Source organism: Halorubrum xinjiangense, assembly GCF_900102375.1.
Lineage (GTDB): Archaea > Halobacteriota > Halobacteria > Halobacteriales > Haloferacaceae > Halorubrum > Halorubrum xinjiangense.
This window is the reverse complement of record NZ_FNBO01000009.1, coordinates 56,623-152,548: the sequence shown is the minus strand read 5'-3', so window position 1 is coordinate 152,548 and position 95,926 is coordinate 56,623. Positions and strand designations below refer to the sequence as shown.

The following is a 95,926-nucleotide window of genomic DNA, read 5'->3' as shown; positions in this document are numbered from 1 at the left end:
TCCGTGGGCTGGATGGGAGTTGGCTCCCGTATGAGTGGGCAGGCGGCGACTCGTGGTTCCCAGAGGATCGCTCACTCCAGTACTTCACGATACGCTGGTGGGCTTAACTTCCGTGTTCGGAATGGGTACGGGTGTTCCCCCACCGCTCTGGCCGCCTTTACGCCGACTCTCGGAGTCGAACCGAGACTCTCTTCGAACCGTCACTCGTGACGGACGAAGCGAGATGCCTGTGTCGGTCTGGTTCGATACCAACCGTGTAAATCGTGCGATCCAGATACCGCCTGAACTCATGCGAGTCGTGGCGCGTCAGCGCCAATGAATGTGGCTCGGTCTGTTAGTGCTCGTGGGCTTAACACCTCGTTGCCTCGGTGCGTACACCCCGAGTCTATCGAACTCGTCTTCTACGAGTGACCTCTGTGGTACCTCTTTTCCATGTGGGTTTCGAGCTTAGATGCGTTCAGCTCTTACCCCGTGTCGCGTGGCTACTCGGCATCTGCCCTCTCGGACAACCGATACACCAGTGGCGACCAAACGTAGTTCCTCTCGTACTATACGTTCGTTCACGTCAGGTACCTCACACCCCCAATAGATAGCAGCCGACCTGTCTCACGACGGTCTAAACCCAGCTCACGACCTCCTTTAATAGGCGAACAACCTCACCCTTGCCCGCGTCTGCACGGGCAGGATGGAGGGAACCGACATCGAGGTAGCAAGCCACTCGGTCGATATGTGCTCTTGCGAGTGACGACTCTGTTATCCCTAAGGTAGCTTTTCTGTCATCTACGGGTCCCATTCCGGAACCTCGTAGGTTCGCTAGACCACGCTTTCGCGTCAGCGTTCCTCGTTGGGAAGAACACTGTCAGACCATCTTTTGCTCTTGCGCTCTTCGCCGGATTCCCGACCCGGCTGAGATGATCTTCGGGCGCGCTCGATATCTTTTCGAGCGCGTACCGCCCCAGTCAAACTGCCCGGCTACCGGTGTACTCCTCCCGGAGTGAGAGTCGCAGTCACCGACGGGTAGTATTTCAATGCTGTCTCGGTGGCGTGCTGGCGCACGTACCTGTGTAACGACTCCTACCTATGCTGCACATCGGCGACCACGTCTCAGCGACAGCCTGCAGTAAAGCTCTATAGGGTCTTCGCTTCCCCTTGGGGGTCTCCAGACTCCGCACTGGAACGTACAGTTCACCGGGTCCAACGTTGGGACAGTGGCGCTCTCGTTTATCCATTCATGCAAGCCGCTACTGAAGCGGCAAGGTACTACGCTACCTTAAGAGGGTCATAGTTACCCCCGCCGTTGACGGGTCCTTCGTCCTCTTGTACGAGGTGTTCAGATACCCGCACTGGGCAGGATTCAGTGACCGTACGAGTCCTTGCGGATTTGCGGTCACCTGTGTTGTTACTAGACAGTCGGAGCGCCCGAGTCACTGCGACCTGCTCCGTCGAGAGCAGGCATCCCTTCTTCCGAAGGTACGGGACTAACTTGCCGAATTCCCTAACGTCGGTTCTCCCGACAGGCCTTGCCTTGCGCTGGCAGAGCACCTGTGTCGGATCTCGGTACGGACATCATGCTTGCCTTTTCACGGGCCCTATGTACGGCTGACTTTCGCTATTTCGCGTTTCGCTCGCTTCGTGCCGTGACGGCGTCCACGAGTTTCCACGATTTGACCGGGCGAGTGCCCGGCTCAGCGTTCCACACGGCGTCGGCGTTTACTGCATAATGGCGCTGGAATATTAACCAGCTTCCCGTCGGTGTAGTCAAGTTGTGGTACACCTTAGGACCGGCTAACCCTCGGCTGAACGGCAGTGCCGAGGAACCCTTGCTCTTCAGGCCGTCGAGGTTCTCACCCGACTATCGCTGCTACTGTGACCAGGATTGTCGTTACTGGACGGTCCACACGAGCTCTCGCCCGGGCTTCCGTCCGACCAGTACGCCAACCTACGCGGTTGCCCTTTCACGGGCACGGCCAGGTCTCGGTGGTAGATTTGAGCCCCGATCATTTTGGGCGCCTCAAACCTCGGCCGGTAAGCTGTTACGCTTTTCTTAGCGGGTAGCTGCTTCTAAGCTCACCTCCCGGCTGTTTAGGGCTTGAGACCACCTTCGAATCGCACTTAATCTACACTTTGGGACCTTAACCCGGCTCTGGGTTGTTCCCCTCACGGTACACAGGCTTACCCCGCGCACCGGACTCCCTTCGTCTGCGGCGCCTGCGGGTTTGGAGTTCGACAGGATGGCCGACTCCTCTCGGAGGCGGGTCATCCAATCGGTAGCTCTACCCCGCGGGCTACCTCGGAAGAGGTCATGCTTCGACATGTTTCGGTTGGAACCAGCTGTTGCCAGGCTCGATGGGCCTTTCACCCCTACACACGAGTCACGAGAGGATATTGTAGAATACCAACTCTAACAGGCCTCCACGTGGCTTTCGCCACGCTTCACCTTGCTCGCGCGTAGATCGCCTGGTTTCGGGTCGCACCCAATTGACTCCCCGCGCTTGAACACGGTGGCCCTCGCAATGCTGCGGCCGTATCGGTTTCCCTGCGCCTTCCCCGGTTCACGGGTTAGACTCGCCAATCAAGTGCACTCCCTGGGTCGTTTTTCAAAACGCACGACACGACGCCGGCTCGTCTCTCTTCCTACTAGAGAATCGCTTCTCGGTCGTTTTGAGAGACGCCTTGTACGCCCTGTCGCTCGATCGCCAGCTGATTTCAGGCCCTATTGCACCGCCCTTTTCGGGGTGCTTTTCAGCGTTCGCTCACGCTACTTGTTCGCTATCGGTCTCGAGGAGTGTTTAGCCTTCTCAGGGGATGCCTGAGATGTTCACAGAGGATATCCGACCCCTGCTACTCTGGATTTGACGCCAACGGTACTGTTCTCTCATACGGGGTTGTCACCCTGTTTCACGCTCCGTTCCAGGAGACTTCTGAGAGAGTGTCGCGTTTTGATTGTCAACCCGAACACCACATTGGTCCGAAGACCTTCGGTTTGGGCTGTGTCGCGTTTACTCGCGGTTACTGACGACATCGCGTTTGCGTTCTTTTCCTGCCCTTACTGAGATGTTTCAATTCAGGGCGTTCCCTATTGCGCGTGGCAATTGTTGAACGGATTCCGATTGGGAGATCTCGTGTTCTTTCCCTCCATGCGGGTCCCACGAGCTTTTCGCAGCTTGGCACGTCCGTCGTCGGCTCTCGAGCCGAGCCATTCACCAGCTGGCACAGTAGCCAGTAGTGTGTCAGCCAACTCTCCGAAGAGAGTGCTGACGGTGTCAAGTGACATAGTGTCACCCGACTGTATATGGTTCACTGACGTTCCACGAACTCGGATGAGTTCAGTGGACGTCTGGATCGCACGTATACACGGTTGTCATTGAATCGCCCCGGGTGTGACGGGGCGTTCGTCGAACCCTTCCCATCCGCGGTTTCCCGGGATGGTGCATCGGTCGTCGTGTTCGAACCGAGTCGCGTCTCCCACTTAAGGGGACGGATTCGGTCCGAACGGACATGGACTCACTGGGATTCGAACCCAGGGCATCCTCCTTGCAAGGGAGGCACTCTACCGCTGAGCTATGAGCCCACCTTCCCTAGCGGGAAGGTCTGGTGTGTGATGTGTGTGAGCCGTGGTCGTTCTAAAGTGTCCAAGCCGGTGGGTGGCGGACGACACAGTCCAATGCGAATGAGTAGTGACCGTCGTGGTGACGGTCGTAAGGTGAGCCTCCCAAAGGGAGGTCTCGGGTCGGTGGAGGTGATCCAGCCGCAGATTCCCCTACGGCTACCTTGTTACGACTTAAGCCCCCTTGCGAAGCCCAGATTCGACGTACGAGGTACGCCTCATCCGGACCTCACTCGGGTGCTTTGACGGGCGGTGTGTGCAAGGAGCAGGGACGTATTCACCGCGCGCTTGTGACACGCGATTACTACCGAATCCAGCTTCATGTGGGCGAGTTGCAGCCCACAATCCGAACTACGATCAGGTTTCTGAGATTACCGTCTCCTTTCGGAGTAGGAACCCTTTGTCCTGACCATTGTAGCCCGCGTGTTGCCCAGCACATTCGGGGCATACTGACCTACCGTTGCCCGTTCCTTCCTCCGTGTTAGCCACGGCGGTCTCCCTACTGTCCCCAGCTACCTCGCGGTACTGCTGGCAAGTAAGGATGCGGGTCTCGCTCGTTGCCTGACTTAACAGGACGCCTCACGGTACGAGCTGACGGCGGCCATGCACCTCCTCTCTGAAACTCGGACAAGGTCATCAACCTGGTCGTCATTATTACAGTCGATGCTGGTGAGATGTCCGGCGTTGAGTCCAATTAAACCGCAGGCTCCTCCGGTTGTAGTGCTCCCCCGCCAATTCCTTTAAGTTTCATCCTTGCGGACGTACTTCCCAGGCGGCCTGCTTAGCGGCTTCCCTACGGCACAGCACCCACTCGTAGTGGGAGCCACACCTAGCAGGCATTGTTTACGGCCAGGACTACCCGGGTATCTAATCCGGTTCGAGACCCTGGCTTTCGTCCCTCACTGTCGGATCCGTTCTCGCGACGTGCTTTCGCCATCGGCGGTCCGTCCAGGATTACGGGATTTCACTCCTACCCCGGACGTACCCGTCGCGCCTTCCGGTCCCAAGCCACGCAGTTTCTACCGGGCGCCCACCTGTTGAGCAGGTGGATTTCCCGATGGACTTGCGCGGCCAGCTACGGACGCTTTAGGCCCAATAAGATCGGCCATCACTTGGGCTGCCGGTATTACCGCGGCGGCTGGCACCGGTCTTGCCCAGCCCTTATTCTGGTACCACCTTACGGTACCGAAAAGCACAGGCGCTATGCCTGTGCACTTGGGATCCCCCTATCGCACTGTCGTGCAGTGTAAAGGTTTCGCGCCTGCTGCGCCCCGTAGGGCCCGGAATCTTGTCTCAGATTCCGTCTCCGGGTTCTCACTCTCATGACCCGTACCGATTATTGGCACGGTGGGCCGTTACCCCACCGTCTACCTAATCGGCCGCAGCCACATCCTTCGGCGCCGGAGCGTTTGGCATACCACTCATTCCAGTGGTGGTATGGTATACACTATTAGCCTCAGTTTCCCGAGGGTATTGTGTTCCGAAGGGTAGTTTGGCCACGTGTTACTGAGCTATTCGCCACGAGTCTGAACTCGTGCGACTAGCATGGCTAAATCGGATCCCAATAGCAATGGCCTCCGGCAGGATCAACCGGAATGAATATCCTTCAGGCCTGATTCCCGGCCTGAAGGGGGTGTTGGCGGGTGTCAACGATGCTGTTGACACACCATTGCATTGGTCTGTGTGGTGTCCGGGCACCCAACGGCTTGGATGGCACCGAACGACCACGGCTCACATCAGATCACCGCTTACGCCGGAGCGCAGGGGGCGTGATCCTCATCCTTCGCGGACCTGAACGTACCGGACGACGGGTCATAAACCCATCGGAACGGTACGGGTCCAGCGAAACCGGGCCGAGTTGAACGGCCCGAGTCCGCGATGCGTTCTTCGCATTTCTTCGAATGCCCGGGTTGTACTTAACCCCGTCGAACCATCTGCGCCACGTCATGCGATTTCATGCCGAGAGAAACGAGACAACTGACCGTATCGGAGCGAAGCGGAGACGAGTCTGTCCGGGACGGTAGCTCTGTCGCGACAGGGTGATCAACCCTGAAGCCTCTCGGCCGAGCAAGGGTGAAAACGAGAGATCTGGATCGGAGCGTCCGAGGAGCTACTCTTCGTCGAGGTACTCGATGCCCTGCTTCGAGACGTTGGCCTTGGTGATGTCGTCGAGATCGTTGAGCCAGAAGTTGTCGTCCGCCTCGTCGACTTCGGGGGCGCTGTCTTTCCAGGCCCACCCCTCGTACTCGTGGACTTTCTGGGTCCCCTTTTCGCGGAGACGGAGTGTCGTTCGATCCGCCTCCTCTTCCGAGGGCGCCGGTTCGAGGGTTCGAGCCGCCTTGAGGGCCGCCTGACGCGGCATGTTGCCCGAGAACTCACTCGGTTCCGATCCGTCTTCTTCCCGAAGGGCAAAGTTTCGCTTACCGTCTTCACGTACCATGGTTTTGCCTCCGTGTGACACCAGCACACAGTGTGTAATAAATATATCGGGGAAATGAAAGCTGTACGGCACAATTTTTATATACTACCTCGACGGCGGCTGGCGGTTTGAGGTCGATAGCGAGAGCGAAGCCGCCGATCCTCGGCGATTCGCGTGATCGTTCAGCTCGCGCGACACGTCGATTCGGGTTCGCGAGGAAGAGTTCTGCCCGCCAGTCACTCGCGGATCGGCCGCTACCGATTTCCTCGACGCGACGCGCATACGCGCGACTCACCGGAGGACGAATGCGCGTAAACAACACTTATGTGTCTGCTATGGCGAAGTGCGACAAGTACACCCGCGATGGTCCGTAAAAAGAAGCTCAGCCCCAGTGGCGCTAAGGACGACGAGGGGGAGTATCACAACGTCCACGTGAACCTCCACGAAGACGAGCTCGCCGTCGCCGGCATGGAGATCGGCGACGAGGTGTTCGTCCGGGTCCGAGACGGGAAGATAATTATCCAGAAGGCTGACGCCAACCCGGAACAGCTCGAACACGACTTCTGAAACGGACCGCCGGGTTCCACCGAAGCGATTCCCGCGAGCGACCGCGACGCGCACCGCGGTCGGCGGATTGATTGTCGCTCGTGACGAGGTCCAGACGATGGGCGCGTACGACCTGTTGAAACCGGCGCTGTTTCGACTGCCGCCGGAGACCGCACACGGACTGATTCATCGACTGCTCGACGGCGTTCAGGGGACCCCGGTCGGCTCGGTGCTCGCCGATCGCTACGCCGTCGACGACGAGCGCCTCGCGGTCGACGCGTTCGGGTCGGCGTTCCCGAACCCCGTGGGCGTCGCCGCCGGGTTCGACAAGAACGCGCACGTGCCGCGAGCGCTGGCGTCGCTCGGATTCGGTCACGTCGAGGTCGGCGGCGTCACCGCCGAGCGACAGCCCGGGAACTCGCGCCCGCGACTGTTCCGACTGCGGGAGGACGAAGCGCTCGTCAACCGGATGGGGTTCAACAACGAAGGGGCAGACAGGGTGGGCGAGCGCCTCGATCGCGACCCCCTGCCCGACGTGCCGGTCGGGATCAACATCGGGAAATCGAAGTCGACGCCGCTGGACGAGGCGCCGGACGACTACCTGTACACGTACGAGCGCGTCGCGGACGCGGGCGACTACTTCGTCGTCAACGTCTCCAGCCCCAACACGCCGGGCCTCCGCGAGCTCCAGAACCGCGACGCCTTGGAGCGCATCCTCGGGACGCTTGCCGACGCCGGCGCCGACCCGCTGCTGGTGAAGCTTTCCCCGGACCTCCCGGAGCCGGCGGTCGAAGACGCGCTCGGGGTCGTCGACGACCTCGACCTCGACGGCGTCATCGCGACCAACACGACCACGTCGCGCCCAGACTCGCTGCGGAGCCACAACAGAGCCGAACGGGGCGGCCTCTCGGGGAAGCCGATCGAATCGCTCTCGACGGAGCGGGTACGCTTCGTCGCGGAGCGCACGGACGTCCCGGTGATCGGTGTGGGCGGAATCTCCGACGCCGCGGGCGCCTACGAGAAGATACGGGCGGGCGCCTCGCTGGTCCAGCTGTACACGGGACTGGTTTACGAGGGGCCGGGGCTCGCGCGCGACGTCAACGGGGGGCTCCTCGAACTGCTCGAACGCGACGGGTTCGACTCGGTCGACGAGGCGGTCGGCGCGGACCTGTGACAGAGTCGGAAATCGGGAAGAAGAAACGACCTACGCGTCGTTGCGGACGATGACGACGACGTCGTCCGCCTGAAGCAGCTCGCCCTCGCCCTGATACTGCCGTTCCTCTTCGACCGCGAACTCGTCGCCCACGAGCGTGACGTCCGCGACGCGGAGTTCGTCGCCGTCGAGCTCGTACTCCTCTTGGGCGATGGCGGCCTCGATGTCGCCGACCTGGTCGCCGTATTTCGGGCCGACGGTGGCGTAATCGAGGTCGATACCCGTGATCACCGTCTCGACGGGCGCGTCGCCGTCGGGGTGGACCGCGAGGTCGTCGACGTGCATCACGCCGGTGATGTCGTCCTCGAAGCCGCGCACGTCGGCGTACACCTCCACCGCGTCGAGCGCGGCGGTGAGCGGGAGCTGGTTTTCGCTTTTGTACTTCCGGAGGGCGCCGACGACGGCGGTCGCGGCGGTCCCGGCGTCGCGGTCGGCCTCGACCCCGAGCGGTTCGGGCCAGTCGGCGAGGTGGATCGACTCGCTCGCGCCGTCGGCGAGGGCGGTCCCCTCGGCCTCGGAAGCGCCGGCAGTCGCGTCGGGCACGGCGTCCGCGTACATATCGTGCCACAGCTCCTCGGTCACGTGCGCGAGGAGGGGCGCGAACAGCTTCAGGAACCGGCGATGCGCGGTCCGGAGGGTGTACGCGGCCGCGTCGTCCTCGCGCTGTTTCGCGATCTCGAGGTAGTCGTCACAGAACGTGTTCCAGAAGAAGCTCCGGAGCTCGTCGCGCGCCTTCGAGAACGCCCGGTCGTCGAGGAGCTCGGTGAGCCGCTCGATTTCGGCGTCGAGTTCGGCGAGGAGCCAGCGGTCGAGCTCGCGGAGGCCGCCCTCGGGCTCGGCCGGGAACGGCTCCGGCGCGAGCGACTCGACGAGCTTCGAGGCGTTCCACAGCTTCCGGATCAGCTTCTCGCCCGCGCGGAGGTCCTTCTCCTTGAACGGGAAGTCGTCGCCGACGGCGGTGCCGGCCGCCCAGTAGCGCGTGGCGTCGACCGGGAACTCCTCGAGGACCGCCTCGGGCTCGACGACGTTGCCGACGGACTTCGACATCTTCTCTCGGTTCTCGTCGAGGACGTGCCCGTTGATCATCGTCTCCTCGAACGGGACCTCGCCGGTGTGCTCGTAACACTTGACGAGCGTGTGGAACAGCCAGAAGCTGATGATGTCGTGGCCCTGCGGTCGGAGGTCGAACCGGTACAGCTCCGGGTGCTCCATCGTGAACTCCTCGGCCGTCTCGTCCCAGTCCCAGCCGGCGTTGATAAGGGGGGTTAGGCTGGACGTCGCCCACGTGTCGAGCACGTCGTCCTCGGGCTCGAACGCGTCGTGGCCGCACTCGGGGCAGGCGTCGACCGGCGGGTCGTCGGAGAGGGGGTCGACGGGCAGGTCGGCCTTCTCGGCGATGATCTCCTCGCCGCAGTCCTCGCAGTACCACACCGGGAACGGGATGCCGGAGGAGCGCTGCCGGGAGATGAGCCAGTCCCACTGGAGCCCCTCGACCCAGTGTTCGTACCGGGTGAACATCTTCTCGGGCGACCACTCCATCTCCCGGCCGACCTCGAGGTACTCGTCCGTCTTGTCGAGCATCTCGATGTACCACTGCTCGGTGACGAGGAACTCGACGCTCGTCCCGCAGCGCTCGTGGACGTTGACGGTGTGGGTGATGTCGCGGCGGTCTAAGAGTGCGCCCGCCTCGTCGAGGTCCTCGACGATGGCCTCGCCGGCCTCGTCGGCGTGGAGCCCCTCGTACGTCTCCGCGACGTCGGTCATGTGCCCGGACTCGTCGATGGCGACCCGGAGGTCCAGGTCGTGGACCTGGTACCACTCGATGTCGTTCTGGTCGCCGAACGTACAGCACATCACGACCCCGGAGCCCGTCTCCATGTCGACGCGCTCGTCCGCGATGATCGGCACCTCGTGGCCAAACAGCGGGACCTCGGCGGACTCGCCGACGAGGGGCTGGTTCTCGTCGTCGTCCGGGTGGACGAAGACGGCGACACAGGCCGGGAGGAGCTCGGGGCGCGTCGTCGAGATGACGAACTCTTCGGGGTCGCCGCCGTCACCGCCGCTCCCGGCGACGGTGAAGGCGATATCGTTGAAGTGGCTGGCCTGCTCGTCGTCTTCGGTCTCGACCTGCGAGATGGCGGTCTCGCACTCGGGACACCAGATTGCGGGGGCCTTCTCGCGGTACTCACGGCCCTGCTCGTAGAGGTCGACGAACGACAGCTGCGAGACGCGCTGGACGCGCGGCTCGATCGTCTGGTACGTGTGGTTCCAGTCGACGGAGACGCCGAGCGACTGGACGTTCTCGGTGAACTGCTCCTCGTAGTTGGCACAGACCTCGCGGCACTTCGCCTGGAACTCCCGGCGCTCGAACTCCTGGTGGCGGATGTCGAGCTCGTCTTCCGTCAGGCGCTCGGAGGCGATGCCGTTGTCGTCGTAGCCGAACGGGAAGAACGTCTCCCCGCCGTTCATGCGCTCGAAGCGCGCGACGAAGTCCTGGAGGGTGAACCCGTACAGGTGGCCCATGTGGAGGCTCCCCGATACCGTCGGCGGGGGCGTGTCGATGGAGAAGACGGTGTTCGGATCGACCGGGTCGTCGGCGTCGTAGGCGTACGTCTCCTCGTCGACCCAGCGCCGCTGCCAGCGCGGCTCGACGGCGTCGGGGTCGTACTCACCACTGGGCATTTCGGTCACACGTTCCGCCGGTTCCCCCTTAACGGCCTCGGTTGTGCGGGGCGACGCGGTGCGAGGGCGCGGCCAGCGGCCGTCAGACCGTGTCGTCGAGAGGCGTTATACCGTGTCGTCGAGGTCGTGTTCGGCCGCCATCTTCGACGCCTCGGACGCGAACCGCTCAACCTCGTCTGCCGGACTCTCGCCCAGCGCGTTCTCTTCGACCTCCCGGCCGGCGGTGATCCCGTCGCCCGTGACGAGCCGCTGTTCGGCCAGCTCTTTCGTGTGCATCCGCTCGCCGTCCTCCGTGGCGTAGGTGAGCCGCACGAGTCCCTTCGAGTCGAACTGTCGGTCGACGAGCCAGACCGTGGTCATACGCGGCGATGGGTGCCTGCGACGCTTAAAAAGGACGGTCGCGCTGTGGGAAACTGACGGCAGAGATCGATTTCGGAGAGCGATCGCGGTGGCGCGTGCCGACGAACAGCCGTCAGGCTGTGAGTCGCACGCGCGAGGGAGTCGCTGGCGCCCGCGGCGCCAGCGACGAGGCTGGGGAGGCGTGAGGCTGCGGTCCCGCGAGCAACGCGAGCGGGAGCACGGAAGTCGCAGCCCGCGCAGCGAACGCAGTGAGCGAGCAGGACCGTCTTCCGGCGGTGCTGTGCGGTCGGGGTGGGACTCAAAGGGGCAGTCGCGAGGGCGACGCAGGCGTTCACGAGAGCAGAGCTCTCGTGAGCCAATCAGAACGCGAGGCGTTCTGATGACGACGTAAGCACTGGAAAGAGCGAGCACCGCGAGCGAGTGAAGCGCGCAGCGAGCGTGCGTCGCCCTCGTGGCTGGGGCTTTGGAGGAGGTCACTGCCGATCCGGTTTCGGAGTCGCTGGAATCTCACACCTCTCGTCGCCATGGCTTTGTACCGTCTCGTCTAACCAGGTGCTATGTACGTCGAGTTTGACCGCGACACCTGCGTCGGGATGTACCAGTGCGTCGCCGAGTGGGACGCCTTCGAGAAGAACCTGAACGACGGGAAGGCCGATTTGAACGGGAGCAGCGAGGAGAAGGAGGACCTGTTCGTCGTCGAGGTGCCCGACGGCGAGGAGTTCGACGCGAAGTTCGCGGCCCGGGTCTGCCCGGTCGACGCCATCGAGGTGTACGACGACGACGGCGAACAGGTGGTGTGAGCGGATCCGGTCGCTCGATTGGTTGCTTATAAATCAGAGCTGGTGTATCGACCCGGGCGAACGCCACCGAAGCCCCGGCCGGGAGGCGGGCGCACGCTCGTTGCGCTCCTCGCTCGCTCCGCTCGCTGCGGTGCTTACGTCGCCTGCGCCCGCCTCCCGTCCGCCCCTTCGATTCCCGCCCCGCACCGCACCTCACACCTCCCCAGCCTCGTCAGTCGCCTCCGCTTCGCTCCGGCGACTGACTCCCTCGCACGCGCTCCTCGCGCCCGACGGGCGCTCGGAGGCGCGCGCCATGGTGGACAGTTGAAGAAGCGCGTCGACTCCCGCCCGATTCTATTTATAAGTGTTCGGCAACATCCTCGGCGAAGTACGTGATGATGAGGTCCGCGCCCGCGCGTTTGAGCGCCGTGAGCGACTCCAGCGCGGTCGCCTCGAGCTCGAGCCACCCCTTCTCCGCGGCGGCGTGGAGCATCGCGTACTCGCCGGAGACGTTGTACGCGGCGATGGGCCGGTCGAACTCCCGCCGGAGATCACCCACGATGTCGAGGTACGGGAGCCCGGGTTTCACCATCAACACGTCGGCGCCCTGCTCGGCGTCGAGGCGGGCCTCGCGAAGCGCCTCGCGGCGGTTCGCCGGGTCCATCTGGTAGTGCCGGCGGTCGCCGAACGCGGGCGCGCCGTCGGCCGCGTCGCGGAAGGGGCCGTAGAAGGCGGACTCGTACTTCGCGGCGTAGCTCAGGATCGCGACGTCCTCGTGCCCTGCGGCGTCGAGCGCCTCGCGGATCGCTCCCACCTGCCCGTCACTCATCGCCGAGGGAGCGACCACGTCCGCGCCCGCCTCGGCCTGCGAGACCGCGGTGCGCGCGAGCAGGTCGAGCGTCTCGTCGTTCTTGACGGTGAGCGTCGGGTCCGACTCGGCGGTCTCCTCGATGACGCCGCAGTGGCCGTGGTCGGTGTACTCACAGAGGCAGACGTCGCCGATCACGGTGACGTCGGTCTCCGCGGAAATCCGCCGGATTGCGCGCTGGACGACGCCGTCGTCGGCGTACGCCCGGCTCCCGGACGCGTCCTTCGACTCGGGGACGCCGAAGAGGATCACGGCCTCGACGCCGGTCTCGCGGATCTCGGCGACGCGGTCGGTCGCCTCGTCGACCGGGACGCGCTCGTGGCCCGGCATCGTCTCGATGGGCACGCGCTCGTCGGTCGTCGCGTCGACGAAGACGGGCGCGACGAGGTCCGACGCGGAGAGGTCTGTCTCGGCGACGAGCGGGCGAACGCCGTCGGTCCGGAGGCGGCGAGGCCGGTCCGTGAGGTCCATACCGACGGGTTGGCCCCGCGCGGCCTTTTACCGTTCGTCTCGGTCGCGGCGCTTCGGCAGAAGGGGGCCGCCGCGACTACTCGGAGGACTCGATGTCGATCCGGTCGCGGAGCGCCGCGAGCTCGTCCGACTCGGCGAGCTCCTCGACGCGCTGTTTGAAGTGGGACTCGCAGAGCCCGACGACCACGCCGCCCTGCTCCGCCTCGTACGTGGCCTCCCGGTCGCAGTAGTGACACCGCATATACTCTACTCCGTCCGGCGCGGGCTTAATGCTGTTCGTCGGGGGCCGCACCGGGGGAGTCCGCGGCCGGGAACTCCTCGACCGAGACCGGTTCGGGCAGTCGTTCGCGGACGGGTTCGAACGCCGACGCCGTCAGGCCCGCGACCCCGAGCGTCCGCTCGTGCGCGTCCGTCCCGCCCGTCCTGAGTAGGTCGCTCTCGGCGGCGACGCGGTCGATCCGTGCGTCGTCGACGGGGCGGCCGTACGGGTAGAAGCGCTCGATCGCCCCGATCGAGGCCGACTCGCGGGCGACGTCGAGCGCCTCGTCGACGCGCTCGTACCGGAACGGGTGCGCGAGCCCGACGAGCGCGCAGGCGTCCGCGAGCAGGTCGATCCCCTCGTCGAGCGGCGTCACGTCACGCGCGACGTAGCAGGGGCCGTCGTTTCCGATCAGCTCGTCGAACGCCCCGGCATAGTCGTAGGGGGCGTCCGACTCGTCGATCGCTCGCGCGATGTGCGGCCGTCCCAGCCCGGCGCGCGGCTCCACGTCGAGGTCGACCCCGAGTCGCCCCTCGACCGCGTCGAGGATGGCGGCGCCGCGCTCGCGGCGGTCTCGCTGGAGGCGTTCGATCTCGGCGTCGAGCGCGTCGGTGTGTTCGACGCCGTAGCCGAGGAGGTCGAGGCGCTCGAAGCCGGCGTCGACGCGGAGCTCGATCCCCCGGACGATCCGGACGCCGTCGCGCTCGACGACCGGCGCGTCGAGCCCGGGGTGGATCCGGTCGTGGTCGGTGACGGCGACCCAGTCGACGCCCGCCTCGCGGGCGGCCGCGGGCACCTCCTCGAGCGCCAGCGTGCCGTCGGAGACGTCCGTGTGGGCGTGGAGGTCGGCGACGACCGGATCGCTGGAGTCGGGGGGATCGGCGGAATCGGAAGATTCAGCGGAGTCGGCGGAATCAGCGGGCATAGAGGCGAGTAATTGCGCCCGCCACTAAGCCGCGGTGGTTCCGGGAACCACCGGAGTGAGAGCGATATAAGGCGATATAAGGTATCCCCCCCGACTAAGGTCGTACATGGACAATCATTAAGAACCATCGGCGGTTTTCATCTGTTGATGCGCTTGAACGGCGTCGACGACCGACTCGAACGGCACCAGTACCCGACCACCTCTGAGGAGATCATCGCGGCTCACGGCAACGCGACCGTAGAGCTCGCGAACGGGTCCGAGCGGCTCGGCGACGTCTTAGAGCGGTTCGGCGACCAGACGTTCGAGGACGCGGACGACGTGTTCACCACGCTCCGGGCCGGCGTCTGTCACCGCGGCGTTGGTCGCCGGTTCTACTCGGACCGCGACCCGACCACCGACGCGGAAGACGGGCCCTCGCCGGTCTCGTTCTGACGCGCCGAACCGCACGGAGTCCGTACCCCTTTTTCGACCCTCGACCGCGGAGCGCCGCCGATACGTTGAGAACGAACGCGCGCACGTCGCCGGAGAGCCTCGCGGGCACCGTCGACGGCACCGTCGAGCCGCGAGGCTACGGGAGCCCGGCGACGACTTCGGAGAGGTCGATCGGGACCGACCCCTTCCGGTACCCCTCGATCGACCCGTCCGGCTCGGCGCGGTACACGACCGCGGGCTTGTGACGGACCGCGGGCTCGGCCGCGCGCACGGCGGCCCACTCGTCGGCGGGGAACGACGAGCAGTCGACGAACAGCGTGACGCCGCCGGCGTGGGCCGCAAGCTGGCCGCTCGTCTTCGTCTCGGCGGTGTCGCGGACGGCGGCGACCGGGTCGTTCGCGGAGCGCCCCGCCGTCGGCTGCGGGCGCGTCACCTCGACGAGGTGTCCGGCGCCCGTCTCGGGGTCCGTCGCGCGGTAGTCGAGCGAGTGGCCCGTCGTCACCTCGATCTCCGGGGTGACCTCGTACCCCGCGTCCGTGAGGATCCGGGCCGCGGTGAACTCGGCTATCGCCGCGCTCATCCGGACGAGATCGCGCGATGCGGAGGTGCCGAGCTTCCCAGCCATGACCTCGCGGTAGTCGTCGAGCGTCCCCGGCCGGAGCGTCTCCTCGACGAAGCCGGTCCCCGCCTCGCGGGTCGCGTCCGGGAACCCGGCCGCGTGGTCGCGGAAGAACGCCCGGCTCGTCTCCGCGCCGTCCTTCGAGCAGAACACGGGCAGGAAGTACCACGAGACGTGCGGGTAGTCGGCCAGCCACGGCTCGTCGTCGTGGAGCCCGGCGAGCAGCTCCCGCTGCGCCCACCGCGAGACCGGGTACGGCGCCTCGTCGAACCCGTACTTGTCCGTCCGCCAGAGCTCGCTCGGCGTCTCGGTGTTGCCCAGCCAGTACCCGACCGGGCCGCCGTCGGCGCCCGCCGGAGGGTCGGCGTCGTCGTCGGTCCAGCAGAACAGCGCGAACGACCCGTCCGCCATGTCGAACCGACGCGCCTCGTAGTCCGGCGGCGGCGCGAACCACGGGTCGCCGGCGGTCGCTCCGAGGTTCTCGTCGAGCGGGCGGCCGATCTGCGACCGGACGCGGTCCGCGGTCCAGCGGCCGGGCGAGCGCCTGAAGCGGAGCGGTTGTGCCACGTGCGTTCGGTATCACACCGCGGGGTTAATTCATTCCGGTGGACGGGACCGAACGTTCACGGTTTATGATACGTTTACCGACAGGTATATTACAGGAAACGGCCAAGTGTGGGTGTACCATGTCAATGGGTGCCTATGACGAGGCCGAACACGAGCGTCGCGAGAAGAAGACCAGCGAAGTCGACGCGGACTTCGACGCGGAGCGCCCCGAGTACTCCGGGTCACTGACCTACGACTCGGGCGACTCCGCGGAGGCACTCCTCGACAAGTTCGAAGAGCTCCAGGGGAAGTGACGCGGCCGCGGCGACGACGCGTCTTTTAATTCCGTTCTCGAACGCCGATAGCGGCAGCTCTTGTTCCCGATAGCAGCGGGTACGGTCCCGACGGCGACGGAGCCGAACGGAGCCGGAGGCTCACGTGAGCCAGATCGCGGCCGAACAGACGACCGCGACCGCGATCACGTGCCCGACCACCGCGCCGAGCAGCACGGGCTCCGTGAGCAGGAACGGGACGAGGGCGAGCTGGACGGCGGAGAAGCCGATGTTCTCGGCGTCGAGCCGCCTGACCGTCGCGCGCTCGTCGGGCGGGAGGTCGACGTGGACCGCGCGCCACAGCGCGACAACGGCGCTCCACCAGGAGGTACCGATGCGGTACGTGAGGTCCCAGAGGACGAGCAGGGTGAGGTAGACGACGGGGAGCGGCGGCTCCGGGCCGAACAGCCGGTCGATGAGCGTCGGCCCCGCGGCCGCGTCCCACGCGAAGAGGTACGTCACCAGCGCGATGAACGCCAGCACGCCCAACACGATCTCGATGCTCGACCCGAACAGCAGCCGCTTGTGTTCCGGCGGGGTCCCGAGCAGCCGGTTCTTCGCGCCCAGCCGGTGCATCTCGACGCTGCCGACCGCCGCGACGACGACCGCCACCGTCCCGGCCGCCACGGCGTCCCACGTCCCGTAGTACCAGCCGAGCCCCACCACGCCCACCTCGAAGATGGCGAACTGGAGCGCGACCGCAAGCGTCCGCGAGATCCCGAGGCCCGGAATGCCGCCGACGAGGCTCTCGTACACCCACGTCTCCCCGTACTCGCGGCTCACGACGAGACCCCGGGGAGCGCGCTCAGTCGGGATTCAGCCGCGTTCCGCGACTCGGTCAGCGCCCGCGCGACCGCGAGTTCGAAGGGGGTGCGCTCGACGGGGACGGTGTCGCGGATCCGGTCGTCCTCGACGATCACGGTGTTGCGGAGCCCCTCGACCAGCGAGCGGGCGAGGTAGGGGTTCACGTCGGTGACGAGTCGGAGCCACCGAGCGGACAGCTCGGGGCTCAACACCGGGACCCTGACGATACGGAGGCCGCCGCCGAGCTGCCGCCTAGTCCGGCGGAGGATCTCGGCGTAGGTCAACACCTCCGGACCGCCGATCTCGTACGTCTCGCCCGCTGTTTCGGGGACGTCGAGGACGCCCGCGAGGTAGGCGACCACGTCGGCTATCGCGATCGGCTGACACAGCGTGTCGACCCACTTCGGGGTGACCATCACCGGGAGCCGCCGCGCGAGGCCGGCGATCACTTCGAAGCTGGCGCTGCCGGCGCCGATGATGATAGCGGCCCGGAGCGTCGTGAGCGCCGGGTCGCCGTCGCCGAGGATCCGTTCGACCTCGCGCCGGGATCGGAGGTGTTCGGAGAGGTCGTCGCGGTCCTCGCCGAGCCCCCCGAGGTAGACGATCCGGTCGACTCCCGCGTCCGACGCGGCCGCGGCGAAGTTGGTCGCGCAGTTTCGGTCGCGCTCCTCGTACCCCGGGCCGCCGTCCATCGAGTGGACGAGGTAGTACGCGGCGTCGACCGTCTCGCCGTCGAGTTCGAACGCCGGCGGCAGCGTGTCGGGCTCCAAGAGGTCGCCCTCGACGACGGCGACGCCCTCGGGCGCGTCGTAGCCGTCGGCGTCGCGGACGAGCGCGACCACGTCGTGGCCGCGAGAACGGAGCGTCGGGACGAGCCGGCTCCCGACGAAGCCGGTCGCACCGGTGACGAGCACTCGCATACCGTCCCCACGGGCGGCGCGACCATAAGCCCCGGCCCGGACGGGTGCTCCTAGCCGGGGCTGCGGTCGTCACGAGCGCTGGAGGGAGGGCCGTCACGAGCGCTGGAGGGAGGGTCGCGGACCGATCGCTAGAAGTGCCCCCGGGTCCCTCGTCCGGTATGCGCGCTGGCGAGTTCGAACCGGTCCGCGGCGTCGAGGACCTGTACGTCCACGACACCGGCATGTTCGACACCGACGAGTACGGCGCCGTCTACGTGTACGACGCCGAGCGCCCGATCGTGATCGACACCGGGACGGGGGCGAACCGGGAGGCCCTCTTCGAGACGATCGAGGAGATCGGAATCTCCCGCGAGGAGCTCGCGTGGATCCTGCCGACCCACGCTCACCTCGACCACGCCGGGGGCGCGGGCTACCTCGCGGAGCGCTACCCGAACGCCGAGGTACGGGTCCCCGAGAAAGGAGTTCGGCACCTCGTCGATCCCGGAGCGCTCGTCGCCGGCACCAAGTCAGCGGTCGAGGAGCAGTGGGAGTACTACGCGGAGCCGGAGCCGATACCGGACGGCCGGATCGAGGGCGTCGCCGAGGGCGACCGGATCGACCTCGGCGACCGCGAGCTCGTCGTTCACGACGCGCCCGGCCACGCTCCCCACCACGCCGTTTACCACGACCCCGACGCAGACGTCGTGTTCGCCGCCGACGCCGCCGGCATCTACGTCCCCGAGATCGACGCCGTGACGCCGACCACGCCGCCGCCGCAGTTCGACTTCGAGCAGTGCCTCGACGACATCCGGCTGATCGAGGAGCTCGACCCCGACACGGTCTGTTTCGGCCACTTCGGCCCGCGCGACTGCGACGCGGACCTGATCGGCGAGGCGAAGCGGGCGTACGTCGAGTGGGTCGAGCGGGTCCGGCAGAAGCGCGCCGAGCTCGGCGACGACGAGGCGGTCGTCGAGCACTTCGAGGCGGCAAGCCGCGACATCGACTACTGGAACCCAGAGCGCGCCAAGGCGAACACGAGCCTGAACACGCGTGGCGTGTTGACGTACCTCGATCGCGTCGGCGACGAGGAGTGACTTGACGACGGGGAACTCGCCGGCGAGACGCGGCGGGGCGGCGGACCCGCCGAGAGAAACGCCCTAAACCCCGCCGCCCGTAGGCCCGCCTAGATGGGCATCTTCGACACGATCCGGGCCGTGCTCGGGACGAGCGCCGAGACCGACGCGACCCGCGAGGCGGACCCCGAGGACCTCTTCGGGATGTCGACCGCGTACATGACGATGGAGGCGGACCTCCGCTACGACCACTGCGGCGAGGCCGCGCTCTGCTTCTCCGGCATGGACAGCACCCGCTTCGACGAGGCGGTCGAAACCGTCGAGGCCATCCTCGAGGCCGGCGAGATCGACACCGGTACCGGCTTCCACCGCCACGAGGACGACCACGGCTACCAGTGGTTCGTCTTGGAGGACGACGACCCCGAGGACCTGGTGACGAGCGTCCACTTCGCGGCCGACCAGTTCATCGAGGAGGGGTTCGGCTCGCGGCTGCTCGCGGCCGTGTTCGGCTTCGAGAACGACGACGGGCCGGTCTACTGGATCTACTCGTTCCGGCGCGGCGCCTACTACCCGTTCGCGCCGCGGGGAACGAGCGACCGGAACCAGCGGATCGAGTTCAAGCTCCAGTCGGTCCTCGACGGCGAGCTCGGCTTGGAGGACGACGAGTCGTACTGGTACCCGCTGTGGCCCGACGCGCCCGGGAACCACCCGTGGGAGTAAATGAGAGTGACCCGCGAGCCGAGGGTGATCCGATGAGCGACGAGGCGGACCTCGATCGCGGGTCGGACGCGGTAGGTAGAAACGCTCCGAAGAAGCGCCTGCTCCGCGGCGTCGCCGCCCAGACGACGGCCGTCGCCGCGGCGGTCCACCTGCTGTGGGCGTGGCCGCGGCTCGGGTCGCCGCCGGACGCGCGTCCCTACTTCTTCCTCGCCGGGAGCGCGCTGGCGGTGGCGGTCGCCGTCGCGACGCTGCGGGCCGGCGAGTACCGGCGGCTGTACGCGCTCGGCGCGGGGACGCTCGCGGCGTTCCTCGGCGGGTTCCCCGCGTGGCACGGGACGGACGCGGCCGCGGCGCTCGCGGCGGAGCCGCTGGCCGTCGTGGCGGTGATCGTCGAGGTCGTCGGGGTCGGTTCCTTCCTCGCGCTGTACCGGCTCGCGCCCCCGACGAGCGTCGCCGTCGAGCGTCGACGAGAGGACGAACCGGACGAGAGGGGAGGGAGCGAAGCCGAGGAGGGGCCGTCGTGACCGACGCGTACCGGACGGTGGCCGAGCGCGTGACCGCCCGGTTCGAGGTCCAGGGCTCGGAGTTCCTCGGCCACGTCGCGCCCGTCGACACGGTCGAGGCGGCGGAGGCGTTCGTCGAGGAGGTCCGGGGCGAGTACGCCGACGCGACCCACAACGTGCCCGCGTACCGGGTGCCAGCGGGCGAGCCGTCCGAACGCGCCCCGAGCTCGGAGCCGATGCTCAGGGAGTACTCGTCGGACGACGGGGAGCCGACCGGCTCCGCTGGAAAGCCCGCGCTGAACGTCCTCCAGCAGCGCGAGGTCCGGAACGTCGCCGCGGTGGTGACGCGGTACTACGGCGGAACGAACCTCGGGGTCGGGGGGCTCGCGCGCGCTTACTCGCGCGCGGTGAAGGAAGGCGTCGACGCGGCCGGCGTGGTCGAGGAGCGCCCGCACCGCACTCTCGGCGTCGAGACCGAGTACGACGACTCGGGGACGGTGCGGGGCGTGATCGAGTCGACGGGCGTCGAGTTCGACGCGGACTACGGCGAACGGGTCCGGTTCGACCTCCGGGTGCCGGTCGAAGAGGTCGAGGCGCTCCGCGAGCGCCTCAACGACGCGACGAGCGGGCGGGTGGAGATAGAGCGCTGACGCGCTCGAACGGCACAGCCGCCGGCTCGACGGTCGAGCTACGAGAACTTGCGGACCGTCATGTCGAGGGTGTCGAGGTCGAGAATGGGGGCGTAGCCGGCGTCGGGGTCGATGTTGACGGACTTCTGGAAGTCGGTCTGGGCCTGCCAGCAGCCGGAGTTGACCGAGAGCACGTTGTGGTACTTCCCCCAGCCGAGCTTGTGGACGTGGCCGGTGTGGAACACGTCGGGCACGTCCTCGATGACGAGGTAGTCGCGCTCCTCGGGCGCGACGCGGGTGTGCCCGCCGAACTGCGGCGCGACGTGACGCTTCTTTAACAGCTGGTACATCGCCTTGTGCGGCTCGTCGTAGCTCGCCTTCTCCTCGGGCAGCTCCGCGATCACCTCGTCGAGCGAGACGCCGTGGTACATCAGCACTTCGACGCCCTCGACGGAGACGGTGGCCGGATTCGAAACGATCTGCGCGTCGTGGACGTCCAAAATCTCCCGGATCTCGTCGTTGAACCCGGGCTGCGGCTCGGCGAGCCGGACCGCGTCGTGGTTGCCCGGGATCATCACGACCTCGGTGTCCGCGGGCACCTCCTTGAGGTGTTCCGCGAAGGCCTCGTACTGCTCGTAGATGTCGACGATCTCCAGCTCCTCGTCTTGGTCGGGGTAGACGCCGACGCCCTCGACCATGTCGCCCGCGAGCAGCAGGTACTCCACGGGGTCGGCCTCGGGCGTGTGGAGCCAGTCGGTAAAGCTGTGCCACGCGTCGGCCATGAACTCGTCGCTGCCGACGTGGACGTCGGAGATCAGCGCGGCCTGGACGTGGCGGTCGGCCCCGCCGGGGCGGTGCGTGCGGGGGACGTCCGGGAAGTGGAGCGAGTCCGCGAAGAGGATGCCGGCGTCGTCAGCGAGCGTCCCCTCGACGGCGACACACTCGTCCATCAGTATCTCGTCGACGACGTCGGCGAGGCCCTTGTCCTTCATCACCAAGGCGGGGAACGTCCCGGTGGTGTCCTCTAACTCGATCAGCCAGTGGCCGGACTTGGTGGAGCGGACGTCGTTGACGAGGCCGATCATCGCGGCGTCGCTCCCGCCGGGCATGTCAGCGATCGCCTCGGCCGGCCGGTGGTTGACGCGTCCGCGGAGAATCTTCGAGAGCCGTTCGTAGCGGTCGCGGAACGTCGTGACGAAGTCGGTGTACTCGCCGGTCCCGGTGCTGCGACCGGTCATGTCGTTGCCGACCTCCAACTCGCGCAGGTCAGAGCCTCGAGCGCGGTCACCGTCGGCAGACGAGGCGTTGGCCGTCCCGGAGTCGGCAGGTGGGGATCCGGCTGTCGTGGAGTCGGCGATTGCGGAATCTGCTGTCGTGGAGTCGATAGCGTCGGTCGTCGCGGCGCCGGAGACCGCCTTGGTCCCTCCGGCCCCGGTGTCCCCAGACCCCTCCGTTTCGACTGGAGATTGTCCGGGTTCGTCCGGGGAGGCGGCGGATTCGTCGGTGTCGGCGATCGCCTCGCGGACGTGGTCCGCGGTGATCCGGAGGGCGTCGTCGGGGGCGCAGTCGACGGCGGCCGCGACGGCGGCGGCCGGGTCCGTCGCGCCCGCGAGCAGGGTGACCGCCTCGCGCTCGGCGTTGTAGCCGCGCTCCGCGAGGGCTTTGGCGATCCGCGCGTTCGACTCCAGCGGCACGATACCCGAAAAGAGGGTCTCGGGCAAAACCGTTCCGGAGCGGTTGGATGGGGCCGGCGGCCGGACTCGGGGGACGAGGCCGAAGTCCCGTCACCCGGAAGCTTATGAACGGAACCCCCCAAAGGCGACGTAATGGATGAATCGGATCGGCCGACGGATACGGACGGGTCGGCCGATCGAGACGAGCGGAACGAACGCGAATCTTCGGGTCCTCCAGACGGGTCGAAGGGAGCAGATACCGATGCGTCAGCTGAGGAGCTTCCTGCGGAGTCGGCTGAGGAGGTTCCTGCGGAGTCGAATGAGGAGGTTCCTGCGGAGTCGGATGAAGAGATTTCTGCGGAGTCGGACAGCGACGCTCCTGATGGGTCGAGCGATGACACCTCCGACAGCGAAAGCGAGGTCGGTCCGCGACCTGAGTCGGAGCACTCGGACGAATCCGGCGCTGCGAACGAGGACCGTCGTGGACCGGAATCAGCGGAGGAATTCCCGTCCGCAGTGGAGAACCCGACGACGGCGGACGCTCGGTCCCGTGCCGGCGACGGTCGCGCCGACGCCGAGGGAGAAACCACAGAAAAAGGAGACGCGGTCGGCGAAGGGTGGTCGGAGGCGCCGGGGGCGGCGCAGTCCGGCAGCGACGAGTCGCTGTGGTACCGGTTTCGCCACGACCGGGACGGCGCGCTGATGTGGATCCGGGAGATGCTGACGAGCGTCGCCGTCGTCCTCCTGATCGGCCTGCTGCTGTTCGGCGTCAGCGGCGTGTGGCCGCCCATGGTCGCCGTCGAGTCGGGGAGCATGGAGCCGAACATGCAGGTCGGCGACCTCGTGTTCGTCACCGAGCCCGGACAGTTCGCTCCGGACGCGGCCGAAAACGGCATCGGTGTCGTTACTCACGAGGTGGGCCAAGCGGTCGACTACCGGTCGTTCGGGTCCTACGGCTCGGTCGTGATATACACGCCCCCGGGGCGGACCGGATCGCCGATCATCCACCGGGCCATGTTTCACGTTACCGAGGGCGAGAACTGGTACGACCGCGCCGACGAGGAGTATCACAACGCCGTCGACTGCGAATCGCTCGCCAACTGCCCGGCGCCCCACGACGGATACGTCACGCTTGGAGACAACAACGGGGCCTACGACCAAGCCAGCGGGCTCTCGCCCCCGGTCAGAGCCGAATGGGTGAACGGGGTGGCGCGTGTCCGCGTCCCGTACCTCGGATACATTCGCCTGATCGCGACGGGGCAAGTGGAGCTGAACGAGGCGATATCGGGGGCGATTGGGAGCGCCCTTCCGACGGCGAGTCCGGCACCCGGTGCGTCCGCTCCGGCGGCGTGATGCGCGACTCGCCGGCGCGGCGTCAGTTGTCGAACCGCGCCTGGACGAACGGCTGTGCGTTCTCGATATCGCCGAGCCGCGAGTCCGAGAGAAGGACCGCCTCGGTCTCCTCGACCGGCACGGAGAGGCCCATCTCCTTCGTTCGGCCGTAGCGGCCCTTCGAGACGACGACGGCGTTGACGATCCCCAGCATGTCGAGCTCGCTGATGAGGTCTGTGACGCGCCGCTGGGTTAAGACGTCGGCGTCGATCTCCTCGCAGAGGCGCTTGTAGATGTTGAACACCTCGCCGGTGTTGATGTTGTGGACGCCGTTCTTTTCGAGGAGGATGACCGCGAACAGCACGATCTTGCTCTGGGTGGGGAGGGTGCGGACGACCTCGACGACGCGGTCGAGTTCGATCTTGTCTTGGGCCTGTCGGACGTGTTTCTCCGCAACGATCTCCGCCTGCGAGCGCTCGGCGAGTTCGCCGGCGGTGCGGAGGAGGTCGAGCGCGCGGCGCGCGTCGCCGTGTTCCTGTGCGGCGAAGGCGGCGCAGAGCGGGATCACGTCGTCGGTGAGCGCGTCGGGCTTGAACGCGGTGTCGGCGCGGTGCTGGAGGATGTCGCGGAGCTGGTTGGCGTCGTACGGCGGGAAGACGATCTCCTCCTCGCCGAGGCTCGACTTCACGCGGGGGTCGAGGAAGTCGGTGAACTTCAGGTCGTTCGAGATCCCCATGATCGAGATGCGCGAGCGGTCGAGCTCGGAGTTCATCCGGGAGAGGTTATAGAGGGTGTCGTCGCCGCTCTTCTCGACGAGCTTGTCGATCTCGTCGAGCATGATCACGACCACGCGCTCGTGGTAGTCGACCGCCTCGAAGAACGTCGAGTAGACGCGGTCGGTGGGCCACCCCGTCATCGGCACCTCCTCCATCTCGTCGGCGTCGTCCTCCAGCGACTCGATGCGGTCGTCGAGCTCGTCGACGGATTGGAACTCGGTCTCGGCGAGGGCGGCGGCGGCGTCGCGGCCGGCCGCTTCTGCGGCGGCGGTCGCGTCCTCGCGGAGGGCTTCGAGGCGCTCCAGACGGTCCGCGATCACCGCCTGGTTCTCCTCGATGAACGTGTTCGCGAGCTGGGCGAGGACGCGGTACTGGGTGTCGGTCACCTCGCAGTTGATGTACTCGACCTCGCAGGGGACGTCGTACTTCTGGGAAGTGGACTCGAGCTCCTGCGAGACGAACTTCGCCGAGGCGGTCTTCCCCGTCCCCGTCTTCCCGTAGATGAGGATGTTCGAGGGGGTCTCGCCGCGGAGCGCGGAGACGAGGATCGTCGCCATCCGGTTGATCTGGTCGTTGCGGTGGGGGAGCTCGTGCGGGGTGTAGGAGGGGCGGAGGACCTCCTTGTTCTCGAAGATCGGCTCGCCCGAGAGGAGGTCGTCGAACAGGCCCTGGTTGTCCTCGTCGTCATCGAGGACGACGCCGTCGAAGTCGACGTCGGGCGACGAGCGGTCGCGGCCGCCGTTGTCGAGCCCCGCCGTTTCGGGTCGAGCGCCCGTCGGACGGGACGCGGTGTCGGAATCCGGTTCGACGGAGTCGGTACTCGGTTCGACGGGGTCCGTACTCGATTCGAGGGGGCTCGTCTCCGAGGTCCCGAGGTTCGTATCGGCGTCGAGGTCACCGTCAGGGTCGGTCTCGATCGGGACGTCGGGGTCGAATCCGTTGATGTCGGTGTCGTCAGCTTCGGAACTCTCGACCACGGAGGCCTCAGGTTCGGAGGCTTCGGTATCGGAGTCCTCGCCCCCGGAGTCCTCGCCCTCGGAGCCCTCGCTGTTAGAGCGGTCAGTCTCGGAACCCTCGGAGTCGCTGCTATGGTCCGGTTCGTCGCCGTCGTCCGGGTCGATACCGCCGTCGGCCCGCGGTGTGTGATCGCCTTCGTCCATGTGAACCCCTCTGTTTCAGGTGGAGACGGTCGCGTAAGTCGCTTCAGACGCCGTCTCCGGTCGGAAATACGGATTCGTGGTCGGATCCGTGGGCGACCACGTCCAGTTGATACACTCGAACCAGATGAAGAGACGGTACAAAAGTGTTCCTCTCTGGAGTTGAAACGTCCCTCTCGTATGGGGTGACGGGTCATCACCATGGTGGGTTGCGTCGAAAGATGAGACAATTAGACCTGTCGAAACGCGGAGTAGATATCGATAGCAACCAGAAAACGGCGTGACTTTCCTCGATAATTCGCCGCTATTCCGGTTTGAAGTCGCCTTTAAGGCCAATTTGTGATTCTCGTGGTGTCGTCTCAATAATCCATAACTAGCCTGTTAGTTCAAGTCCCCGCCTCCGTCTCGTCGGTTTTCTCTCGTGGTTCCTCGCTCCGCCAGGTCGATGTAATCGGGTGGACCCCCACACCCCTTTGTTTCGTGTGGAACGGTGAACGGGTGGGGGAGAGGGTGGTGAGGCTGTACTTATATACCGGTGGTTTTAATACACTATTCATACAACAGTACCCTCGACAATCCCTCACAGATTATATTTGTTGTTATAGTATTATTTTATCAGAGAACGTTTGTAGAATAATCTCTCGGCATCCAAACCGTCCACCACCATCCACCAACCACCCCACCGCACTCCGTGGTTCCACCCGAAACGAAGGGGTGGGGGGCTCCCGATCGACACTCGGTAGAGTGTAACCGCCCCGGCCGATGGTCCTGAACCAACAACCGGTCCGTATCGATACGGGCCTGACTAACGAGTATCACGGTCGACGCCGATAGTTTTACCACCCGGTAAACAAACCGTACACACATCCATGAGACGACTCCCCACGCAGGACGAGGTGGTCCGATGAACGCCACCGACGACACGGGAACTGATGAGTCCGGGATCGGCGGGAGGATCCTGGACGGGGTCACCGTCCTCGACCTCTCGACGTTCGTCACCGGCGGCTTCTGCTCGGCGATGCTGGCGAACCAGGGCGCCGAGGTCGTCAAGATCGAACAGCCCGGCTACGGCGACGCCGTCCGCCACTCCGGGCCGCCGTTCATCAAGGGCGAGTCCCCGTATTACTGGACGCTGAGCTACGGGAAGAAGAGCCTCGAGCTCGACTTGAAAAACGACGACGCGAAAGAGGCGTTATACGAGCTCGTCGAGGAGGCGGACATCTTCATCCAGAACTTCCGGCCGGGGACCGCGGAGCGGCTTGACGTCGACTACGACACGCTCACCGACCACAACGAGGACCTGATCTATCTCGCGATCTCGGCGTTCGGACAGACCGGGCCGTGGCGCGAGCGCTCCGGCTACGACCTCCTCATCCAGGGGATGAGTGGAATCATGAGCGTCACCGGCGAGGCGGACCGCCAACCGGCGAAGGTCGGCCTGCCGATGACGGACCTGATCACGGCGATGTGGGCCGCCTTCGGGGCGACGACGGCACTCTACCGCAGAGAGCGCACCGGTGAGGGCGAGTATATCGACCTCGGCATGCTCGAGGCCACCCTGCCGTGGCTCACCAAGCAGGCCGGAATGGTGTTCGCGGGCGAGGAGACAAAGCGCATGGGGACGAAAGACCCCGTCCTCGCCCCGTACCAGACGTTCGAGACGAAAGACGGGTTCATCAACATCTGTATCCTCAACGAGAAGCTCTGGGGCGAGCTCTGCGAGGCGCTCGACCGGCCGGACCTCCCCGCGGACGACCGCTTCGAGATGAACGCGGACCGCGTGGAGCACCTCGACGAGCTCGAAGCCGAGATCGAGGCCACCCTCGCAGACAAGACGACCGACGAGTGGATCGAGGTCATCGCCGAGGACGCCGGCGTCCCCGCCGGGCCGGTGTACAGCGTCGAGGAGGCCCTCGACAGCCCGCAGATCGAGGCCCGCGGCACCATCACCGAGATCGAACACCCCGAACTCGGCGAGGTGCCCGTGATCGAACACCCGCTGAAGTTCCGCAACGCCGAGAGCGGCTTCGAGCTCCCGCCGCCGCTGCTCGGCGAACACAACCGTGAGGTGTTCCGCGAGCACGGCTACTCGGAGGCCGAGATCGACCGCCTCTCGGAGCTGGGCGTGTTCGGCGATGAGGGCGACGCCGACGACACGACCGCCGACGGGAATGACGACTGAAGTCCGCGTCGGCGGCGTCGGCATGACTCCGTTCGAGAGCGACTCCGGCCGGTCGCTCGTCGACCTCGCCGCCGCGGCCGCCGAGGAGGCCCTCGCGGACGCCGCAGTCGATCCTGCGGCCGTCGACGCGCTCCACTTCGGCAACGCCCTCGCCGAGGCGCTCGACGATAGCGCGGGGCTCGCGAACGCGCTGGCGGCCGCTCTCGGCCTCGACGGCGCGTCCGCGGACCGGATCGAGAACACGAGCGCGACCGGCGCGAGCGCGTTTCACCGCGGCGTCGAGGGCATCGGGAGCCGCGCCGCGGGAGGCGCCGGGAGCGACCGCACCGACGTCGCGCTCGTCGTCGGCGCCGAGAAGATGTCGGCGGGCGACACGCGGAGCGTCACCGAGGCGATCAGCCGGCTCGTCCACCGGCGCGAGTACGCGCAGGGGATCACCCTCCCCTCCTTCGGCGGGCTCGCCGCGGGCGCCTACCTCGACCGCCACGACGCGCCCCGCGAGGCGCTCGCCGCGGTCGCCGCGAAGAACCACGGGAACGCGGTCGACAACCCCGTCGCGCAGTTCCGCAAGCCGGTCGACGTCGAGGACGCGCTCGACTCCCCGATCGTCGCCGCGCCGCTCCGACTGTACGACTGCTGTCCGATGTCCGACGGCGCCGCGGCGGTCGTCCTGACGCGGACAGACGGGGGTGAGCCCGCCACGGACCGCGGGACCGAAGCCGCTCCCGCCCCGCGCGTCGCAGGTATCGCGAGCGCGACGGGCACCCACGCCGTCGCCGAGCGTCCGGACCCCCTCTCTATCGACTCCGTCCGGACCGCGGGCGAGCGCGTCTTCGACCGCGCCGGGATCCGCCCGGACGACGTCGACGTCGCCTGTATCCACGACGCGTTCACGGTCCTCGAACTGATCGAACTCGAAGAGCTGGGGTTCTACGAGCCCGGAACCGCGTGGGAGGCGACGCTCGACGGCGACACCGCGCTCGACGGCGACCTCCCGGTCAACCCCGGCGGCGGGCTCAAGGCCCGCGGCCACCCGCTCGGCGCGACCGGACTCTCGCAGATCGTCGAGCTCGTGTGGCAGCTGCGCGGCGACCTCCCTGCGGACCGCCGCGTCGACGGCGCGGAGACGGGTTTCGCGATCAACGTCGCCGGGTTCGGCAACAACAGCGTCTGTACGGTGTTGCGCGCGTGACGGGTCCGAAGGGAGAGACATCTGAGGACCGCGATCTCCCCGCGGACCGCGCCTTCGCCTGCCCTGACTGCGATCGACGCTGGTACTACGACCGGCGCCGCTGCCCGGACTGCGGCCGCTCGTCGGCGGACGCCGCGACGGTTCGACTCGAAACCGGGGCGGTCGTCGCGACGTCGACGGTCGAGACTACGCCGCCGGACGTCCGCGCCCCGAACCACCTCGCGCTGGTCCGGTTCGACGAGGTTCAACTGATCGCGCAGGCGGCCGACGGCGAGCTGTCTCCCGGCGATCGCGTTCGATTCGACGGCTCCCATCGGCTTCGCGACGGGCGCGAGCGGACCGACCCGCGGCTCGTCGCGATTGACGAGCCGTAACGATCGTAAAAACGCCGCCGTGACTCCTGATTCAACTGGTTCCGACCGTTTCAGACCTACTCCGTCCGTTCGAGCGACTCGAAGATGAACTCGTCCATCGCCTTCCGAGCCTCCTCGGGCGCGTCCTCGTGACCGAGCGAGATCCGGCGCCCGCGGGCGGCGTGGATGACGTCGGTCACCAGCTGGCCCATGCGCTCCGCGTCGACGTCGCGGAAGACGCCCTCCTCGATCCCCTCCTCGACGACCTCGACGATGCTGCCGCGGATGCGCTCGTAGTGGTCGTTGAACAGCTCGCGGTGTTCGCCGTCGTTTTGCGCGTGCGTGTACAGCTCGTGGTACACCTTCATCCGGTCCCAGTGGCTGAACTCCTCGAACTCGGGGCCGAACAGGCACTGGTCGACGCGGGCGCGAAGCTCGGTCCGCGGGTCCGCGTCGCCCTCGACGACCACGCTCCCCTCGTACTGGTCGATGATGTGTTCGAGGAACGAGGATATGAGGTCGTACTTCCCGTCGAAGTGGTAGTGGATCACCTGCCGCGTGAGGTCCATCTCCTCGCCGATGTCGCGCATCCGAAGGTCCTTGTACCCGTGCTTGCTCAGCGCGCGGAACGTCGCCTCCATGATCACCTCCTTCGTGTTCTTGGAGGACACCGTCTCGTCGCCTGTGTCGGCGTCGCCCGTGTTGGCGTCGCCTGTGTCGGCATCGCCCGTGTTGGGGTCGCCGGTGTCGGCGTCGTCGGTCGGGGACTCGGCGGGTTCGCTCGCCGATCCGCCGTGTAATTCGCTCATACCCACACTCTACGTGTGAGGTACATAATACGATTGCTCCTCCTCCTTCTCCCCATACTCCGATCCGCTCTCATTTACCGCCCGGTAAACTTTTAACCTCTTGGTCAAACCCTATTATCGAACATGACACAAACGATCGTGCGAAACGGGACCGTGGTCTCGCTCGACCCGGACGTGGGGGAGTTCGACGAGGCGGACGTCCTGATCGAGGACGGCGAGATACTCGAGGTCGGCACCGGGCTGTCGGCGTCGAACGCCGAGGAGATCGACGCCGCCGGGAAGATCGTCGTCCCCGGCTTCGTCGACTCGCACATCCACCTCGCGCAGACGCAGGTACGCGGGATCGCCGGCGACTGGTCGCTCATGGGCGAGTACTTCGACCACATGCTCGGGAACATCACCGGGCTCTACCGGCCCGAGGACATGTATCTCGGCGGCCTCTTCGGCGCGTTCGAGAAGCTCTACACCGGGACGACGACGGCCCTCGACTGGTCGTACCCCAACACGCTCGAACACGGCGAACGCGCGGTCGACGCGCTGCAGGACGCCGGCCTGCGCGCGGTGTACACCTACGGCCCGCCGGGCGACGACGCGGCGAAGTGGTGGTACGAGAGCGACGTGGGGCTCCCCGAGGAGAACGTCCGCGAACTCCACGAGGAGAAAATCCGCGACGACGACCTGCTCAGCCTCGCGCTCGGGCTCCGCGGCCCGGACTTCTGTACCGACGGGACCGCCCGCGCGGACCTCGAACTGGCGCGCGACCTCGGCGCCCTCTCGACGATCCACATGGGCGCCGCGCTGTGGCCGTCCTCCGAGTACGGCGACGACTACCAGGGCTTCGGCGCCATCGAGGACATGCTCGGCCCGGACGTCAACGTTGCCCACGGGAACCACTTCTCACAGGAGGACATCGACCACGCCGTCGAGCAGGGGGTCTCCTTCTCGTCGACCCCGGAGGTCGAGATGCAGATGGGCCACGGCATCCCCGTCACCGGCAAGGTGCTCGAAGCGGGCGGGCGCCCGACGTGGGGCGTCGACGTCTGCTCGAACGTCAGCGGCGACATGGGGAGCCAGATGCGTATCGGGATGCAGCTCCAGCGCATGTTCGACAATCAGGCGGTCTTAGAGGGCGACGAGGAGGTCACCGAGGTGAGCATCTCCGCGCGCGACACCCTGGAGATGGCGACCATCGAGGGCGCGAGGGCGCTCGGCCTCGACGACGAGATCGGGACGATCACGCCCGGCAAGCGCGCCGACCTCGTCTTGTTCGACGCCGACGACTTCCTGACCGCTCCCTGCCACAACCCGATCCAAACCGTCGTGTTCCAGTCTGACCCCTCGCACATCGACACCGTCCTCGTCGACGGCGAGGTCGTCAAGCGCGACGGCGAGCTGACGAACCCGAAGGTCGACGCGGAGTTCGACCGGTTCGTCGCCTCCGGCGAGCGACTGCTCGACGAGGCCGGCATCGACGCGTAACCCGCACAGAGCCGCCCCCTCCGTTTCGGGTCCACCGCAATCGCCCCTAACGAACCTTCCGAGCCACCAATCCGACGACAACGCACACGACACCCAATGCGAATCGGACAATACACCGACAGCGACACAACGCGAACCGACGGCACAGCCCCGACCGACAGCACATCCACGGCCGACCCCTGGGTCGGCGTCGCCACCGACGACGGCGTCGTCGACCTCGCGACCGCCGGCGCGGCCGCCGGCGTCGACATCGGCCCGAAGACGACCGACCTCCTCGCCGACTGGGAGTGGCGCCGCAAGGCCGACCTCGCGGTCGAGTACGCCGCGTCGACCGGCGTCGGCCTCCGCGACCCCGCCGACCTCGACCGCGCCGCGCCCGTCGACGACCCGCAGAAGGTCGTCTGCGTCGGGCTGAACTACCGCGACCACGCCGAGGAGGGCGACAACCCCATCCCGGACGAGCCGGTCCTCTTTTCGAAGTTCCCCACGTCGGTCGTCGGTCCCGAGGACGCGGTCCGCTGGGACCCCGAGTACACCGAGAAGGTCGACTACGAGGCCGAACTCGTCGCCGTGATCGGCGAGCGTGCCCGCCGCGTCGACCCCGACGAGGCCATGGAACACGTCGCGGGCTTCACCGTCGGCAACGACGTCTCCGCGCGCGACCTCCAGCACGGCGACGGCCAGTGGGTCCGCGGGAAGAGCCTCGACACCTTTGCGCCGACCGGTCCGGACCTCGTCACGACCGACGAGGTGGACGACCCCCACGACCTCGAGATCTTCGCCGAGATCAACGGCGAGCGCCTCCAGGAGTCGTCGACCGAGAACCTGATCTTCGGCGTCGACGAGCTGATCTCCTTCTGTAGTCAGGCGTTCACCCTCGAACCCGGCGACCTGGTGTTTACCGGGACGCCACCCGGCGTCGGCGTCTACCGCGAGCCCCCGGTGCTGCTCGGCGACGGCGACACCGTCACCGTCGGCGTCGAGGGCGTCGGCGAACTGACGACCGAGTTCGAGACGGAGTAGGACCCTTGGGTCGTCGGAGTTTATAAATAGAGCCGGCATAGCGAATCCTTCAAAGTCCTCAGTCACCCGTTATAAATGGCTGATACCGGATCGGCGACGAACACCTCCAAAGCCCCAGTTGCTCGCTTATAAGTTGCTGACAGTAGATCGACCACAAACACCTCCAAAGCCCCAGCCGCGAGGCCGCCGTACGCTCGCTGCGTTCCTCAGTCGGTCGCTGGCGCTCCCTCCCTGCGGTACTTACGTCGCCTACGGCGGCCTCGCGCCTGCCCCTTTGAGTCCCACCCCGCACAGCAACCGCACCTCACGCCTCCCCAGCCTCGTCGGCGGTCCTCCGCTTCGCTCCGGACCGCCGACTCCCTCGCGCGTGCTCCTCGCGGCCGCCTGCGGCGGCCACTCGGAGGCACGCGCCACCGCACCGCACGGATCGATTTAAATAGTCTACTCCGCCAGCCCGAACACGTCCCGCGGGTTCTCGTACACGACGGTGCGGATGTCGTCGACGTCGATGCCGTAGCGGTACAGCTCGAATATCGCGCGCTTCACGGCGTACGGGTCCGTGCGCAGCACGTTCGCGGTGTCGGTGTCGATCATGACTCGCTCGGGGCCGTACTCGTCGATGGCGTTCGCCACGTCGGCGGCGTCGACGCCCACGAGCCACGAGTGGCCGATGGTGTAGCTCAGGTAGCAGTCAGTCTCTTCCACCAGGTACGCAGTGTTGTTCGCGTCCGCGTGCGAGGCGACGACGCGCTCCTCGTCGAGTCCGGCGTCGTGCGCGGCCTCGACGTCGCGCTTTACTGCTTCCAGCGCCGGGTTCTCGCCGTCGAGGACCGGCTCCGTGCCGAGTCCGGCGTTCTTCTCGTAGCCGGGGGTGACGCCGAGGTCGTCGCGGTACTCCCGTTTCGCCTCGGGCGAGGTGTTCGGCGTGTGGAGCAGGACGGGGAGGCGGTGGTCGGCGGCCAGCTCCATCTGCGCCTGGACGACCGCCTGCTGTTCGTCGATGTCCCAGCGCTCGACGTGCTGGCTCGGCGTGACGCCCGTCTCGCCGACGGCGACGACCTCGTCGAGCGCGCAGTAGTCGCCCATCGCGGCCAGCAGCTCATCGAGGTTCTCGATCCGAACGCCGGTGTGGACGCCGAGGCTCAGCTTCGCCTCGAAGAAGTGGTTGCGCTCGATCGCTTGCCGACGGTTGACCGCGTCGTCCCACAGGAATCGGATGTCGCTCGCCTCCACTGGCTTGTAGGGGGTCCAGTGGTACCCCGACGACACCATCACCATCGAGCGGCAGCCGGAGAGCGCGTACCGCTCGCGGTCCTCCCACGAGAGCGTGTGCGCGTGGTTGTGCGGGTCGATCCACGGAACGTTCAGCAGTTCGGTCGGGAGGTCGGCGGCCGACTCGTCCACGTAATCGGCGTCAGTCGGGCGGACCGTGGCGTGGGGCGCGGGCATGGATTCTCCATCGTGCCCCGGCCACTTAGCGTTTTACAGATTGGTAAAACTTTATTATGCGCCCGACTCACTCACGGATATGACACTGTTGATCGGGACAGACTCCGGGCTGTACCGAACCGACGACGTCCCCTTCGAGCGCGGCGACCTCGACCCCGTCCTCGACTGCGGGGTCGTCACCGCGGTGAAGTCGTGGGACCACACCGAGGGCGTCTTCGTCGCCTCCTCGACGGGCGCGTACCGCTCGCTCGACGGCGGCGAGACGTGGACCGACCTCGAGGTCCCCCTCGGCGACCGCTTCTGGCACGCGGGGCAAAGCGAGGTGTGGTCGATCCTCGCGACAGCGGACGGCGCGCTGTACGCCGGCACCAACGACCCGTACGTCTTCCGCTCGGTCGACGGCGGCGAGACGTGGACCGAACAGAAGGGGTTCCGCGAGCTCCCCTCGCGCGGCCACTGGGAGTCGCCGATCGACCCGCATTACGCCCGCCTTCGTGCGCTCGAGGCGGTCCCCGGCCGCCCCGACCACCTGATCGCGGGCGTCGAGGCGGGCGGGATTCACGTCAGCCGCGACGGCGGCCGGACGTGGTCCGACCACCGCGACGCCATCGTCGACGACGTCCACCAGATCCTCCCGATCTCGGAGGACGTCTGGCTGGCGGCGACGGGCTACCTCGACCACGACTTAGAGAACCTCGGCCTCGGCCACGCGGTCGGCGAGGGCGGCCTGTGGCGGACGACCGACGCCGGCAAATCGTGGGACCGAGTCGACGTCGGCAACGACTTCTCGTATATCCGTCGGGTGTTCGTCCACGACGGCCGGGTGATCTTCTGCGGCGGCGAGGAGGCGCCCCCGGCGTGGGTGAACGACGACCACGGGGTCGCCCTCTTCGAGTCGACGAACTTCGGCCGCGACTTCGAGCGCGTCGACTTCCCCGGCGAGCCCCACGAGATCATCGAGACGTGGGCGGTCCACGACGGCGACGTGGTCTGCGGCTCCGGGCTCTTCGACGTCCCCGACGAGCGCGACGACGTGGAGGGCCGGATCATGCGGCGCCTCGGCGGCGAGGCCGACGAGGGGCCGACCTACGAGACGGTCGGGCGCGTCGACGCGAACGTCAGCCGGATCGAGGTGGTCTGAATGGCGGGCGAGACTGATTCTCCCGACGAGTCGGAGGCGGACCGGGGTCGCGACGCGCCGTCGCTGCTCGGCCGCTCGCTGTACGGCGGCGTCCTCGCGTACATGGCCGTCGACGGGTTCAAAAACAACGACAAGCGCGTCGCCGTCGCCGAGGAGAAGGGCGTCCCGATGCCCGACGTCCTCGTCCCGTTCGTCACCGGGATGCTGTTGGTCGCCAACCTCGGCATCGTCCTCTGGCGGCTCCCGCGGGCGGCTGCGGGCGCGCTCGTCGTCTTCTTCCTCGGGACGACGCCCGCGATCCACGACTTCTGGACGATGGAGAGCAAAGAGCGGCAGGGGAACAAGATCAACTTCCTGAAGAACCTCGCCCTGCTCGGCGGCGCAATCGTCTTCCTCGACGCCGCGAGCGAGGGCGACGGGGAGAGCAACGGTGACGGGGAGAGCGACGGCGACGAGAACTGACTCGAACTACCCCACTTCCGCATTTCGGGTTCGTCCGGCGCCGACGCTCCGGATCGGCGATGTCTGACGCAGTTCTTAAGTGACCGCGGCGTGGAGGCTACCGTAATTCCCCGAACGGGCGTCGAGCGCTCGGATCGAACGGCGTCGCGAAACGACCGCGGTGTTCGGGTAAACCACACGGATTGGAGGCCAGGATGGGACTGCTCACGAATCTCAGAGACAGCATATCGCGGGTCACGGACGGCCTGTTCGCGGCCGACGAGCCCAAGCGGATCGGGATCTACGGACCGCCGAACGCCGGCAAAACGACCCTCGCAAACCGGATCGCACGCGACTGGACGGGTGACGCCGTCGGGCCCGAGAGCCACATCCCGCACGAGACTCGCCGGGCCCGCCGGAAGGAGAACGTGGAGATCGAGCGCAACGGGCGCAAGGTAACCATCGACATCGTCGACACCCCCGGGGTGACGACGAAGGTCGACTACAAGGAGTTCTTAGACCACGACATGGAGAAGGACGACGCCGTCCGCCGGTCGCGCGAGGCGACCGAGGGCGTCGCGGAGGCGATGCACTGGCTCCGCGAGGACGTCGACGGCGTCATCTACGTGCTCGACTCCACGACGGACCCGTTCACGCAGGTGAACACGATGCTGATCGGGATCATCGAGTCGCAGGACCTCCCCGCGCTCATCCTCGCGAACAAGACGGACCTGCCGGGGTCGGACGTCCAGCAGATCGCGAACGCCTTCCCGCAACACGAGACGATTCCGCTGTCCGCGCTGGAGGGCGACAACATGGACGAAGTGTACACCAAGATAGCGGAGTACTTCGGCTGATGCCCGGCCCGAAAGCCAACGTCGACGCCGCGGACGACCCGGACGACGGCGACGACGGCGTCCGGATCGACATGATAAGCGGCGCGCGGATGGAGGGGCTCACGACCATGGAGAAGATCCGCCTCATCCTCGACGGCGTCCGCGACGGCAACATCGTCATCCTCGAAGAGGGGCTCTCCCCGGACGAGGAGTCGCGGCTCATCGAGGTGACGATGACCGAGATCAGCCCCGACGACTTCACCGGCATCGAGATAGAGACGTACCCGAAGGCCGAGGCGGGCGACCAGAGCTTCCTCGACAAGCTGATGGGTCGGGAGTCGACCCAGAAGCTCACGGTGATCGGCCCGGCGAACCGCATCGAGACCCTCCACAAAGACGAGAACCTCATCAGCACGCTCGTCTCCCGCAAGTAGATGCCCCACCAGTGTACCTCCTGCGGGCGGACGTTCCCCGACGGCTCCAAGGAGATGCTGTCGGGCTGTCCCGACTGCGGCGGGAACAAGTTCCAGTTCAAGCCCGCCGGCGCGACGGACAACCACGCCGACGAGGTCGGCCAGCCGTCCGGATCTGCCCCCGACTCGCCCGACTCTGCCGCCGACGCGTCCGGGGCCGCCGCCGAACCGTCCGATCGGACGACGCCGACCGGCGATCAGGCGGCACCGACTCCGGACGAGGGCTCGGTCGACCGCCGTCCGGCCGATTCCGCGGACGCGACGCCGAGCGATCAGGTCGAGTCGGCGTCGAGCGACGCCGCCGCGAGCGCCGACTCCCCGACCGAGGCCGACGGCACGGAGCAGATCGCGGACCGGAGCGACGAGGACACCGCGCAGGCGAGCGCGCGCTCCGAGGTGGTGTCCCCGGACGAGCTCGACCGCGCGAGCCGCGACGTCGACCCCGCCGAGACGCCGCCGGCCGAGGAGGAGCCGCAGCCGGGCATCGACGCGCTCCGCGACGAGCTGAACGACCAGTTCGAGAGCATCCGCATCGTCAGCCCCGGGCAGTACGAGCTCAACCTGATGGAGCTGTACGACAGACAGGAGTACATCATCTCCCTCCAGGAGGACGGCCGCTACGTCATCGAGATGCCCGACGCGTGGGGGATTCAAGACGAGTAGCGCCGTCCTCCCCGGTCCGTAACGCCCGCTCGGTGACGCGAGCGTGGCGTCGTTTTTTTCTTCTCGCGCCCGCGATCTCTCACTTCGGTGATCGTTCGTTCCGTTTTCATCCCCTCGCGGCCGCCACTTCGTGCGGTTCTGTGATTCGGGCGACCCTTGTCGAAGAAGATACTGTTATCCGGCTTCCTCCGCTACGGAGTCGCATGTTTACCGATCGCCGTCGACCGAGCCGGGACTCCGGCCTCGGTCCGGACCGCGCCGTTTCGCCCGCTCGCCGCCGACAACCCGCCGGAAAGCGACCGGCGCGACCGTCCGCCAGCGACCGACCGTCCCGGACTCGCAACGGGGTAGCCGCATGCGCGTAGTCGCGAAGTTCGGCGGCACGAGCCTCGGAAGCGGGGACCGGATCGAGCGCGCGGCCGACTCGGTGGCGAGCGCGGTCGCGGCCGGCCACGAGATCGCGGTCGTCGCGAGCGCGATGGGGTCGACAACGGACGATCTCCTCGACGACATCACCTTCGAGACGGACGACGCCGACCGCGCGGAGATCGTCTCGATGGGCGAGCGCACCAGCGTCCGTATGCTGAAGGCCGCGCTATCCGTCCGCGACGTCGACGCGGTCTTCCTCGAACCCGGGCACCCCGACTGGCCGGTCATCACGGACGAGCGCGGCGAGGTCGACGTCGCGGAGACGAAGCGCCGGGCGCGGGAGATCGCCGCCGACATGGACGGCGTCGTCCCGATCATCACGGGATTCCTCGCCGAGGACCACGACGGCAACGTCACCACGCTCGGGCGTGGCGGGTCGGACACGACCGCGGTCATGCTCGGCAACTACATGGACGCCGACGAGGTCGTGATCGTTACCGACGTCGAGGGCGTGATGACGGGCGACCCGCGGGTTGTCGAGGGGGCGCGCAACGTCGGGCAGATCACCGTCGACGAGCTGCGGAACCTCTCCTTCCGCGGCGCCGAGGTGGTCGCGCCCTCCGCGCTCTCGTACAAGGACGAGGACCTCGCGGTCCGGGTCGTCCACTACCAGCACGGCGACCTGCTCCGGGGCGGCACCCGGATCGAAGGCGAGTTCGAGAGCCTGATCGACATGCGCGAGGAGCCGCTGGCGTGTCTCACCATCGCGGGCCGGGCGATCCGCAACCGGCCGGGGATCCTCTCCGAGCTGACGAACGCGCTCCGCGCCGAGGAGATCAATATCGACGCGGTCGCCTCCGGGATGGACTCGGTCACCTTCTACGTCGACGTCGACGTCGCGGAGACCGCCGAGGCGCTGCTCCACGAGACGGTCGTCACCGACGAGGCGCTCTCCTCGGTCACCGTCGCCGACCCCATCGCCGTGATCCGCGTCACGGGCGGCGAGCTCCCCAACCAGTCGGGCGTCATTCAGGACATCATCGCGCCCATCGCGGAGGCCGGCATCAACATCATCGACCTGATCACGAGCGCGACCTCCGTCGCGGTGTTCGTCGACTGGGACGACCGCGAGGAGGCGCTCGAAATCGTTCAAGATCGGTTCGACTGAGTCGAACGTCTGTTTTAGCGCCTCAAGCGCTAGAATTCGATCCCGCCGAATTCACAAGGGAAAAATCCCGCCCTGAAGGGCGGGGAGGATGTCACCCATCGAAGCCGGCGTCACGCAAGACGATACCGAGAGCGCGGGTCATCTCCTCGCTCGCTTCCCGGCTTGACAGTCCGTTCGCTTCGGCCAGTTCGGTTGTCGAAATCCCCCGTGGTATTTCGAAATAACAGTTCTGTACGGCACTCTGGAGGAGTGCCTGCTGGGTGTCGGATAACTCCGATTCGGAGCTGCGATTTGATCCCATGTTTGCTCACCCGCCGATCTTGAGCGGCAACTCGACGACAACCGACCCGCTTTTCCTCTCTCACACAGTGTGTTAATTATTCACATTCCGGTGGAAGTAGTCTGTCGAGTGATATGTGCGCTGTACTCGGCGTTCCTGCCGGAATGCGTCATCAGCGACGGATCTCACCAGAGTACCGAGATCGGCGTTCAGTCCGCTCCGACCCTCAGTCGCTCTCTTCCGGGTCGAACCGGTACCGCGTCGTCGACGCGCCGTCGATCCGGGGCCCCGAGCCGACCGCCGCGAACCCGACGGCTTCGGCCGCGTTCCCGGCGCTCCCGTCGGTCGGGAGGACAGCCTCGACGGGCATCCCCTCCCGGGTCCCGAACCGAACCGGCTCCTCGAACAGCCGCCGGACCGCGTCGGAGCTCCCCTCGACGTTCGTCACGTGGACGACGCCGTCGCGCACGTCGAACGCGACGAACCCGTCGACCGCGTCGACCGGGGTGTCGGCGCCGTCGTCGGCGCTCCGACTCGCCGACTCTCTCTCGTCGCCGGCGCCGTCGCGGTCGGCCGCTCCGTCGGTCACCGCGACGCGCACCGACCGGTCGTGGATCATGTCGCGGACGACGCCTTCGGGCCGGCCAGTCATCGACCCCAGGGCCGCGGCGTCGGCCTCGACCGCGTCGCGAACTCGCATACCTTCGCACTCTCGCCGGACGACATAAAATCGCCGCACGCCTGCCGCGGACCGGATGATTTTAACGACCGGCGGACGCACGGACGCGCATGTCCAAATCAACGAAGATCGTGGTCGGAACGGTCGGCATCTCGGCCGTCCTCTCGGTGCTCATCATCCTCTCGTACGTCCTCGGCTGATGTTCTCGACCCGGCCGCTCGACGACGACCTCGCGGCGGTCCGCGACCGCTACGCGCCGGGATCGCCCGTCCTCGACGTCGAGTCAGACTTCGAGACGCTCCCGCCGGCCGCCGCGGAGGATCTCGGGCTCTTCGTCGACGCGCTCGCCCCCGCGTCGTACCCCGCCGAGTGGCTCCCGGAGGCGGTCCCGGACCTGCTCCGGAAGCACGCCGGGCCGGCGTTCACCATTGGGTTACCGGGCGACGGGACCGTCGTCCGGACGACGCAGACCGAGCCGTCGGCCGTCCTCGTCAAGCGGCGCGCGGAGGGGACCCCGGACGACTTCCTCGCCTTCCTCGTCGCCGAGCGACTGGTCCAGATCGACTGCGAGCCGGCGCCGAGTGCCGTCGTGGGCGACGCCGCCGCCGCGAACTCCGGCGCGTCGAACGGTGGTGCCTCGAACGGCGGCAGTTCCCCCGGGCTCCCCGAGTCGTTCTTCCCCTTCTTCGGCGACCGCTACCGCGACCTCGACGCGGCGATCCGCCGTCCGGACCCGGACACGGGCGAATCGACGACCGGGTTCGGCCCGACCGACGTCTTCCAGGTCGCGAACGCGCTGTTCGACGCGTGGGTCGGGCTCCACACCCGAGACGCGTTCGCCTCGTGGGAGGGTGAGCACCCTCGGCTGTTCGACGCGTGGATCGACGCCGGCGAGCGGCTCTCCGGTCGGCTGGGCGACCTCTCCGGCGAGGTCGCGCGCGGCGACACGGAGTTCCCGAGCGCGACGGAGTACGCCTGCTCGGCGGTGAAACACGACCTCGACCTCCCGGCGCCGTACGGCGCGCTCGACACCACGGCCTACCGAGACCGAGGGGCGGCCTACGCCGTCGCGTGGGCGGAGAAGACGTTCGCGGCGCTCGTCGGCGACGAGGAGTGACAGAGCACCCTCCCCGAGAACTAGGACACCCGCGGCGGAACCCCGTTTCAGATGTCGACGACGACGTTTCCGTCCTCGTCGAGGTCGATGACGCCGTCGAACAGGTCGCGGAACCGGTCGAGCGTCGCCACCTCGTGGACCTCCTCGGAGAGGTGGAAGATGCCGACCGCGTCGTGTTCATCGAGGAGGTCGAGGATCTCGGCGGCCGCCTCGTACACCGCGTCGTCGTCGGCGTAGTAGGCCATCTCGGTGAGCGAGTCGACCGAGACGCGCCGCTTCCCATCGCTCTCGGTGAGGAACCGCTCCACGCGGTCGACGACCCCGTCGAGGTCGTCCGGCGCGGAGACGTAGTAGACGTCGTCAGCAGTGCGCCGCGAGTAGCCGCGCTCGACGGAGAGCGTGTCGAGGATGGTCGCCTTCGTCTCGTCGACGTCGTAGTACTCCAGTTTCTGCTCGACCTCGCGCGCGGTGGTCCGGGTCGAGACGACGAGGAAGGCGTCGGTGTCAGTTTTTAAGAAGTCCGTGTCGATCCGGTCCGTCTCGCCGATGCTCGGGTGGACGAGGAGGAGCCCGGTCCCGCCCGGTATCGTTTCCGGCCCGTTCTCGACGGCGAGCGTGTAGTCCATGGGATCGGCAATCGCCCGACCGACTTAACGATGCGGGACGGGTCGCTCCGAGACCGACCGACCCCGTCGGGTCGATCGCCGCTCGCGGCGGCCGCCGCGCCCGCTTCGCCGCGACCCACCACCGTTTCGTCTGGAGATCCCGATAGGTGTGCGCCGGCCGTCCCCGCGCCGGTCGGTTTTTTTGCCCCGCCCGCCCTCGGTGCGTTCGATGCCCGGGCACGACTCCGCGCGCGACATCTACCGGCAGGCGCTTCCGGTGATCGGCGTCAGTCTGCTCGCCGGGCTGTTCGCAGGGACGATACTCGCCTCCGACACCATGCGCGCGAACATCGCGGAGGTCCCCGGCCTCCTCCTCCTTCTGCCTGCGTTCCTCGCCACCCGCGGGGGGGTGTACGGCTCGCTCGGCGCCCGGCTCTCGACGGGGCTCCACCAGGGGATCATCGAGCCGCGGTTCCGGCTCGACCGCCGGCTCACGAACGCGGTCGTGGCCTCCTTCCTCAACGGGATGACCGTCTCCGTGTTCATCGCGGTCGTCACCTACGCGACGCTCGTCCTCTTCGGCGACGGCGGGAGCCTCTTCCAGCTGGTCGGCGTGATGGTCGTCGCCGGGTTCCTCTCGGCGGTGCTGATGATCACCGTCCTGATCGCGGTCATCTTCGTCGGCTACCGGCGCGGCCTCGACCCCGACAACGTCATCGGGCCGGTCGTCACGACGCTCGGGGACGTGTTCGGGGTGTTCTTCCTCCTCGTCGGGGTCGCCGTCGTGGGGGCGGTGTCGTGACGGACCCTCAGTCGACCGCCGTCGACGAGTGGTCGATATGGCGCATCGTCCGGACGATGATCCCGCTTCTGGCCGCGCTGTCGGTGCTTCAGCTCGTCTCCGGGACCGTACTTGAGACCTACGAGGCGGTCCTTCTGCGGTACCCGGCGCTCCTCGTCTTGGTACCCGTCCAGATCGGCACGGCCGGCAACCTCGCGTCGATCACTTGCTCGCGGCTCACCACCCAGCTGTACCTGGGGACCTACGAGCTCAGCCCCTCGAACCCCGCGCTCCGGGCGAACGCGGGCGCGGTGTTCGCCCTCGCGGCGACCGTCTTCGGCGCGGTGGGGATCGCCGCGTGGGGGATCGGCCTCGCGCTCGGCGGGTCGCTCGCGCTCGGCCGGGTGCTGCTTATCTCTCTGGTCTCCGGGCTCTGTCTCGCCGTCCTCGTCGTCGTCGCCAGCGTCGCCGCCGTCGAGGTCTCCTACCGCGTCGGGCTCAACCCCGACGACACGACGATCCCCGTGGTGACGAACCTCTGTGACATCGCCGGCGTGTTGATCCTCTTCGCGGTCGTCTCGGTCGTGCTGTGAACCGGCGCGGAAGGCGGGATACGAACCGGTCGCGTTCAGAACACGCTGTCGGCGGTCGCCGCGCCGACGACGCTGAACACCGCGCTGACGGCGACGGCCTTGAGCGTCGTCTCCCACAGCTCCCGCCCGGCGATTCCCTGATCGATGAGGAACGTGGCCGGCGCGTCAAAGAGGAGCGCCAGCAGCAGCACCGACCCGAAGGCGACGATCATCAGCGAGAGGAACCGCGCGGGGACGCCGGCGATCTCCTGTTCGCCGTCCGGGTCCCGGTCCGTGTCGGCGCGATAGAGCGCGGCATAGCCGATCAGGGCGACGACCCCGGCGGTCGCCACGCCCTGGATCCAGTGCATGCCGGCCGCCAGCACCCACACCTCCTCGGTGACGACGAACGGCCCGGCGAGCAGGAACCCCCCGACGGCCTGCTGGGCGGAGTCCGCCAGCCGGTACGTCGGACGGCGGAGCCCCTTCGGCCGCTTCATACCTCCTCCACGCGCCCGGCGCGAATAAAACGTCGCCGCTTCGCGGTCGGCGCCGACGGGTGGGAGCCTTCGCCGCCGCCCCGCTCCGAACGCATTTTCACCCGCCCGCCCCTCGCGGCCCGTATGAGCGTTCGCGAGGAGTTCGACGAGTGGGCGGCGAGCGGGAAGGACCGCGGCATGGAGGACCGCCACTGGCACACCGCGAAACACGTCTTAGCGCGGATGCCGGCCGAGGAAGGCGACGCCGTCCTCGATTTAGGCACCGGCTCCGGCTACGCGCTCCGCGCGCTCCGCGAGCGGGGAATTGGGCGCGGCTACGGCCTCGACGGCGCCCCGGAGATGGCGCGCAACGCCCGCGGGTACACCGACGATGACGCGGTCGGCTACCTCGTCGGCGACTTCGACGAGCTCCCGTTCGCCGACGACTCGCTCGACCACGTGTTCTCGATGGAGGCGTTCTACTACGCGGCCGACCCGGTCCACACGCTCGAAGAGGTCCGTCGCGTGCTGAAGCCGGGCGGCACCTTCTACTGCGCCGTCAACTACTTCGAGGAGAGCGAGACGACCCACGCGTGGCAGGAGCACATCTCCGTCGACATGACGCTCTGGTCGCGCGGAGAGTACCGCGAGGCGTTCCGCGAGGCGGGCCTGTACGTCGCCGAGCAGGACGCGATCCCGGACCGGGAGGTGGAGATTCCGGACGCGTCGGCGTTTCCCACTGAGGGGTACGAGACACGCGAGGCGATGGTCGACCGCTACCGGACGTGGGGGACGCTGTTGACGGTCGGCGTGGCACCCTGACGTATACCCATGTACGATCGTCGTCGCCCGGTTTCTCTTTTTATAAGTATTCGTTGCTGCGGCGACCGTCTCCGAAGACACAGCCACATATTTATAAATGACTGAAAACGGATCGGCGGAGAACACCTCCAAAGCCCCAGCCGTGAGGAGGGCGCACGCTCGTTGCGCGCTTCAGTCGCTCACTTCGTTCGCTCCTTCCAGTGCTTACATCGCCTGCGCCCTCCTCACGGCTGCCCCTTTGAGTCCCACCCCGACCGCACAGCCCCGCACCTCACGCCTCCCCAGCCTCGTCGGCCGGCCCCCGCTTCGCTCCGGCCGGCCGACTCCCTCGCGCGTGCTGCTCGGCCGCGATGCGGCCTCGCAGGCACGCGCCACCGCGGATCTATTTATAAGGGTACCTCGGTTTCGGCGGTCGCGGCCGCGCCCTCCGTCTCCCTTCATCGCGGTCTTCCGACGGTTTAAATCGGGTCGGGGCCCAGACTCCGGTAATGGAACCGAGTTCGCTCTCCGGGCTCCCCGCGGGCGTCGGCGAGGCGCTCGAAGCGGAGGGCGTCGCGGAGCTGTACCCGCCACAGGAGGCGGCGGTCGACGCGGGCGTCGTCGACGGCGAGAGCCTCGTCGCGGCCGTGCCGACCGCCTCGGGGAAGACGCTGATCGCCGAGCTGGCGATGCTCTCCTCGATCGAGCGCGGCGGCAAGGCCCTGTACATCGTTCCGCTGCGCGCGCTCGCCAGCGAGAAGAAGGCCGAGTTCGAGCGCTGGGAGGAGTTTGGCGTCACGGTCGGCGTCTCCACGGGCAACTACGACTCCGATGGCGAGTGGCTCGCGAGCCGCGACATCATCGTCGCCACCTCCGAGAAGGTGGACTCGCTCATCCGGAACGGCGCCCCGTGGATCGACGACCTCACCTGCGTCGTCAGCGACGAGGTCCACCTCGTCGACGACTCGCACCGCGGCCCCACCCTCGAAGTCACCCTCGCGAAGCTCCGCAAGGTGAACCCCGGCCTCCAGACGGTCGCGCTCTCCGCGACCGTCGGCAACGCCGACGTCATCGCCAACTGGCTCGACGCCGAGCTCGTCGAGTCCGACTGGCGACCCATCGAACTCCGGACGGGCGTCCACTTCGGCAACGCGATCAACTTCGACGACGGGAGCCAGCGCGAGGTGCCCGTCGAGCGCGGCGAAGACCAGACCGCGCGGCTCGTCGCCGACGCCTTAGACACCGAGGAGGACGGACAGGGCGGCTCCTCGCTCGTGTTCGTCAACTCCCGGCGCAACGCGGAGTCGTCGGCCCGCAAGCTGGGCGAGGTCACCGCGCCGCGGCTCACCGGCGACGAGCGCGACCGCCTCCGCGAACTGGCCGAGGAGATCCGCGGCGTCTCCGACACCGACACCTCCGAGGACCTCGCGGACGCGGTCGAGCAGGGCTCGGCGTTCCACCACGCCGGCCTCGCGAGCGAACACCGCAGCCTGATCGAGGACGCGTTCCGCGACCGCCTGATCAAGTGCGTCTCCGCGACGCCGACGCTCGCGGCGGGCGTCAACACTCCTGCGCGCCGGGTGATCGTCCGCGACTGGCGCCGCTACGACGGCGAGTTCGGCGGGATGAAACCCCTCGACGTCCTCGAAGTCCACCAGATGTGCGGCCGCGCGGGGCGCCCCGGCCTCGACCCCTACGGCGAGGCGGTGCTGCTCGCGAACGACGCCGACACCCGCGAGGAGCTGTTCGACCGCTACGTCTGGGCCGAGGCCGAGCCGGTCCGCTCGAAGCTGGCGGCCGAACCCGCGCTCCGGACCCACGTCCTCGCGACGGTCGCGTCCGGCTTCGCCGCCACCCGCGAGGGGCTGCTCTCCTTCCTCGATAACACCCTCTACGCGACCCAGACCGACGACGAGGGGCGCCTCGCCGCGGTCACCGACACCGTCCTCGACTACCTCGAGGTCAACGGCTTCGTCGACCGCGACCGCGAGGGCGGGAGCGAGAGCCTCGCGGCCACCGGCATCGGCCACACCGTCTCGCGGCTCTACCTCGACCCGATGAGCGCGGCCGAGATACTCGACGGCCTCCGGACTGTGGCGGACGGCGCGGACGCGGGCGCCGACGCCGCGGACGGCGCGTTCGTTCCGGCGGACGGCGCCGACGCGGACCCCGGCGCCGACGGCGACGAGCCGGGGTTCACGACGTACACGCGGGCGGACGACGAAGAGCGCGATGCCGGTGCGGAGTCGAACGAAGCGACCCAATCGGAGCCCCCCGCCGTCACCCCGCTCGGCCTCTATCACCTCGTCAGCCGGACGCCGGACACCTACGAGCTGTACCTCAAGTCCGGCGACCGCGAGGAGTACACGGAGGTCTGCTACGAGCGCGAGACGGAGTTCCTCGGCGACGTCCCCTCCGAGTACGAGGACGTGCGCTTCGAGGACTGGCTCGCCGCGCTGAAGACGGCGCGCCTGCTGGAGGACTGGGCGAACGAGGTCGACGAAGACCGGATCGCGGAGCGGTACGGCGTCGGCCCCGGCGACATCCGCGGCAAGGTCGACACTGCCGAGTGGCTCCTCCGGGCCGCGGAGACGCTCGCTCGCGACGTGGAGGGTATCGACGGCGACGTCGTCGTTCAGGTCCGGGAGGCCCGCAAGCGGCTGGAGTACGGCGTCCGCGAGGAGCTGCTCGACCTCGCCGGCGTCCGCAACGTCGGCCGTAAGCGCGCCCGCCGGCTCTACGAGGCCGGCATCGAAAGCCGCGCGGATCTCCGGGAGGCCGACAAGGCGGTCGTGCTGGGCGCGCTCCGCGGCCGCGAGCGCACCGCCGAGCGCATCCTGGAGAACGCCGGCCGCGAGGACCCCTCGCTCGACGGCGTCGACCCCGACCGCTCGGCCTCCGCCGCGGCGACCGCCGGCGCGGACGCCGACGGCGACGGCGACGGACAGGCGAGCCTGGGTGATTTCGGATGACCGACTCCGCGGCCGGCGCCGACGGCGACGCGGAGCCGACGGCCGATGCGGAGAGAGAACCGGCGCCCGACCCCCCGGTCCGCCTCGTTCGCGGCACCTTCACGATCGACGACCTCGACGGGTTCCTCGCCGACCTCGACGGGATCGCCACGGCGACCGACGCCGTCGTCCAGGCGTTCGACGCCGACCTCATCGTCTCCGCGACGCAGCTCCGCGAGGCGGCGCGGCTCGCGGCGCGTGCCGTCGCTCGCGGCGAGGCGGTCGCGCGCGACCCCGGCGTCGAGATCCTGTTGTACGCGGCCGGACGCAGGCAGATAGACCGTGCCCTCGACCTCGGCGTCTCGGAGGGCGAGCGCCCCGCGGTCGTCCTCGCCGCGGACTTCGGCGGTGTCGCCCGCGCCGACAACCCGCCCGCCGACCTCGACGGGGCGGCCGAGGCGCTTCGAGACCTCGCGACTGATTCGACCGATTCGACCGAAATCCCTGACGACGACGCGCTCGACTGCGCGTTCGACGGGAGTCGCGTCCGCGAGTTCTACGGCGTCACCGACCGCGAACTCGCCGCGACGAACGGCACCCTCGCCGACATCGTCCGCGAGCGCGTCGCGCTGCTAGACGTCGAGAAGTGACCGCGGGTTCCCGGGCCGCCGACCGAACCCCTTCGTTTCGACTGGAAACCCGGAGACGGAGACGCCGCTCCGTTCCAGTCGAAGCGAGGCGCGGAAAAGTAGTCCATCCTGGATTCGAACCAGGGTCGTTGCCCCCAGAAGGCAACAGGATTGGCCACTACCCCAATGGACTGCGCACTCTCCGATAACCAGTACGTGTTTGTAAGCGTTGCGCGTCGCGGCCGCCGTGCGATCCGTTGACGGTGGCGTCGCATCGCTGACGCCGAGGCGAGAGGACCGCGGCGGCGACGGCGGCGAACCCCGCTCGCGGGATCGCGTTCGTGCGTACATCGACGCGCTTTAATCGAGAGAATACGCACGAAGCTGTATGTACGTCGGACGATTCGTCGTCGTCGCGCCCGGCATCGGCGGCTACCGCGTCTCCTCGCGCTCGTTCCCGAACCGCCGCGTCCGCGACCGCGGCGAGACGCTCACCGTCGGCCCGACCCCGGACGCACCCGAGACCGACAACCCGTACGTCTCGTACAACTGCGCGCGGGCGGTCGAGGCCCCGACCGGGGAGCCGCTGGCCGCCCTCGGTAACGGCTCGCACGTCGACCCGATCGCGGAGAAGTTGGAGCGCGGCTACCCCGCCCGCGACGCGCTCGCGTCGGCGCTGCTCGCGCTCGACTACGAGAAGGACGACTACGACACGCCCCGCGTCGCCGGCGTCGTCGGCGCCGACGCGGCGACGATCGGCGTCGTCCGCCGCGACGCGCTGCTCGTCGAGGCCGTCGACGAGCCCACCGTGGTCGCGACTTACGAGACGGACTCGCCGGAGCCGTACGACCTGACCGCGAGCGACGCCGAATCGGTCGCGACCGAACTGCTCGGCGCCGACCTCGAACACCCGGTCTGTGCCGCGGGCGCGACCGTCGACGGCGACGGCGTCTCGCTCGCGTTCGACAACGGCGACGACTGACTGGTCGAGCGGAACGGGGGCCACCGGAAGCGGCCGCCCGCCTTTCCGCCTCCCGACGCCTTTTGCCTCCCCCGTCCGACTGACGCGCATGGAGCGCGTCACCGCGGCCGACTACCACGACATCGCCGTCCCGTCCGACCCCCGGATCTCGCCGGACGGCGACCGCGTCGCCTTCGTGCGCCGACAGCCAAATGACGACGAAGAGTACGAGACGACGGTGTACCTCGTCGACGCCGCGGGGGAGGGCGACCCGCGTCGACTCACGCTCGCCGAGGGCTCCGACGCCGAACCGCGCTGGAGCCCCTCCGGCGACCGGATCGCCTTCACCTCCACCCGAGGGGCGGACGACGACCGCCAGCAGCTGTGGGTCCTCCCGCTCGATGGGGGCGAGGCCCGCCGCGTCACCGACGTCGTCGGCGGCGTCTCGCAGGTCGCGTGGTCGCCCGACGGCGAGCAGATAGCGTTCGTCCAGTCGGTGACGGCCGACGACCGCGAGGCCGACCGCGACCTCGCGGTGCCGGACGATTACGAGCCCGACGACCACCCCGACCCGCGCGTCATCGACCGGACCGTCTACCGCGCCGCCGAGCGCTACTTCGACGGCCGGCGCCCCGGCGTGTACGTCGTCGACGCGGACGCGACCGTCGGGGGCGTCACCGACCCCGACCCGGCCGAGTCGGGGGCGATCACGCGCGTCACCGACCGCGACGCCGACTTCGCCGCCCCGTCGTGGGGCGACGCCGACACGCTGTACTACACCGAGGCGGTCGGCGAGGACCCGGACGACTCCGTCGACATCGCCATCTACGCACACGATCTGGCGGCCGACGAGGCGGAGCGCGTCCACACCACGACCGGCTGGGGCGCCGACCTCGCTGCGACCGCGGACGGCCGCGTCGCGTTCACGCACGCGGAGCCCGAGCAGGTGTCGATACAACCGACGGACCTCCGCGTCCTCGACGTCGAGTCCGGAGACGTCACCGACCTCACCGGCGACCTCGACCGCGGGCTCGGTCGGGGGACGACCCCGCAGTGGGGGCCGGACGACGAGACGATCTACTTCGCGACGCCCGACGAGGGGAAGACGGCGCTGTGGCACGTCTCGGCCGACGGGAGCGCCGACCCCGAGCGCCTGCTCCGGCCCGGCACCGTCTCGGCCGCGACCGTCGGCGGCGAGGCCGGCGCGGGCCCCGAGTCGGTGGCCGTCGCGTACGCCGCCAGCGAGTGGGACCACCCGGGCGACGCGTTCGTCTACGACGCCGCGGCCGACGAGACGACCCGGCTGACCGAGCTGAACGCCGACTACCTCGCCGAGCGGGCGATCGGCGAGCCGGAGGAGCTCAGCTTCGAGTCCGACGGCGTCGAGATCCAGGGATGGCTGCTGACGCCGCCGGCGGAGGCTGGCGCCGATTCCGCGGACGCCGCCGACGGGGACGAGCCGTACCCCCTCGCGGTCGAGATCCACGGCGGCCCGCACGCGATGTGGTCGACGGCCGGGACGATGTGGCACGAGTTCCAGACGCTCGCGGCCCGCGGCTACGCCGTCTTCTGGTCGAACCCGCGCGGGTCGACCGGCTACGGCGAGGAGTTCATGAAAGCGATCGAGCGCGACTGGGGCGCGGTCACCCTCCGCGACGTGATGGCAGGCGTCGAGACGGTCGCCGACCGCCCCGAGATCGACGCGTCGAACGCCTTCGTCACCGGGGGCTCTTTCGGCGGCTTCATGACCGCGTGGGCGGTCGGGCAGACCGACTACTTCCGCGCGGCCGTCTCCCAGCGCGGCGTCTACGACCTCACCGGCTTCTACGGCTCGACCGACGCCGCCTACAAGCTCGTCGAGGGCGACTTCGACGCGGTGCCGTCCGACGAGCCCGAGTGGCTCTGGGAGCAGTCGCCGACCGGCCACGCCGACGCGGTCGACACCCCAACGCTCCTGATCCACTCCGAGGACGACACCCGGACGCCGATCTGTACGGCGGAGCTGTACCACCGGATCCTCCGCAAGAACGGCGTCGACACGCGGTTCGTCAGGTACCCCCGCGAGGGCCACGAGCTCTCCCGGTCCGGCGAGCCGGCCCATATTGTCGACCGCATCGAGCGGATCGTCCGCTGGTTCGACGGCTACTCCGATCACCACGACGCCGACCGCGCGCTCAACCGCCCCGAGGACGACGGGCTGACCGCGGGCGAGGAGCCGGACGAGGACGCCTGACCGGCGCCCCGTCGCTGAGCACGCCCGACTCAGGCCTCGTGGGGTTCGAACCCGTCGATGGCGTCGTGGACGTCCGCGACCCACTCGTCGAGGGCGTCGTGGAGGCGGCGCTTGGCCTCCGGCACCGGGATCGCGGTGTACTGGTAGACGTAGCCGCCGGAATCGAGCAGCCGGCGGCGGCGCTCGACGAGTCCCTTCTCCCGGAGCGTCGACAGCGAGCGGTTCACGTTCGACCGGTCGCGGTCGAGCGCGTCGGCGAGTTCCGAGACGGTGCTGCCCGGGTACTCCAACAGCGCGAGGTACGCGCGGCTCTCGTGGTCGCGCACGCCGAAGACGCAAGAGAGGACGTGTTCGAAGGAAGGGGAGGTGTCGCCGACGAGGTCCTCGATCTCGGGATCGCTCATGCGGGCGGATTCGCGCGCGGTGCTGTTAAATACCGGCGACGGCGGGTCGACCCGATCATTCGTCCGCCGCGTACCCCATCTGGTCGATACAGCCCCGCATCCCCGACTCCTCCGCGTGCCGGTGGAGGTTCGTCGGCGTGTCGCAGTGGTACGTCTCCCCGTCGTAGCGGAGGGCGACCTCGTGGCTGGCGCCGGCGACCTCGACGTCGACGAGGACGCGGCTGCCGTCGTTGAGCGCGTCGATGAGCTCGTCGACTGACAGCTCGCCCGCCTCGACTCGGAGTACCTCGCTCATGGGATCGATTCGACGGTCGGCGAGTTAAAAGCGACCGATGTGGCTCCGCGCCCGTGGCCGCCCTCCCCTCCCGCTCTCACGTCGTCGTCGAGTCCGGCCCGCCCTCCTCGGCCGGCGGCTCGACGCCCTCGGCGGCCGCGATGTCGTCGGTCCGCTTCTCGGTCTCGACGTGCCAGCGGTCGATCTCGGACTCGTACTCGCCCAAGACGTCTGACACCTCGCCTTTCAGCTCGTCGTCGTTGACGTTCACCTCGAAGATGAACGTCTCGCCGTCCTCGGCGCGGGCGACCTCCTGGATGTTGGCGCTGACCAGCTCGTTGTCGAAGTAGTACGGCGCCATCTGGGTCATCACGTTCCGGTAGACGGCGTCCTCCACCTTTCGGAGCGCCTTCCGGCTCGCCGAGTCGGCCGCGCGGGCGACGTGTTCGATCGACTCCCCCCAGCTCTCGCGGGCGCTCTCGGTGTCGTTCTCCTCGACCTTCTCGTAGGACTCGGTGAGCTTCTCGCCGGCCGTCTGGAGGTCGTCGCCGGGCGACTTCCCCGCGCGCTCCCCCTCGCCCTCGTCGACGGAGGCCTGCGCCGCGGTTTTCTCCGAGACGTCCTCGTCGATGCGCTCGTGGGTCTTGGGACGCCACTCGTCGAACTCGTAGTAGGCGTCGCCGTCGACGCCGACCTCCCGGAGGGCTAAGGCGATCCGCTCGCCGTGTTCGACGACGTCGCCCCAGTCGCCGCGCACCTTGAACCCGGAGATGCTCTCTTCCATCGGTTGCCCCCGTTACGACACGGACGCGTATAAGTCTCTCCGACCTGACGTGACCCCCCGAGCGCGACTCGCCGGTCGGACCCGCGGCGACCGCTACTTCCGGTACGCGATCCGGCGCGCGACCGCGTCGATCCGCGCCTTGATGTCGCCGAAGTAGCCGGCCGGCGAGACGCGCCGGACCGCCGACTCGTCGACCTCGATCCGCTCGCCCGAGAACGGGTCGCGCTCGGCCCGCTCCTCGGGCGACTGGTCTTTCGTCACCGCCCCGACGACCGTCGACATCGAGCATCGGCCGCAGGCCTCGACCTCGGTCGCGCCGTCGTCCCCGTCGGACCGGTCTCGCTCGTCTGTCATGATCTCTCATCCCATGTTAGGCCGCCCGTCTCCTTAAAACCGTGCCTCGGCCTCGATCGCGCCTGTTCCGCCCGTTGTCTCCGCCGGCCGCGTGTTTCCGTCTCGGCGCCCCGCTCCGTCGACGGCACCGCTCCCGACGCTCTTTTTATCCCTCCGTGGAATTCGTTGGCATGGGATATCGCGTCGTCGACGTGGACTCGGTCGACCCGGAGCCGGACCGGCCGTGCGAGTGCCGAAAGCTGTCCGATCCCGGCGGCCTCGACGCCGCGGCGATCAACCGATTCAGGGCCGACCCCGGCGAGCAGCTCCCGCTCGCGTACCACTTCCACGAGACGCAACAGGAGGCGTTCTACGTCCTCGACGGCGCTCTCGCGGTCGAGACGCCGGACCGGACCTACGAGGTGCCCGCGGACGACCTGTTCGTCGTCGACCCGGAGAGCCCCCAGCGAGCGTACAACCCGGCCGACGCCGACGGGCCGGTGACCGTGCTCGCGATCGGCGCGCCCCCGGCCGACGGCGACGCGGTCGCGTACGAGCCGGCCGATGAGTGAGCGCGCCGACCCGGGGGCCGACGACGAGGCGGTCGCCGACGCCGCGACCTCGGCGGGAGCGGACGACCGGCGGGCGCCCGAGGAGCTGCCGGCCGAGATCCGCGAGGCCGTCCCGGACTACGACGACGAGTACCTCGACCGGGTCTCCGACCGGCTGATGTACAGCTACGACCTCGACCGCGACGTCGTCGTCGACGGCGAGCGCTTCGAGCTGACCGCCGAGATGCGGGTGCGCAACCAGAAGCAGTTCCTCCACCCGGCGCTGAGCTACGCGGACCACGACATGATGGAGTTCCTGTTCGCGCGGCGGGTCTCGACCCCGTCGGTCGGCGACCTCGAACGGCTCGTCGAGTTCGCTCACGGGGTGGCCGACGACCGCGTCGAGGGCGACGAGGAACACTTCGGCACGGATGTCACCGTCGTGCTCGTCGCGGACCGCGTCCCGGAGGCGGTCGCCGACTTCGTCGACGGGTTCCGCGACCGGACGCTCCTGAAGTTCGGCTACTACGGCCACTACGAAGTGAACCTGGTCGTCGTCGCGCCCGACCGCGAGGAGCTGGTCGCGAGCGAGGCCGCGGACGTCGCCGGCGCGTTCCGCCTCTGGGAGCCGGTCGCGGAGCCGGACGAGGGGTTCTTCTCGCGGCTCGCGAAGCGGTTCTGGCACTGACGGTCGGAGCGCACCGAAAAATGAGCGCGGAGGGCGCGGGCGCGGCGGCGGGGTCGGTCGGCCGCGTCAGTCGTCGCTCGGCTCCGCCGCGGGGCGGTCGCCGCCGCGGACGCTCGTGATGTTGCCGTAGCCGATGCGCACGAGCGACAGCGCGAGGTAGACGAGGACGACCGCGAGCGCGATGCGCACGACCATCGATATCTGGCCGCCGATCCCGGTGACGCCGCCCTGGATCAGGTTGACGAAGAACCACTGATACCCCGCCAGGAAGGCCAAGGCGATCACGGTGATCGCGACCATGATCGCCATCGGCACGCCCGTGCTGACGAGCTGTTTCGTCTCGTCCCAGTTGGCGAGCCAGACCGTTCCGGTGAGCAGCGCGAGCGCGGCGAGCAGCTGGTTCGCGCTCCCGAACAGCGCCCACAGGGTCGCCCACTCGCCGGAGATGACCAGCGCGTACGCGATGAGCCCCTGAATGACCGGGTTCGTGTACCGGCCGCGGGCGAACGAACCGACGCCGCCGGCGAAGCCGGTCTCGCTCTGGGTCCCCTTCGTCCCGACGATCTCCTCCATCATGTAGCGGCCGAGCCGCGCGGCCGTGTCCGTGGAGGTGAGCAGGAAGCTCACGAGCACCAGCGCCATGAAGGGGGCGCCGTACGCGGTGGGGATGTTCAGGCTCGTGAGGATGATCCCGCCGCCGGTCGCGAAGTTCGGCAGCGCGCCGCCGATGCCGCCGGCCGCGGCGTCGGACGCGAACCCGGCGATCGCGAGCGCGGACAGCGCCGTCGCGGCGAGCAGCCCCTCACCGAGCATGCCGCCGTAGCCGATGAGCCGGGCGTCGCTCTCCTTGTTCAGCTGCTTGGCGGTCGTCCCCGAGGAGACCAGCGAGTGGAAGCCGCTGATCGTCCCGCAGGCGATCGTCACGAACAGCATGGGGAAAAGCGGGTACGGCGCCCGGCTGTCGACCCCCATGAACCCTTGGAACGGCTGGATGCTGCTGTCGACGACGAGCGGCTGCGAGGACGTCCCGAGCACCGTCCCGACGATGATCGCTATCAGCGCGCCGCCGACCCCCGCGTACAGCAGGAACGACGACAGGTAGTCGCGCGGCTGGAGCAGCGTCCAGACCGGAAGCGCGCTGGCGATCACCGCGTATATCAGGATGACGGGCACCCAGGCGGCGGTGTTACCGCCGAGCGCGCCCGCGCCGGGAACCCACGAGCCCGTGCTCCCCTCGAAGAGGACGAACGTGCCCGCGGTGTGGGAGGCCTCGCCCGCCAGCTCGAAGAACGCGAACGGGTACTGGATACCGACCCAGACGCCGGCGAACACGCCGGCGACGAACACGACGGTCCCGGGGATGAACGGCCCGTCGAGCTGGTAGAGGTAGACGCCGAACACGACCGCGAGCGCGATGTACACGAAGCTCGCGGTCGCCGCCGACGGGAACGCGTTCAACACGATCCCGACGACCAGCGCGAACACGGCGACGACGAGGATGATCGTGAGGAACGCGAACCACAACAGCAGGTTCTTCCCGCGTTCCCCGACGTACTCCCCGACGATGTACCCGATCGACCGCCCCTCGTGGCGGATCGAGCTCGACAGCGAGATGAAGTCGTGGACCGCGCCCATCAGCGGGTTCCCGATGGCGACCCACAACAGCGCGGGGACCCATCCCCAGATCGCCCCCGCCGTGATCGGGCCGACGATCGGCGCGCCGCCCGCGATGCTTGAGAAGTGATGCCCCAGTAGTACCGGCTTCTTCGACGGTACGTACTCCTGTCCGTCCTCGTACTTGTGCGCCGGCGTCTCTCGCTCGTCGTCGAGTTCGACGAACTGCGAGAGGTACCGCGAGTACCCCATATACCCCACGGTGAACGTGCCGAGCACAGCAACCACGATCCAAATTACACTTGTCATAGGTTCCCTGCCTCGTGGTATCGGTTCACTATGTTCAACTTAAACGTTACTTTCGTTCATGATGGTTAACGACAATATCTGCCACCCGCCCCGGCGTCGTCGCCGTGAGACGGTTTTTTTCCCCGCCTCCCAGCTAAAATTCGTGCCGCCGATCCCTCGATCGACCTCGCGCGCGACTTCCACCGCGCTCCTCCCGGACCGCTCCGCCGCGGGGCGCCGCGACCGCACATGTAGCCGTCGGCCGTCGCGACCGGGTTGCTACCTCCGGAGGCGCGCGTTACGGCTCCACGTCGAGCGAGGCGGCGACGTCGGCGAGCACGTCGCCGCGGACCTCCGTCGTGCGCGACTCGATCTCGGCGACGAGCGGCGGGTCGAACCCCTCGCGAACCTGCGCGAGGCGGTCGCGCTCGGTCTCGACCTTCTCCCGGAGGTAGCGCGCGCCGCGCCCCTCCTCGTCCTCGTCGGGCGACGGCGTGAGCTTGTTCGCCACGAGGCCGCGGACGCGCAGGTCGCGGTCGGTGAACCCCTCGATCGCCCGAGCCGTCTCGTTGACGGACAGCTGATCGGGGTTGAACACGAGGAAGAAGGCGGCGTCAGACCGCATCGTCTCGCCGGCGTACTCGAAGAACTCCTTGCGCTCGCGGAGCCGCTCGATCACGGGGTCGCCCTCAAGCAGGCGCCGCGGCTCCATGTCGCCGATCGCCGCCTTCTCGAACAGGTCGATCGACTGCTCGCGTTTGTACAGCAGCCGGTCGATCCAGTCGCCGAGGAACTCCGGGAGCCCGAGCAGCCGGAGCGTCGAGCCCGTGGGCGCGGTGTCGAAGACGACGCGGTCGTACGGCTCGCTCTCGGTACGCATCACGTCGACGAACGCGTCGAACAGCGCTGCCTCGTACGCGCCGGGCGTCCCGTGGGACATCTCCAGCTGGCGGTTGATCTCCGAGACCATCGCCGCAGACACCTGCTCGGAGAGCGACTCGCGGATCTCGTCGAGATGCCGCTGCATCTCGTCTTCGGGGTCGATCTCCAATGCGTCCAGCCCGTCGACGCCCGCGACCGACTCCGGCTCGTCGCCGAACTGCTGGTCGAACACGTCCGACACGGAGTGGGCCGGGTCGGTGGAGACGACGAGCGTCCGGAGCCCGTCGCGCGCGCAGCGGTGGGCGTACGCACACGAGACGGTGGTCTTCCCGACCCCGCCCTTGCCGCCGAAGAAGACGAACCGCTCCATCAGTCGGCGGAAGATCGGCGTCCGGTCATCAGAAGTGGTACTGCTGGCCCTTCCGCTCGATCAGCGTCTCGCGGTCCCACAGCCGCCGCTCCCACGCCTCGAACTCGTCTTCGAGGTACGGGAGCAGCTCGGCGGTGTAGTACGAGACGGGCGACGGGATCCCGAAGGCGTCCGGGAAACACGCCAGCATGAACTCGTCTTCGGCGTCCTCGGCCTCCTTCTCGATCTTCTCGTAGGCCGGGTGCGTTATCATCCCGTGGTACAGCCCTCGGGCCCACTCCTCGAGGACCGCCCGGAACCGCTCGATCCGATCGGCTACTGTCATCGTCCTTCATGACAACCCTGCCGTGTTAAAATCTGTCGCGGCCGGGTCGGTGCGGCGCCGACCCGCGGTCGGGCGTCCCTCAGCGCGCGGGCCTCTCGGCGCGCGGGTCTCTCGGAGTGCGGGTCTCTCGGCGTGCGGCGCGTCAGGCCGAGCTTCCGTCGGTGAGTTCGCTCGACGCCTCGTCGGATTCGGCGTCGTCGGCGTCGTCCAGTTCCGGTTGGTCCCCGTTATCGGGACTCGGCGTGTGGATATCGCTGCCGAGCGCTCCCCAGACGAGATACAGCATCGCGGCGACCATCAGGACGGTCACCGCGACGCTGACGAGCGACACGGCGGAGACGGACAGAACCATACCGCGAGTTCGACGACCGCAGCCTATCAACGTATCGGCTCGGGACGGTCCGAAGCGGGTCACGGCGTTCGCCCGCTCCTGCGCCGCCCGGGGGTTCAAGAGCGTCGTGTCCAATCCGAGCGTATGAACGACCGCATCCCGGTGACCGTGCTCTCGGGGGGACTCGGCGCGGGAAAGACGACGCTCCTGAACCACCTGCTCCGGAACGCCGGCGACCGCGACGTCGCGGTCCTCGTCAACGACATGGGCGACGTGAACGTCGACGCGGACCTGATCGCCGAGGAGTCCGAGGTCGACGTCGAGGGGGTCACGGAGCTGTCGAACGGCTGTATCTGCTGTGAGCTGCAAGACGACCTCGAGAGCGCTGTGGTGCGGCTCGCCAACCAGCGCTCCTTCGACGCCCTGGTCGTCGAGTCCTCGGGGATCTCCGAGCCCGCGCCGGTCGCGCGGCTGTTCACGACCGAGTCGCGCGCGGCGGCCCGGTATCGCGTCGACGCGCTGGTGACCGTGATCGACACGCGGCAGTTCCTCGACGCCTTCGCGGGCGACGAGGCGCCGGAGCGGCGCGTCGACCCGGACGCGGGCGGCGCGACCGGCGGCGACGCGGGCGACGAGGACGCCGACCGCCCGCTCTCGGACCTCCTCGTCGAGCAGGTCGAGGTGTCGAACCTCGTGGTGTGTAACAAGGCGGACCTCTGTACCGATGCGGAGGTCGACGAGGCGGTCGACCTCGTGGGCGCGCTCCAGCCCGACGCGGAGACGGTCGTCACGGAGTTCTCCGCGGTCGACCCGGACCGGATCCTCGACGTCGGGCTGTTCGACGAGCGGGAACTCGGCGACCTCCCCGGCTGGAAGCGCGCGCTCGCGGAAGTCGACGACGGCGACCCGGAAGCCGATTCGGGCGATGGACACGCTCACGACGACGGACACGCCCACGACGGCGACGGACACGCCCACGAAGCCGGGCACGCTCACGACCACCGCCACCCCGACGAGGTGTACGGCGTCACCTCCTTCACCTACCGCCGCCGGCGACCGTTCCACCCCGACCGGATCGCCGCCCTCCTCCGGGACCTCCCCGACGACGTGGTCCGGTCGAAGGGGACGCTGTGGGTGGCCGGCACCGACCAGCGCCAGCAGGTCGGGCAGGCCGGGCGGTCGGTCCGCGTCGAGGCGCTCGGGCCGTGGATCGCGAGCCTCCCGTCGGTCGAGCGCGACATGCTGCGCTCGAATCGCCCCGACCTGGCGTGGGACGACGAGCACGGCGACCGCCGGACCGAGTTCGTCGTCATCGGCACGGGGATTGACGAGGCCGCGCTCGTCGACCGGCTCGACGACGCGCTCCTAACCGACGACGAGCTCGCGGCGCTCGGCGACCCGGGCGTCGGCGACGACCCCATCGACGCCGATCCTGCGCCGTTTCCGACCGATCAGGGCGAGTCGAGGGTACTCCGGGAGCCCTGATCGATCGGGAGGGCGAGTCGAGGGTACTCCGGGAGCCCTGATCGATCGGGAGGGCGAGTCGAGGGTACTCCGGGAGCCCTGATCGATCGGGAGAGCGAGTCGAGGGTACTCCGGGAGCCCTGATCTGGTGCTAAAACGAGGTGACAGCGCTCAGCAGGCGCAGCCGGGGCCGCTCGCGCGCTCAAAGCGCATGGCATCGCCGCAGTCCGGGCACGCCGGCACCCCCTCGTCGTCGCGGTCGAGCCCCTCCTCGTCGACGGCGACGTCGCGGACGCGCACGCCGCAGTCGTCGCACCAGTACGACCCCTCGGAGCCGTCGTCGCCGGCGACCTCCGGCGCGCTCCGCGTCGACCCGCGCAACGCGTTCGACAGCCTGTCGAAGACGCTCATGCGACGGGGTACGCCGTGCTAGTTCCTTACTCTCCCGCTGCTGTGCGATTGTGACGCATTAGCGTGATCCGGCGGCGTGGCGGCGCGGCGGCGGGGAGGTCGATCCGCGTCAGAGCAGCGGGACCGTGAGCGCGGACAGCACGACGACCAGCCCGATCGCCCCGTAGAACAGCCGCTCGACGCGCGGTCCCGGCGGGAGGGGGCCGGCGTCGAGCGCGGGCGCGCTCCGGACCAACTGGCGGTACGCGAGCGTCGTCGCGCCGACGAACGCCGCCCCCGACAGCGCCAGCGCCGCCCGCAGCGCGAACCCGTACGCGAGCCCGTATATCGGGCCGAAGGAGAACGCGACCATGAACGCGAGCCCGACGGTGACGAGGAAGGGAACGGGGTCGATCCGGTCGCCGTGCTTGTTGTGAACGTGCATCTCGATCGGCGTGGGGGTCACTACGGTCCGGACGAACAAAACGTCGCGGGCCTTGTGGCGAAAGGCTAAGTGACGCTCCGCCCGGCGTAGGCGTATGAGCGACGATCAGCGAGAAACGAGGGAGGACCGCGAAGGGATCCGCGAGGGCGTCGAGGGGTCACAGGGCGACCCGCGGGTGGTGTTGCTCCTGAACGCCGTCCTCTCCGGGCTGTTCGCGTGGACCGCGTTCTGGGGGCTCCAGCTGCTCGACGTCGCCGAGGTCACCGCGACGAACGTCGCGTCCCTCGCGCTCGTCATCTTCGCGCTGACGTACGTCGTCGTGTTGCGGTGACCGCGGCGGCGTGCTCGCCGCTCCCGCGCCGCCGACCTCCGCGCCGAACGCGCTCCCTCGAACCGGCGATTTCCGCCATCTTTTAAGCCGAACGCGGCCCCTCTCCCGACAATGACCATCGAAGACCGCGACGACGCGTACCTCATCACCCACGCGCTGGCGACGGACACCCTCTCTCGGCTGCGTGACGTCGAGACGGAGCAGGTCGCGTTCCGGAAGGGACTGGTGAAGCTCGGCCGCATCTGCGGCTACGAGATCATCGACGGCGCGATGGAGACGGAGTACGTCCCCGTCGAGACCCCCCTCGCGGAGACCACCGGCGAGCGCGTGAAGGGCCTCGACGATGTGGTGATCATCAACGTCCTCCGCGCCGCGACCCCGTTCGTCGAGGGGCTCCTGAAGGCGTTCCCCCGCGCGAAGCAGGGGGTCATCTCCGCCGGCCGCGACGAGGAGGCCGGGATGACCGCGGACGGCGAGTTCCCGATCACCATCGACTACGTGAAGCTCCCGGAGATCCGACCGGGAGACACCGTCATCGTCGCCGATCCGATGCTTGCGACGGGGTCGACGATGGTCGCCGTCCTCGACCACGTCCTCGAGGAGGCCGACGACTTCGAGGACCTGTTCGTCCTCTCCGCCGTCTCCGCGCCCGCCGGCCTCGTCCGCGTGAGCGAGGCGGTCCCCGAGGCGGACCTGCTGACGGTCGCCATCGACGACCGGCTCGACGACGACGGGTTCATCGTCCCCGGTCTCGGTGACGCCGGCGACCGCGCGTTCCGGACGGTGTGAACCCGGGACGGCGACTGCGTCGCCGCCGCCGGGTCCGTTCCCCGCCGCCGACGTACTTTTAAGAGCCGGCGCCGCGACCGGTACGACATGAGCGACGCGCCGACGACCGAGCCCTGCGACGCCTGCGGCGACCCCACGACGGACGCGCTCGCGCGCACCGTCCGGCTGAGCGTCGACCGGGCGAACATCGACACCCAGCGGCTCTGTCCCGACTGCTTCGCCGACTGGATCCAGCGCTATCAGGACCGCCTCGGCTCCGGCGGGGACGGGAGCGACGAGGGCTCCGAGATCATCGTCGACTGAGACCGAACACCTTCGCTCCGGCCGGCAACGTCCGTTCCGACCGGCCGTCTTAAGCCTCGCCGGAACCGACGCCGACGTAATGGACTTCGCCATCGACGCCCCGGCCCCGGCGGCGCCCGACTGCGCCGACGACGGGACGTGGCTCGCGTGTATCGCGTGCGACGAGACGTTCGCCCCCTTCGAGGCCGTCCGGTACACCTGCGACGAGTGCGGCGGCCTGCTCGAAGTGCGGTACGACGACCCGCCGACGTTCGACGAGTTCGGCGCGGGCGCGCCCTCCGACGGGCCCGAGCGCGGCGTCTGGCGCTACCGCGAGGCGCTCCCGTTCGACCTCGGCGTCACCCTCCCCGAGGGCGACACGCCGCTCCACCGCGTCCCGCGCATCGAGGAGTCGGTCGGCGTCGAGGCGCTCCGGATCAAACACGAGGGGATGAACCCCACCGGCTCGTTCAAGGACCGCGGGATGACCGTCGGCGTCCGCGTCGCGAAGGAACTGGGCGTCGGGGCGCTCGCGTGCGCCTCGACGGGCAACACCTCGGCCGCGCTCGCCGCCTACGGCGGCCGCGGCGGGATGCAGACGCTCGTCCTCCTCCCCGCCGGGAAGGTCGCGGCCGGGAAGGTCGCGCAGGCGAGCCTCCACGGCGCGCGCATCCTGGAGGTCGACGGCAACTTCGACGCCTGCCTCGACATCGTCCAGGCGCTGGCCGCCCGCGGCGAGGCGTACCTCCTCAACTCGCTGAACCCGTTCCGGTTGGAGGGCCAGAAGACGATCGGCTTCGAGATCTTAGAGGAGTTCTACGCCGACTACGGGACGTTCCCCGACCGGATCGTCCTCCCCGTCGGCAACGCGGGGAACACCTCGGCGCTTTATAAGGGATTCCGCGAACTCGTCCAGTCGGGCGCGCTCGACGTCGACGACGTGCCCAAGCTCACCGGCGTCCAGGCCGAGGGGGCAGCGCCGATGGTCGAGGCGATCGAGGAAGGCAACGACGAGATCCGTCGCTGGGAGGAGGTCGAGACGCGCGCGACCGCGATCCGCATCGGCAACCCGGTTAACGCGCCGAAGGCGCTCCCCGGAATTCGGAACACCGGCGGCACCGCCGTCGCCGTCAGCGACCCGGAGATTACCGCGGCGCAGCGCCACCTCGCCAGCGAGGGCGTCGGCGTCGAACCCGCCTCCGCCGCGAGCCTCGCGGGCCTCAAGAAGCTCCGGCGCTCGGGCGTCGTCGACGACGACGAGCGGGTCGTCTGCCTCACGACCGGCCACCTTTTAAAAGATCCCGACGCCGCCTACGAGGCCGGCGGCGACCCCGAGCCGGTCCCGAACGACGTCGACGCGGTCGTCGACCACCTGCGGGACTGACCGGGTCGCGCGACCGGTTCGAGCCGACCGCGCGCTACTCCCAGTTGTACAGCGCGTCCTGGAACACCGCCTCGACGTCCTCCTTCGTCACGGGCCGCGGGTTACACCGAAGCAGTCGCTGCTGGCTCTCGACGGTGCTCTCGGCGAGCGCGCCGGTGTCGTCGACGGTGATCCCCGCGAGCTCGTTGAGGCCGCTCGGGAGCACGTTGAGGTCGCGCTGGAGCCGCACGAACTCCTCGCGGGCCTCGTCGGCGGCCTCGCGGGTGCTCATCCCCGAGGTGTCGGCGCCGAGCATCTCCGCCACCCTCGCGAACCGCGGCGGGTCGCTGGCGACGTTGTAGCCGAGGGTGCTGGCGGGCGTGAGCGCGGCGATGGTCTCCCCGTGGTAGGTGTGATAGTTGTTGCCGACGGGGTACGCCATCGCGTGCGCGAGGCTCGCGCCGGCGGTGAGCCCGGCGATCGCGCCGAACAGGGCGCCCTTCAGCATCGCGCCGCGCGCCTCGATGTCGTCGCCGTTGTTGACCACGCGGCGCACGTTCGAGGAGAGCAGGTCGATCGCCTTCTCGCTGAACATCTCCGTGAAGCCGGTGCGGCCGGCGTACACGGGGCGATCTGCGGGGTCCTCGGGGCGGAGGAGGTCGTCGTAGCGGTGGGTGGTGTACCCCTCGATCGCGTGACCGAGCGCGTCCATCGCGGTCTTCGCCGTGAGGTCCGGCGGCAGCGTCGTAGTGAGCGTCGGGTCCAGCACCGCGGCGTCGGCGCGGACGTGCGGGCTGGAGATCCCCTCCTTGATGTTCTTCTCGGGGACCGAGAGGATCGCCACCGGCGAGATCTCGGAGCCCGTGCCCGCGGTCGTCGGGAGCAGGATCAGCGGCGCGCCGGACTCGGTGAGGTCCTCGCCTGCGCCCGTCGGCGCGGCCACGTAGTCGAGCACGTCGCCGCCGTTCGCGATGACGGCCCGGGTCGCCTTCGCGGTGTCCATACAGCTGCCGCCGCCCAGCCCGAGGTAGAAGTCGTACCCGTCCTCACCTATCTCCTCGCGGACGAACGCGATGCACTCCCCGACCGCCTCGACGCTCGGCTCGCGCTCGACGCCGTCGTACACGTCGACGTCGAGGCCGTCCGCTGCCAGCTCGTCCGCGACGCGGTCGACGTGGCCCAGCGAGATGAGGTCCGAATCGGTGACGATAAGCCCGCGCTCGTTGCCGGAGAGGCCGAGTTGCCCGAGCTGGTAGCCGAGCTCGTCGGCGGCGCCCGCTCCGACGCGGACCGCCGGCATCCGGACCTCCCAGACGGTCTCGGGCGAGAGCTCGTGCGGCTCGGCGGAGACGGAGCGCTCGTAGCTCACACCCCCCACCCCGGTTGGATCGCCTCGAACTGCTCGGGGTCGTGCCCGAACACGACCTCGGCGTCGTGGCGCCGCTCCAGCTCGCGGATCCGGTTCATGCTGTCGGCCCACTCCGTCTTCCCCCACACGAGGGGCCCGCCGAGCGGCGTCCCCGCCTCGTAGTTCTCGTCCATGTACACCTGGTCGCCGGTGAACACGACGGTGCCCTCGGCGTCGAGGTGGATCACGGAGCCGGTGAGCCCGGGCGTGTGGCCGGGGAAGCGGACGAACTCGAGGTCGGTGAAGTGCTCCTCGCGGTCGCGGTGGAGGACCCGCCAGTTCAGGTCGTGGTCGAAGTCGTCGAGGACGTACGCGGCGCTCCCCTCGTCGGTCTTCGCGCTATAGTAGGCGAACTTCAGCTCCTCCTCGTGGACGTAGACGGGCGTGTCGGTGCCCGCGAAGAACTCCAGGCCGCCGGCGTGGTCGAGGTGGAGGTGGCTCTGGAACACCGCATCGATGTCGTCGAGCGAGTAGCCCGCCGCCTCCAGGTCGTCGTCGAGGCGGTGCTCGCTCGCGTCGTGGGGGTAGAACGCCTGGACGAGCCCCTCCGGCCAGTGGCCGTCGGCGGCGTCGTGGTGCGACCCGGTGTCCCAGAGGATCGTCCCCTCGGGGTGGTCGATGACGAGGTTCCACACCGGGATCTCCCCGTACTCGGTGTCGGGGTTCGGCTCGTCGTGGCTTCCGATGGTGTTCGCCTCCATCATGTAGTTCATATCGCAGTACAGCCCGCCGCGGTCGATGACGTGGACCTCAGCTTCCACCATACCGGTCGTCATTTATCATGATAGTTCATAAACATGCCTCTCGGGCCGAGGGTCGTCGACGCCGGCGCGGTCGTCGACGCCGGCGCGGTCGTCGACGCCGGCCCGGTCGCCGACCCGGACGCGTTCGTCGCGCCATCGGGACCGCTCGCGGCGGAAAAATAGCCGGCCCGCTCGCGCGGGGTCGCCCTACTCGTCCGCGCGTCCGTCGGCGCCGTCCAGCGTGATCTCGGTGATCTCGACGACGCGGTCGTCCGCGAGCAGCTCATCGATCGCGGCGTCGGGGACGACCGAGTCGAGGTTGTAGACGGTGAGCGCCTCCCCGCCCTGCGTCTCGCGGCCATTGAACATTCCGGCGATGTTGACGTCGTGGTCGCCGAGGACGGTACCAATGAGCCCGATGACGCCCGGCTCGTCGGTGTTGCGCGCGACGAGCATGTGGCCGTACGGGACCGCGTCGACGCGGAACCCGTCGATCCGGACGATGCGGGCGTCCTCGCCCGCGAACAGCGTCCCCTCGACCGCGATCTCGTCGTCGCCGTTGCGGACGGTGACGCGGACGAGGCTCTGGAAGTCCTCGGTCTGGCGGGTCTTCGACTCGGTCACCTCGATGCCGCGCTCCTCGGCGAGCCGGGGCGCGTTGACGGAGTTCACCTGCCACTCCAAGGGCTCGAAGACGCCCTTCAGCGCGCTCGCGGTGACGAGGTCGACCTCCTCCTCGGCGATGTCGCCCTCGTAGGTCGCCTCCACCTCGGTGATCCGGCCGTCGAGCAGCTGGGCGGCGACCTTCCCGGCGGTCTCGGCCACGTCGATGTACGGCTCGATCCGCGGGAAGGCGCTCTCGTCGACCGAGGGCGCGTTGAGCGCGGTCAGGACCGGCTCGTCGTCGAACGCGGCCAGCACCGCCTCCGCGGTGTCGACCGCGACGTTCTCCTGGGCCGCCTCCGTCGACGCGCCGAGGTGCGGCGTGAGGACGATCTCCTCGACGTCGAGCAGCGGCGAGTCGTCGGGGAGCGGCTCCTCGGCGAAGGAGTCGAGCGCGGCGCCCGCGAGGACGCCGTCGTCGACCGCCTCGGCGAGCGCGTCCTCGTCGACGATGCCGCCGCGGGCGCAGTTGATGAGGTAGCCGCCCTCCAGCTGGGCCAGCTCGGCCTCGCCGATCATCCCCTCCGTCTCTGGGAGGAGCGGCGTGTGGATCGTCGCGAAGTCGCCCGCGGCGAGCGCGTCGTGGAGGTCCTCGACCAGCTCGGCGCCCATCCGGTCGGCGCGCTCCTCGGAGATGTACGGGTCGTAGACGACGAGGTCCATCCCGAGCGAGTCGAGGCGCTTCGCGACCTCTTGGCCGACGCGGCCGAGGCCGACGATGGTGAGCGTCTTGTTGTTCACTTCGGTGCCGAGGAACTCGCCTTTCGCCCACTCGCCGCCGACGAGGCGGCCGTGCGCCTGCGGGATCGAGCGCGCGACGGCGAACGTCATCGCGACGGTGTGTTCGGCGGCGGCGCGGACGTTCCCCTCGGGCGCGTTGGCGACGATGACGCCGTGGTCGGTGGCGGCCTCGATGTCGATGTTGTCGACGCCGATGCCCGCGCGGCCGACGATGACGAGGTCGCTCGCGGCCTCGAAGACGGCCTCGCTCACGTCGGTCCCGGAGCGCACGATCAGCGCGTTGGCGTCGGCGACGGCGTCGAGCAACGCCTCCCCCTCGCTCTCGTAGTCGGTGACGACCTCGTGGCCGGCGTCTCTGAGTCGGTCCAACCCCGCGTCTGCGATGGGGTCGGTCACGAGTACCTTCATGTCGAAACGCACCCGCGGCGCGGGGTTAACGCTTTCCGAATCGCGCCGTTTTGCCGCCCGATCGGATCCGCGCTCGTGCGTATCGACCCCTCCGTTTCCGGTGGAGAATGCGCGTTCGTGGGTACCCCTGCCGGCGGTACTCCCTTTTATACCCGGCCGCATGTGACGGTATGAGCCTCACGATCGCGTTCGTCGGCGTCGGCGCCATCCTCGCCCTCACCGCCGTGAGCGCCTTCTTTTCCAGTTCGGAGCTGGCGGTGTTCTCGGTGCCGACCCACCGGATCGACTCGCTCGTCGCGACCGATGTCCCGGGCGCCCGGGCGCTGTCGGCGCTGCGCGACGACTCGCACCGCTTCCTCGTGACGGCGCTTGTGAGCAACAACGTCGCCAACATCGCCGCGGCGTCGGTCGCGACCGCGGTGTTCGTCCGGTTCGGCTTCTCCGGCGGCGAGGCGGCCACGGGCTCGACGCTCGTCACCTCGGTGTTCGTCATCGTGTTCGGCGAGATCGCGCCGAAGTCGTACGCGGTCGCCAACGCGGAGCAACACGCCCTGCGCGTCTCCCGGATCGTCGTCGCGGTCCAGCGCGTCCTTCGCCCGGTCCTGTTCGTGTTCGAGGCGCTCTCCGGCGTCGTCAACCGCTTCACCGGCGGCGAGGCCGCCATCGAGTCGTACCTCACCCGCGAGGAGATCGTGACGCTCGTTCGCTCCGGCGAGGCCGCGGGCGCGCTCGACCCCGACGAGGGCGCGATGATCCGCGGCGTCCTCGATTTAGAGACCACGACCGTCGCCGCGGTGATGGTCCCCCGGACCGACGTGGTCGCGCTCCCGGCGACGGCGACGCCGGCGGACGCGCTCTCGCGGGCCGCGAGCGAGGGGGTCACCCGGATGCCCGTCTACGGCGAGAACCGCGACGACGTGGTTGGGATCGTCGACGTGCGCGACGCGATCCGCGCCGACGAGACGGGCGCCGACCTCGCGAGCGCGCTCAGCGAGCCGGCGTTCGTCCCCGAGACGAAGCCGCTGGACGAGCTGTTCGCGGAGATGCGCGCGAGCGAGGCGCGGATGGTGGTCGTCGTCGACGAGCACGGCGCGGTCGTCGGGATCGCGACGCTGGAGGACCTCTTCGAGGAGGTGGTCGGCGAGCTGGTCGGGCGGTGGGAGACTGACGCCGTCGACGTGGTTGCCCCCGATGCGGCGATCGTCTGCGGCTGGACGACGGTGTCGCACCTCAACGAGACGCTCGGGCTCTCGCTGCCCGCGGACGCGGGCGCCGAGACCGTCGCGGGGCTCGTCAGCCGCCAGCTCGGCCGGCTTCCCGCCGAGGGCGACCGCGTCGCGGTCGGCGACGTCACGTTCGCCGTCACCGGGGCGACCGCGACGCGCGTGACTCGGATTCGGGTAGAGCACGCCGACGAGGACGGGTTCGCGGCCGGGGTCGATGGCGACGCGACGGCCGACCCCGCGTGAGTCCTGCCGTCGGGCTCGCCGCACGCGGTGGCCGCCTACACGTGACACAACATACATGTACGTCCGACGGGTCTCGTGAGATACGTTCTCGATCATGGTGAGCCGCTGGGCGTGTGACCGGTGCGGGTTCGTCGCGTGGACGCGGGACCCGTCGGAGATGGCCGAGGTGACGGGCTCGCACCTGCTCGCGCACCACTCCGACGCGCTCTCTCAGTCCGACTTCCGCGTCAGCTGGGACTGCCCGTACTGCGCCACGGCCAAGACGGCCTACGACACCGACGGCGCCGTCGCCGAGTTCAAGACGCACCTCCACGAGCACGTGGCCGACCGGATCGCCGGCGGCGCTCACGTGGCCGACCGCGTGGGGTGGGACGGGGTCGTCCGCGTCGACGCGGCGGCGGCCGGCGACGAGGCCGACGCGCTCCGGACGCACTTCCACGACGCCGCAGGGCTCGTGGTGGCCGTGACTCCCACCCCGGAGCGGCTGGTACGCGCGCTCGACGAAGCCCTCGGCGCGTGGCCTCGGCGGGCGGTGATCGTTAGCACCGGGGAGTACGACTTCGAGGCGACGCCCGACGTGGACTTCGAGGGCCGCAACGTCGAAATCGTCGAGCTCGACCCGCGGCTCTCCCCGGCCGAGGTCGGCGAGACCGTCTCGCGAATCCTCGACGACAACCACGAGCCCGGCGAGCGCGTCTCGCTGGAGGTGAGCGTCTTCCACCAGATCGTCGCCTCCTTCGACGTCGAACGGGCGGTGGCGTTCGTCCGCATGCTCGCCGCGCGCCTCGCCGACGCTGGCGGCGTGTTACAGCTGTACGTCGACGCCGACGCGGACCCCAACGTCGCCACCGTCTTGAACTTCCTCGACGAGACGATCGACCTGCGGGTCGCGGTCGACGACGGCCGGTTCGTTCGTCGGCCGTGACCGCGAGCAGCCGACGCCGCTGTTCCGTCGCGCCCGGTCACTCGTTGTAGCTCTCCGTGTAGTCTGCCGGCCAGCGGACGTAGACGTACTCCACGTCGCGGTTCGCGGCCGCCTCGACGACCGCTCGCTTGAATCGCCGTAGCACCGCCCTGGCGCGCTCTCGCGCGGCCTCGGGAGCGGTCTCGTCGCTCGCGAGTGACCGTAGGTTCCGCTCGACGTCGACGCCGAGCGACGGCTCGCTCCCGCGGTCCGGGTCCTCCCCCGCCGCGTCCGACGAGGCGATCCGCGGTAGGTACGCGGCCGCGAGGTCCGCCACCAGCCGGTCGCGGTGACCGAGCGCGTCGATCAGCCACTCGACGGCGGCCGACCGGTCTGCCACGGTTGGGTCCGCTGCCTCGAGGAGCTCGCAGTACAGCCACGCCGCGTACCGCTTGGTCCCGGGGTCGACGCGTCCCCGCGACCGGACGGCCCCGTCCCCGCTCTCGTCGGTGCCGGCCCCGCTTCCATCGACCCCGTCCCCGCTCTCGCCCGTCCCGTCGGCCGCGGTTCGTTCCGCGGCCACCCTCCGAAACACCGCGAGCAGGCCGTCGGTCTCGAAGGGGCGCTCGTCGAGGAGTCGGTCGCGAACGTCGCCCGCGGGGACCGCGTCCGCCTCGGCGATCACCGCGGCGGTCGATTTCGCCGCCGCTCGGCGCACCGCCGCCGAGGGGTCCCGAAGCGACCCGATCAACACTCCGGTCGCGTCCCGCCGACCGAGCGCTCCGAGCCGGCGCACGACGGCTAGCCGGAGCCGCTCGTTGCCGCGCCGCGCTGCGAGCGCGAGCAGTTCGACCGCGTCGTCGCTGTCCATCGCAACGAGCGCGTCGACCGCGGCGCCGCGCACGAGGTCGTTCGGCGCGTTCACCAGCGGCCGAACCGCCGCGACCGCCTCGCCGCCGACCCGCGCGTACCCCGTTACGGCCCGAGCGCGGACCCGCGCGTCGTCGTCGTCGAACGCCTCGCGGAGGCGGGGCGCGGCGTCCCCCTGACCGACGGCCGACAGCCCCGTTGCGCCGAGCATCCGATACGCCGCCCGGTCGTGCTCCAGCCATCGCGAGAACGTCTCGGCGACGCCGCGTCTCGCTTCCCGGTCCCCGTCGCCGCCGTGGCCGCTGTGGCCGCCGTTGCCGTCGTCGGCGTCGTGGGCACCGTCGCCGCCGTGGCCGTCGTCGCCGTCGTTGTCGCCGTCGCCGCTTCGCCGCCGCTGTGCGATCCGCCGGGCCAGCCGGTCGACGTGCTCGTCGCCGTGGAAGTACAGCGATTCGATCGCCGCCGCGCGGACGACCTCGTCGGGGTCGCCCAGCGCGGTCTCGAAGAGCCCCTCGACGATGCGCCCCGCGTCGGCGCTCATCGAACTGGAGGGGTTACCGAGCGCCTCGGCCGCCTCGCGTCGCGTCGACGCGTCGAACCGCCGGTCGAGCCGCGCCAACGCCGGGGGGCCACCGTCAGCCGGGCGCCCGTCGCGCCCGGCCGCGCCGCTCTCAGCCGATCCCGTGGCGCCCTCCGGTCGCGGCCTGTCGTCCATCTGTAAAACCGTCACTGGTCCGGCACGTTAAACGTACGCCCGTGGCTATCACCGGTGAGAATTACCTTCCGGCCCGCGGACGAGCCCGCGTCAGCCGGGCCCGAACTCCCGGACGACGCGGTACTCCGGCCCGGACGCGGTCAGCGTCGATTGTATCAGTCGAACCTCGTCGACCGAGAACGTCCCGACTTCCGGGTCCTCGGCGTCGAGCGCGTCCCGAACCGCGTCGGCCCCGGTCGCGTTCTCGACCCGCGCCAGCGTGACGTGCGGCGCGAACTCGTGGTCGGCCGGGTCGACGCCGAGCGCGGTCGTCTCGGCTTCGAAGGCCTCGTGGAGCGCGGTGAGTTCGTCGCCGCCGCGGTTGACCCCGGCCCAGACGACGGAGATGTACTCGCGGTTCGGGAAGACGCCGAGACCGCCGACTGCGCAATTAAATGGAGCGACGCCCTCGCGGTCGACCGCGCGCTCGCCGGCCGCGATCACGTCGTCGACCGTGGGGGCGTCTCGGGCGTCGTTTTCGTCGCCCTCGGCGACCTCGCCGAGGAACTTCAGCGTCACGTGCGCCTGCTCGGGGTCGACAGGGTTGATACCGGGCGCGTCCGCGAAGGGTGCCTGCGCGTCCGCGACGGCGGGCGCGAGGGAGTCCGGAAGGTCGACGGCGAAGAACGCGCGCATTACGAGTGGGGCGTTGTGGATGACGGTTTATAAATAATTGATAGCGGATCGACGGCGACGACTTCCAACGCCCGGACGATCGCTTATAAATGATTGACTGCGGATCGACCGTGAACTCCTCCAAAGCCCCAGCCGGGAGGCGGACACACGCTCGCTGCGCTCCTCACTCGGTCGCTCACTCCGTTCGCTCCCTCGTTGTGGTGCTTACGTCGCCTGCGTCCGCCTCGCCGGCTGCCCCTTTGAGTCCCACCCCGACCGCCCCACACCTCACACCTCCCCAGCCTCGCGGCTCCCTCCGCTTCGCTCCGGTCGCCGCGTCCCTCGCGCGTGCTCCTCGCGCCCTGCCGGGCGCTCGGAGGCACGCGCCACCGCGGATTCGTTTATAAGCGTTCGCGGAGCGTGTCGGCGGTCGCGTCGCCGACGCCGTCGACGTCGGTGAGGTCCTCGCGAGAGGCGCCGCGGACGTTCTCCACCGAGCCGAACCGCCGGAGGAGGCGGCGGCGGGTCTGGGGGCCGACGCCGGGCACGTCGTCGAGGACCGTCCTGACCTCGTCGCGGACGGTCTGGTGGTAGGAGACGGCGAAGCGGTGCGCCTCGTCGCGAACGCGCTGGAGCAGGTGGAGTTCAGGCGCGTCGTCGGGCCATCTCCGGGTGCCAGTCGGGGTGACGACCAGTTCCTCGGCCTTCGCGAGCGCGACGACGGGGACGTCCCACCCCGTCTCCGCGAGCGCGTCGCGGGCGGCGCCCAACTGCCCCTCGCCGCCGTCGATCAGGAGGAGGTCGGGGTCGGGACGGTCGTCTCGCTCTTCGACCGCGCGCTCGGCGCGCCACCGGATCAGCTCGCGCATGTTGGCGTAGTCGTCGTTGCGGTCGGTGAGCTTCTTCCGCCGGTAGTCGGCCGTCTCCGCGCTCCCGTCGACGAAGCACACGTCGGAGCCGACCACGGCGGTCCCCTGCGCGTGGCTCACGTCGAACCCCTCGATCCGGGTCGGGCTGGAGATCCCGAGCCGGTCGCCCAGCGCGCCCACGGGGTCGTCGCGCCCGCCGCGCTTCCGGGCGTTCTTGAGGGCAAGCTCGACGAGCTTCGCCTCCCGACCGGCGCCCGGAACCCGGACCGCCACCCCCTCGCCCTCCAGCCAGTCGACCACGTCCGGGTCCGCGGGCCGCTCGGCCAGGAGGACCGCGTCCGGGAACTCCCGCTCGGCGTAGTACTGCGCGAGGAACGCGGCGAGGACGGCCGCGGGGGTGTTGGCGTCGGCGGCGTCGCCGGGGCTCTCGTCGTCGGTCGACCCCTCCGCCGCCGCCGCGTCGAGTCGGTGTCGGCTCCGGTCGACCAGCTGGCCGCGCTCGCTGTGGAGCCGGGCCACGCGGGCGGTGTCGCCCTCGACGGCGGCCGCCAGCACGTCGACGGTGCGGTCGTCGCTCCGGTCGCTGACGGCCTCGCCGCCCTCACCGTGGAACGCCTCGACGGCCTCGAGGCGGTCGCGGAGGTTCGCGGCGCGCTCGAACTCGTTCGCCTCGGCCGCGGCCTCCATCCGGCGCCGCAGGGGGTCCGCGAGGACGCCGGTCTCGCCCTCGAAGAAGCGCCGCGCGGCGGCCACGTCCTCCGCGTAGCGCTCCGGGGATATCTCGCCGGTACACGGCGCCGAGCAGATCCCCATCTCGTAGTCGAGGCAGGGCCGGTCGCGCCCCTCGTACTTGTGGTCGGAGCAGCCACGCAGCCGGTACTCGTCGCGGATCGCCTTCACCACGGTCTCGACGCGGCCCACGTCGGTGAACGGGCCGTACGCGACCGCGCCCGCCTCCGGGTCGCGGGTCACTTCGATCCGCGGCACCTCGTGGTCGGAGAAGGCGACGAGCGGGTACGACTTGTCGTCTTTCAGCCGGACGTTGTACCGCGGGCGGAGCCGCTTGATGAGGTTCGCCTCTAAGAGCAGCGCCTGCGTCTCCGTGTCGGTGACCGCGAACTCGATCCGATCGGCGCGCTCGACCATTCCGCGGATGCGGCCCGAGCGCGGGTCCGCGTACGACCGCACCCGGTCGCGGAGGTCGAGCGCCTTCCCGACGTACAGGGTCGCCTCGCCGGCTCGGAACTGGTAGACCCCCGGCTCGGTCGGGAGGTCTCGGGCCCGCTCGCGAACCGCGTCGGCGTTCATCGGTCTCAGATTCCCGTAGCCGCCGAACGCGTTTGAACGCTGCGGGGCGGGGCCGCGTCGCCCGCCGTCGCCCGCCGATTATCACTCGTGAGTACGAGAGGGAACGGTTTATCAGAATGCTTTCGGGAGCGTCACGTAGTAATGACGGGACTTCGAGGGCTGCTCGGACGCGCGTTCGGCCGGGACGATCACTCGCGGTCGGTCCCGGACGGGGGCGTCGTCGTCGACGAGTCGCCCGGCGAGACCGGCCCGGCGGGGGGTAGCGGGACCGAAACCGAGGACGAAGAGTACGAGATAACCGATGAGGAGGGCGTCGACCGCGCCGAGACGCTGGCCGCCGCGGGCTTCCAACAGGTGTTCAACGCCACGAGCGTCCCGACGTTCATCCTCGACGCCGAGGGCAACGTCGCCGAGTGGAACGAGTCGATCGCCTCGCTCACCGGGAGCGAGCGGGAGGACGCGGTCGGTCACAGCCACGTTTCGGAGCTGTTCTACCCCGACGGCCGCCGGGCCGACACCCTCGCGGACAAGGTGCTCAGCGCGCCCGAGGACGCGGACGAGGTGTACGGCGTCGAGCGCTGCGACTCGGCACGGACCCGGTACCGCGACACCAGCACGATGGTCGACCAGTACGGCGACGAGAAACACATCGAGTTCACCGCGACGCCGCTGTACGACGGCGACGAGCTCGTCGGCGTGACGGAGGTCGTCATCGACCGCACGGAGAACGTCAACGAGCGCGACGCGACGAGGGAGCTCGTCTCCGAGATCCGCCAGACCGCAGAGGAGATCGGGGAGGGGAACCTGGAGGCCCGCGCCGTCTGCCGCGAGGAGTGCGAGATCCTCGACGAGGAGCTGTTGAGCGTCATCGGCGTCGTCAACCGGATGGCCGAGAACCTCGAAGACCTCTCGGAGAGCGTCCACGAGCAGGCGCGTGACCTCGACGAGACGGTCGAGGAGGCGAGCGAGGCGGCCGCCGACATCGCCGAGAACGTCGACGAGCAGAACGAGCTCTTAGAGGAGAGCGTCTCCGAGATGCAGTCCTTCTCCGCGGGGATGGAAGAAGTGGCTGCGACCGCCGACGAGGTCGACTCCGCCGCGGTCGCGGCCGCAGACGCCGCCGACGAGGGCCTCGACGCCAGCGAAGACGCCCGCGAGGCGACCGAGGACGTCGTCGAGATCGGCGACGAGCTCGTCGAGAGCGTCGGCGCGCTCTCCGAGCGCATGGACGACATCGAGGAGGTCATCGAGGTCATCTCAGACGTCGCCGAGCAGACGAACCTGCTCGCCTTAAACGCCAACATCGAGGCCGCCCGCGCCGGCGAGGGCGGCGACGGCTTCGCGGTCGTCGCCGAGGAGGTGAAGAAGCTCGCCGACGAGACACGCGGCTACACCGAGGAGATCACGGAGAGCCTCGACAAGCTCCAGGCGCAGTCCGCGGAGACGACGACCGCCGTCGAGCGCTCCCACGAGCGCATCGAGGACGCGGGGACCGAGATCGAGACGGTCCTCGACTCGCTAGAGGAGATCGCCGACGCGGTCGACGAGGCGGCCGCGGGCGTCGCAGAAGTCGCGCGCACCACCGACGACCAGGCCGCGACCGTCGAGGAGCTCACCTCCTCGCTTGAGGCGGTCCGCGAGCGCTCCGACCGCACCGAGGACGCGACCGATCGCATCGTCGACGCCACCGACGACCAGGAGGCAGCCGTCGACGAGCTGATCGCCCGCGTCGAGCAGCTCGACGCGCGGTAACCCCGGCGACGCCTGGCGACGTCCGCCGACGCCCGGCGCCCGCGACGATCCCCCGACCCCGTCCGTTTCTCCCGCGCTTCGTTCTCGCTCCGGCGAACGTTTAACACCGCTCAGCCCCCAGAAATCGTATGTCCGTTACGCCGCCCGGACCGCTCGGCGACCCCCTGTTTGGGAACGGTCGCCAGTTCGCTGACGACCCGTTCGGTTTCCTGCGCGCCTGCGCCGACAGCTACGGCGACGTGGTGCGGCTCGACCTCGGTCCCCGCGAGACGTACCTGCTCACGAACCCCGCCGACGTGGAGCGCGTCCTCGTCGCCGACGCGGAACGCTACCGCAAGCCGCAGTTCGGCGACGACGCGATGGACACGCTGCTCGGCGACGGCCTCCTGCTGAGCGAGGGCGAGACGTGGCAGCGCCAGCGCACGCTCGCGAACCCCGCGTTCCACAACCGCCGGATCGGTGCGCTCGCCGGCGTGATGGCCGACCACGCCGAGTCGCACGTCGCGGAGTGGAGCGACGGCGACGTCGTCGACCTCCAGCTTGAGCTGGCGCGGCTCACCGTGAAGATCATCGTCACGGCGATGTTCGGCGCCGACATCGACGACGAGGAGGTGAAGACGGTCCAAGAGAACCTCGAACCGCTCGGCGCCCGCTTCGAGCCCGACCCGCGCCGGTACCTGATCCCGGACTGGGTGCCGACCCGCGAGAACCGCGAGTTCGACGCCGCCATCGACACGCTCGAATCCGTCATCGACGGCATCGTCGAGCGCCGCCGCGGCACGGAGCGCGACCCGAGCGTCGACCCCGCCGGCCCGGACGGGACCGGCGTTCGGGGGCCGCCGGGCGACCCCGACGCCGACCTCCCGATGGACCTGCTCTCCGTCCTGCTCCGCGCCCGCGACCGCGGCGAGCAGACCGACGAGAACCTCCGCGACGAGCTGGTGACGATGCTGCTCGCCGGCCACGACACCACCGCGCTCGCGCTCACCTACGCGTTCTACCTCCTCTCGAACCACCCCGAGGCCCGCGGACGGGTCGAGAGCGAGGCCGAGGAAGCTGTGAGTACCGGCCGCCTGACCGCGGACGCGGTCCGCGGGATGGAGTACACCGAGCGCGTGCTCAACGAGTCGATGCGGCTCTACCCGCCCGTCTACACCCTGTTTCGCGAGCCGAAGCTCGACGTGAAACTGGGGGGGTACCGGATACCCGAGGGCTCGGCGCTGATGGTCTCGCAGTGGGTGATCCACCGCTCCGAGCGCTGGTACGACGACCCGGAGACGTTCGACCCCGACCGCTGGACCTCAAAGCGCCGGAGCCAACGGCCCCGGTTCGCCTTCTTCCCGTTCGGCGGCGGGCCCCGCCACTGTATCGGGAAGGCGTTCTCGCTGCTTGAGGCCAAGATCATCCTCGCGACGATCTGCTCGCGGTTCGCGCTCGACTACGAGGGGCCGGACCTCTCCTTACGCGGGTCGCTGACGATGCACCCGAACCACCCGGTGCCGATGCGGATCCGCGAGCGATAGGGATGGCTGGCGCCGACGAGGCGAGCGACGGGGGCGACGCCGACGCCTACTGCGCCCGCTGCGGCGACCCCCTCTCGCGGGGCCTCGTCGCGAGCGGCCAGCGCGCCTGTTGTCTCAACGCGACTCCCATCGCCGGCGTCTGTCCGACGCACGGGCCGGTGGGGCCACACCACGCGGTCGACGAGCGGAACGCGGTCGACGACGCGTAGCCGGTCTCGACCGCCGGTCATGCGGTCTTTCAGTTATAAACAAGTACCCCTGCGGTCGGCGCGTGCCGCCGAGCGCCCAGCGGGCGCGAGGAGCACGCGCGAGGGAGTCGCTGGCGCCGCCGGCGCCAGCGACGAGGCTGGGGAGGTGTGAGGTGCGGTTGCTGTGCGGGGCGGGACTCAAAGGGGCAGCCGGCGAGGACGACGCTCGACGACGCAAGCACCGCAACGAGGGAGCGAACGCAGTGAGCGACCGAGTGAGGCGCGTGGTTCGAGAGAGCGAAGCTCTCTCGTCATCCCGAAAATCTCCGATTTTCGGGCGACAGCGAGTCGCGCGAGTCCTCGCCGGCTGGGGCTTTGGAGCTGTTCACCGCCGATCCGTTATCAGCGCTTTATAAACGAGCGGCTGAGGCTTCGGAGGCATTCACCGCTGATCCGCTACCGATTATTTATAAATCGACGGTCGCGGCAGCCTCCCGATATTCCGGGTCCCACACGTCGAGCGCGTGGACCCGCCACCGGATCGGGTCGAACTCGGCGTCGACGAGGTCGACGACCGCCCCCGGCTCCGGATTCCCACCCCGGGCCAGCGTGACGTGCGGCACGTACTCGTCGCCCTCGATCCCCTCTACCGCACCGAACGCCGCACAGAGCCGCCGGTGAAGCCGAAGCAGAGCGCCGCTCTCAATCGCCAGATAAACGACCGGCCGCGACCCCGACCGCGGCGCGTCGAAGACGTCGATTCCGGTCGCGGCGACCTCGAAGGAATCGACCTCGGCGAGCGGACGGCGGAGGCGCTCGCGCAGGCGGTCGAGGGCCTCCTGTCGGGGCGGAGGGCCTCGCTCACGAGCCCCTTTGTCCTCGTCGACCCGCACGTCCGCGGCGCCGAACCGCTTACAGACGAGCGTCTGACGCTCACGGACCCGGTCGAAGCCCGACAGTTTCGAGTGGAGATCGGCCGCGAGGCGGTCGACTGCGGGCGGCAGCGGGACGTTGAGGCTGAACACGTTGCCTCCCGCCTCAGATCCGATCGGTGAGGTGTAAGGCGATCACGACGACGAGCGCGATCCCGATCAGCGTCGGGAGGGCGTCGAGCAGCCAGAAGGCGATATCGAGGACGGCCCCGACGATCTCCAGGAGAAGCCACACGACGACGAGCAGCAGCACGACCTTCAGGAGGTCGTCGGTGTCGATCTCGGCGCGGTTCATGCTCGGAGGAGCGCGCGGCAGCGGTAAAAATCCGATGGCTGGCGGCGAGCGAGTCCGCGAGCTGCCCTTACGCGATCTTCTCGTATTGCTCGGAGAGCTTCTCGGCGGCCTCGTCGAGCAGCTCGGCCTCGTACTCGTCGAGCTCCCACTCGACGACCTTCTCGACGCCGTTCGAGCCCAGCTTCGCGGGCACGCCGAGCGCGGTGTCCTCGTAGCCGTACTCGCCGTCGAGCACGACCGAGCAGGGGAGCACCTCGCCGGTGTCGTTTACGATTGCCTCGACGGTGTGGGCGACGCCGGTGGCCGGGCCCCACTGCGTGGCGCCCTTCCGGCTGATCACGTCCATCGCGGACTCCTGGAGGTCACCCAGGATCTCCTCTCTCTCCTCGGCGTCGAACGATGGGTCGCGGCCGTCGACGCGTACCTTCGAGAAGACGGGCGCCTGCGCGTCGCCGTGCTCGCCGAGGATCGTCGCCTCGACGTTCTTGACGGGCGCGTCGAAGCGCTGCGAGAGGACGTAGCGGAAGCGCGCGGAGTCGAGCCGGCCGCCGAAGCCGACCACCTTGTGCCGGTTGCGGTCGCCCGCCTCGTAGAGGTGGCGGTTGAGCAGGTCGACCGGATTCGAGGTGGTGACGGTGACGAAGTCGTCGTTGTGCTCGGCGAGCGACGAGCCGATGTCCTCCATGATCGGCGCGTTGTCGCCCGCGAGGTCGATCCGGGTCTGCCCCTCCTGCCGCGGGATGCCGGCCGTGATGACGACGACGTCCGAGCCGGCGGTGTCCGCGTACTCGCCCTGCCGGACGGTCGTGTTCGAGTCGTAGGCGACGCCGTGGTTCGCGTCGGCGGCCTGTCCGATCGTCGTTTCGCGCTGGTCCGGGATGTCGACGAAGACGAGCTCGTCGACCACGTCGCGTAACGCGAGGTTGTAGCCGGCCGCGGCTCCGACGGTCCCCGCCGCACCGATAACGCTGACCTTTGTCATACCGTGTGAAGCCGCGGTCGGACACCGAGTAAACGTTTCGGAACCCCTACGAACGTCCGTGCTAATTCGGGCGCGTCGCTCCCGGCGACCCGTCGCGAAAACCCTAACTCCGGCGGCCGCACACACCCATCCAGTGCCGACGTTCCGCTACCCGTGTCCCGGCTGTCGGACGACGAACAGCCTCCACGACGCCGACTGCGAGTTCGAGGGCGTGAGCTGGCCGACCGTCGAGAAGGCGTACACGGACCTCCTGTCGGTGCTGTCCGCGGAGCCCGACGGCCTCTCGGAGGCGGCGCTGCGGGACGCGGTCCCCGCGGATTGGGGCGGGCTTCACAAGGCGGCGCTCGGCGCGCTCCGCCGCGACCAGCGCGTCGTCGAGGACGGCGACCGCCTCCGCCTGCTCACCGCGGCAGAGTTCAAGGAGCGCGTCTCCGAGCCCACCCGCGATCCGATGCGGACCGTCTACGAGCACGGCTCCGTCCCCGGCTGCCACGACAACGCCGTCTTCGCGATGGTGGCGTGGTACGAGATGGTCGGCCTCTCATGGCCCGAGACCCGCGAGAACGTGATCGAGTGGCTCCGCGAGTCGGGCGCGTGGGACCGCGGCGGCTTCGAGGAGTCGACCCCCGAGGAGCTCGTCGACGCCAAGCGCCACGTGTACGACGAGGGGTACGGCTGGAAGGAGAAGGGCCAGTCGGCGAAGCGCGTCATCGAACGCCATCTCTGAGCGCTCCTCTCTGCCGCCCGCTTAAGTCCCCGCGTACCGTCTCACCGCCGTGACACATCCGGAAGCCGGCGCGGCGTCGAGCGGGGGTGGCCTCGATGACGCCGCGGACGCCGACGCCGCGGACGCCGACTCCTCCGACGGCGAGGGCGGCTCCGACCGACCCCCGGCGGTCGCCAACCCGCGGCGCGCGCTCGCGGTCGTGATCGGCGTCGTGTTCATCGACCTCGTCGGCTTCGGGATCGTGATCCCCATCCTTCCCTTCTACGTCAGGTCCTTCGGCGTCAGCGATGCCTTCATCGGACTGCTCGCGGCGTCGTACTCGCTCGCGCAGTTCCTCGCGGCGCCCACGCTCGGCCGGCTCTCAGACCGGATCGGGCGCCGGCCCGTCCTCCTCGCGTCGCTCGCGACCGCCGGGGTCGCGTGGGTGACGTTCGGCTACGCCGGGGCCGCGGGGGCGCGCTTCGGGCCCGTCGCGGCGCTCGCGACGCTGTTCGCCTCTCGGACGCTCGCGGGCGCGATGGGCGGGAACATCGCCGCCGCGCAGGCGTACGTCGCCGACATCACGCCCCGCGACCGACGGGCGGGCGCGCTCGGCCTCGTCGGCGCGTCGTTCGCGCTCGGGTTCGTCTTCGGGCCGGCGATCGGCGGGCTGCTCGCGGCCGACGCCGTGGTGGCCCGCGCCGACGCGCTCCTGCCGGCGGTCGTCCCGGCCACCGCCTACTCCCTGCCGAGCTTCGCGGCGGCGGGAATGAGCTTCCTCGCGGTCGCCGTCGGGTTCGCCTTCCTCGAAGAGCCGGCGCGGACCCGGTCGACCGCGGAGTCCGACGGCCGCCGGACGACCGCGATCGGGCAGTTCCGCGACGCGCTCGCCTCCGCTTCGCTCCGGCCGCTGACGGTCGCGTACTTCGTCGTTGCGGTCGCGTTCGCGGGCGTTCAGGTGATGTTCATCCCGTACGTCGCGGACGCGTTCGGCTACGACGCGACGAGCGCGGCCTTTTTAATCACCTACGTCGGCGTCCTCGGCGCGATCAATCAGGGCGTCCTCGTCGGCCGGCTCTCGCGGGTCGTCTCCTCGCGGACGCTCGTCGCCGCCGGCTCGGTCGTCCTCGGGGTCGCGCTCGTCGCGATCCCCGCGACCGGGCTCGTCGACCGGGTCGCGGGCGGCGTCGCCCTCGGCGGCCCGGGGTGGCTCACACTCCCCCTGCTCGCGCTGCTCGCCGCGCTCGCGGCGCTCTCGCTCGGCAACGCCCTCGTCAACGTCTCGCTGGCGACGCTCGTCTCCGCCTCGGCCGACGACGCGGAACAGGGCGCGGCCTTCGGGGTGACGCAGGGCGCGTCGAGCCTCGGGCGGACCGTCGGTCCGCCGCTGATGGCGGTCCTCTACACCGTCGCCGTCGCGTCGCCGTTCCTGATCGGCGCGCTGCTGCTGGTCCCCGTGGCGGTCGCGTTCGGACGCCGAAGCCGGCAGTGAGATTCGACCGCCGCCGCGCGACAGTTTTACCCCCGCCGTCGCCGTCGTCTCCCACGCATGGCCCTCGACCTCGTCCCCGCGTGGCCCGCCGTCGGCTCGCTCGCTGGCGGGGCGGGGGCGCTCGCGCTCGCGTGGGCGGTCCGCGAACACCGCGGCCGTCCCGGCGTCGACTGGTTCCTCGGCGTCTTCGCCGCGCAGGCAACGTGGTGTCTCTCCTACGGGCTCGGACTCCTCGTCGCCGACCCGACGCTCCGGGCCGCGCTCGAGGCGACGACGTGGCTCGGCGTGATCTGGACCGGGATCGCCTTCCTCGGCTTCGCGTTGGAGTACACCGGCCGGAGCGACGTGGTCCGGAGCCGCCTGTTCGGGTCGATCCTCGGGTTCGGCCTCCTCTCGTCCGCGCTCGTCGCCACGAACCCGCTCCACGGCTCCTTCTGGACCGACTTCGGCCGCGACCCGGTCTTCGGCGTCGAGACCGTCTCCTACGCGTTCGGCCCGTGGGCGTACCTGACGGTCGCCGCGGAGACCGTCCTCGTCGCCAGCGCGGTCTTCCTCCTCGTCGACACGCTGCTCAGCTACGGGCCCCTCTACCGCCGCGAGAGCGCCGCGGTCGCGCTGAGCTCGCTGCCGCCCGGGTTCGCCCTGGTCGCGTGGGCGCTGGCGCTCGGCCCGGTGCCGCAGCTCCAGCTCGCGCCGATCATGTTCGTCCCGCACGTCCTGCTCGACGCGTACGCGTTCGACCGCGCGGAGATGTTCGACCGGAACCCGACGACCAGCCGCGCCGCCGAGCGCACCGCCATCGACGACCTCCGGGACCCCATCGTCGCGCTCGCGCTCGACCGCCGCGTGGTCCGGCTCAACCCCGCCGCCGAAACGGTCCTGGGCGTCGACGCCGAGACCGCCCGCGACCGGCCACTCGCCGACTTCCTCGACCTGCCGGTCGGGGTCGACGACGGGAGCCCGGACCAACCGAACGCCGCCGAGTCCGGCCCCGACGAGGACGCGAGCAGCGGCTCCCGCGAGACGGTCGAGATCGACGCCGGCGCCGGCACCGGCCGCCGCACCTACGCGGTGTCGGTCTCCCGGCTGACCGACCCGAACGGGACCCACGTCGGCTACACGGTCGTCCTCTCCGACGTCACCGAGCGCGAGCGCCGCCGCCAGCAGCTGGAGGTGCTCAACCGAATCCTCCGCCACAACCTCCGCAACGACGCCGGCGTCGTCCACGGCTACGGCGAGATCCTCCACGACCGCCTTGAGGACCCCGAACTCGTTCAGATGGCCGACGCCGTCGAGCGTCGCGCCGGCGCGCTGGCCGCGCTCGGTGAGAAGGCGGGCACGGTCGAGACCCTGCTCGCCGACAACGACGCCGTGGCGACGGACGTCCGCGACCTCATCGGCTCGGTCGTCGCGGACGCCCGCGAGCGGGACGACGCGGCGACGGTCGAACTCGACGTCGAGGGGGGTTCGGACGCCGACGCCGATTGGGTCACGCGCGTACGGCCCGACGCGCTTCAGGCGGTCGTCGAGAACACGGTGGAGAACGCGGTCGACCACCACGACGGCGAGGGTACCGAGCGCGAGGACGGCGGGACGTGGGTGCGCACGTCGCTCCGCAGGGAGAGCGGCGCCGAAGGCGAGACCTTGGGTGACGACGCCCGCTTCGTCCTCACCGTCGAGGACGACGGCCCCGGCATCCCCGACCACGAGGTCGAGGCAGTCGAATCTGGGCGGGAGACCGCCCTCGAACACGGCTCCGGGCTGGGGATGTGGGTCGTCGCGTGGGGCGCCGCCGCGGTCGGCGCCGACGTGGAGTACGCGGACCGGGAGCCGCGGGGGACGCGGGTGACGGTGTCGGTTCCGGTCGTGGACGATCTATAAGACGTGCGCCTCGCCGTACGCCTGTGCCTTCAGGCGATCGTAGCGCTCTCGCGAGTCGAGTACCCACTTGTACTCGAATCCGGGCGGTGGGGTGCCCATCCAGTTGAGGAAAGAACGGGTTTCATCTCGGGAGAATCGAACAGTACCTCGTCGAAAATTCGGATCGAACCCGTGTTCTCTGAACAGATCGAGAAGGAACTCGGAACGATCTGACTCAGTGTGAGTTCGAATTTCGGCTCTTGGCGTTCGATTCCGATCTACATCGAGAAATCCATCTGAAATATACCAGAATTTCGCCATTTTCGGAGTTAATTCGAAATCCGCTGGTATTCGCTTGGTACCTGACTCGTACCAACCCCGGAGCCGGGTGAAGTATGGATGACCTCGACTCCAAACGCTGTACATATCGTGGTAATTCTCGGCTTTCGCGTTCGGGCTGAATCCGGATTCCCGATTGTTCTCGGCGAGTTCCTCGGCAGTTTTCTTCAATGACACTCCGGTAGTGAACAGCCCCATCCGATTGTCGTACCATTCCAGAAACTGCCGATTAACCATCGGGACGTGAAACACGCCGTTTCTACCGTCAGGCTGCGTGGGTATCGAACCGTCACCCATGAGCAACCCCAGAATCATCTCCTGTTTGCGCGGAGGAATCCGTGGGTACGGGCAGGAACCGTTCGCCCAGTGACTCCCGACTCGTTTGAATTCCTCGTTACAGGTCGGACAGACCGCGTCAGTCACTTTGTATTCTCGGGGCTAGCATGAAAGTAACTTTCCCCAGCCCCTCCGCAAACCCGTAGTGGAGCTTGACGGGGAACTCCTCGCCGAGCTCGACGGTGACCTCGGCGTCGGAAGGGATCGCCTTGTTCATGTCCTTCAGGTAATCGAGGCTGAAAAGCGAGTCCGCGGGGCCGGCGGTGAGCGCGATCAGGTCCTCGCGGTCGAGCTTGAGGTTGACGTCGTCGGTGTCGCCCTCGGCCTCGATGAAGAACGCCTCGTCGGTCTCGTCGACGCGGAGGCGGATGTGGTCGGAGACCATGTCGGCCGCCTTGATTCCGCGGTCGAGCTGGGCGCCCTCGACGACGATCTCGGAGGCGAGATCGAGGTCCGGGATGTCCGGCTCCTGGCGGATCGAGTCGGGGTCGATGAGCGCGAGGGTGTACGAGAGGCCGTCGATCTCGATGTGGAGCTTGCGGGTCTCCTCGTCGAGTTCGAGGTGGATCAAATCGCCCGAGTTGGCCATGCCGGCGATGTCCTCCAAGCGGGCGAGGTTGACGCCGATGACGCCGCCGTCGGCGTCGTAGGACTCGAACGCGGCCGCCTCCAGCGTGAGGTCGACCATGCCGACGTTGGCGGGGTCGACGGCCCGGATGGAGAGCTCCTCCTCGTTCAGGCGGATCTTACACTCGTCGACCAACACGCTCACCGAATCGAGCGCGTCCTGAAACGTCGACGCGCCCACGATGGCCTTGAACATATACGTTCGGCTAGGGCGGTATCACCTAAAAAGGCACCCGATCGGAGCGGCGACCGGCCGCTCAAAGCGTCCGGATCAGCCGGGCGACGACGACCGCGAGCGTGACGACGGTTCGCCACAGTCGGAGCCGTTCGAGCCGGTATTCGCGCCCGTCGGGTTCGCTCGCCTCGTCGCCCTCGCTAACCGGTTCGCGGCCGCACTCGCAGGCCGCGTCCCGGTCGGGGCGGTCGGGCGGCGGATCCGTGGCTCGATCCGGCTCCTCCCGCGGGTCACGCTCGGGCGTCGCCCGCTCGCGAGACGGATCAATCGCGTCGCGGCTGGGTGCGTCGTAGCTGGGTGCGTCGCGGCTGGACGCGTCGCGGTCCGGCGGCTCGTCGGCTGAGTTCGATCCGATTCCGTCACGCTCGGCTGCTGGCAGTGGCTCGTCGATCATCTCGTCTCTCGGCCGGGGTAGGCCGTACGCGACGATACGAGGTTAATTTATAAATAAACGAGCCGAACGCAAGGCGAAACTGAAACTCGTCCGAGCGGGCGGGCCCGACCGGTCACCGGCTGTCGCTCGTGCCGCGCTCAGATCAGGGGTTCGACGAGGTCGCGCCCCTCGGCGAGGAGTTCGGTGACCGCCTCGTCGCTGTCGGCCTCGGCGTACACCCGCAGCTTCGGCTCGGTGCCCGAGGGGCGGACGAGCAGCCAGGAGCCGTTCTCCAAGAGGAGCTTGAACCCGTCGAGGGTGACGACCTTCGCGACGGGGGAGCCGCAGACGGACTCCGGGATGTGGTCCTCCAGCTCGTCGAGGACGCCCGCCTTCCGGGCGTCGGGGCAGTCGAGCGACACCTTCCCCGCGGCGATGCGCCCGTGTTCGTCGAGCAGGCGGTCGACGCGCTCGTCGAACGGCTCGGCCGCGTGGGTCGCGGCCGCGAGCAGCGCCATCAGCACGCCGTCCTTCTCGCGGACGTGGCCGCGGAGGGTGAACCCGCCCGACTCCTCGCCGCCGAACAGCGCGTCGTGCTCGCCCATCGCTTCGGCGACCCACTTGAAGCCGACCGGCGTCTCGTACACGTCTTCGCCGTGCGCCTCCGCGATGCGGTCGACGAGGAACGTCGTCGAGACGGTGCGGACCGCGGGCCCCGAGTCGGTCTCCAGAAGGCGGTCGTAGCAGGCGGCGTAGAAGAGGTTGGCGTCGAGGACGCCGCGCTCGGGCGTGACGACCGCGATCCGGTCGGCGTCGCCGTCGTTGGCGACCCCGAGGTCCACGTCGCTTTCGGGGTCCGTCACGCGCTCGGCCAGCGCTTCGAGGTGTTCGGCCGAGGGCTCGGGGGAGTCGCCGCCGAACGTCACGTCGCGCTCGCAGCGCAGGCGGACGACCTCGGCGCCGGCGGACTCGAGGAGCGCGTCGGTGACGCCGCGCCCGCTCCCGTGCATCCCGTCGTACGCGACCGTGAGCCCGGAGAGGTCGACCGCGTCGCCTCCGCTTCCGCTCCCGCTCCCGGTCCCGGCGACGCGCCCGACGACCTCGCGGGCCGCGTCGGCGTGCTCGCTCACGAGGTCGACGCGTTCGATCTCGCCGCGCTCCGCTTCGGGCAGGAGGTCGGGCTCGGCGAGCCGGTCGACGACGTCCTCGGTGACGTCGGGGAGCGCGGGGGCGCCGTCGTGCGGAATGAACTTCACGCCGTTGTACTCGGGCGGGTTGTGGGAGGCCGTCACCATACACGCACCGGCGAGCCCGCGATTGACGATGGCGTGGGCGATGACGGGCGTCGGCGAGTCGCGCTCGGGGAGGATCACGTCGAAGCCGTTGCCGGCGAACACCTCGGCGAGGCTCTCGGCGAACCCCTCCGAGGTCTCGCGGGCGTCGTACCCCACCGCGACCGTCCCGTCGTGCCCCGCGGCGTCGAGGTGGTCGGCGACCGCTTGGCCGACGATCCGCACGCGCTCGTCGGTGAAGGTGTCGAGCGTCGCGCGCCAGCCGTCCGTGCCGAAGGCAATCTGATCCATGTCGCCCACGTCGGCGGCGGGGACAATAATGCCCGGTGTCGGTCGCGAGGCTTGCGCGACCAAGTCGATAGCGGCTCTTTATAAACAACCCCGGCGGCGCGTGCTGGTGAGCGCCCGGAGGGCGCGAATCGCACGCGCGAGGTCGCCGGCGCTGCGCGCCGGCTGCCAGAGGGACCTTCGGTCCCTCGCTGGAGTCGGTCGGCCGGAGCGAAGCGAAGGCCGACCGACGAGGCTGGGGAGGTGTGAGGTTGCGGTGCGGTCGCGGTCGGGTGGGACTCAAAGGGGCAGCCGCGAGGGCGGCGCAGGTGACGCAAGGACCGCAAGGAGGGAGCGGCAGCGACCGACTGAGGACCGCAGCGAGCGTGCGCCCGCCTCCCGGCTGGGGCTTTGGAGGTGTTCTCGGAAGAGTCGCAAATCACGTATCGCCGAGCGGCTGGGGCTTTGGCGGTGGTCTCCGTCGATCTGTGATCGGGTGTTTATAAGCGAGCGGCTGGGGCTTTGGCGGTGGTCTCCGCCGTTCGACAGTTGGCTATTTATAAATGAGTGGCTCCCGAATCTGGATTATGACCCGAATCGCGGCCGTCTCCGGCAGTCGGAGCGCGGACAGCACCACGCGGGCCGCGCTCCGCGTCGCGCTCGACGCCGCGGCCGACGCCGGCGCGGAGACCGACCTGATCGACCTCGCCGCCGTCGACCTCCCGCTGTATCACCCGGACGAGGGCGCGCAGGGCGACAGCGAAGAACTGAAGCGCCGCGTCCGCGAGGCCGACGGCGTCCTCGCGGGCACGCCCGTCTACCGCGGCTCCTACTCGTCGACGTTTAAGAACTTCCACGACTTCTGCGGCTCCGACGAGTACGCGAACACGGCCGTGGGGCTGCTCGCGACCGCGGGCGGCGGCTCCTACGGCGGGACGCTCGAACACCTCCGGTCGACGTTCCGGAACGTGCACGCGTGGACAGTCCCCCACGAGGTCGGGATTCAGGGCGCCTCCTCGAAGATCGAGACGGGCGGAGGCACGGACGCAGACACCCCCGACGACGGACCCCGAATCACCGACGACGACCTCCGCCGCCGCACGGAGCGGCTGGGCCGCGTCGTCGTCGAACACGCCGAACGCATGCGGGGGTGAGGACGGCGGCGACCGTCGAGGTGAGGGCGGCGGCGACCGTCGAGCACCGATCGCGGCCGCGGTCGGCAGGGATTTCCGCCGCGAGGCTAACCGTTCGTCGATGAGTCGCATCCGCCCGGACGAGCTGGACGAGCGCCTCGGCACCGACGACGAGCCGTTCCTGCTGGACATCCGCCCCGCGTCGGACTACGAGGGCGGCGCGATCGAGGGGAGCCGGAACGTCCCCGTGTACGACGACCTCCGGAGCGGCGACGACGCCGCGCTCCGTCGCCGGCTCGACGAGGTGCCCGACGACCGCGAGGTCGTCACCGTCTGCAAGATGGGGATCGTCGCCAAGCGCGCGACCCGCGTGCTCGACGAGTCGGGCTACGAGGCGTCGACGCTCGCCGGCGGGATGAGCGGCTGGAACGGGTACGAGCGCGGGTCGCTCGGCTACCGGATCCGGTCGCTGTGGTGGCGGCTGCGCGAGTGACGCGAGTAACGCGAGTGACGCGAGGTGCGAGGGGGACCGCCCTGCGACGGCGCTGCGCGAGGGGGACCGCCCTGCGACGGCGCTGCGCGAGGGGGACCGACCCGCGACGGCGCTGCGCGAAGGGGACTACCCGGCGACCGGTGGACAGCCGACCCGCCGGGCTTTTGCCCGGCTCCCGTCTACGACCCCCATGACCGAACCGGGTGACGACGACCGTGTCCGCTAACCGGAAGGGGGACCGCCGCGAGCGCGAGCTGGTAAACGCCTTGGACGAGGCGGGGTTCGCCGTGATGCGCGCGCCGGCCAGCGGCTCCGCCACGGAGCGGGAGCTCCCCGACGTGCTCGCGGGCGACGGCGAGACGTTCTACGCCATCGAGGCGAAATCGAGCGCGGGCGACCCCATCTACCTCACCGGCGAGGAGGTGGAGGCGCTTTTGTTCTTCGCGCGGAACTTCGGCGCGAAAGCGCGGATCGCGGTGCGGTTCGACCGCGAGGACTGGTTCTTCTTCCACCCGGGTGACCTCTACACCACCGACGCCGGCTCGTATCGTGTGAAGAAGGAGAAAGCGCTGGCCGACGGCACCGACTTTCCCGAGTTCGTCGGCGAGACGGAGAAGGTGACGCTCGCGGAGGTGGGCGGAGACGGCGACGACGCGGACGCGACCGACCCGGAGACCGAGGAGCGCCGAACGATCTTAGAGGCCGTCCGCGACGGCCACATGCCGGTCGAGGACGCACTCGACGTGCTCTGACCGCCGGATCGGCTCGGTTCTCGCTGTGACGTGACCGCCGGAGCGGCATGGTTCTCAGTCGGACTCGCCCCTCGCGTCATCGGCGTACTCCCGTAAGTCGTCGGCCAGCGTCTCCGCCTGTTCTGGGGTCAACTCGACGCGGTCGGCGTGCGGCGGTATCTCGTCGACGCCGACGGTGTCCAACTCGACGCTCAAGACGACGCGATCCGGCGAGTCGTCCGCGACGGCGACGTCGACCACCCCGTCGAGCGACAGGGTCGTCTCGTGGGTCTCGACCCGGGCGGCGACGAGGTCGAGCGTCGTGTACGCGTTCACGGTCGTGATTCGGTTTGACATGGGTTGCGTGGTGTGGCGGCTCCGCGTTCAGTCGTCGGCGGTCGGCTTGCTTCGATGCGGCTCCTCCGCGGCGGTCTCGCCGGTTGCCGGCGCCAGTGCGACCGCGCACTGCTTGTAGTTCGGTTCGTTCGAGCGCGGGTCGGTGGCCGGAAGCGTCAGGTCGTTCGTCGCGGCGCGGTGGATCGGCAGCCAGACCATTTCCGCGGGGACAGCTGTGTCGGTCGCGACGCGGACGGCGATCGACCCGCGGCGGGAGGAGAGACGCGCCGTCTCGCCGGGTTCGACGGCCGCCTCGTCGCCCAACGCGTGCCCGCCGTTCAGGTCCGCGATCGTGTCCGGGTTCACCCGTGCGACAACCGCGGGGTCCGCCCCCTCGTCCCGCGACCGGATCCCGGTGTTGTACCCGTCGGGCTCGCGGCCCGTCGTCAGCGTGAGCGGATACGACTCGTCTGTCGGCTCCGGGACCTCGCCGTGCGTTCCGGTCGAGAACCGGGCGCGGCCGGAGGGCGTCCGGAACGACCACTCGCCGTCGTCGTAGTACCGGTAGCCGCCCGCCGACTTCGCGGACGGGGCGGGCCAGCGGACGGCCCGCTCCTCCCGGAGCCGGTCGTACGAGACGCCGGAGCAGTCGGCGTCGGTGCCGGCGGTCAGCGCGGCGAACTCGTCGAACACGGCCGCCGGCTCGGTCGCCGGGAACAGCCCGGGCGCGATCGCCTCGCCGATCGCCGTGATGATGTCCAGGTCGGTCCGGACGGCCGGCGCGAGGTCCGACGCGGCGCGGACGCGGGAGATCCGTCGCTCCATGTTCATCGCCGTGCCCTCGGACTCGCCCCACGTCGCCGCCGGGAGGACGACGTCCGCCAGCTCGGTCGTGTCGGTGTGGAAGGCGTCCTGAACGACGAGGAACGTCTCCCGGAGGCGCTCGCGGGCGGCCGACGCGTCGGGCAGGCCCGCGGCCGGGTTCGTCGCGACGGCCCACACCGCTTCGACGGGGCCGCCGTCTATCGCCTCGCAGATCCCGACCGGTCCGGGGCCGGAGTCATCCGGGAGGCGCTCGACGGGCACGCCCCACGCCTCGGCGATCGTCCGCCGCTCGGCCGGGTCACCGAACGACCGCATCCCCGGCCACGACCCTTTCGACGAGCAGACGCGGGTCCCCATCGAGTTCGCTTGGCCGGTCAGCGAGAAGGGGCCGCTTCCCGGTCCCATGTTCCCCGTGGCGAGACAGAGGTCGATCAGCGCGCCGGCCGTGTCGGTCCCCTGCGCGCTCTGGTTGACGCCCATTCCCCAGTAGACGAGCGTCGGATCACGGAGCGCGTCCGCGAGCGCGTCCACGGTCGCGGGGGAGACGCCCGCGGTCGCCGCCGCGGACTCCGGCTCCGGCAGCGACTCCCGGAGCGCCTCGAAACCGGTCGTCGCCGCCTCCACGAACGCCTCGTCGACGTCGCCGCGCTCGATAGCTCGGGCGAGGACGGCCCGCGCCAGCGCGAGGTCGGTCCCCGGGTCGGGCGCGACGTGGCGGTCGCCCGCTTTCGCGGTCTTCGTCTCGACGGGGTCGACGACTATCAGTCGGCTCCCGTCCTCGCCCGCGCTCTCGGCGATCCACCGGAACAGCACCGGATGGGCCACGGCCGGATTCGCGCCCCAGACGACGTGGGTCGCCGCGTCCCCGATGTCGTCGTAGGTCGGCGGGGGCGCGTCGCTCCCGAACGCCTCGTTGTACGCCGTCACGGCGCTCGCCATGCACAGCGTCGTGTTCGCGTCGTAGTGTCGCGTCCCGAAGCCGCCCCGGGCCAGCTTCCCGAGGGCGTAGGCGGCCTCGTTCGTCTGTTGGCCGCTCCCGAGCACCGCGAGGCCGTCGCGGTCCCGGTCGAGCGCGTCGCGGAACTCGTCGACGACCCGCGAGAGCGCGACGTCCCACGTGGTCCGGCGCAGTTCGCCCCCCCGCCGGACGTGTGGCCGCGTCAGCCACTCGCCGTCGGGGTCCTGCGTCTCCTCGACGCCGCGTGAACACGCGAGCCCGCGGTTCGTCGGATGTGCGACGTCCCCGCGGACGCCGTCGATCCCGTACCCGGAGTCGACCCGCCCGGTGAGGTGACCGCACCCGACCGCGCACCGCATACAGGTGGTCGGGACGGGGTCGTTCACTCCGCACCCCGCTCCGTCGCGTCGCCGGCCGCGTCTCCGGTCGCGTCCGCCGGGAACAGCTCGGGGGCGACGTCCATCGACGCCACGGGAACGGTCGCCTCCTCGCCGGCGCCCGCACGGACCTCCTCGCCGGCGCGGTCGCGGACCCGCTCGGGCGTCGCCTCGGCGCTCCGGTCAGTCATCGCTCTCCGTCGCCATCGGCGTCCCGTCGGCGTCGGTCGGCGCGGGCCCCTCGCCGTCGGCAAACGGGTACCAGGACCGCTTCGCGTCGGTGAGACAGGGGTCTTCGTAGTCCGTCTCCTCGGGCTCGGCGAGCTCGACGAGCGCTTCCTCGCCGGTCGCCTCGACCCACTCCCTGAACGTCTGTCCCTCCTCGCGGCCCGCCGCGAACGCGTTCAGGAGGTTCCGCAGGAGGCCGGGCACCTCGTCGGCCGGGACGCGCTGTCTGATCCACTCGACGAAGGAGGGTTCCGGGCCGATCCCGCCGCCGACGCCGACGTCGATGGCCTCCACCATCTCGCCGTCCTTCCGCGCGCGCATCCCCTGGAAGCCGATGTCGGCGGTCATCGCCTGTCCGCAGTCGGCCGTGCAGCCGGAGTAGTGGATCTTGATCTGCTCGACGTCGTCCGGGAGGTCCACGTTCGCGCGCAGCCAGCGCAGCATCGCCGCCGTCCGCGCCTTCGTCTCCGTCAGCGCCAGCGAGCAGAACTCCGTGCCCGTACACGCCATCGCGCCGCGCGTGAACACGCTCGGCTCGGGGCTGTGCGTGTCGAGCAGGTCGGCGTCGAGGAGGTCGTCGAGCTCCGACTCGGGGACGTCGAGGATGAGCGGGTTCTGCCGCCGAGTGAGCCGCATCTCGCCCGAGCCGTGCGTCGCCGCGAGGTCGGCCAGCTGAACGGTCTCGGCGGCGGTCAGCCGGCCGATCGGGACCGTCAGGCCGACGTAGTAGTCGCCGTCGGCCTGCTCGTGGACGCCGACGTGGTCGTGTTTGCCCGCCGACGGTGCCTTCCCGGCGTTGTACGTGTACTCGTCGCGGAGGTCCTCGCCCGCGCGCCGGAGGTCGAAGTCGACGTACGACTCGCCGAGGCGGTCGCGGATCTCCTCCGTGCCCCAGTCGTCGACGAAGAACCGGCTCCGGTTCTTCTGGCGGTTCTCCCGGTCCCCGTGCTCGTGGTACAGCTCGACGAACCCCCTGACGACGTCGTAGGCGTTCTCCGGCGTGACGTACACGTCGAGGCTCCGCGCCCGCCGGGGCTCGCGGCCGCCGAGGCCGCCGCCGACGCGGACGTTGAACCCGCGCACGTCCTCGCCGTCGATCGCCTTCTCGGCGGGTTCGAGGCCGATCCCGTTGATCGAGTCCTGCGCGCACCCCTCGCGGCAGCCCGTCACGCTGATGTTGAACTTCCGGGGCATGTTCGCGAGGTCGTCGTCGGCCCGGAGCTTCGCCGTGATCTCGTCCAGCACCGGCTGCGCGTCGACGAACTCGTGCTTGTCGCGACCGGCCACCGGGCAGCCGGAGATGTTCCGCATCGTGTCGCCGCCCGAGGAGCGCGACGAGAGGCCGACACCTTCCAGCTTCTCCCAGATCGCCGGGATGTCCTCCAGCTTGAGCCAGTGGAGCTGGATCGACTGGCGGGTGGTGAGGTCGATCCACGCGTCGCCGAACTCGGGGTTCGAGACCGGTCCCCTGGCGTACTCCGCGGCGACCTCGCCGACGGCGCGCAGCTGTTCGGCCGTGAGGAGTCCGTTCGCGTTCGCCAGCCGGAGCATGAAGTAGCTCTCCTGGCCCGAGCGCTGGTGGAAGACGCCCCAGAACTTGAACCGGGAGAACCACATGTCGCGTTCGTCCTCCGGGATCGACTCCCAGCCGGACTCCGCGAACTCCAGGATCTTCTCCCTGACCTCGTCGCCGTACATCCCCTCCTTCCACGTCTCCTTCTTGTTCGTCACGCGGTCCCACCCGAGTTGTCGAGCCCGATCGTTGTCGCTGCTTTTTCGATTATCTGGCTCATTTGTCTGAATATCGCATAGAGATTGCGCCATAAAGTGTTGTCTCTTTAATAAATACGGAAATAGTACGCTCGATCTCCATAGAGCGGAACTCGATCGTTTCGCCCGGGATAATTTCTACCCCTCGACAGAGAATTTATATTCTTGACAGTGATATCGAGCGAGACTTTCGTATCGGAACCGCCAGCTCGCAGCGAGATATTGGTTAAGGGCATCTAATGGATGGGGATCAGTTCCATCTCTACCGCGCGAAACTCCCCATATATCCGATATACTGTGGTCTTTGATTACAAACAACAGTTATCAGTCATACGGACGACCGTGTATCCAGCCGAAATGTTCCCTGACCACGACGCTCATGGAAACGACGATCGATCAGTTCTGTCGGCGCCAGACCGCGCATGAGCGACCGGAAACCGACCACCTGTATGCGGTGCGCGGTCGGGTGCGGCTACCTCCAGGCGGAGTCGGCCGACGACGGCCGTCTCGTCGACGTCTCCGGGGACCCGGATCATCCGGCGACCGCCGGCCGCAACTGCCAGCGCGGGGTCAGCGAGACCGTCGACCCGGGCGCGGAGCGGCTGACGCGGCCGCTCATCCGCCGCGGCGGGTCGCTCCGACCGACGGACTGGGACACCGCGCTCGGCGTCGTGACGACGCGGCTCATCGAGGCCATCCGCGAGGATCCGGACAACGTCGCCGTGCTGGGGAGCGGGCAGCAAACGAACGAGGCCGCATACGCGCTCGGAAAGGTCGCCCGCGGCGCGGTCGGGACGCGACACTACGACGCGAACACGACGCTGTGTATGGCCTCGGCCGTCGCGGCGTACGCCCAGGCGTTCGGGAGCGACGCGCCCCCGCCGACGTACGACGATATTCCCGCCGCCGACACCCACGTCGTCTGGGGCGCGAACCCCGCCGTCGCGCACCCGGTGTTACACTCGTGGATCGAGAACAGCGCCGCCGCGGGCGACGGCGAACTGATCGTCGTCGACCCCGTCGAGACGCGGACGGCGGCCGACGCCGACCGTCACGTCCGGCCGGAGCCCGGGACCGACCTCGCGCTGGCGCGGGCCGTCCTCGCGCGGGTCGTCGACACCGGCGCGGTCGACGACCGGTTCGTCGACCGACACACGGAGGGGTACGCCGCGACCGTCGAGTCGCTCCCGAGCGTCGCCGACGCTGCGGCGACCGCGGACGTCTCGCCCGAGCGCGTCCGCGAAATAGCCGACGCGCTGGTCGCGGACTCGCTGATCTACTGGGGGATGGGCGTCAACCAAAGCGTTCAGGGCACCGGGACGGCGCGGGCGCTCATCGACCTCTGTCTCGCCACGGGGAATATGGGTCCGGGGAGCGGGCCCTTCTCGCTGACCGGCCAGGCCAACTCGATGGGGAACCGCGTCTGCGCCTCGAAGCGGACCTGGCCCGGCTACCGCCCGTTCGACGACTCGGCCGCCCGGCGCGACGTCGCCGACGCGTGGGACGTGCCGCTCGGGCGGCTCCCCGACGCCCCCGGTCCGGGGTTCGTGCGCATCGTCGACGAGCTCGCCCGCGACAACGTCGACGTCTGCTGGACGGTCGCGACGAACCCGGTCGCCGGGATGCCCGACGCGGGCCACGTCGAGCACGCGCTCGACGACGCGTTCCTGATCGTTCAGGACGCGTTCCGGTCGGACACCGTCGAGCTGGCGGACGTCGTCCTCCCGGCGGCGACGTGGGGCGAGTCCGAGGGGACGACGACGAACATGGAGCGGCGTGTCTCGCGGGTCACCGCGGCGACCGATCCCCCGGGGGAGGCCCGGCAGGACCTCGACGTCATCGCGGCGATCGGCAACCGAATTCATTCCGGCCTGTTCGACGAGCCGCCGCTGGACCCGGCCACGACCTTCGACGAGATTCGCGACC

At 69.0% G+C, this 95,926-nt stretch carries 93 protein-coding genes, 2 tRNA genes, 3 rRNA genes and 1 pseudogene (1 of these 99 cut by a window edge); 50 read left to right on the top strand and 49 right to left on the bottom strand.

Annotation, left to right across the window (positions count from 1 at the left end):
• Positions 1 to 37: 37 nt before the first annotated feature.
• The 5 genes from rrf to F3H13_RS11435 form a co-directional block, all read right to left on the bottom strand.
• Positions 38 to 159 (bottom strand): 5S ribosomal RNA (gene rrf, locus F3H13_RS11455).
• 157 nt (positions 160 to 316) lie between these two features.
• A 23S ribosomal RNA gene (locus F3H13_RS11450) occupies positions 317 to 3,228 on the bottom strand.
• A gap of 271 nt (positions 3,229 to 3,499) precedes the next feature.
• Positions 3,500 to 3,571, bottom strand: a tRNA-Ala gene (locus tag F3H13_RS11445).
• Between the two features lie 163 nt (positions 3,572 to 3,734).
• Positions 3,735 to 5,204, bottom strand: a 16S ribosomal RNA gene (locus F3H13_RS11440).
• Together the 16S, 23S and 5S rRNA genes with 1 tRNA gene alongside form the textbook arrangement of a ribosomal RNA operon.
• 513 nt (positions 5,205 to 5,717) lie before the next feature.
• On the bottom strand, positions 5,718 to 6,047 hold the full coding sequence (locus tag F3H13_RS11435; protein WP_149799156.1) for a non-histone chromosomal MC1 family protein: 330 nt from the start codon (positions 6,045 to 6,047) through the stop codon (positions 5,718 to 5,720).
• A 342-nt stretch (positions 6,048 to 6,389) separates the two neighbouring features.
• On the opposite strand from F3H13_RS11435, the gene F3H13_RS11430 reads away from it, so the two are divergent.
• Both F3H13_RS11430 and F3H13_RS11425 read left to right on the top strand, forming a co-directional pair.
• Positions 6,390 to 6,593 (top strand): hypothetical protein, encoded by a 204-nt coding sequence (locus tag F3H13_RS11430; RefSeq protein ID WP_049931938.1) that lies wholly within the window; start codon positions 6,390 to 6,392, stop codon positions 6,591 to 6,593.
• Between the two features lie 97 nt (positions 6,594 to 6,690).
• Positions 6,691 to 7,746 carry a quinone-dependent dihydroorotate dehydrogenase gene (locus F3H13_RS11425; protein WP_149799155.1) on the top strand — a complete coding sequence of 352 codons (1,056 nt, stop codon included), beginning with the start codon at positions 6,691 to 6,693 and terminating at the stop codon, positions 7,744 to 7,746.
• A gap of 30 nt (positions 7,747 to 7,776) precedes the next feature.
• Here the strand turns inward: F3H13_RS11425 and F3H13_RS11420 are convergent, their stop codons facing one another.
• Both F3H13_RS11420 and F3H13_RS11415 read right to left on the bottom strand, forming a co-directional pair.
• A complete protein-coding gene (locus F3H13_RS11420) occupies positions 7,777 to 10,467 on the bottom strand; it encodes a valine--tRNA ligase (RefSeq protein ID WP_149799154.1) in 2,691 nt (896 codons plus the stop codon).
• A 105-nt stretch (positions 10,468 to 10,572) separates the two neighbouring features.
• Positions 10,573 to 10,827 carry a hypothetical protein gene (locus F3H13_RS11415; protein WP_149799153.1) on the bottom strand — a complete coding sequence of 85 codons (255 nt, stop codon included), beginning with the start codon at positions 10,825 to 10,827 and terminating at the stop codon, positions 10,573 to 10,575.
• Between the two features lie 557 nt (positions 10,828 to 11,384).
• On the opposite strand from F3H13_RS11415, the gene F3H13_RS11410 reads away from it, so the two are divergent.
• Complete coding sequence (locus F3H13_RS11410) at positions 11,385 to 11,627, top strand: ferredoxin (protein ID WP_149799152.1); 243 nt, start codon at positions 11,385 to 11,387, stop codon at positions 11,625 to 11,627.
• Between the two features lie 337 nt (positions 11,628 to 11,964).
• Here the strand turns inward: F3H13_RS11410 and hemB are convergent, their stop codons facing one another.
• From hemB to F3H13_RS11400, 3 genes are all read right to left on the bottom strand, one after another.
• A complete protein-coding gene (hemB, locus tag F3H13_RS11405) occupies positions 11,965 to 12,945 on the bottom strand; it encodes a porphobilinogen synthase (RefSeq protein WP_149799151.1) in 981 nt (326 codons plus the stop codon).
• Positions 12,946 to 13,021: 76 nt separating this feature from the next.
• Positions 13,022 to 13,186 carry a DUF6757 family protein gene (locus F3H13_RS16240; protein ID WP_172863944.1) on the bottom strand — a complete coding sequence of 55 codons (165 nt, stop codon included), beginning with the start codon at positions 13,184 to 13,186 and terminating at the stop codon, positions 13,022 to 13,024.
• Positions 13,187 to 13,211: 25 nt separating this feature from the next.
• The gene (locus F3H13_RS11400) at positions 13,212 to 14,129 is read right to left on the bottom strand and encodes a PHP domain-containing protein (RefSeq protein WP_149799150.1); all 918 of its coding nucleotides are present in this window, start codon (positions 14,127 to 14,129) and stop codon (positions 13,212 to 13,214) included.
• A gap of 147 nt (positions 14,130 to 14,276) precedes the next feature.
• Here F3H13_RS11400 and F3H13_RS11395 point away from each other — a divergent pair, with 147 nt between their 5' ends.
• Complete coding sequence (locus F3H13_RS11395) at positions 14,277 to 14,561, top strand: DUF5789 family protein (protein WP_149799149.1); 285 nt, start codon at positions 14,277 to 14,279, stop codon at positions 14,559 to 14,561.
• A 136-nt stretch (positions 14,562 to 14,697) separates the two neighbouring features.
• Here the strand turns inward: F3H13_RS11395 and F3H13_RS11390 are convergent, their stop codons facing one another.
• Complete coding sequence (locus tag F3H13_RS11390) at positions 14,698 to 15,747, bottom strand: DUF5784 family protein (protein ID WP_149799148.1); 1,050 nt, start codon at positions 15,745 to 15,747, stop codon at positions 14,698 to 14,700.
• A gap of 125 nt (positions 15,748 to 15,872) precedes the next feature.
• Here F3H13_RS11390 and F3H13_RS16235 point away from each other — a divergent pair, with 125 nt between their 5' ends.
• On the top strand, positions 15,873 to 16,040 hold the full coding sequence (locus F3H13_RS16235) for a DUF5786 family protein (protein WP_223174415.1): 168 nt from the start codon (positions 15,873 to 15,875) through the stop codon (positions 16,038 to 16,040).
• Between the two features lie 120 nt (positions 16,041 to 16,160).
• Here F3H13_RS16235 and F3H13_RS11385 read toward each other — a convergent pair whose 3' ends face one another.
• Positions 16,161 to 16,841, bottom strand: coding sequence for a DUF7530 family protein (locus F3H13_RS11385; RefSeq protein ID WP_149799147.1), 681 nt, complete (start codon positions 16,839 to 16,841; stop codon positions 16,161 to 16,163).
• A complete protein-coding gene (locus F3H13_RS11380; protein WP_149799146.1) occupies positions 16,838 to 17,782 on the bottom strand; it encodes an NAD(P)H-binding protein in 945 nt (314 codons plus the stop codon). The genes F3H13_RS11385 and F3H13_RS11380 overlap by 4 nt, the downstream gene beginning before the upstream one ends.
• Before the next feature lie 158 nt (positions 17,783 to 17,940).
• Here F3H13_RS11380 and F3H13_RS11375 point away from each other — a divergent pair, with 158 nt between their 5' ends.
• The 4 genes from F3H13_RS11375 to F3H13_RS11360 all read left to right on the top strand — a co-directional run bounded on the left by F3H13_RS11375 (position 17,941) and on the right by F3H13_RS11360 (position 20,707).
• Positions 17,941 to 18,855 (top strand): MBL fold metallo-hydrolase, encoded by a 915-nt coding sequence (locus tag F3H13_RS11375; protein WP_149799145.1) that lies wholly within the window; start codon positions 17,941 to 17,943, stop codon positions 18,853 to 18,855.
• Positions 18,856 to 18,948: 93 nt separating this feature from the next.
• The gene (pspAB, locus tag F3H13_RS11370) at positions 18,949 to 19,554 is read left to right on the top strand and encodes a PspA-associated protein PspAB (protein WP_149799144.1); all 606 of its coding nucleotides are present in this window, start codon (positions 18,949 to 18,951) and stop codon (positions 19,552 to 19,554) included.
• A 32-nt stretch (positions 19,555 to 19,586) separates the two neighbouring features.
• Positions 19,587 to 20,078 (top strand): hypothetical protein, encoded by a 492-nt coding sequence (locus tag F3H13_RS11365; protein WP_149799143.1) that lies wholly within the window; start codon positions 19,587 to 19,589, stop codon positions 20,076 to 20,078.
• The gene (locus F3H13_RS11360) at positions 20,075 to 20,707 is read left to right on the top strand and encodes an IMPACT family protein (RefSeq protein WP_149799142.1); all 633 of its coding nucleotides are present in this window, start codon (positions 20,075 to 20,077) and stop codon (positions 20,705 to 20,707) included. The genes F3H13_RS11365 and F3H13_RS11360 overlap by 4 nt, the downstream gene beginning before the upstream one ends.
• A 38-nt stretch (positions 20,708 to 20,745) precedes the next feature.
• On the opposite strand, the gene F3H13_RS11355 is transcribed toward F3H13_RS11360, so the two are convergent.
• The gene (locus F3H13_RS11355) at positions 20,746 to 22,380 is read right to left on the bottom strand and encodes a DNA-directed DNA polymerase II small subunit (RefSeq protein ID WP_149799141.1); all 1,635 of its coding nucleotides are present in this window, start codon (positions 22,378 to 22,380) and stop codon (positions 20,746 to 20,748) included.
• 132 nt (positions 22,381 to 22,512) lie between these two features.
• Here F3H13_RS11355 and F3H13_RS11350 point away from each other — a divergent pair, with 132 nt between their 5' ends.
• Entirely contained in the window at positions 22,513 to 23,712 is a 1,200-nt protein-coding gene (locus tag F3H13_RS11350; protein WP_149799140.1) for a S24/S26 family peptidase, read from the top strand.
• Positions 23,713 to 23,734: 22 nt separating this feature from the next.
• Here the strand turns inward: F3H13_RS11350 and F3H13_RS11345 are convergent, their stop codons facing one another.
• Positions 23,735 to 25,627 carry a Cdc6/Cdc18 family protein gene (locus tag F3H13_RS11345; RefSeq protein ID WP_149799139.1) on the bottom strand — a complete coding sequence of 631 codons (1,893 nt, stop codon included), beginning with the start codon at positions 25,625 to 25,627 and terminating at the stop codon, positions 23,735 to 23,737.
• Between the two features lie 901 nt (positions 25,628 to 26,528).
• Between F3H13_RS11345 and F3H13_RS11340 the strand changes: the two genes are divergently transcribed.
• The 3 genes from F3H13_RS11340 to F3H13_RS11330 are packed head-to-tail and all read left to right on the top strand — an operon-like array spanning position 26,529 to position 29,372.
• A complete protein-coding gene (locus tag F3H13_RS11340; protein ID WP_149799138.1) occupies positions 26,529 to 27,806 on the top strand; it encodes a CaiB/BaiF CoA transferase family protein in 1,278 nt (425 codons plus the stop codon).
• Positions 27,796 to 28,998 (top strand): thiolase C-terminal domain-containing protein, encoded by a 1,203-nt coding sequence (locus F3H13_RS11335; RefSeq protein WP_149799137.1) that lies wholly within the window; start codon positions 27,796 to 27,798, stop codon positions 28,996 to 28,998. The genes F3H13_RS11340 and F3H13_RS11335 overlap by 11 nt, the downstream gene beginning before the upstream one ends.
• The gene (locus F3H13_RS11330; RefSeq protein ID WP_149799136.1) at positions 28,995 to 29,372 is read left to right on the top strand and encodes a PhlB family protein; all 378 of its coding nucleotides are present in this window, start codon (positions 28,995 to 28,997) and stop codon (positions 29,370 to 29,372) included. Before F3H13_RS11335 ends, F3H13_RS11330 begins: the two co-directional genes overlap by 4 nt.
• Before the next feature lie 56 nt (positions 29,373 to 29,428).
• On the opposite strand, the gene F3H13_RS11325 is transcribed toward F3H13_RS11330, so the two are convergent.
• Positions 29,429 to 30,160, bottom strand: a complete 732-nt coding sequence (locus tag F3H13_RS11325) for a TetR family transcriptional regulator (protein ID WP_149799135.1) — start codon at positions 30,158 to 30,160, stop codon at positions 29,429 to 29,431.
• A gap of 123 nt (positions 30,161 to 30,283) precedes the next feature.
• Here F3H13_RS11325 and F3H13_RS11320 point away from each other — a divergent pair, with 123 nt between their 5' ends.
• Positions 30,284 to 31,639 carry an amidohydrolase family protein gene (locus F3H13_RS11320; RefSeq protein ID WP_149799134.1) on the top strand — a complete coding sequence of 452 codons (1,356 nt, stop codon included), beginning with the start codon at positions 30,284 to 30,286 and terminating at the stop codon, positions 31,637 to 31,639.
• Between the two features lie 96 nt (positions 31,640 to 31,735).
• A complete protein-coding gene (locus tag F3H13_RS11315; protein ID WP_149799133.1) occupies positions 31,736 to 32,662 on the top strand; it encodes a fumarylacetoacetate hydrolase family protein in 927 nt (308 codons plus the stop codon).
• Positions 32,663 to 33,103: 441 nt separating this feature from the next.
• On the opposite strand, the gene F3H13_RS11310 is transcribed toward F3H13_RS11315, so the two are convergent.
• A complete protein-coding gene (locus F3H13_RS11310; RefSeq protein ID WP_149799132.1) occupies positions 33,104 to 34,111 on the bottom strand; it encodes a TatD family hydrolase in 1,008 nt (335 codons plus the stop codon).
• Between the two features lie 79 nt (positions 34,112 to 34,190).
• On the opposite strand from F3H13_RS11310, the gene F3H13_RS11305 reads away from it, so the two are divergent.
• The 6 genes from F3H13_RS11305 to F3H13_RS11280 all read left to right on the top strand — a co-directional run bounded on the left by F3H13_RS11305 (position 34,191) and on the right by F3H13_RS11280 (position 39,202).
• Complete coding sequence (locus tag F3H13_RS11305; RefSeq protein WP_149799131.1) at positions 34,191 to 35,252, top strand: WD40/YVTN/BNR-like repeat-containing protein; 1,062 nt, start codon at positions 34,191 to 34,193, stop codon at positions 35,250 to 35,252.
• Positions 35,253 to 35,714, top strand: a complete 462-nt coding sequence (locus F3H13_RS11300) for a DoxX family protein (RefSeq protein WP_149799130.1) — start codon at positions 35,253 to 35,255, stop codon at positions 35,712 to 35,714.
• A 194-nt stretch (positions 35,715 to 35,908) separates the two neighbouring features.
• A complete protein-coding gene (locus tag F3H13_RS11295; RefSeq protein ID WP_149799129.1) occupies positions 35,909 to 36,550 on the top strand; it encodes an Era-like GTP-binding protein in 642 nt (213 codons plus the stop codon).
• Complete coding sequence (locus F3H13_RS11290) at positions 36,550 to 36,963, top strand: DUF2073 domain-containing protein (RefSeq protein ID WP_149799128.1); 414 nt, start codon at positions 36,550 to 36,552, stop codon at positions 36,961 to 36,963. The genes F3H13_RS11295 and F3H13_RS11290 overlap by 1 nt, the downstream gene beginning before the upstream one ends.
• Positions 36,964 to 37,665 (top strand): OapC/ArvC family zinc-ribbon domain-containing protein, encoded by a 702-nt coding sequence (locus F3H13_RS11285; RefSeq protein ID WP_149799127.1) that lies wholly within the window; start codon positions 36,964 to 36,966, stop codon positions 37,663 to 37,665.
• Between the two features lie 355 nt (positions 37,666 to 38,020).
• A complete protein-coding gene (locus F3H13_RS11280; RefSeq protein WP_149799126.1) occupies positions 38,021 to 39,202 on the top strand; it encodes an aspartate kinase in 1,182 nt (393 codons plus the stop codon).
• Between the two features lie 91 nt (positions 39,203 to 39,293).
• On the opposite strand, the gene F3H13_RS16665 is transcribed toward F3H13_RS11280, so the two are convergent.
• Together F3H13_RS16665 and F3H13_RS11270 are read right to left on the bottom strand one after the other, a co-directional pair.
• Complete coding sequence (locus F3H13_RS16665) at positions 39,294 to 39,503, bottom strand: helix-turn-helix domain-containing protein (protein ID WP_149799125.1); 210 nt, start codon at positions 39,501 to 39,503, stop codon at positions 39,294 to 39,296.
• 205 nt (positions 39,504 to 39,708) lie between these two features.
• Entirely contained in the window at positions 39,709 to 40,182 is a 474-nt protein-coding gene (locus F3H13_RS11270) for a hypothetical protein (protein ID WP_149799124.1), read from the bottom strand.
• Between the two features lie 89 nt (positions 40,183 to 40,271).
• Between F3H13_RS11270 and F3H13_RS16735 the strand changes: the two genes are divergently transcribed.
• Both F3H13_RS16735 and F3H13_RS11265 read left to right on the top strand, forming a co-directional pair.
• Positions 40,272 to 40,361, top strand: coding sequence for a hypothetical protein (locus F3H13_RS16735; protein ID WP_449405063.1), 90 nt, complete (start codon positions 40,272 to 40,274; stop codon positions 40,359 to 40,361).
• A complete protein-coding gene (locus F3H13_RS11265; RefSeq protein ID WP_149799123.1) occupies positions 40,361 to 41,278 on the top strand; it encodes a DUF7089 family protein in 918 nt (305 codons plus the stop codon). The genes F3H13_RS16735 and F3H13_RS11265 overlap by 1 nt, the downstream gene beginning before the upstream one ends.
• Positions 41,279 to 41,325: 47 nt before the next feature.
• Here F3H13_RS11265 and F3H13_RS11260 read toward each other — a convergent pair whose 3' ends face one another.
• Entirely contained in the window at positions 41,326 to 41,904 is a 579-nt protein-coding gene (locus F3H13_RS11260; protein WP_149799122.1) for a DUF7090 family protein, read from the bottom strand.
• Between the two features lie 208 nt (positions 41,905 to 42,112).
• On the opposite strand from F3H13_RS11260, the gene F3H13_RS11255 reads away from it, so the two are divergent.
• A complete protein-coding gene (locus F3H13_RS11255; protein WP_149799121.1) occupies positions 42,113 to 42,685 on the top strand; it encodes a magnesium transporter in 573 nt (190 codons plus the stop codon).
• Positions 42,682 to 43,257 carry a magnesium transporter gene (locus F3H13_RS11250; RefSeq protein WP_149799120.1) on the top strand — a complete coding sequence of 192 codons (576 nt, stop codon included), beginning with the start codon at positions 42,682 to 42,684 and terminating at the stop codon, positions 43,255 to 43,257. Before F3H13_RS11255 ends, F3H13_RS11250 begins: the two co-directional genes overlap by 4 nt.
• A 35-nt stretch (positions 43,258 to 43,292) precedes the next feature.
• On the opposite strand, the gene F3H13_RS11245 is transcribed toward F3H13_RS11250, so the two are convergent.
• Positions 43,293 to 43,736, bottom strand: coding sequence for a DUF2391 family protein (locus tag F3H13_RS11245; RefSeq protein WP_149799119.1), 444 nt, complete (start codon positions 43,734 to 43,736; stop codon positions 43,293 to 43,295).
• Positions 43,737 to 43,859: 123 nt separating this feature from the next.
• Between F3H13_RS11245 and F3H13_RS11240 the strand changes: the two genes are divergently transcribed.
• The 3 genes from F3H13_RS11240 (at position 43,860) to cgi121 (ending at position 48,117) form a co-directional block, all read left to right on the top strand.
• Complete coding sequence (locus F3H13_RS11240; RefSeq protein WP_149799118.1) at positions 43,860 to 44,537, top strand: class I SAM-dependent methyltransferase; 678 nt, start codon at positions 43,860 to 43,862, stop codon at positions 44,535 to 44,537.
• Between the two features lie 488 nt (positions 44,538 to 45,025).
• The gene (locus tag F3H13_RS11235; RefSeq protein ID WP_149799117.1) at positions 45,026 to 47,488 is read left to right on the top strand and encodes an ATP-dependent DNA helicase; all 2,463 of its coding nucleotides are present in this window, start codon (positions 45,026 to 45,028) and stop codon (positions 47,486 to 47,488) included.
• Entirely contained in the window at positions 47,485 to 48,117 is a 633-nt protein-coding gene (gene cgi121 / locus F3H13_RS11230; RefSeq protein WP_149799116.1) for a KEOPS complex subunit Cgi121, read from the top strand. Before F3H13_RS11235 ends, cgi121 begins: the two co-directional genes overlap by 4 nt.
• A 99-nt stretch (positions 48,118 to 48,216) precedes the next feature.
• On the opposite strand, the gene F3H13_RS11225 is transcribed toward cgi121, so the two are convergent.
• Positions 48,217 to 48,289, bottom strand: a tRNA-Gln gene (locus F3H13_RS11225).
• A 195-nt stretch (positions 48,290 to 48,484) separates the two neighbouring features.
• On the opposite strand from F3H13_RS11225, the gene F3H13_RS11220 reads away from it, so the two are divergent.
• Together F3H13_RS11220 and F3H13_RS11215 are read left to right on the top strand one after the other, a co-directional pair.
• Complete coding sequence (locus tag F3H13_RS11220; protein ID WP_149799115.1) at positions 48,485 to 49,078, top strand: IMP cyclohydrolase; 594 nt, start codon at positions 48,485 to 48,487, stop codon at positions 49,076 to 49,078.
• 88 nt (positions 49,079 to 49,166) lie between these two features.
• Positions 49,167 to 51,290 carry a S9 family peptidase gene (locus F3H13_RS11215; RefSeq protein ID WP_149799114.1) on the top strand — a complete coding sequence of 708 codons (2,124 nt, stop codon included), beginning with the start codon at positions 49,167 to 49,169 and terminating at the stop codon, positions 51,288 to 51,290.
• A 29-nt stretch (positions 51,291 to 51,319) separates the two neighbouring features.
• On the opposite strand, the gene F3H13_RS11210 is transcribed toward F3H13_RS11215, so the two are convergent.
• From F3H13_RS11210 to F3H13_RS11195, 4 genes are all read right to left on the bottom strand, one after another.
• Positions 51,320 to 51,694 carry a helix-turn-helix domain-containing protein gene (locus tag F3H13_RS11210; RefSeq protein ID WP_149799113.1) on the bottom strand — a complete coding sequence of 125 codons (375 nt, stop codon included), beginning with the start codon at positions 51,692 to 51,694 and terminating at the stop codon, positions 51,320 to 51,322.
• Positions 51,695 to 51,749: 55 nt separating this feature from the next.
• Positions 51,750 to 51,989 carry a hypothetical protein gene (locus tag F3H13_RS11205; protein ID WP_149799112.1) on the bottom strand — a complete coding sequence of 80 codons (240 nt, stop codon included), beginning with the start codon at positions 51,987 to 51,989 and terminating at the stop codon, positions 51,750 to 51,752.
• Between the two features lie 76 nt (positions 51,990 to 52,065).
• Positions 52,066 to 52,752, bottom strand: coding sequence for a DUF5828 family protein (locus tag F3H13_RS11200; RefSeq protein WP_149799111.1), 687 nt, complete (start codon positions 52,750 to 52,752; stop codon positions 52,066 to 52,068).
• A gap of 93 nt (positions 52,753 to 52,845) precedes the next feature.
• Positions 52,846 to 53,106 (bottom strand): hypothetical protein, encoded by a 261-nt coding sequence (locus F3H13_RS11195; protein ID WP_149799110.1) that lies wholly within the window; start codon positions 53,104 to 53,106, stop codon positions 52,846 to 52,848.
• Positions 53,107 to 53,276: 170 nt separating this feature from the next.
• On the opposite strand from F3H13_RS11195, the gene F3H13_RS11190 reads away from it, so the two are divergent.
• Both F3H13_RS11190 and F3H13_RS11185 read left to right on the top strand, forming a co-directional pair.
• A complete protein-coding gene (locus F3H13_RS11190) occupies positions 53,277 to 53,657 on the top strand; it encodes a cupin domain-containing protein (RefSeq protein WP_149799109.1) in 381 nt (126 codons plus the stop codon).
• Positions 53,650 to 54,324, top strand: a complete 675-nt coding sequence (locus F3H13_RS11185) for a hypothetical protein (protein ID WP_188128051.1) — start codon at positions 53,650 to 53,652, stop codon at positions 54,322 to 54,324. Before F3H13_RS11190 ends, F3H13_RS11185 begins: the two co-directional genes overlap by 8 nt.
• Positions 54,325 to 54,390: 66 nt before the next feature.
• Here the strand turns inward: F3H13_RS11185 and F3H13_RS11180 are convergent, their stop codons facing one another.
• The 4 genes from F3H13_RS11180 to F3H13_RS11165 all read right to left on the bottom strand — a co-directional run bounded on the left by F3H13_RS11180 (position 54,391) and on the right by F3H13_RS11165 (position 58,155).
• Positions 54,391 to 56,247, bottom strand: coding sequence for a carbon starvation CstA family protein (locus F3H13_RS11180; protein ID WP_149799108.1), 1,857 nt, complete (start codon positions 56,245 to 56,247; stop codon positions 54,391 to 54,393).
• 277 nt (positions 56,248 to 56,524) lie between these two features.
• A complete protein-coding gene (locus F3H13_RS11175; protein WP_149799107.1) occupies positions 56,525 to 57,478 on the bottom strand; it encodes an ArsA family ATPase in 954 nt (317 codons plus the stop codon).
• Between the two features lie 28 nt (positions 57,479 to 57,506).
• Positions 57,507 to 57,803, bottom strand: a complete 297-nt coding sequence (locus F3H13_RS11170; protein ID WP_149799106.1) for a hypothetical protein — start codon at positions 57,801 to 57,803, stop codon at positions 57,507 to 57,509.
• Positions 57,804 to 57,945: 142 nt separating this feature from the next.
• On the bottom strand, positions 57,946 to 58,155 hold the full coding sequence (locus F3H13_RS11165) for a hypothetical protein (protein ID WP_149799105.1): 210 nt from the start codon (positions 58,153 to 58,155) through the stop codon (positions 57,946 to 57,948).
• 123 nt (positions 58,156 to 58,278) lie between these two features.
• Between F3H13_RS11165 and F3H13_RS11160 the strand changes: the two genes are divergently transcribed.
• Positions 58,279 to 59,619: a CobW family GTP-binding protein gene (locus F3H13_RS11160; protein ID WP_149799104.1), complete on the top strand. Its 1,341-nt coding sequence runs from the start codon at positions 58,279 to 58,281 to the stop codon at positions 59,617 to 59,619.
• 150 nt (positions 59,620 to 59,769) lie between these two features.
• Here F3H13_RS11160 and F3H13_RS11155 read toward each other — a convergent pair whose 3' ends face one another.
• Positions 59,770 to 60,009 carry a hypothetical protein gene (locus F3H13_RS11155; protein WP_149799103.1) on the bottom strand — a complete coding sequence of 80 codons (240 nt, stop codon included), beginning with the start codon at positions 60,007 to 60,009 and terminating at the stop codon, positions 59,770 to 59,772.
• Positions 60,010 to 60,118: 109 nt separating this feature from the next.
• The gene (locus tag F3H13_RS11150) at positions 60,119 to 60,433 is read right to left on the bottom strand and encodes a hypothetical protein (protein WP_149799162.1); all 315 of its coding nucleotides are present in this window, start codon (positions 60,431 to 60,433) and stop codon (positions 60,119 to 60,121) included.
• Positions 60,434 to 60,527: 94 nt separating this feature from the next.
• Between F3H13_RS11150 and F3H13_RS11145 the strand changes: the two genes are divergently transcribed.
• From F3H13_RS11145 to thrC, 4 genes are all read left to right on the top strand, one after another.
• The gene (locus tag F3H13_RS11145) at positions 60,528 to 60,764 is read left to right on the top strand and encodes a hypothetical protein (RefSeq protein ID WP_149799102.1); all 237 of its coding nucleotides are present in this window, start codon (positions 60,528 to 60,530) and stop codon (positions 60,762 to 60,764) included.
• 111 nt (positions 60,765 to 60,875) lie between these two features.
• Positions 60,876 to 61,553 (top strand): uracil phosphoribosyltransferase, encoded by a 678-nt coding sequence (gene upp / locus F3H13_RS11140; protein WP_149799101.1) that lies wholly within the window; start codon positions 60,876 to 60,878, stop codon positions 61,551 to 61,553.
• Between the two features lie 87 nt (positions 61,554 to 61,640).
• Positions 61,641 to 61,856, top strand: coding sequence for a DUF7569 family protein (locus F3H13_RS11135; protein ID WP_149799100.1), 216 nt, complete (start codon positions 61,641 to 61,643; stop codon positions 61,854 to 61,856).
• A gap of 79 nt (positions 61,857 to 61,935) precedes the next feature.
• Positions 61,936 to 63,219, top strand: coding sequence for a threonine synthase (gene thrC, locus F3H13_RS11130; RefSeq protein ID WP_149799099.1), 1,284 nt, complete (start codon positions 61,936 to 61,938; stop codon positions 63,217 to 63,219).
• 34 nt (positions 63,220 to 63,253) lie between these two features.
• Here thrC and F3H13_RS11125 read toward each other — a convergent pair whose 3' ends face one another.
• Positions 63,254 to 64,567, bottom strand: coding sequence for a hydroxyacid-oxoacid transhydrogenase (locus F3H13_RS11125; RefSeq protein WP_149799098.1), 1,314 nt, complete (start codon positions 64,565 to 64,567; stop codon positions 63,254 to 63,256).
• Positions 64,564 to 65,370: an N-acyl homoserine lactonase family protein gene (locus F3H13_RS11120; RefSeq protein ID WP_149799097.1), complete on the bottom strand. Its 807-nt coding sequence runs from the start codon at positions 65,368 to 65,370 to the stop codon at positions 64,564 to 64,566. The genes F3H13_RS11125 and F3H13_RS11120 overlap by 4 nt, the downstream gene beginning before the upstream one ends.
• Positions 65,371 to 65,403: 33 nt before the next feature.
• On the opposite strand from F3H13_RS11120, the gene F3H13_RS16530 reads away from it, so the two are divergent.
• Positions 65,404 to 65,532 carry a hypothetical protein gene (locus F3H13_RS16530; protein ID WP_262488602.1) on the top strand — a complete coding sequence of 43 codons (129 nt, stop codon included), beginning with the start codon at positions 65,404 to 65,406 and terminating at the stop codon, positions 65,530 to 65,532.
• A 24-nt stretch (positions 65,533 to 65,556) separates the two neighbouring features.
• Here F3H13_RS16530 and serA read toward each other — a convergent pair whose 3' ends face one another.
• Positions 65,557 to 67,161 (bottom strand): phosphoglycerate dehydrogenase, encoded by a 1,605-nt coding sequence (gene serA / locus F3H13_RS11115; protein WP_149799096.1) that lies wholly within the window; start codon positions 67,159 to 67,161, stop codon positions 65,557 to 65,559.
• A 170-nt stretch (positions 67,162 to 67,331) separates the two neighbouring features.
• On the opposite strand from serA, the gene F3H13_RS11110 reads away from it, so the two are divergent.
• Entirely contained in the window at positions 67,332 to 68,630 is a 1,299-nt protein-coding gene (locus F3H13_RS11110) for a hemolysin family protein (RefSeq protein WP_149799095.1), read from the top strand.
• 94 nt (positions 68,631 to 68,724) lie between these two features.
• Positions 68,725 to 69,555 (top strand): DUF7504 family protein, encoded by an 831-nt coding sequence (locus F3H13_RS11105; protein ID WP_149799094.1) that lies wholly within the window; start codon positions 68,725 to 68,727, stop codon positions 69,553 to 69,555.
• A gap of 37 nt (positions 69,556 to 69,592) precedes the next feature.
• Here F3H13_RS11105 and F3H13_RS11100 read toward each other — a convergent pair whose 3' ends face one another.
• The 3 genes from F3H13_RS11100 to F3H13_RS11085 all read right to left on the bottom strand — a co-directional run bounded on the left by F3H13_RS11100 (position 69,593) and on the right by F3H13_RS11085 (position 73,950).
• Positions 69,593 to 71,119, bottom strand: coding sequence for a HEAT repeat domain-containing protein (locus F3H13_RS11100; protein ID WP_149799093.1), 1,527 nt, complete (start codon positions 71,117 to 71,119; stop codon positions 69,593 to 69,595).
• Positions 71,120 to 71,209: 90 nt separating this feature from the next.
• Entirely contained in the window at positions 71,210 to 71,794 is a 585-nt protein-coding gene (thpR, locus tag F3H13_RS11095; RefSeq protein ID WP_149799092.1) for an RNA 2',3'-cyclic phosphodiesterase, read from the bottom strand.
• Positions 71,795 to 72,174: 380 nt separating this feature from the next.
• Entirely contained in the window at positions 72,175 to 73,950 is a 1,776-nt protein-coding gene (locus F3H13_RS11085; RefSeq protein ID WP_149799090.1) for an excinuclease ABC subunit C, read from the bottom strand.
• Positions 73,951 to 74,091: 141 nt separating this feature from the next.
• Between F3H13_RS11085 and F3H13_RS11080 the strand changes: the two genes are divergently transcribed.
• The 3 genes from F3H13_RS11080 to F3H13_RS11070 all read left to right on the top strand — a co-directional run bounded on the left by F3H13_RS11080 (position 74,092) and on the right by F3H13_RS11070 (position 77,434).
• Positions 74,092 to 75,702, top strand: coding sequence for a methyl-accepting chemotaxis protein (locus tag F3H13_RS11080; RefSeq protein ID WP_149799089.1), 1,611 nt, complete (start codon positions 74,092 to 74,094; stop codon positions 75,700 to 75,702).
• Between the two features lie 128 nt (positions 75,703 to 75,830).
• Positions 75,831 to 77,225 carry a cytochrome P450 gene (locus tag F3H13_RS11075; protein WP_149799088.1) on the top strand — a complete coding sequence of 465 codons (1,395 nt, stop codon included), beginning with the start codon at positions 75,831 to 75,833 and terminating at the stop codon, positions 77,223 to 77,225.
• Positions 77,226 to 77,227: 2 nt separating this feature from the next.
• Positions 77,228 to 77,434 carry a hypothetical protein gene (locus F3H13_RS11070; RefSeq protein ID WP_149799087.1) on the top strand — a complete coding sequence of 69 codons (207 nt, stop codon included), beginning with the start codon at positions 77,228 to 77,230 and terminating at the stop codon, positions 77,432 to 77,434.
• A gap of 446 nt (positions 77,435 to 77,880) precedes the next feature.
• Here the strand turns inward: F3H13_RS11070 and F3H13_RS11065 are convergent, their stop codons facing one another.
• The 3 genes from F3H13_RS11065 to mdh form a co-directional block, all read right to left on the bottom strand.
• The gene (locus tag F3H13_RS11065; RefSeq protein ID WP_149799086.1) at positions 77,881 to 78,438 is read right to left on the bottom strand and encodes a 2'-5' RNA ligase family protein; all 558 of its coding nucleotides are present in this window, start codon (positions 78,436 to 78,438) and stop codon (positions 77,881 to 77,883) included.
• Positions 78,439 to 78,451: 13 nt separating this feature from the next.
• A complete protein-coding gene (locus F3H13_RS11060; protein WP_121597111.1) occupies positions 78,452 to 78,640 on the bottom strand; it encodes a DUF7554 family protein in 189 nt (62 codons plus the stop codon).
• 67 nt (positions 78,641 to 78,707) lie between these two features.
• Positions 78,708 to 79,622 (bottom strand): malate dehydrogenase, encoded by a 915-nt coding sequence (mdh, locus tag F3H13_RS11055; RefSeq protein ID WP_149799085.1) that lies wholly within the window; start codon positions 79,620 to 79,622, stop codon positions 78,708 to 78,710.
• A 133-nt stretch (positions 79,623 to 79,755) separates the two neighbouring features.
• Between mdh and F3H13_RS11050 the strand changes: the two genes are divergently transcribed.
• The 3 genes from F3H13_RS11050 to F3H13_RS11040 are packed head-to-tail and all read left to right on the top strand — an operon-like array spanning position 79,756 to position 83,701.
• Complete coding sequence (locus F3H13_RS11050) at positions 79,756 to 80,349, top strand: DUF7474 family protein (protein ID WP_149799084.1); 594 nt, start codon at positions 79,756 to 79,758, stop codon at positions 80,347 to 80,349.
• A 49-nt stretch (positions 80,350 to 80,398) separates the two neighbouring features.
• Positions 80,399 to 81,820, top strand: coding sequence for an MFS transporter (locus tag F3H13_RS11045; protein ID WP_149799083.1), 1,422 nt, complete (start codon positions 80,399 to 80,401; stop codon positions 81,818 to 81,820).
• A 57-nt stretch (positions 81,821 to 81,877) separates the two neighbouring features.
• Positions 81,878 to 83,701 carry a histidine kinase N-terminal 7TM domain-containing protein gene (locus F3H13_RS11040; RefSeq protein ID WP_149799082.1) on the top strand — a complete coding sequence of 608 codons (1,824 nt, stop codon included), beginning with the start codon at positions 81,878 to 81,880 and terminating at the stop codon, positions 83,699 to 83,701.
• Between the two features lie 162 nt (positions 83,702 to 83,863).
• On the opposite strand, the pseudogene F3H13_RS16660 reads toward F3H13_RS11040, so the two are convergent.
• The 4 genes and pseudogenes from F3H13_RS16660 to F3H13_RS11020 all read right to left on the bottom strand — a co-directional run.
• Positions 83,864 to 84,334, bottom strand: a pseudogene (locus F3H13_RS16660) (hypothetical protein); the annotation flags it as partial.
• A 100-nt stretch (positions 84,335 to 84,434) separates the two neighbouring features.
• On the bottom strand, positions 84,435 to 85,178 hold the full coding sequence (locus tag F3H13_RS11030; protein WP_149799080.1) for a DNA polymerase sliding clamp: 744 nt from the start codon (positions 85,176 to 85,178) through the stop codon (positions 84,435 to 84,437).
• Positions 85,179 to 85,239: 61 nt separating this feature from the next.
• The gene (locus tag F3H13_RS11025; RefSeq protein WP_149799079.1) at positions 85,240 to 85,611 is read right to left on the bottom strand and encodes a hypothetical protein; all 372 of its coding nucleotides are present in this window, start codon (positions 85,609 to 85,611) and stop codon (positions 85,240 to 85,242) included.
• Between the two features lie 137 nt (positions 85,612 to 85,748).
• The gene (locus tag F3H13_RS11020; protein ID WP_149799078.1) at positions 85,749 to 87,173 is read right to left on the bottom strand and encodes a phosphoglucomutase/phosphomannomutase family protein; all 1,425 of its coding nucleotides are present in this window, start codon (positions 87,171 to 87,173) and stop codon (positions 85,749 to 85,751) included.
• A gap of 563 nt (positions 87,174 to 87,736) precedes the next feature.
• Here F3H13_RS11020 and F3H13_RS11015 point away from each other — a divergent pair.
• The 3 genes from F3H13_RS11015 to hjc all read left to right on the top strand — a co-directional run bounded on the left by F3H13_RS11015 (position 87,737) and on the right by hjc (position 89,527).
• Positions 87,737 to 88,303 (top strand): NADPH-dependent FMN reductase, encoded by a 567-nt coding sequence (locus F3H13_RS11015; RefSeq protein WP_149799077.1) that lies wholly within the window; start codon positions 87,737 to 87,739, stop codon positions 88,301 to 88,303.
• A gap of 100 nt (positions 88,304 to 88,403) precedes the next feature.
• Positions 88,404 to 88,775, top strand: a complete 372-nt coding sequence (locus F3H13_RS11010) for a rhodanese-like domain-containing protein (RefSeq protein ID WP_149799076.1) — start codon at positions 88,404 to 88,406, stop codon at positions 88,773 to 88,775.
• A 203-nt stretch (positions 88,776 to 88,978) separates the two neighbouring features.
• Positions 88,979 to 89,527: a Holliday junction resolvase Hjc gene (hjc, locus tag F3H13_RS11005; RefSeq protein WP_149799075.1), complete on the top strand. Its 549-nt coding sequence runs from the start codon at positions 88,979 to 88,981 to the stop codon at positions 89,525 to 89,527.
• A gap of 54 nt (positions 89,528 to 89,581) precedes the next feature.
• Here hjc and F3H13_RS11000 read toward each other — a convergent pair whose 3' ends face one another.
• Genes F3H13_RS11000 through F3H13_RS10985 form a run of 4 tightly spaced genes read right to left on the bottom strand, consistent with a single transcriptional unit; the run spans position 89,582 to position 93,961 of the window.
• Positions 89,582 to 89,863, bottom strand: coding sequence for a DUF6360 family protein (locus F3H13_RS11000; RefSeq protein ID WP_149799074.1), 282 nt, complete (start codon positions 89,861 to 89,863; stop codon positions 89,582 to 89,584).
• 27 nt (positions 89,864 to 89,890) lie between these two features.
• Entirely contained in the window at positions 89,891 to 91,984 is a 2,094-nt protein-coding gene (nasA, locus tag F3H13_RS10995; protein ID WP_188128052.1) for an assimilatory nitrate reductase NasA, read from the bottom strand.
• 23 nt (positions 91,985 to 92,007) lie between these two features.
• Complete coding sequence (locus F3H13_RS10990) at positions 92,008 to 92,193, bottom strand: hypothetical protein (protein ID WP_149799072.1); 186 nt, start codon at positions 92,191 to 92,193, stop codon at positions 92,008 to 92,010.
• Positions 92,186 to 93,961, bottom strand: coding sequence for a nitrite/sulfite reductase (locus F3H13_RS10985; protein ID WP_149799071.1), 1,776 nt, complete (start codon positions 93,959 to 93,961; stop codon positions 92,186 to 92,188). Before F3H13_RS10985 ends, F3H13_RS10990 begins: the two co-directional genes overlap by 8 nt.
• Positions 93,962 to 94,422: 461 nt before the next feature.
• On the opposite strand from F3H13_RS10985, the gene nasA (F3H13_RS10980) reads away from it, so the two are divergent.
• On the top strand, positions 94,423 to 95,926 hold the 5' portion of the coding sequence (gene nasA, locus F3H13_RS10980; protein WP_149799070.1) for an assimilatory nitrate reductase NasA. Its footprint extends 581 nt past the window's final position; only the first 1,504 of its 2,085 coding nucleotides appear in the window; its start codon is at positions 94,423 to 94,425; its stop codon lies beyond the right edge, outside the window.

Coding starts and splice junctions, on each gene's coding strand:
- F3H13_RS11335 (WP_149799137.1), top strand. CDS start 27,796: ATGACGACTGAAGTCCGCGTCGGCGGCGTCGGCATGACTCCGTTCGAG.
- F3H13_RS11060 (WP_121597111.1), bottom strand. CDS start 78,640: ATGAACCGCGCCGAGATCGACACCGACGACCTCCTGAAGGTCGTGCTG.
- F3H13_RS11020 (WP_149799078.1), bottom strand. CDS start 87,173: ATGGATCAGATTGCCTTCGGCACGGACGGCTGGCGCGCGACGCTCGAC.
- F3H13_RS11085 (WP_149799090.1), bottom strand. CDS start 73,950: ATGAACGCCGACGCGGTTCGCGAGCGGGCCCGAGACCTCCCGACCGAG.
- F3H13_RS11280 (WP_149799126.1), top strand. CDS start 38,021: ATGCGCGTAGTCGCGAAGTTCGGCGGCACGAGCCTCGGAAGCGGGGAC.
- F3H13_RS11215 (WP_149799114.1), top strand. CDS start 49,167: ATGGAGCGCGTCACCGCGGCCGACTACCACGACATCGCCGTCCCGTCC.
- serA (WP_149799096.1), bottom strand. CDS start 67,161: ATGAAGGTACTCGTGACCGACCCCATCGCAGACGCGGGGTTGGACCGA.
- F3H13_RS11030 (WP_149799080.1), bottom strand. CDS start 85,178: ATGTTCAAGGCCATCGTGGGCGCGTCGACGTTTCAGGACGCGCTCGAT.
- F3H13_RS11410 (WP_149799152.1), top strand. CDS start 11,385: ATGTACGTCGAGTTTGACCGCGACACCTGCGTCGGGATGTACCAGTGC.
- hemB (WP_149799151.1), bottom strand. CDS start 12,945: ATGGACCTCACGGACCGGCCTCGCCGCCTCCGGACCGACGGCGTTCGC.
- F3H13_RS11420 (WP_149799154.1), bottom strand. CDS start 10,467: ATGCCCAGTGGTGAGTACGACCCCGACGCCGTCGAGCCGCGCTGGCAG.
- F3H13_RS11345 (WP_149799139.1), bottom strand. CDS start 25,627: ATGGACGAAGGCGATCACACACCGCGGGCCGACGGCGGTATCGACCCG.
- F3H13_RS11305 (WP_149799131.1), top strand. CDS start 34,191: ATGACACTGTTGATCGGGACAGACTCCGGGCTGTACCGAACCGACGAC.
- F3H13_RS16235 (WP_223174415.1), top strand. CDS start 15,873: ATGGGTGCCTATGACGAGGCCGAACACGAGCGTCGCGAGAAGAAGACC.
- F3H13_RS11240 (WP_149799118.1), top strand. CDS start 43,860: ATGAGCGTTCGCGAGGAGTTCGACGAGTGGGCGGCGAGCGGGAAGGAC.
- F3H13_RS11025 (WP_149799079.1), bottom strand. CDS start 85,611: ATGATCGACGAGCCACTGCCAGCAGCCGAGCGTGACGGAATCGGATCG.
- F3H13_RS11180 (WP_149799108.1), bottom strand. CDS start 56,247: ATGACAAGTGTAATTTGGATCGTGGTTGCTGTGCTCGGCACGTTCACC.
- mdh (WP_149799085.1), bottom strand. CDS start 79,622: ATGACAAAGGTCAGCGTTATCGGTGCGGCGGGGACCGTCGGAGCCGCG.
- F3H13_RS11350 (WP_149799140.1), top strand. CDS start 22,513: ATGGATGAATCGGATCGGCCGACGGATACGGACGGGTCGGCCGATCGA.
- F3H13_RS11270 (WP_149799124.1), bottom strand. CDS start 40,182: ATGCGAGTTCGCGACGCGGTCGAGGCCGACGCCGCGGCCCTGGGGTCG.
- nasA (WP_188128052.1), bottom strand. CDS start 91,984: ATGCGGTGCGCGGTCGGGTGCGGTCACCTCACCGGGCGGGTCGACTCC.
- F3H13_RS11375 (WP_149799145.1), top strand. CDS start 17,941: ATGCGCGCTGGCGAGTTCGAACCGGTCCGCGGCGTCGAGGACCTGTAC.
- F3H13_RS11380 (WP_149799146.1), bottom strand. CDS start 17,782: ATGCGAGTGCTCGTCACCGGTGCGACCGGCTTCGTCGGGAGCCGGCTC.
- F3H13_RS11190 (WP_149799109.1), top strand. CDS start 53,277: ATGGGATATCGCGTCGTCGACGTGGACTCGGTCGACCCGGAGCCGGAC.
- F3H13_RS11015 (WP_149799077.1), top strand. CDS start 87,737: ATGACCCGAATCGCGGCCGTCTCCGGCAGTCGGAGCGCGGACAGCACC.
- F3H13_RS11080 (WP_149799089.1), top strand. CDS start 74,092: ATGACGGGACTTCGAGGGCTGCTCGGACGCGCGTTCGGCCGGGACGAT.
- F3H13_RS11435 (WP_149799156.1), bottom strand. CDS start 6,047: ATGGTACGTGAAGACGGTAAGCGAAACTTTGCCCTTCGGGAAGAAGAC.
- F3H13_RS11205 (WP_149799112.1), bottom strand. CDS start 51,989: ATGAGCGAGGTACTCCGAGTCGAGGCGGGCGAGCTGTCAGTCGACGAG.
- F3H13_RS11295 (WP_149799129.1), top strand. CDS start 35,909: ATGGGACTGCTCACGAATCTCAGAGACAGCATATCGCGGGTCACGGAC.
- F3H13_RS11210 (WP_149799113.1), bottom strand. CDS start 51,694: ATGAGCGATCCCGAGATCGAGGACCTCGTCGGCGACACCTCCCCTTCC.
- F3H13_RS11320 (WP_149799134.1), top strand. CDS start 30,284: ATGACACAAACGATCGTGCGAAACGGGACCGTGGTCTCGCTCGACCCG.
- F3H13_RS16240 (WP_172863944.1), bottom strand. CDS start 13,186: ATGCGGTGTCACTACTGCGACCGGGAGGCCACGTACGAGGCGGAGCAG.
- F3H13_RS11265 (WP_149799123.1), top strand. CDS start 40,361: ATGTTCTCGACCCGGCCGCTCGACGACGACCTCGCGGCGGTCCGCGAC.
- F3H13_RS11040 (WP_149799082.1), top strand. CDS start 81,878: ATGGCCCTCGACCTCGTCCCCGCGTGGCCCGCCGTCGGCTCGCTCGCT.
- F3H13_RS11150 (WP_149799162.1), bottom strand. CDS start 60,433: ATGCACGTTCACAACAAGCACGGCGACCGGATCGACCCCGTTCCCTTC.
- F3H13_RS11120 (WP_149799097.1), bottom strand. CDS start 65,370: ATGGTGGAAGCTGAGGTCCACGTCATCGACCGCGGCGGGCTGTACTGC.
- F3H13_RS11165 (WP_149799105.1), bottom strand. CDS start 58,155: ATGGTTCTGTCCGTCTCCGCCGTGTCGCTCGTCAGCGTCGCGGTGACC.
- F3H13_RS10990 (WP_149799072.1), bottom strand. CDS start 92,193: ATGACTGACCGGAGCGCCGAGGCGACGCCCGAGCGGGTCCGCGACCGC.
- F3H13_RS11160 (WP_149799104.1), top strand. CDS start 58,279: ATGAACGACCGCATCCCGGTGACCGTGCTCTCGGGGGGACTCGGCGCG.
- F3H13_RS11200 (WP_149799111.1), bottom strand. CDS start 52,752: ATGGAAGAGAGCATCTCCGGGTTCAAGGTGCGCGGCGACTGGGGCGAC.
- F3H13_RS11255 (WP_149799121.1), top strand. CDS start 42,113: ATGCCCGGGCACGACTCCGCGCGCGACATCTACCGGCAGGCGCTTCCG.
- F3H13_RS16530 (WP_262488602.1), top strand. CDS start 65,404: ATGCCTCTCGGGCCGAGGGTCGTCGACGCCGGCGCGGTCGTCGACGCC.
- F3H13_RS11175 (WP_149799107.1), bottom strand. CDS start 57,478: ATGGAGCGGTTCGTCTTCTTCGGCGGCAAGGGCGGGGTCGGGAAGACC.
- F3H13_RS11325 (WP_149799135.1), bottom strand. CDS start 30,160: ATGAGCGAATTACACGGCGGATCGGCGAGCGAACCCGCCGAGTCCCCG.
- F3H13_RS11010 (WP_149799076.1), top strand. CDS start 88,404: ATGAGTCGCATCCGCCCGGACGAGCTGGACGAGCGCCTCGGCACCGAC.
- thpR (WP_149799092.1), bottom strand. CDS start 71,794: ATGCGCGCGTTCTTCGCCGTCGACCTTCCGGACTCCCTCGCGCCCGCC.
- F3H13_RS11195 (WP_149799110.1), bottom strand. CDS start 53,106: ATGACAGACGAGCGAGACCGGTCCGACGGGGACGACGGCGCGACCGAG.
- F3H13_RS11155 (WP_149799103.1), bottom strand. CDS start 60,009: ATGAGCGTCTTCGACAGGCTGTCGAACGCGTTGCGCGGGTCGACGCGG.
- F3H13_RS16735 (WP_449405063.1), top strand. CDS start 40,272: ATGTCCAAATCAACGAAGATCGTGGTCGGAACGGTCGGCATCTCGGCC.
- thrC (WP_149799099.1), top strand. CDS start 61,936: ATGGACTTCGCCATCGACGCCCCGGCCCCGGCGGCGCCCGACTGCGCC.
- F3H13_RS11425 (WP_149799155.1), top strand. CDS start 6,691: ATGGGCGCGTACGACCTGTTGAAACCGGCGCTGTTTCGACTGCCGCCG.
- F3H13_RS11070 (WP_149799087.1), top strand. CDS start 77,228: ATGGCTGGCGCCGACGAGGCGAGCGACGGGGGCGACGCCGACGCCTAC.
- F3H13_RS11365 (WP_149799143.1), top strand. CDS start 19,587: ATGAGCGACGAGGCGGACCTCGATCGCGGGTCGGACGCGGTAGGTAGA.
- F3H13_RS11415 (WP_149799153.1), bottom strand. CDS start 10,827: ATGACCACGGTCTGGCTCGTCGACCGACAGTTCGACTCGAAGGGACTC.
- F3H13_RS11430 (WP_049931938.1), top strand. CDS start 6,390: ATGGTCCGTAAAAAGAAGCTCAGCCCCAGTGGCGCTAAGGACGACGAG.
- F3H13_RS11220 (WP_149799115.1), top strand. CDS start 48,485: ATGTACGTCGGACGATTCGTCGTCGTCGCGCCCGGCATCGGCGGCTAC.
- F3H13_RS11135 (WP_149799100.1), top strand. CDS start 61,641: ATGAGCGACGCGCCGACGACCGAGCCCTGCGACGCCTGCGGCGACCCC.
- F3H13_RS11310 (WP_149799132.1), bottom strand. CDS start 34,111: ATGCCCGCGCCCCACGCCACGGTCCGCCCGACTGACGCCGATTACGTG.
- F3H13_RS11105 (WP_149799094.1), top strand. CDS start 68,725: ATGGTGAGCCGCTGGGCGTGTGACCGGTGCGGGTTCGTCGCGTGGACG.
- F3H13_RS11000 (WP_149799074.1), bottom strand. CDS start 89,863: ATGTCAAACCGAATCACGACCGTGAACGCGTACACGACGCTCGACCTC.
- F3H13_RS11245 (WP_149799119.1), bottom strand. CDS start 43,736: ATGAAGCGGCCGAAGGGGCTCCGCCGTCCGACGTACCGGCTGGCGGAC.
- cgi121 (WP_149799116.1), top strand. CDS start 47,485: ATGACCGACTCCGCGGCCGGCGCCGACGGCGACGCGGAGCCGACGGCC.
- F3H13_RS11400 (WP_149799150.1), bottom strand. CDS start 14,129: ATGCCCGCTGATTCCGCCGACTCCGCTGAATCTTCCGATTCCGCCGAT.
- F3H13_RS11075 (WP_149799088.1), top strand. CDS start 75,831: ATGTCCGTTACGCCGCCCGGACCGCTCGGCGACCCCCTGTTTGGGAAC.
- F3H13_RS11170 (WP_149799106.1), bottom strand. CDS start 57,803: ATGACAGTAGCCGATCGGATCGAGCGGTTCCGGGCGGTCCTCGAGGAG.
- F3H13_RS11340 (WP_149799138.1), top strand. CDS start 26,529: ATGAACGCCACCGACGACACGGGAACTGATGAGTCCGGGATCGGCGGG.
- F3H13_RS11285 (WP_149799127.1), top strand. CDS start 36,964: ATGCCCCACCAGTGTACCTCCTGCGGGCGGACGTTCCCCGACGGCTCC.
- F3H13_RS11110 (WP_149799095.1), top strand. CDS start 67,332: ATGAGCCTCACGATCGCGTTCGTCGGCGTCGGCGCCATCCTCGCCCTC.
- F3H13_RS11145 (WP_149799102.1), top strand. CDS start 60,528: ATGAGCGACGATCAGCGAGAAACGAGGGAGGACCGCGAAGGGATCCGC.
- F3H13_RS11100 (WP_149799093.1), bottom strand. CDS start 71,119: ATGGACGACAGGCCGCGACCGGAGGGCGCCACGGGATCGGCTGAGAGC.
- upp (WP_149799101.1), top strand. CDS start 60,876: ATGACCATCGAAGACCGCGACGACGCGTACCTCATCACCCACGCGCTG.
- F3H13_RS11395 (WP_149799149.1), top strand. CDS start 14,277: ATGCGCTTGAACGGCGTCGACGACCGACTCGAACGGCACCAGTACCCG.
- F3H13_RS11300 (WP_149799130.1), top strand. CDS start 35,253: ATGGCGGGCGAGACTGATTCTCCCGACGAGTCGGAGGCGGACCGGGGT.
- F3H13_RS11235 (WP_149799117.1), top strand. CDS start 45,026: ATGGAACCGAGTTCGCTCTCCGGGCTCCCCGCGGGCGTCGGCGAGGCG.
- F3H13_RS11185 (WP_188128051.1), top strand. CDS start 53,650: ATGAGTGAGCGCGCCGACCCGGGGGCCGACGACGAGGCGGTCGCCGAC.
- pspAB (WP_149799144.1), top strand. CDS start 18,949: ATGGGCATCTTCGACACGATCCGGGCCGTGCTCGGGACGAGCGCCGAG.
- F3H13_RS11315 (WP_149799133.1), top strand. CDS start 31,736: ATGCGAATCGGACAATACACCGACAGCGACACAACGCGAACCGACGGC.
- F3H13_RS11260 (WP_149799122.1), bottom strand. CDS start 41,904: ATGGACTACACGCTCGCCGTCGAGAACGGGCCGGAAACGATACCGGGC.
- F3H13_RS16665 (WP_149799125.1), bottom strand. CDS start 39,503: ATGGGATCAAATCGCAGCTCCGAATCGGAGTTATCCGACACCCAGCAG.
- F3H13_RS11290 (WP_149799128.1), top strand. CDS start 36,550: ATGCCCGGCCCGAAAGCCAACGTCGACGCCGCGGACGACCCGGACGAC.